Raw genomic sequence first — 115,343 nt, forward strand, 5'->3', positions numbered from 1 at the left:
GTTTGATAAGTCTTCTCGGTGCTTTCCGGAAGATAACACTGATTTTCCGCCCCGTGAATGAACGTGATAGGAAGGTTGAGACGGTCCAAGTGAGGAACGTAAACGTCTTCACCTTGAGCGCTTACGACCTTGTGAGCCCGAATCATCTTAGACAAATGTTCGAAAGCTTTGATGTTCGAAACTCCGAACATTTCTCCCAAACCGTATCTATAGGTTTCTTCATTCAAGTTTTCTAATCTATAAAGACTTCCGTAGAGGAAGGTGATTCTTCTGCTGACCGGATTCACGTCGTGTGCGAATAAGGATTGAGGTTGCAAAGCCAAAACACTATTGAAGAATTTATCAAGCCATCCGTCTTTGTCGCTCGTGTAAGCGGTCATGTCTTCCACTCCGAGCGCATCGAGAATTTCCGCCGTATGAAGTCCGACTTTGATGTCCATCGAGGTCGGAACTTCTACATCCGCCGAAATCTGGGAAAGAACTACGGAACGAACTCCTTCCAAACCTGCGAGCAATGCCATCGTAAAGGTGGTCGCGCCGAAACAATGAGCGACCACTTGAATCTTATCGACCTTCGTCAATTCTCGAACCTTCTTAACCGCGGCCGGGTAATCTTTCGTGGCGATCGCGTCTCCCGTGTTCGGAAGAGGCGCGGATGGAAGTGCGATCGAAGTTCTATAATCGAAAAGCCAAACGTCGAATTGATTTGCGTACAGATATTCCAAAAGATTCGTATCGATCGTATCGATGCTGAAGATCAAACTGGAAACTCCCAAACCCGGAGATAAAAAGACCGGTCCTTTGCTTCCGCCTTTATATCGTAAAAGTCTTAAGTCCGCTCCGTCTTCCGCTTTGAAAAAATGAACCTCGGGCGGAGAAACTCGAAGTGGTCTTTTGGTTCTCGGTCTTGCGTCCTTGTCCCAAGGAACGATGGAACTTGCGACTCCGCCGTAAACGTCGTATAACGCGCCCGCAAAGAAGGAACCGAACTTCGCCATTCCTTTCACGTCGTCGAGGATCGACTTCGAATTAATAACCTTCATCGTGGTCATCTGCTTCGCGAAGTCTTCGGGAAGAATATGCAGAATTCCTTTACCATATACGGGAGAATTTTCGGTTTCGCCGTCGTAGATCGTCGTATACAGAGTGCTCGTATCTCTCCAGATGTTGGTAAGTCCGTCGTTCTGAATCCATTTCGCGCCTACGAAAAGATATTTCTTACCTTCTTCCGTGTTGAGAATCATACGATAGACCATATTTCTGGTTTCGATTCGATCCTCTCTGGAAATAAAAAGTAAGAATTCTCCACCGGTTACGGAGATGATGTCTTTGGATATGAATGGAGCTTTTACGGTGCCGAATAACGTAGCTTTATGATCCGGGTTGTCGATCATCTCTTCGAGATTTTCGCTTCGAATCGTAAGAAGGAATTCTATCGAGGAACCTTCGTCTTTTCCGATTTGATAACCTCTTTCCGTATCTTCTTTGGATTGTGTGGAAAAGAATCCTTTCATACATTCCGTGAATTCGATTCCCAAGGTCGTTTCGTCGGGAACGTCCGTATTCTTCGGATAAGAAGGAAGATGATAATTGATCTTGAGTCCTTTTTGACTCGTGAGTTTTTCGCAGGCCCTTTCCGAAATCGCGCAGATCGTCAACAAAGGATTGACTCCCAGTGATCTTGGAATCACGGAACCGTCCATCACATACAAACCTTCGTGAATCGCCGATCCGCTTTTGCCTGAATAAACCTGACAGTTCTCGTTGACGACCGATGAACTCGCGTCTTCTCCCATCGGACAACCGCCGAGAGGATGAACCGAAATCAGATCCTGATCGGTCAGTTTATTCCATACAGGATTCTTAATATAGGTTCCTTTGAGAGGAATCGTGGATTCTTTGAGAATGGTGCTGATCTTTTCGAAGATCGGTTTTTTACCCACGTTCGGCCAGGAAATTCTCAAACGATCGTTTTGAAGAAACATCTTTCCGTCGTTTCCGTCGTGTGCCATTACGAGATAGGTCTGCGTGTTCCGAACTGCCCCGCGATACGGACCCAAAATGAAACTTAAGAATATTCTAAATTTCTCAACTATCCATTGAAAGAATCCTTTCTTGGTTTTGACTCCGGTGAATTTCGAACCGAGTGCGAAGATCGCGGGAAGTTGTCCTCGGATCGCACCCGGAATCGAACCTTCTTCGATGATCATTCCTTCGTTCAAAGGAGAATTGATACGGGTATCGATCACTCCCGTGATACAAGGGCCCACGTTTGCGTTTCCGTTCGTATTCTTGCTTCCGAAGCCGATTCCGTTGATTCTGGCGTTTCCATTATAAGAAAAACCTAACATATCGCCGTTTCCGCTAAACCGAACTCCGACCGCGTCGGAAACGCTTAAACCTTTCTCCTTGGATCTCAGAAGAATTTCCGTGGAACCCAAAGCGCCCGCGGCGAGAATCACCGTGTTTGCACGGATGAATAGTTCGTCCTTGCTGAATTTTTCACGATCTACTCCAAGCGGAGTAAAGTGAATGAGCCAATGATCCGATTTCTTTTCGATATAATTTACTTTTACTTCGGTGAAGATTTGCGTTCCGAAGTTCGCCGCGTCGGGAAGATAATTCATCAAAGTCGTGTTCTTGGAAGAAACGTTACAACCGGTAACACAATCGCCGCAGTTCGTACAAGCGTCCTGTTGAACTCCTACGTGATTCAACTTCGATTCGAACGTAACGTTGATCGGAGTGGGATAAAAATTCTTCTTTAAAAAGGAAGCCGATGTTTTGAGAGCCTTAAATTTCGCGAGATCGCGGTATTGACTCGGAAGAACGTTCGGTCTGAGCATCTCTTCCGCTTTGGAATAATACGGATCCATTCCGTGACGTGCGGCTTCTTCGCGTATGATTTTCGGCCACGCGGAATCTTGAAACACTTCGGGAACCGCTCTCAAACTTACGTTTGCATTGATAAGCGAAGTTCCTCCCAAGCCGCATCCCACCAAAACGTTGATGTCTTTGTTCACGTGAAAATCGTATAAACCGCTCTTGGAACCTATGTGTTTGTCTTCGTAGTTTACTTGAACTTCTTCAAAAGCTGGAATTTCTTTGTTCGGAAATTCTCCAGGTCTGATTTCTTTCCCTCTTTCCAAAAGACAGACTTCGATTCCCGCTCTGGAAAGTCTCGACGCGGCGATTCCCCCGCCGTAACCGGAACCGATTACGACCGCATCGTATTGGCTTTTAATTTTTTCGATAGGTTGAGAAATTTTTTTAATCAATGTTTTTGCCTGGGTTAAATTGGCAAAATATTTCCAAAAAAGGAAAATATTGCAAGAAAAATAGCGTTTAGAGGATTTGAATTCCGGGAAATAATTGAATCGATCTTTGGTTGACTTCAGAACATCACTTACGGAATCTATTATCGAAAGTTCGAATATGATTGTTTAATTCCTTTTTGAAAATCCAAACCCTCGAATCCCGCAAAACGGGAAGGGGCGTTATGTATCTTTATTCAAAATCAGTAGGAATCAAATGTCACTATCAACTTCAATCCTCGTTTCATACGGTTGGGATCCGGAATTCTTTCTTTCGGAATCTACATCGATCGAAAACTTAAAACCGGGACGGATTCTTTCCGTTTACGGAGAATATTCAAAAATCCTAATAGACCACGGCGAACGTAAGGGAATCCCCTCCGGAATTCTTTTATCTTCCGGAGAATCCTTAGTCGCGGGAGACTGGGTTCTTGTACGCGAGATCGACGGAGACGATCTTTGTATCGTGGAGAAAATTCTTCCCAGAAAAACTTTTTTACGAAGAAGCAATCCGGGACAAAAAAACCGTTCGCAGGCGATCGCGGCGAACATAGACCTGTTGCTCGTCATCATGGGTTTGGACAACGACTACAGTCCGAGAAGAATCGAACGTTATTTGTTCTTGGCGAAGGTTAGCGGCGCGCAAGCCGCGATCGTGTTGAACAAAATGGATCTTTGCGAAAGTCCGGAAATCAGATTCGACGAAATCAAAACGGTCGCCGGAGAAATTCCCGTGGAAATGATTTCCGCTTTGGATTCAAGTCAGACTTCGACGATTCTCCGGTACATAGAACCCGGAAAAACGATCGCGTTTTTGGGATCTTCGGGTGCGGGCAAGTCCACGATCATCAATTCATTGTTAGGTGAAACCGTCCAAAAAACGAACGAGGTCAAAACCTCGGACGGAACCGGAAGACATACCACAACTCACAGAGAATTGTTTCTATTGTCTTCGGGCGGAATTCTCATGGACAATCCCGGAATTCGGGAAGTCGGACTTTTCAGCGGAGGAAGCGAAGACGAACTCGAGGAAGTTTTTCCCGAAATCGCCTTGGCCGCGGAACAATGTCGCTTTAACGACTGTTCGCATAACGGAGAACCGGACTGCGGAGTTCAAGCGGCCTTGGAAGACGGAAGAATCGAAGAGGCTCGATATTCTTCCTATTTAAAACTCTCCAAAGAGCTGAGGGCCTATCGGATCCTAAACGATCCCGAAGAGAACAGAAAGAAAAAACAAAAGGACAAACAAATGGCCAAAGCGTTGAGAAATCGACTGAAAGATAAGGGAAGAATGTAGACATTCTTCAGTCGTAGATTCTCCTTCGGGTATTTCGGGAAATAAAATGCTTTTTTCGAAAAAACCTAGAAGGAGAATCGTTTTTTAAGAACCAAAATTCTGCGAACCGGGACCTTTAAACGTATGAAAGACAAATCCTATATCGAACTTTTGGAAAACGCAAAAACCGGAGATCATCGATCTTGGACGGAATTGCAGAACCGATTTTCCCGCTTCGCTTATCAACACGCAGTGAAAATTCTCAAGGACGAGGATCTTTCCGAGGACGTGGTCCAGGAATCCTTTTGGGATCTTTATAGAAATCTAAACGGAATCAAGGTTCTCGAAGCGTTTCCGATCCTTCTCAAAAGAGCCGTCATCAAACACGGGGATCGAATCTTACGAAAAAAGGAAAATCAAAGTCTGGTTTTCGCTGATCCGAAACAGATCGAACAAAACGCGGGTGAAACTCATCTTTCCTATTTCGAAAACGAACGTTCGGAAGCGATCCGTAAAAATCTAAACGAACTTTCCCCGGAAGATCGAAAACTGATCGAACTGTATTATTACAAAAATTTTACGTTAGACGAAATTTCTAAGTCGCAGGGAAAAACGCTTTCGTTTATCAAAAAAAGACATCTGAAGTTGAAGGATATTCTTAGGGACGGAATCGGGGAAATTTACAGACCCGAGGCTTGTCTTCGATTTCTTTCGGCCGCGGCTTAAACGAAGGAGAATCTATTGGAAGCAACTCAGATCTATTCTTCTCCACAGATCGAATCCGTTTATCTCGAACAACGAAAAGTTTTTCTTTGGGGAGAGGTGAACGACAGCTCCGCGAGATATTTGATCGATCGATTCTTATATCTGGAAGCGGTGGATCCCACGAGACCGATTTCGCTTTACATTCATTCTCCCGGCGGTTCGACTTACGCGGGTTTGGCGATCTTGGACGTGATGAATAGCGTTCGTCCTCCGGTGTATACGACCTGTCTGGGAATGGCTATGTCTTTCGGAGCGGTTCTTCTTCTTTGCGGGGATAAGGGAAATCGTTCGGCGTATCCGCACAGTAAAATTCTAATCCATCAACCCCACGTTATGGGAGAATTTAAGGGGCCCGCGGAAGACATTCGTATTTTTGCGGAATCCGTTAAGAGAGAAAAAGATCTTTTGAACGAAATTATGGCAAATGCGACGGGTCAACCATTGGATCGAATCGTGCAGGACACGGATCGGGATTCTTGGTTTTCCGCAAAAGAAGCGCTGAAATACGGAATGATTGATAAGATTCTCGGTGCGGGAATCGAAGAAAAGGAATCGTCTATTGATTTTAAAGAACGCTAAAAAGATCTTGAGTTGAAAAAATCTTTTTACTCATAAAATAGATCCCGGAAAGTATCTCAAAAATAGCCGTTCCGATTTTTTGGTTTTTCCGTTTTCAATATGAGATTTTTATTATCATTCGGCATAACGATTCTGCTCAACTTTTCTTTGTTTGGCGAATCTGCGTCTCCCGCCCCCGGCAAAATTTCTCAGTTGCAAAAGGGCGGTTCTTTTCGTTCCTTCATTCATTACTTTAGCGATGCGAAAGGGGAGAATCTAAGGGAAAAAATTTTCAACCGGGACGAGTCGCTTTCCTTTCAGACCATTCCGACCGAACTCATCTCCCTCGGTTTTACGAATGATACCGCGTGGTTTTACATTCCTTTAAAGAACGATACGGACGCGAGTTATTACGGAAAGTTCGAGGTTTACAATCCTTATCTTCAGGAAGTGGACATTCATTATAGATACGCGCACGAGAATATCGTTCATGAAATTCTCGCCGGATCGAGTCGCGCCTACGACGAAAACTTTCCCACGGTGGACTTCGATCTTCGACCGGGCGAAGAGATTCAGATCGTTTGCAGAATCAAAAGCGGAACGCCGCTTCGAATTCCTTTCGTTTTAAAATCCATAAAAGAATATAGGATTACGAAACAATTCAGATCGATTATAGTCGGTTTGACCGTAGGTTTCGGAATCGCGATGAGTTTATACAACCTTTCGTTGTATTTCTTTTTCCGTACGAGATCGTATCTATATTACTTTCTTATGTTGACCTTTTTTGCGGCTTATCTCACCTCTTGGGACGGATTGGCCCTGCCTCTTTTTAAACCGGAATACGGGCACTATTATCTTCCGGTTACTTTGCTTCTCGTTTACGGCGCCACCATGTTTTTGTTCCTATTCTCTTTGGAGTTCTTATATCCCGATAAGGTTCAAAAGGACAAACGCGCGAGAATCACCACGTATATTTACGTGTTCTTCAATCTTCTTCTGTTTCCGTTGTCTTTATTGTATCCGACTCAACTGAATCAATTTTCGTATTATCTAATATTGATCAACAACCTCATCATCGTTTACTTTTGTATCATTCGGATTCAAAGCGGTTTTAAATCGGCGAAAAGTCTTTTGTTGATTCACATGATCTTTCCGACGGCGGGGATTCTAACCAATCTCAGCGCGTCCGGCGTGATCTCTTTCGATTATTTTTCGTTGCACATTCTTAAGTTGGCGTATATCGCTCAGTCCGTTCTTTTTTCGATCATGCTCGTTCAAAGAATTAAGGAATTGGAATTTAGACTGAAGGACGGATTACAATCCGAGATTCATAAGAACATCGTTCTCCTTAAAAAGGAAATCCAACAAAGAAGAGAAACGGAATGGGAACTCATCCAGGCGAAGGAAGTCGCGGAAAAAGCGTCTCAGGTTAAAAGTAGCTTTCTTGCGAATATGAGTCACGAAATCCGAACTCCTATGAACGGAGTGCTCGGTATGGTTCAGCTTTTGGGAACGACAAAACTCAACGAAGAACAAAAGGAATACATCAAAATTCTTTCCGGTTCCGCCAAGTCGTTGTTACAGATCATCAACGACATTCTCGACTTTTCGAAAATCGAAGCCGGAAAAATCTCCCTCGACAAGGAAGTGTTTTCGATTCGTTCCGTTTTGGACGAGATTCACGATCTTTTGTATCCGCTCGCCAAACGAAAACAGATCGAATTTAAGTTGGAAGGTAAGTTCGACATTCAGGAATACGTTTACGGAGATCAACTTAGACTTCGTCAGATTTTATGGAATCTTTCCGGAAACGGAATCAAGTTCACGAATCACGGTGAAGTCGTATTAAAAGTTTCTCAGAAAAAAAATTCCAACGAAAACATACTGATCGAGTTTACGGTTTCGGACACGGGAATAGGAATTCCTCCGGAAAAACAGAAACAAGTTTTTGACGCGTTCTCTCAGAGCGATACGTCCACCGCGAGAAAATTCGGCGGTTCGGGTTTGGGTTTGAGCATCACCAAACAACTCGTAGAACTGCAGGGTGGAGTTTTGAGTTTGGAAAGTAAGGAAGGCAAGGGTTCTCGGTTTTCTTTTTCGATCGCTTACGAAATTCCTTCCGCATCCGAAATCGAAACGATTCTCGAACCTGCGAGCGCGAAAGATTTGGAAGGGGTTTACTCCGATGTGGTTCCGAAGAAGATTCGAATTCTCGTAGCGGAAGACAATGAAACCAATTGTCTTTTGATCGAAAGGGCTTTGAAAAAATTAGGATACGATCCGGTCGTAGTACACAACGGCCGTGAGGTGATCGAAAGAATGCAGTTGGATACGTTCGACATCGTTCTTATGGACATTCACATGCCCGAAGTGGACGGGATCGAAGCGACAAAGTGGATTCGTTCCCAAAAACAAAACGAAGAATTTCCGATCATCATCGCGTTGACCGCGGACGCGATTGAAAGCAGTAAGGAAAAATACGTTTCCAAAGGAATGAACGACTGCTTGATCAAACCTCTGGATTTGGCGATTTTAAAAAACACCTTGGACTATTGGTCGGATCGGGTCGAAACTTCTCATTGGAGATTATGATCTTCAGTCGAGAATATTCAATTTCTTGCAAGTTTTCTTAACCTTTCCTCGAATTTCGATCGGAATCTTTCCGAATCCTTTTGTATCCATCGATTCGAATCGGAATGGATGTAGATCGTAAGTTTTCCCTCATACGTCGAAGCCGAAACGAAAACGGGTTGGGACAGGGACGGATGAACCGTGAATGATACGTTTTGAATATTCCTATTTTTGAATTTATTTACGGAGGGAAGAATCCCCACGTTGCTGAGCGCCGAGGCCTGCGGATATTTCTGCAGCAGAGCCGAAAAGAACGGGATTCCGTTGGGTTTGTTGAGAATCTGTTCCGTGCTCGGAAGCAGATCGTAAAATCGGGTTCGCTCCTTTGGATCGCCGAGTTGCGATTTGAGCGAGGATGAAATTTTTCGAGCCACTTCCCAAAAATCGGAACCTTTGTGAATCGGAACTTCAACGGTCAACAGGGTGATATAAAGTCCGAGTGCGGTCGCGGAGATTCCTTTGTTGAGATACGGTTTTAAATCCGCAGGATTGGAAAGATTGAGTAGAATCGGATCTTCCGTTTCCAACAAATCCCGTAACGAGAATAGTTGAACGGCTCCGAGAATTCCGTGCAACGTGGTTCCGTTTTGTTTGGAAGCAATCAATAGTTTTTCGAGTTCGGTTTCGTCGATCTGAAAACCGTGCAACGAAGGTTTTGCGCTTTCTTTCTTTTTGGAAAAAGAGGGGATTGTTCCCGTTTTGATTTTTTCGGTCTTTGGTGCGTCCAGGTCTTTTACTTTTGGATCGCTTGGTTCGTGGTTTTGCTCCGGCAAAAGAGAAAAAGCCGAATTCGGAATGTCTATTGAATTTTGAATATTCGATTTATCTAAATCTTCAATTTCTACGTTCAAAACGTCTATCATAAACGAAACACCGGATCTTCCGTCCGCAATGCTATGATGAAAAATCAAAACAAAAATCCAACGATCCGCTTCGAGTTTTATCATAAGACTTCGGATTAACGGAGATTCTTCCCAAGAAAATGGAAGTATGGTTTCTTCAGCGACGAGATCCTTCCATTTTGTTTCTTCGGATCGCAAGTTCATGATCGGAATCCGGTTTTCGGTATCGATCTTAAAGGTTAAAGAAGTCCCGTTTTCGAGTTCAATCCTTGCGTTCGCGAGCGGATGTTTGGATTGAACGTAATCGAGCGCCTTTTTGATTTCGTCTTCACTCCATTCTCCGTTTCCCTCCGCAATGACCGCGAAGTTCATTGAGGAAGCCCGATCTAAAAGCCAAAACGCGGATTCCGCTCTGTCTAAACTTCTTTTTTTAGTTTCGATTTTTTCCAAGTCGTTCGTATTCTGCATCGGTTATCTTGGATTGGAAATTTGAAGTTTCGAAGATTCGGAAAGTTCATACTCATTTTCGGAAACGACTTTGGAATTCGATCGGAGCATACTTGCAAAATCGTTAAACCGAATTCCGTAACGTTTCAACGCGGGAGTTACGTAAAACGCGGTCCATTGTCTGAGATAAAAAGGCTGATTCACTACGAAGTGATGGATTCCGTGAGTTGCACCGAAATTAAAACAGAAAAGATGAAACGGAAACATGAGCCAAGAATTCAAAACCTGAGTCTGATTGTAAACGTTTCGTATGTCGCCGTAGTAGTGCATGTTTGAAGATACGATCTGGATCGAAGATTGGCGAATCCAATTCGGGATCAGATAAACCACGGCTACCGCGTTTAGGATCGATCTGAGAGTTTGTAAAAATGCCGATTCGTATATCGAATTTACGAATAACACATTCAGAATATGGAATGCATTTAACGATAAGAAGGTATACCACGAAAGGAAGAAAATCCCTCGGTACGGTCCGATGATATGAGGCGCTTTGATCTTTTTGAGTTGTGAATACGCGTCCTTAGCTACATTTCTTCCTTGAAAAATCAACGCGAGGTTTCCGTCGATCATCGTAAAGATTCTTCTCATACCGAAAGCCATTCCGTTTCCGATCATTCTTTCCTCTATGTCCTCTTTGTTTCCCGAAAGTTTATGATGAAGAAGATGAATCTCCCTTCTAAACCAAGGATTGACCGTGTTCACTCGAAACAACCAAACAACCCAGAACATAAAGTTTTGGATCTTCGCATTTCCTTTGTGATAAAGATTGTGGATCAGATCGTGTTCGATCTCGTGAAGAAAGGACGCGAGAATCGCGTTACAACCGATACAAAGCCAGAAGGGAATCGCGCCGACTAAGTAAAGTGCCGCAAATAGAATCATACCCGAAGCGGAGCCGATCGTAATGGATAAACCGATCGTATCTTGATGTCGCGTTAAAAAAGGAAATTTAAACCGAATTCGATTGTCCCAAAAACGAATCCACTGAATGATCCGTTTTGTTTTTTCCTTTTCCGAAAAAACTTCGTAGGGTTTGCTGTGAGTTTTCATTTGAGAATTCATAAGCCGCCTTTTCGATCTTCGAATCGGGTTATGCTAACTCGCTTTCGGTAAGTCGTCGTCCCAGTTTATAAACCGGGTCCGGTTCGATTGAAATTCTATCCTAATTTTCAGAATTCCGAAACATTTTTACGATTCTTTTCCCTGTATTCGGACGGAGATAATCCCATTCCTTTCTGAAAGGAACGATGAAACGATGTTTTACTTCTAAATCCCACTTCGTATGCGATGTCCAAAATCGATCGTTCGGGTTCGTTTAACAAAAACTCGCAAGCGTCCTGAATTCTACGATCGTTGATCAGCGCCGCGAAATTTTTTCCCATTTCCTGATTGATGAATTCGGAAAGCTGATGCGGAGTAAGAGCCAATTCATCGGCTAACGAAGATAAGGTTAAGTCCTCGTCCCTGAAAATTTTTTCTTTTTCGAGACATTGAAGAAGATTTTCTCGAACCGTGTTTCTATCGATTCCCTGCAAAAGAGAACGCGCGTATTTTTTCGCGGTTTCCATCGCAACGTTTTGAAGATTCTGAAAATACTGAGGATATTTTCTTCCGATCAGATAAGAAACACAAAGACTGAACGCCATCATCGAAGAACTCGAAAGAAGGAATAAAACGTTTCGATCGATCAAAAACAAAGTTGCGACGGAATGGTTGAGAATCGTAGCGCTTAAGATGAACAAAAGAACGCGCGCTGTCCATTCGTTTCGAAGAATTTCGCCTTTGAACAACATTCTACTTCCCTTAAGAATGGAAAGAATGTAGGAGATCAAAATTCCCAGCGGAATCACGCAGGCCCAATCTAAAAAACTTCTTTCGTTTAAGAAGAATCTAATTCCACCTTCGAGTTCGGAACTTCGTTTAACAAAACCGAGAAAATAAATCGTCCAGAGAATTCCGGGAAGAATCCAGTGTTTGATTCTTAACCCGAATTTGGTTTGTTCAAAATTCGGATCTTGGATAATTTTATGAATCCCGTATAAAATCGGACCGATCGTTCCCAATACGGGGAGATACAAAAGAATCAAACGAGGATAAAAATTCTCGCTTTCGAAAACGATACAAAGAACGGAGATTTGCAATACTCCGAGACAGACGAACAAGGATGCGAGAAGACGATTGAGGGCCGTGATTTTGTTTAAAACCATTTGACCGGAACAGAGTAAAAAACCGAGATACGATCCGAAAACGGTAAAAGATATTAGAAAAATCTGAAACGTTTCCATATCAAGCCGGGCGGAAATCGAGTTTGGAATCGTTCGCGCCGAAAGAAAGGGAGAATTTTAAATCTTGAAGATCGATTCTTCCTCCACTCAACGTCGTTATAAAATCCAATTCCGAAAACACTTTTTCAAAAACCTCGTAACGAAATCTTTCTAAACGAAAGAATTCTCCATGAGTGGATGCGTAAAGGTTTTTTTCGTCCGTAAGTTTTTTAAAAAGAACGACGCCGAGAGCGGATCGAATTCCTGAATTTTCTAATATTCTCAAAACATCATGGAGTGAAACGCTTGTATCTTTGGGGACGGGCGCGCTTTTCAGAAAATTCAGAATCCGAGTAATGATAAAAAGGGAATAAATTTCCTCTCTTTGAAAGAGTTCGGAGGGAATCGCCATCGAAGTCAATCTGGAAAGAAAAATATCGGATTCGTTTCTTTCGGGAAAACCGCTTGCGATCGGAGAATTCGGAGTCAGATAAAAAAGGGAAGCACCCATCAACACGGGTTGTCCCGCGTTAAATCTAAGTGTTTGAATCATCGAATCCAAGGTTTCCATCGGAAGTCCCAAAATTTGATAGGACGTGATTTGAAAACCGAGCTCGAAACCTTCCTGAACGATCTGAAGATATTTTTCCATCGTATGCGGTCTTTTGGTCGTTTCCCGAACGAGCTTGTCCGAGCTGACTAACGCGAGATTGAGATTGGTAAAACCGGCTTCTTTCATCAGATGAAGAAGTTCGCTGTCCAAGCTGATATAAGAAATCCCGTTCATCGCCACGAATTGAACGTCCTTTTTCGGAAATGTTTCGATCAATTCTTCGCAAAGACGCTTCATTTCGGGACGAAAGAAAGTTAGATTGTCGTCTTCAAAATCGAAAACACGATAGCCTAATTTGTAAGATTCCTTAATTTCGTTTAATACGTTGTCGACCGTGTTTCTTCTATACTTGGTTCCGAAAGTCGTATGAACCGAACAAAAACTACATCGATGCGGACAACTTCTCGAAGTGATGATAAAACGCATCGGCTTTCCTTCGAAAAGATAATGTTCCGTGGATAACGAAGATAGATCGGGTGCGGGAAGTTCTTGTAAGGGAAAATTCTCGCCGACCGGGTTTAAGTTTAGTTTTCCGTTTTCTTTCCAGCCCAATGATTCAACGAGCGCATAACGTTTATCGTTTTGAAACTCGTATAGAAAATCGCAGATCGCTTTTTCACCTTCTCCGCGGATGATGAAGTCCACGTTTGAATCCGACAACATCAACTCGGGGCAGGCAGAAACGTGAGAGCCGCCCATTAAAACGGGAACGTTCAAAACTTTTTTGACCACCTCGGCGGTTTTTAACGCTTCTCTATAGTAAGGCGAGAATAACGAAGAGATTCCCACTAGATCCGGTTTTAGTTCCTTAATTTCGTTCGCGATATTTTCGTAGGACGCACCGAAATGGAAATATTCAAAAAACGTTGAGAACGGACTTTTATCGGGAACGGGATAATAATCCTTTAAGTATTTGAGTTCGCTCGGAATCGGAACCGTTCTTCTTCCCGCGAGCTTGTTTCCGAGTCCTCTATGAAAATCGCGTATGATGACTTCCACATCGGGTAAGAATTTTTGAATCGCCCCTTTGAGATAACAAAGTCCGATCGGCTGTAATCGAATATCGGTATCGTAAAAATCCTCGACCGGCGGTTGAATCAATAGAAGCCGCATGTCGTCATAGAAACATAAAGAATCACAAGATCAAGTCACTTCGCTTCTTCTTAGATTCCTAAATCGAATTTTATCCGTTGACTGATCGTTGTTTTCGTGCTATTCTTCGCGGGCAATGGAAGGAGAAACGGAAATGCCTTACAAACCCACACAACCGAGCATGGATCTGAGTAAGTTGTTGGTTCGACTTGCTAAAGACACATCGGTGGGAACCCTGGAAGGTGTACGTTCGATTCTTACCGAGTCGTTCGACTGGACTTCCAAACAACTTTCACAGCTTTCCGACGCGCCTTTGATTCAGAACACGAGTTTGTCCGAATTTCTTTCCAAGTCCGGGGAATCCTTAAGAAACGCCGGCCAAAAAACGGAACAAGGTCTGACCCAGGCTTTGACTTCCACGGCAAAGGCGATGCATGTAGCGTTAGACGCGCTTGAAAATGCGGACATCGTCGTTAAACGAACTCTTTTTGAAAACATTCCGGTTTCCAGTATCGTGGGAGAATCCTTTGCGGGTCTCGTAACGACTTCGCATATCAACGCGTCTTTTCGTTTAAACGGAAACGACGTGGAATATCAAGAAGTTCTAATGGATTGGAAAAGTTCCAAACTTCCGAACGTAATCCTTTGTATTCCCGGTTTATTTTGCGACGAAGGGCTTTGGAATGCGAAGGGAGAAGTTCCCTTGTCCGATACGATGAAGGAATGCGGTTATTATCCGATTTATCTTCGTTTTAATCCGGGAATTCATCTTTCCACAAACGCAAAATTCATGTTGGAACTTGTGGAGAATCTCCTGATTTCTCCCGAATTGAAAGATAAAACGTTAGACGTCATTGCTTACAGTCAAGGCGGTTTGATTTTCAGAAGCGCGTTGTATCAGGCGAAAACGAAAAATTCTTCCTTTTCAAAAAGAATTCGTCACGCTCTTGTGATCAATTCTCCGGACGGCGGATCTTATATCGAGAAGATCGGTTTTTGGCTCGGGCTCGGAGCCGAATCCCTACCGATTCTACCGGTGAGCATCGTTGGTTTTATCGGGAATCAAAGAAGCGACGCGATCAAGGATCTTTCGCACGGAATCATTCGTGAAGAGGATTGGGTCAACAACGATCAGATCAAAAGATATACGAACGATTCTTATTTCGGAGAACTCGACGACGTCGATGCGACTCAGATTTACAGTCTTGTCACCGAGGAAGAATCCAAATGGTCTTCCTGGATCGGCGACGGGATCGTTGAAAAACCGAGTCTTACATTGTTAAGCGACAAGGTGTATCGTAAAAAATCGAATCCGGAATCGAGGGTGTATCGTTTGTTGGAAACCTCTCACTATCAAGTGGTGACGCACCCGGAAACTCGAGAAATTCTTCGAAAGGTTTTAAAGAAACGTTGACGACCCTTTGAAGCCGTTCATTCGAACGGCTGATCAATCAGAATCGGTTTTCTAAGAATCACTCTGAGAAGAAGATAACTCAGTAATCCGAAAGGTCCGAACATAAACGTGGCGATCTGACAAGGAATCACAAGCCAGCGCGAGATTCCGAGTTTTTCCGCGTTGGCGCTTTCCCAGGTTCCCACAAAAAGATCGAACGCGAGATAATGAATCCAACCCGCCACAAGAACCGTTTGATTCTGAAAAAGAAGAGTAACTCCTTCCAGGGAACCGAAATTCCCTTGTGTTTTACCAAAACTGAATATTAGTAAAATCGTATAAACACTTCCGAAAAGAAGTGTTCCTAAGAAACCGGTCGTTACCAGTCTTGTGTGTTTCCAATTCGGCGCTACGATCAATAAGACCCAACCCGCAAGCGCGACGTTGTTTGCGATTTTAAATAGAAGGGAAAGCTCCATTTTATACTCCTTTGATTGACGTATTGTAGATTCTCTTTGAAAAAAGCGGAATCAAAAAACTGAACAACATTCCGAGTCCGCAGATCGAAAGTGCGATTCCGATTTCGAAAGAAGGTTGTAAAATCGATTCTCCGCTTAAAGCCTGAATTGCGAGAACCAAAACGAATCCGGTAAAGAAAACCGAAAAATTCCGGATTACGTTTACGGAAGTCGATTGAACTATTTTAAGACTTCCTAATACAAGAGCGATCATCGGGATCAACTGCATCGCGTGGATTCCGACAAAATGCGGAATTCTCATGTCGCCCGCGATCGTACTCCAGCCGAAAATCGGAAGTCCGGGGCCGCCGTCATTCGCGCCGAACGTATGTCCGCCGTTCGCTTCTAAAATTCCGGCTTTCATCGCTTCGATCTGTTCCGGTCTCGGAACGGTCATAAAAAATCCCAAGATCATTCCGAACGCGGCGATTCCCATTCCCCAACGAACGGATTCCATGAGCGCCTTGTTTTCGGATTTTTGTCGGATTAGCAAAAACGCCGAAATCACATGAAAGATCCATAATATGGAAATACTCGTTCCCATAAGGCTGAAAATGAATCCGTTAAAAGGTGTAGTGATATTGAAGTGACTCGGAATCCCTCGATAAGCCTGACCGAAGATTGCGAGGTTCTCCACGATCAACATGATCGTGATGACCCAGGAAATGTTTCGAATCGTTTTTTCCCTTCCTTCGATAAACTGAAGAATCCATATTAAAGTAAACGAATACATTCCGATCGAAACCGCGAACTTAATCGGTTTGAGCCAAACCGGAGAATTTGTGACTGTTCTTTCGTCGATAAAAACAGCCGGAATCAAGACGAATAAGCAGATCACGTTGATAACGCCGTTCCAAAAAAGCGAAGGGTTGGTCCTGGAAGCAGAAAGGACTTTGTCAAAAATTCTCATAATTCCTCCTAAAAGGGCCTTGACCCGTCCGGAATATATGTTACCACTGTAAACATATAATGTTGGCTCTGTCAACATAAAAAGTAGTCACTGACAACATTTTATGGAAAAAAAAATCAGCCCCAAGAAAAAATCTTCGAAAAAAGAGACGATCGAAACCTATCATCACGGCGATCTCAAAAAGGCGATCATTCTTAAATCCGAGGAAATCTTGGAAAAAAAAGGAATCGAAGGTTTGAGTCTGAGGGACATCGCCGCGGATTTGGGCGTAAGTCACGCGGCGCCCTACAGACATTTTCCCAGAAAGATCGATCTTTTGTTTACGCTCGCGGCGCGCGGTTTTTCCGATCTCGCGGACGAGATGCGTCTCGCGTGGGAGAGTAGCGAGGATCCTATCGAAAGACTTCGTTCCTCAGGTTCACGTTATGTGCTCTTGGCGTTGAAACATCCGAGAAGAACCGAACTTATGTTCGGTGGCGCGTTGAACTGCGAAGAGGAAGCTCCACAAGAACTCGAACAAATCGGAAGAGAAGCGTTTATGGGCCTTTTTCGAATTTTAGAAGACGGACAACAAAAGGGTTTATTCAAATCGGAGGACACATACGGTCTTTCGTTTACGGTTTGGAGTTTGGTTCACGGCTTTGCGGTTCTTACAAACGGAAGACAAATTCCTCAGGCGATTATAGAAGAGCGCACCTTGGAAAAAATCATAGATTCCACTTTGAACTCGATCTTAAACGGGGTTATTCGTTAATCTTCAACGTTACTCATTCTCGTATAAAAAGAGTTGTAAACCCGCGAGTCTAATCCTTAATTCTCTATCGGGATACGGGATATAGAAATGAAATTCATAAACAAGAAGACGATTGGTATAGGAAGTGCGGTTTTACTTTTACTCGTGATCTTGGCGATCAAACCCAAGGATCAGGGCAAACCGTATTCTTCTTATTTTCAAAATTTAAACGAAGAATTAAAAGCCAACGGACCCGGAAAACCGATCGTTCTTTTGGACTTGGATCGTTTGGATGAGAATCTCAAGTTGTTGAAGCAAAATCTGAAATCTCCTTTGCACTATCGTGTCGTCGTTAAGTCGCTTCCTTCCCTCGAACTTTTGAGATATATCGTGCGAGCGACCGGAACGGACCGATTGATGGTGTTTCATTCCGGAGATATAACGATGCTTTTGTCGGACGGGGAATTCAAGAATTATAATATTCTTTTGGGGAAACCCATGCCCGTAAAAGCGTTAGCGGACATTCACTCCAAAACCGGCTCTAAAGAATTTCAAAAGATTCAATGGTTGATCGATACGGAAGAGCGGCTGAAGGAATATTTGGAATTTTCGAATAAGGAGAATCTGAAACTTTCCGTAAGTTTCGAGATCGATATCGGTCTTCATCGGGGAGGTTTTGTGGATTCGAAAAAGTTGCATTCTTCCTTTGAATTGATTCGTAAAAATCAAAACCGTCTTGAGTTTACTGGTTTTATGGGATACGAACCTCATGTGGCCTCGGTTCCGGTGATCTTTGGGGATAAGATACAAGCGATCGAAGATTCATTACAAAAATCTCTGGAAGTATATTCAAAATTTATAAAGGAATCGAAGAATTCTTTTCCGGAATTTTTTCAAAAAGAATTGGTGTTTAACGGAGGAGGAAGTAAAACGTATCGTTTTTATCAGCGGTTCGGAAACGGGATCGTCAACGACGTTTCCGTGGGTTCCGCGCTTGTGAAACCGACCGACTTCGACGTCGTAAGTTTGGACGAACATTCGGCGGCCGTTTTTATCGCGGCTCCGATTTTGAAACGAATCGAAGGAACTCGAATTCCGTTTTTGGAGTCGATCTCCTTTTTGTTTCCACTTTGGGATCCGAATCAGGAAGTAACTTATTTTACATATGGCGGCGCGTTTTCCGCAAAGAAAGAATCTCCTTCGGGTCTTCAGGATAATTCTCTTTTCGGCGCGAGTACGAATCAGGGAATCCTAAACGGATCGCTCAAAACCTCTCTTTATCCGAACGACTACGTTTTTTACAGACCTACTCAGAGTGAAAAGGTGATGGCGGAATTGGGAGAAATCCATCTTTTGCGCAAAGGAAAACTTTCCGGTAAATGGAAGACCTTCGTAAATTAATGCGAAATCGAAACTTGAATTTTACACTTGAATCGAGCGGGCCATTTCAAAAATAGTTCTATTAGGAAAATTGAAAATAAACTATGAAAATTAGAGAAGCGGTCATTCAAGATCTCCCCGAAGTTGCGAAGTTGTTCGACGAGTATCGTCAGTTTTATAAAAAGGATTCGGATTTGGCGAGCGCCACGAAGTTTATCGAGGAAAGAATTCTCAAAAAAGAATCTATAATTTATCTTTGTTTGGACGGGGACGTCTACTGCGGCTTCACTCAGTTGTATCCCTCGTTTACTTCCTTGTCCATGAAACGAACTTGGATCTTAAACGATCTTTTTGTCCGTCCGGAACACCGTAAAAAAGGTTGTGCGAGAGCATTGATCGATCAAGCGGCTTCTCTTGCGAGAGAAACAAACGCGAAGTATCTTGGTTTATCGACCGCGTTCGACAATCATCAGGCTCAAAAATTATACGAGTCGATCGGATTCGTCAAGGACACGGAATTCTTTCATTATTCTTGGGACGTGTAATCGAATTCGATTTTTTGAATGTATGTCTGCGACTGAATCTTCACAAACCGGAATCGTCCAAAAGCCCTGTCAACGTTGCGGGAAAACCTTTTCCTGCGGCGCGTCGGCGCACGCGTGCGATTGTTTTTCCGTAAATCTTTCCTCCGAAGTTCGAAAACGACTTAAGGAAAACTATAACGACTGTCTTTGTGTTTCCTGTTTGGAAGAATTGAACCGTTTCAATCAATAAGAATATTCTAAAATTCTAATTTATAGGAAGGAATACTCGAAAAATTGTTTTCCCCGGTTCGGTAGACAATTCGATTCTTCCCTCGTTTTTATCGAGAAGTTTACGAACCAGATCGAGTCCGAGTCCGCTTCCTTCTCCCGTGTCTTTGGTCGTAAAGAAAGGTTCGAAGATTTTATCGCGAATGTCATCGGGAATTCCGGGTCCGTTGTCCTCTATTTCCACGACCGCTTCATCCTCTTCTTGAAAAAGACGAACCGTAAGTTTTCCCTTAAACTGCATCGCTTGTAGAGCGTTGAAGATCAGATGCGTCCAGATCTGAACGATTTCTTCCCGAACACAAAGGACTGGCGGAATCTCCTCGATGGATCGGGTCAGATCAACCCCTCGACGAATATAGTGCTGATACACCGTAAAAACGGTTTCCAGGGTTTCCTCGATGTGAACCCTCTTGACCGCGGTTTCGTCTCCCGCTTCGGAATAATTTCTCAACTCAAAAAGAATCTTGGAAGCCCGATCCACCGAAACGCGGATCGTATCCGAATTTCGAAAATAGATTTCTTCTAAGTAGATATATTCCAAAAGCGTTTCACGATTTGTCATTTGAAACAAGGGCTTATACGTTTCCGGAAGATTTTCGACCCCCATGTCCGCGATGGTGTCGGCTAACGCGTCCGAATTCGGAACATTCCATTCTTTTAATGTATCGCTGATCTTTTTTCTTCTCCTTCTCACCTCGAGTCCCGCGATTCCCGAATCTCCTTTTCTGCAAGCGTCGATAAAAGAGACGTAAAGATCTCTTTCTTCGGGCGAAGCGAGGGAAAGAATGGAGTGCACCGTCGGAAGCATGGATCTCATCTTAGGAACGGAAGCGAGAAGTGTTTGATTGGAAGCTTTGATCGCACCGAGCGGATTGTTGAGTTCGTGACTGATTCCCGCCGAAAGTTGTCCGAGTGTCGCCATTCTCACGGAATGAAGAAGTTGGTTCTGCGCCTTTCTGAGATTTTCAAGGGCTTCTTCCAGATGTTTTTTTTGCGCTTCAATGAGTTCGTTTCTTTTTCGAATTTCTTCGCTTTCCCGAAGCGCGGCTTGTGTCGCGATTCTTTCCTCGAGATACATGGAAAGATCCTCGCGCATTTTATCCATCGCGCCTAGAAGTGCGCCGATTTCGTCCTCTCTCGGATAATGCGCCCTTGCGGTAAGATTTCCCTTTGCGATCTGTTCGGAATAGGCGATCGCTTTGGAAAGTCCTTTTAGAACGTATCGATCAAAGGAGAATCTAAGCGTTAGAAGAATGAAACCGAGAATTACGAAAGTCGATACGAGCGAGATGAACCAAAGATAAATTAGATCTCCTGAATATAATGAATCTGGAATGGAAACTCGGACCGCCCAGGGTCTAGGCGCGTCACCCAATAAAACCGGATAGTAGTAATGCGTAAAACCGTCCTTGTTTTCGAGAAAGGGCTGACCCGAAGCGATTCCTTCCGTGATTCTTTTTCTTTCCGAAGGTTCTGCGATCAACTTGCCGACGGTCGAAGGATCTTTTCCGTTTGCGGCAAAGGAACCATCCGGAGAAAGAAAGGCCAAGTATCCCTGATTTCGAAACGGACGAATCGAACCGATTTTGGTCTGCATTCTTTCGATCGTAACGTCGACGCCGACCACCCCGGCAAACTTCGAATCCCTAAACACGGGAGCAACGATGGAAACCATCAGAATCCATTTTCCGGAAACGAGATAGCTCGTGGGTTCCGTGAGAAATTCCTTTTGTGTTTGTCTCGGAACGGAATAATAAAGTCCTTTGGGACCGGGGTCTTCGTAGTTTACACAATTCTCATATACCAATTTGTCATCGTCCAAAGCTCGGTTGATATAAGGAACGAATCTTCCCGAAGCGTCGTGTCCTTTTGTATTTCTATAAGAATTGTCCAAGCCGTCGAAAGCGTTCGGTTCGAACACCGCCCAAACCCCGAAGTAGTCGGGTTGAATATGAAGAAATCCGCCGAAAGCTTCCGCCAACATGGGTCGATTCGGTCTCGTTTTTTCCAGAACGGATTTGAAACTTCGCACCGCCCCCAAACCTACATTCAAAAATTGTGATATTTCTCTGGTGTATTTTTCGGAAGCGAGTCTGGCTCCCGATTCCGCTTCCTGTTTAAGTCTTTGATAAGCGACGACGGAATTGATCGTGGTTACGAGAAGTGCGCCCACGGACAAAAGTGCGGCGAGTATTACGGAAATTCTGGTTCTAATTCCGAGCTTTTGTTTTTTCCCGATCAGATTCTTCGTAAAGGAACTTCGAAACGGATCGTCCGTTCTTCCGTTCGCAGTAGGATGGTCTGTGGAAAAAATATCGTTCTTTTTCATGGACGTAACGAAACGCGTATCGCTTTTACTTGATGAAACCCGGTCGCATAGTATTGGACGAAAAGATTGAATTGAAAGAAATTTACTAAATGATTTAAAATAAATTTCCATTTTTTCTAAAGGATTCGAACGGGGAACGGACGAGTTTCGTTTTGTTTATAAGCTATTTATTGAATTCTATTTTTAAGATTTACTAACGGCGTTTAGTCTATTCGAAAAGGCGGATGCCCTTTCGAACAACGTAGAGGGTCGTTCAGCGACCTTGATGAAACGGGAATTGTGTTGATTCCGTTATTTTTGAGGAAATATGTATTATAATTTCAGACTCTGTGAAATAATGAACTAATTGTTTAAGATTCTATACTGAAAACGATGGAACTTCGGATAAAAAGAGGACCCGAGGGTAAAAAGTCAGGTCGGATTTACATTCAAAGTTCGTTTTAGATCTTCATTCTTATTAAATTTCAAAGAGGTTTGCTTTGCTTTCCGCAGTTTCTATACGCAACCCGATTTTTTCCTGGATGATGATGGCCGCGATCATTCTTTTCGGTTCGGTCGGATTCTCACGAATGGGCGTTTCCCAGATGCCCGACGTGGACTTTCCCGTGGTCAACGTTTCTCTTACTCTTGTCGGGGCCAACGCACAGGTGATGGAAACCGACGTGGTCGATCCGATCGAAGAAGTTTTGATGGCGGTCGAAGGTGTCACCGAAGTTCGATCGATTTCTTCGGACGGCTCCGCGACGGTCACGGTCGAGTTGGAACTGAGTCGAGACGTGGACGTTGCGGTGCAGGAGATTCAAACCAAACTCGCACAAGTATCCAATAAACTTCCGGAAGAATTGGACCCGGCCGTGATTACGAAATCGAATCCCGATGATACCCCGATCATCTGGGTTTCCGTAACGGCGGTCGATAAAACCGAAAAGGAAAAGATGCTTTTCGTGAAGGATTTTCTGAAGGATAAGTTTCAGAAAATTTCGGGAGTGGGCGAGATCATTCTCGGCGGTTACGTGGATCGTACGATCAACGTTTATCTGGATCCGATTAAACTTTCCAGAAGCGAAATCGCGGTGGACGATATCGTTAACACGTTGAAGGAACAAAACCTCGAAGTTCCTTCGGGAAGAGTGGAGAATCGAACGAGCGAAATCAGTTTGCGCGCGGTCGGAGAGGTTCCTACTGCGGAGCAATTCGGAAATATTTTTCTAAACTCAAGAAGCGGTTCTCCCCTTTTCCGATCGATTCGTCTTAAGGACATCGCGATCGTAGAAGACGGGTTAGGCGAGGTAAGAAGAATCTCTCGATTCAACGGAGTTTCTTCGGTCGCCATAGGAATCAAAAAACTCAAGGGCGCAAACGCGGTCGAAGTCGGAGATCTTGTTAAGGCGAAGGTTAAGGAATTGAAACCGAAACTTCCGCAAGGTTTCGATCTCACCGTTTCGAACGACAACACGGGTTATATCCGAGACAGCGTAAACGAACTTGAATTCACTTTGATCTTTTCGGCCATTCTTACCGGATTCGTTTGTAGATTATTTTTGGGAAATTGGAAAAGCACGGGTAACGTTCTTCTTGCGATTCCGACTTCCGTAATCGGGACTTTTTTATTTTTATACTTTGCGGGATTTACGATCAACACGTTTACGATGTTGGGTCTTTCTCTTGCAACCGGGATCGTTGTCGACGACGCGATCATGGTTCTCGAAAATATTACGCGACATCGAGAGATGGGAATGTCTTGGTTCGACGCTGCGTTGGAAGGCGCTTCCGAAATTCGGTTTGCCGCCCTTGCGGCCACGTTAGCCGTCGTTGCGATCTTTCTTCCGGTCGCGTTTATGAAAGGAATCATAGGAAGATACTTTTTGGAATTCGGAGTTACGATTTCCGTTTCGGTTCTTCTTTCTTTGTTCGAGGCTTTGAGTTTTACTCCGATGCGGGCTTCCTTGTATTCCGAGGATCAAGCGAAGAATGGAAAGAAATCGATTCTTTCTTCCGTATTCTCGGTGAACGCGCGTGAAACCTGGAATCTCTGGATCGCAAAGGTTTCCGTTTTTAAAAGAATGGATCCTTATATCGAAAGATTTTTGGATTACAGCACGGATCTCTACGGACGTTCGATCGACTTCGTATTAAAATATCCGCGTTGGATCGTGTTCGGTTCGACCGCGTTGTTTATTCTTTCGCTTGGATTCTTTTTTCTTTTAAAGAAGGAATTTATTCCGCCTCAGGACATGGGCCGTTTTATCATACGAGCCAGACTTCCTTTGGGTTCTTCCTTACAAAGAACGGACGAAGTGATGAAGACCGTGGAACAATATCTGATCCATCGAAAGGAAATCGAAAAGTACATATCCAACGTGGGAGGTTTTGGAGGAACCGAAGCCAACACGGGAATGTTCTTCGTTACGATGAAGGAGATGGGCCATCGACCTAAAAATCCTAAGACCGGAAGGGAAATCACACAAGGAGCTTTGTTCGGAATCTTAAGAAAGGATCTCAAGGAACTCGTGCCCGACGCAACGTTTTCGGTACAGGATCTTTCTCAAAGAGGATTTTCGGCGGGACGAGGTTATCCCGTCGAACTGGTGTTGACCGGTCCGGATTGGCAGAAGTTATCCTCGCTTTCCGTTCAAATATTAGAAAAATTGAAAGAAAGCAAGGTTGTGTTGGACGTCGATACGGATTACGTCGCGGGTCAAAAGGAACTTAGACTCGTTACCAATCGCGAGGCCGCCGCTCTTCGAGGCGTGAGTATGGCGAACGTAGGAAACACGGTCGGAACGCTGATGGGTGGAAAGAACGTAAGTCGTTTTACGGAGAATGGTCGGAGTTACGATGTTCGTGTTAAGATTCAAAAGGATAAGGGAGAATCGATCGCCGTTCTACCGGACATAAGCGTTCGAAACACGTTCGGAGAATTCGTAAAACTCAAAGAAGTGGTCAGTATTCAGGAAAAAGAAGCTTTGAAAACGATCACTCGGATCAATCGTGAAAGAGCGATTCGTGTTTTCGGAAATCCACCGCCCGCTTTGGGACAAACCGCTTCCACCGAGAAGGCTTTGGAAATCGCGAAGTCCATTCTTCCCGAGGGTTATTCCGTCGCGGTAACCGGTTCGGCCAAAACTGCAAAGGAATCCGGAAACAGTCTTACCATAGCGTTGCTTTTCGGAATTCTTCTGTCCTATATGATTCTTGCGAGTCAGTTCAACAGCTTAAAACAACCTTTATACATTCTTTTAGCGATGCCGTTTAGTTTCACGGGTGCGTTAGCCGCCCTTTATCTGTTCGGACAATCCTTCAACATGTATAGTTTTATCGGATTGATTCTGCTTTTGGGTTTGGTGAAAAAGAATTCGATTCTTCTGGTGGAATTCGTGAATCACGTTCGATCGACCGGAAAAGATATTAAACAATCGATTAAGGAAGGTTGTCCGATTCGATTGAGACCGGTGCTTATGACCTCTTTCAGTTCCATCGCCGCGGCGATTCCTCCGGCTTTGGCTTTAGGGCCCGGAGCGGAAACGAGAATTCCTATGGCCGTGACGATCTTGGGAGGAATGACACTTTCCACTCTGATTACTCTTTTGGTGGTTCCCGCGGCGTATTATCTCGGTGAAAAGGAAAAGAAAGACGAGGTCGGAACTACGGCAAAACCGTCCACGATCGTTTTTCCGGAACCGATGCACAAGTCGGTCCATGAATCGGCGCACAAGCTCGCGCAGGAACCCGCTCCTAAACATAAAAAAACTAAAAAATGATTTCAAAGAAAATTAAAAAAATAGAATATAAAGGTTTCATTGTTCTGTCCGCGTTCTCGTTTTTATTTCTGGCGGGTTGTACGGACGATTCCGTAATTCGAACCAACGACGGAGTTGTCGAACCTCGATTGGAAGAAGTCACGGGCGTAACAACCGAGAAGATCAAAAACATTTCTCCCGAACAAGAATTGACCGTGGACGAACTTTATTCTTACGCGGTGGAAAGAACCGAAAGAATCGCGCTTCGAGAAGAAGCGATCCAACAAGCGGATTCTCAAAAGATGGCGGCCTTTGCTTCTTTCTTTCCCTCTTTGTCCTTGGTTTACAACAAGTTTTATCGGATTCCCGGACCGAATTCTCACTTTAATCCCTATTATACGGATCCGAGTCCGTATTCGTCGAGCAGCAGTTTGCCTCCTACGGTCGGACCGGGAACGAGATTGCTCTTGAGTATTCCGATCCTGAACGGGGTCAGTCAATATACGACTTACAAGGCCGCGGGCGCTCTTACCAACGTGAGAATGAACGAAGCTCGATACGAATCGGGACGGCTTTATCTGGAAATCGCACAAGCATATTATAATGTTCTACAGTTTAAGGAGATCATTCTTCTCGAGGAAAAGAAAACGGATCTGGTCCGTAAAACGATTCAGGAACGCAGGAGACTTTTTTCCTTGGGAAGAGTCACAAGAGCTGACTTGAGCGGAGCCGAAGCCGATTTTTCCAGATCCGAAGCGGGCCTCGAAGACTTTAAGTATCAACTCAAACAAGCCGAGATGGCGTTGGAAAGTCTTATCGGTGCTGGAGAAGGCGGATTAAAACTGGCGATTCCAAGAGAAGCGATCACTCTTCCTCACAATCTTTTACCCGAGGAAAGAATCGCAAAACGATACGACGTGATCGCCGCTAAGGAAAATCTCAAGATGGCCGAACTGAATTTGAAAAAGGCCTGGGGCGGACATTTACCTTCCGTAACATTAAACAATTATTATACGATTCCGGAACACAACACGACCCCTAACAAGGATATAACGATGCAGTTGTCGATCAACGTTCCGTTGTTGTCCGCGGGAACGATCACCGCGGGTGTCAAACAGGCGGAATCGGCGGTAAGACAGGCCGAACTGCAGTTATCTCAGTCGAAACGGGTTGCTACGGACGAAATTCGAAAAGCGTATGAAAGTTCTTTAAACTCTGCGCGGTTATTATCCTTATATGCAAAGGCTCGAAATTCCGCCGAATCCAATCTCAGTAGCCAAAGAAGAGGATTCAGTTTTAAGACCACTTCCAGACTCGAACTTCTGGTATCGGAAACTTCTTTTCTTGATTCGGAAATCGCGTATCGAAAGGCGTATTATCAACATTCCTTGAATACGATTTGGTATTCCGTAGCGATCGGAGAACTGCCAAAATTAAAAAAATCGAAAGAAGAGGATAAGACGGGGGGTTAGTTTTCTTTGTACGCTTGACATCTCTTCTCAATGGTTTTAACTATTGGGCATAGTTGAGAGGTAAGAACCCCCATGATTATCAGTAATTACTTTCAGGACAATGAGGATATGAAACTCGTCTTCGACGAGTTGATCGATTGGGAAGAAATTGTCCGCGCATACGAACATAAATTCGAGGATGCGGAAGAATATAAAAAGTCCGGAAACGAAAGATTAGCATACGCTCCTTCCAACGTGGAAGAAGCAAAGGAATACTATAAGTCCGTATTGGAATCCTTAGGCGAAATTATGGGAGAATTCGTAGCTCCCCGCAGTAAGGAAATGGATCAAATCGGACTCAAGTATGAAAACGGAAAGGTAACGTTCCCGAAAGCTCAGGAAGAATGTTACAATACGCTTCGAGACGCGGGATTGATGCCGATTTCCATCAGCCGAAAATACGGTGGAATGGGTTTACCCGCGACGGTTCAATCCTTTATGTGCGAGATCGCGGCGAGAGCGGACGCGGCATTTTGTCTCGCTTATGGAAACATCAACATCGTAGAGATCATGGAAAGATTCGCTTCTTCCGAAATGTGCGAGAAGTGGCTTCCCGATATTTCAGCGGGAAAATACAGCGCGGCGATGGCTCTGACCGAACCGAACTACGGATCGGATCTTCCGAACGTTCAAACCAAAGCGACTCAAGACGCAAACGGACAATGGAGAATCAACGGAGCAAAACGTTTTATCACGCACGCTTGCGGTTACGTCAACGCTCCTTCCGTGATTCTTACGTTAGCGAGAACCGGAACTCCCGAAAGCGGAGCGAGAGGTCTTTCCTTCTTCCTCGTAAAAGGAAGCGACGTACATGTAGCCGGAGTCGAACACAAGATGGGATTGCATTGTTCTCCGACTTGCGAAGTTGTATTCGAAAATTCTCCGGGAGAATTGATCGGTAAAACGGGATACGGTCTTGTAAAGTATTCGATGGGAATGATGAACGCCGCAAGACTTACGATCGCAACGCAGTCTTTAGGAATCGCAACCGCGGCTTATTACGAAGGTAAGAAATACGCATCGGAAAGAATTCAATTCGGAAAACCGATCGAACAAATTCCGGCCGTCCGAAAAATTTTGGATCGAATGGAAAGAGAAATTCTCGCGACCCGAGTTCTCATCGCTGAAACGGGAAAGGCGATCGATCTATATCACTGGCCGAAAGAACACGCAGTGAAGATCGAAGGAAAATCCGAAAGAGACGTGAACCAAGACGAATCGATTCGTCGTTGGGAAAAACTCGCGGATCTTTTTACTCCTTTGAGCAAATACTACGCTTCGGAAGGATGTGTATCGATCTCGTCCGATGCTCTACAAATTCACGGAGGAAGCGGTTATACCGAAGACTACGACGTCGCAAGAATTTACAGAGACAGTAGAATTACGACTATCTACGAAGGAACCACTCAGTTACAAGTGGTCGCCGCGATCGGAGGTGTGGTTTCCGGAATGTCGCCAACGGGACAATTGAGACAATACGCCGAGGGAGAATTGTCCAAATTCTCCGCATCGGAAGATCTCAAAAAAGTATGGAACGATCTCGATGCGAGCGTCGGACTTTTCAAATCGATTCATGACGGAAACGTAAAGGATTCTTTGGCGTTTGAAGTCGTGGAAATCGCGGCTCGTTTTCTTTGCGGAATGCTTTTGGAAAGATCTTTCAAAGCGTTGAACGGCAAAGAACTCGAAAAACGCAAGTCGATTGCACAAGCTTACAACTTGGACAGCGTCGCGACGGCGAGCGCTAACTTGATTAAGTTGGAACGGGCTTCCAAACAAGCGGTTCCCGCTTAACAGGTATTTGACGTTTGAAGGACGGGTGATTACGCCCGTTCTTCAAAACGTTTTTCGTTTTCGTAAGAAACAATTCGATTTCCGTCGAAAAATTTATAATCCTCGTTTTTCATTCTTCCCTTAGAATTTTTAGAAACCTCAACCTTATAACAAGAATTCCATACTATACCGGAATACGCGTTGGGATAAAAAGAATTCAAATATTTGAATGTATTTCTCTGTAACTCGTTGAATCCAAGGAAGAATCGAAATTCTATTGCAAATTATCCAATGGTAAGACTTTCGCTTGTCTTGCGGTAGAATTTATTTCATGGAAGCAAAGGAAAGAATAGAAATCGCACTCAAATTTTTAGATCGCCATGAAAAAGTTTTCGGACAAAAAGTCCCGGAACGTCTTCGAGAATTCTGGAAAGACGGTGAATTCGAAAAGTTCGAAAACGGATACACAAAGTTTATAAAAACTCCTTTGGGTCCGAACGGTTCCTTTCAATTGAATTTCGCAGTTCCTTCTTGGGAAGCGATGGCCGATCATTGTTTGGACGACGCGGTCGTCGGACCCCGAGGTGAATGGACGAACGCGAAAAAATTCATTCCTCTCTTTCACGCGGACCAATCCTTTTTCTTTGTGGTGAAGATCGATACGCCGGAGTGTAGCGTCGGTTGGTTCGAAGAGGAGGCGTTGGCAGGATCGTTGTCGGTAGGTGAAGAAGGGAGCGGTTATCATTCCGGGGTTTATCTTTTGACGAGGACGCTCGACAATTTTTTAGAGGCGATCGGAGATTCTCCCGATGGAGAAGAAGTGATCGAATGTGATTCTTTGGATTGGGAAGAATCCCTTTATCTTTTGGAAGAAGAAGATGAAGACGAGGATGATTCGGACGAAGATGAAGAATCCGAAGAAGAGGACGATGACAGCGATGGTGGCGATAAAGAAGATTCTAAAAGTGAGCCCGGCGAATATCGTCGTCTTGAAAATTTTGATTTCTTAGACGATGATTCTGAAGAAGAATAAATTCTCATTCTCCTTATAAGAGAAGAATGGATTTCTGTTTTTCTTTTTTTAAGATTAGAATCTATTATCTTAACTGAAACGCATAATTCTTTGCCGAATTATCCGATGCTGAGATCCGTTTTGTTTTTTGTGTCATCGTATGTTTATGAATACACAAGATAGAATTGCGCTCGCACTTGAATTGCTCGATCGACATGAAAAACTCTACAAACAAAAAGTTCCACAACGACTTCGGGATTTTTGGAAGAACGGAGAATTTGCTAAATATGAAAATTGTTTTACTAAATATTTGAAAATCCCGCAAGGAAGTGGATCGTTTCAAATATTGACGGCTGTTCCATCGTGGGAAATCCAGGGCCAGCTTGGCGGGTTAGACAGTTCCATCGTCGATCCAAATGGAGATTGGGAGCATGCTAAAAAATTCATTCCTCTCTTTCATGCGGAACAAGATTTCTTCTTCGTGGTAAGACTTGATAAAGCGGATTGTCCTGTCGGCTGGTATGAAGAGGAAACTTGGGAGGAAGATGGCGATGGGTTTGCAGGGTATAAAATGGGAGTTTATAAGATTGCGAAATCTCTCGATGAGTTTCTTTCTTTGATTCGAGATTCTGCGGATGGAGAGGCGATTGAAATCGATTTCCCAAAAGAGATCGAAAGAAGTTGGGACGAGACACGAGGCGTTTTAAAATCGAATGATGAACGCGATCCTTCAAGTGACGACGATGATTCGTTGGAAGATTCGGATGATGAAGACGAAGACGAGTGAAATCACGAGAATTAAGATCTTGTCTCAATTTTTTAAAATGTAGGAACTCATACAAAATTCGAACTGCACAGAAGATTTTTGAAAGATCCAAGATCGACAATGCGACGTAATTTGTAGGAACTGCAACGAAAACCGATCAACTACCGCTGTATTGACTTCCCACCACGGCCAACGTAACGGTAGCTTTCGCGATATGTTTTTCCCGATTTTTATGAAGCGCATACACATCGGAATTGACCACGATCACAGTCGCACCGTGATAAAAAACCTCCGCTTCGCAACGAAGACGATTCCCGATCCCGGTCCTCAAAAGATTGATCTTAAACTCCAACGTCAAAACGACCTGCTTTTCACCGACAAGAGAACCAGCCGCTCCACCCGCAGTATGATCGGCTAACGTCGAAATCACACCCGCATGGACGTAACCGTTTTGTTGTAGATGTTTGTCTTTTACTTCCAGGGAAGAATGGAGTTTCCCAGCTTCGATTGAATCGATTTCGATTTCCAGAAGGTTGATGAAGTTCGCTTTGTGAAAAATCTCTTGGATTCGATCCTTAAAGTTCGGATCTTTTGTTTTGAATTCTTTGCCCATAACAATGAACTACCGAAAAGGAGAATAAAATCAAATTCTTTTGGTTAGAATGGATTCCTAAAAGTTTGTTTTTGGTTCGGCGAGCCTTTAAAGTTTTGAAACAAAACCAATTGGAATCGGAATTGTTCCGTCAAACGGTGCCTTTTTGAGATTGTGAAAAAAAAGAAGAAGAATTTTCGGAATGGAAATCGAGGCAAAAAAGAAAAGAGCGGGGCGATATTCGAACTCGTTCGTCGCGGAATCGATCGAAAAAACCGATCGTTCCACGATTGAGTATATAAGAATATTCTTATTTTCTTAAGGTTTCCGTCGCGCTTCCGCCCGCCCAGGTTCCTTCCAAAAGTCTGCCTCCGTTTTTGACTTCGTAGACAACAGGATCGGCTTGTCCCCAATCCACGGTTAAAGTGGAGCCGTCCAAGGTTCCGGTTCCCGTAAACGTTTGTCCGGCAACGGTCCAGGTAAACAGATATTCTCCGTTGGATTGTGTGATCGTAACGCTTCCACCGTAAGCCGAACCGTCCGGGTTGGTTCCCGCAACCCTATACTTGCCGCTTATGGAAGAAGGATTGATTTGACCGATCTGTGCGTATGCGGTTGAAACGAAACCGAACACCAGAAGAACGAGAAAGAGTTTTGAAATAATTCGAAACATTTGCGTTTTCTCCTTAAAGAGTGGAAGAAGTTTTGGGTGGATTTTCGAAAAAGTCAATTCATAATTCGAAAAACGAATCGGTTTCCTAAGGAAATTATTTCTTAACTTATAAAAATCAGAGAACGAACGGAATCGACCGATTCGCAAAATCGAACGATAAGAATTTAAACCGACCACCTCTTATAAAATGATTTGATCGGATAAAGCGATTCTGAAAGATTCGGTAGTTCGAAATCGAAACCGTAACAAAACTAAAATCGGGAGAAACAAAATCATGTTCGGAATGAACTATATACAATTCGATTCTATGACTCACGTAATTCTATATAAGAACGGAAAAGTCTTCAAAGAAGGAAGAGGGCTTTCCTTTTTTTACTTCGCCCCCACGAGTTCGATCGCCGCGATTCCTCTCGGTAGTAACGACTTGCCGTTTATCTTTAACGAGTCGACGAACGACTATCAAACCGTTTCGATTCAAGGTCAGATAACTTATAAGATTTCCAATCCCAAGGCGCTTTCCGAACTTTTGGATTTTACCGTGGATTCAAGCGGAACGTATAAGAAGAATGAAATCGAAAAACTGAATCAAAGAATCATCAACTACGCGCAAACTTCCACTTCTTCCTTTATTCATGGGATCGGTCTGAAGGATTCGATTCGTTCCGCAAAGACGATCGAAACTCAGATTCTTCAGGGACTTCAATCTTCTCCTGCGATCTCGACGTTGGGAATCGAAATTCTAAACGTAAACATTCTCGCCATTCGTCCTAATCCTGAAATGGAAAGAGCCTTGGAAACCGAAACGCGGGAAAAACTCCAACAGGAAGCTGACCAAGCGATCTATGAAAGAAGGAACTTCGCGGTCGAACAGGAAAGAAAGATCAAGGAAAGCGAGTTGAATACCGAGATCGCGGTAGAAGAAAAGAAAAAACAAATTTCCGAGAAACAGATGGAAGCGAAAATTCTCGAAGCGGACAACAAAAGAAAACTTAGGGAAATGCAGGTTCAAGCGGATATCGTCGTCGAGGAACAAAAGAAAAAATTCATCGAGATGAAAACGTCGAACCAAAGAAAGGAAGCGGAAGCGCAAGGATTCGTCACCGAAACCACGTTAAAACCTTTCCGTGATATCGACTGGAGAACGTTAGTCGCCTTGAACAATAATCCCGATCCTAAGTTCAACATCGCTCTCGCATTCAGACAACTCGCCGAGAACGCCGAAAAGATCGGAAACTTGAATATCAGTCCTGATCTTCTCGAAAATCTTCTTCAGGAAAAGAAAGATTCCAAAAAATGAGCGTCGAATACGCGATCATCGTTAAGAATAAAACGCGTCTTGAAGCCCTGATTGAACGATTCAACACCAAACAACAGGCGCGTTTTTATATCGAAAGACTCGGCGGAAAGTTCGAAGAATACGAACTGGAACACGAGATCTTTCACGAGTCTCTGGATCTGGTTCAGAAAAGAATTTCGAAACGAATCAAATACAAGATCGTGGAAAGAGTATATGTTTCTTCCTTTTTATTTTCGAAGAAGAATGTGATCGTTACGATCGGTCAAGACGGGTTGGTGGCAAATACCGCGAAGTATTCCAAAGGAACGCCCATCATCGCGGTCAATCCGGATCGGGAACGATACGACGGAGTTCTTCTTCCTTTCGATCGGGAAAGTTTTGTTCACGCCGTTGAAAACGTGATGAACGGAAAATATTCCTCTAAGACGGTTCGATTTGCGGAAGCGCAGTTGAACGACGGACAAAAACTTCTTGCGTTCAACGATCTGTTTATCGGTCCTTCTTCGCATACTTCCGCGCGATATAAAATTTCATACAACGAAAATACGGAGGAACAATCCTCCAGCGGAATCATCGTTTCCACTCCTGCGGGAAGTACGGGTTGGCTCAGTTCCATATTCAATATGGCTTATGGAGTTGCGGGGGTTTTCGAAAAGGAATTAACGTTAAAACGCCCGGCTCTCAAAGACGATCAACTTTTGTTCGCGGTTCGCGAACCGTTTCAAAGCGTAAGAACTCAAATCGGAATCACGGCGGGAGTTTTAAATCAGGAATTTCCGTTGACGGTCGAGTCCTTGATGCCTTCGGGCGGAGTGATCTTCAGCGACGGAATCGAATCCGATTATCTCAAATTCAATTCCGGTTCCATCGCTACGATCGGTGTTTCGAAAGAAAATGCGAACTTGGTGGTTCCTTCTTAACGTTCGAATCAATGTATATCAATGGATCGGAGGCAGGTTCATTCCTTTTCCGGTTTCAAGATATGTTTTCAAGTTGCTGAGATGTCTCGGCCATCCTTGAGAAACTCCGAAGAACGTATGCGTTTTACCATCGAAGTCGTCGTGTGTTACCGTGAGTTTTACGGAGTCCGTTCCGACCGGATCAAGTTCGTAAGTAACTCTGGATTCACGATCGGAAGTCGCTTTCGGTTCTGCGGAAAGCCTGAACGTATAAACCAATTTTTTCTTCGGATTAAATTCCAATACGTTTCCTTCGACGACGGACAATTGATTTCCATCGGGAGTTTTGATGTCATACGTCAACTTCGCACCCGCCTTGGGTTCGAATTGAACCTTCATTCCGTCGAACCATTCCGGTGTGATGTCTGCTTTGATCAACGCGTCCCAAAGTTTATCCACGTCGGTCTTGATATACAAAGTATAGATTTGTCTTAACTCTTCCATTCTACTTTCTCCTTCGATTTGATATTTGAGTCTTGTCAGAGAAGTCGCCCAGTGTTTGTTGTATTGCGAGATCCAACGATCGTAGATCATTTGGATCGGAATCGCGTTGAGATGAATGCTTCGAAACTTTCCCTTTTTTTCTATATTCAGAAGATTCGCCTCGGAGAGAACCTTGAGGTGTTTCATCACCGCAAAACGACTGAATTCGAAAAAGTCGGTCAGTTCTCCCACAGAAATACCGGGTTTGTTTTTAACGATGTCCAGAATTCTCCTCCGACTTTCGTCGGAAAGGGCTTTGAAGACCGGACTCAATTCTTCTTCTAACATGTGACCTATTGGTAACATGATCCTCAAAACGCCGATCTGTCAATCAAATCCGCTAGGATGGAAAAGAAAAAATCGGCTTTTTCGAGCGCGATGGCGGGGGAGAATTATGTCTCTTCTATATTCTAAGCTTTGTAGAGTTCGTAAGCCATCTTCGTAAATAAAATCAGAAGAACCGTTGCAAACGTATAACGGATCGTTTTCGCTTCGGCTTTTTGCGCGGCCTTGACTCCGAAGGAGGAAAGCGCGTAAGTTCCGATAAAAAGAGGAATCGAAAATAAAAAATCCACATAACCGATTCGTAATACGCTCGAATACGGAAGCGCAGGTGTTTCGAGCATATAACTGATACAAACGCTGGCGGCTAAAAACGGAACGACTCCCGTGGAAATAGATGCGGCTTTTTTAATATTCAGTTTTAATAAATCGGAAAGGATCGGGATGAGAACGATTCCTCCGCCCAATCCGGAAAGAGAAGTGATCGCGCCTACAAAAATTCCGAGCAAAAGTAAAACGGGAACGGAAAGAATTTTATCTTCCGATGTTTTTTCCCTTTTGTCCAAATACAATTTCAATAAGAGAGGGAACAAAAGCGCGGTAAAGACGACGTTGAATTGATTTCTCGAATACCAAGTTCCTTGTTTGATGAGATAGGTCATCGCCCAAGAACTTAAAATTCCGGATACGGCGATCCAAACGACTTCTCTTGGAAAAAAGTTTCCTATTTTGTATTGTTTAAAACTTACGATACTTCCCGTAAAAATCGTGATGAACAAAGAGTTTGCGATCACGGATTTGACGAGTATGTCTCCGCTCACTCCGAGACTTCCGAGTTCGTAATCCAAAACGGGAACGAAGATCGCGTTTCCTCCGATTCCCGCAAAGCCGGTCAGAAAACCTCCGAGACATCCGGCGATCAAAAGTAAAAGTGTGTCGAACATAAAAGATTTATACCTTCCTGAATGAATTCAGGTTAGCATTCGTTTCTTAAGTTCGCATTAACATAAGTTAAGAAGAACGAGGCTCTAAGTCTCGTTTTTTTAGCGGATTTTTTAGGAGCGGGTTCTATTTCGAATTCTGCTCAAGGAAACGGGAGTGATTCCCAGATAAGACGCGATGTAGTGATGAGGTATCCGATCCATGATCTTCGGATCTTGACGAATCAGTTCCTTATATCGTTCTTCGGGAGAATCCTTGATCCTCGACAAAAAAAGTCTCGTGTAGTTCGAGATTCTCGCGAAAAGAAACTCTATTAGATAATTCTTAAATTCTTCGTGTTTTTCGAACAGGTAGAGGGCGTCGTTCCGGTGGATCACGATCAATTTGCAAGGTTCCACACTTTCCAAAAAGAACAAACTCGGTAGCGAGGATTTAAAACTTTCCATCGAAGCGACTCCGCTTCCCTCGAAGAAAAATTGAAACGTGATATCTTTTCCGTTTTCGTCGAATCCCAAACGCAAACAACCTTCTTCGATAAAATAAACGTATTTGGAAATTTCTCCCTGACGTAGAAGCGTGGTCTTTGCGGGAATTTTCTTCTCCTTAAAAAAGGATTCGTATTCTTCCCATTTCGATTCCAAAAACGGGAATTTCTTTTTGATCGTTTTCAGGACCGGAGAATCGATTGGATTCTTTTTCTTTTCCGGATTCTTCATTTATTCAGAATTCGATCGGAAGTCGCGTTTTTACAATCCAAGTTTTGAGATTCGTGTTATAAAAGAATTACGAAAGTTTTCGTTTTGGAGAACGGGAAATGAATCAAAAGTTAATGCTTAAAAAGGAAATTTCCATTCAGGCGCCGATTGCAAAGGTTTGGAACGGGCTCGTAGATCCGGAGATCATCAAATTGTATCTGTACGGAACGAAGGCTATTTCCGAATGGAAGGTCGGAACTCCGATCCTTTTTACCGGTGTTTGGGAAGGAAAAGAATACGAGGATCACGGAACGATTCTCAAGTTCGAAAAGGAAAAAGTATTTCAATACGATTATTGGAGCAATTTTTCGGGCATCCCGGACGTTCCCGAAAATTATTCCGTCATTACGTTCGAGTTGAGCGCGGATCAAGACAGCGGCGCCCGCGAAGCGGGCGCTTCGACGCGTCTTTTTTTGACTCAGGAGAATTTTCCGACCCAGACTTCTTACGAACATTCGGATACGGGTTGGGATCATTCTTTGAAGATTTTAAAAGAATTTTTGGAAAAGTGAGAAACGAAGAAGCCGCCCGCTACGGCCGCAAATTTTTTTAAGCGGTCGCTTCGTTTACGAGGGCACGTCCATTTTGGAAAGAATTTCTCGGATCTTGTCTTCGCTTCCCTTCGGAGTCAGAATCAAAAGAACATCACCTTCTTCTAATTTAGTTTTTCCTGTTGGAACGATATGTCCGTCTCCGCGATAGATGAGAGTGATGAGGGAATTCTCCGGAAAGTTCAAGGAATACACGAACTTACCGACCGAGGTCGAGCCGTAAGGAACGATAAACTCGAGAAGATTGGAATCGCTTTGTTCGCGGTTTTCGAATTCGAACGGATACGAAGCTCTTTGTTCGAGCGGCGCGTCGAGTCCGAGCCAACGAACGACCTGAGGTACGCTCGTTCCTTGAAAAAGAAGCGAGATGAGAACCGTAAAAAATACCAAGTGAAAGATTTTGTCCGATCCTTCCACTCCTTGTGCGAACGGAAACGTCGCGAGAATGATCGGCGCCGCGCCTCTGAGTCCGATCCAAGAAACCAATAACTTTTCTCTAATATTGTAGCCTGAACGGAAAAGCGAAATGAAAACCGCGATCGGTCTTGCAAAGAATACGAGAAAGAGGGAAAATAAAATTCCCGTTCCGAAAAGCGGAGGAATTCTGCTCGGGAAGACAAGCAAGCCTAACGTTAAGAACATGATGATCTGCATCAACCATGCGATCCCGTCCAAGAATCTGAGATTACTTCGCTTATGAACGAAGGATTGATTTCCCAAAACGAGTCCTGCGATATAAACCGCCAAGAAGGGGTTTCCACCGATCAACTCGGTCGCGGAATAAACAAACAAAACGGAAGCCGAAATCAATACGGGATACAATCCCTCATACTCGAGTTTGATTCGGTTGAGTCCTTTGAAGATGATGTAACCGAATACTAAACCCGCCGCACTTCCGATGGAGAATTGCATAAAGATATGAAGCGCCAATTCTCCCGGTTGTGGAGGTTCGGGTCCTAAAAGGCTGAGAATGCTCACTGTCAAAAGAACGGCCAACGGATCGTTGCTTCCCGATTCGAGCTCGAGAAGGGAGGTCAGTCCTTTTTTCATACCCGTGTTTCTGGTTCTGAGTACGTTGAAGACCGCGGCCGCATCGGTCGAAGAAACCACCGCACCCAATAAGAATCCTATGATCGGAGAAAATCCGAGAACGTAAACGGAGAAGAGTCCCATCGCGGCCCAAGTGATTAAGACGCCTAGGTTCCCGAGAATGATTCCTTTCCAAAGAACCGGTTTGATCTTTTGCCATTCGGTTTCCAATCCTCCGGAGAAGAGGATATATGCGAGGGCGATTGATCCGACCTGTCTCGCCAAAAGAGGATTGTCGAATTCGATTCCTCCGGGGCCGTCCGAGCCTGCGGCCATTCCTATCATAAGAAAGAGAAGAAGAGAAGGAACTCCGAACTTGGAAGAGATTCGTAAAAGCCCGATGCTGAGTATGATCAGTCCGGATAAAATAAAAGTGCTGAATTCAAATTCCATTCAATACCGTAAGAGTAAGATTTCGTATTATCGATTGTAGATGAAAAATAGAATTTTTCTCATCCATTTCATCGTTTTCGAGAGAGCTCCGAAGAGTTTCTCGCAGATCGGTGATTAGACCCTGGAAGCGCCCGGATTCGTACCGTCTTAAAGTCCTTTTTTCCCAAATTCTCCCTTTTCGTACAAGAAATTTTCTTTTCGGAGAGTTGCTTGATTTTTGGAATCCGGTTCTTATCGTTTTATGGATCGATTGATTTCCGTGTAAAAAAGGATTCAAATCGGAGCCGCGGTTGATTCTTATTGCCATAAGCCCTTAGTTGGATTTGTTCAGTTTATTCAAATTGTTGCATATAGGAGTTTGAAATTTATGTATGTTCCTAAAGCGTTCGAAGAAGCGGACGAAAATAAGTTGATCTCCTTTATTCAAGAAAATCCTTTCGGGATTCTTGCGTCCGCCTCGGATGTTTTTCCGGAAGCGAGTCATCTCGTTTTTCATCCTGAGAAGAACGAGTCCGGAAAACTTTTTCTTTTCGGGCACTTCGCTCGTCCCAACGAACATTGGAAAAAAATCGGCGGTCCCGTGTTGGTCGTTTTTTCGGGAGCGCATTGCTATATTTCTCCGACTTGGACCGGCGAACCGAATTCCGTTCCGACTTGGAATTATGCGGCGGTTCATGCGTCCGGCCATCTGAGTTTTCTGGACGACGTTCAATCTATGGAAAGAATCTCTCAGCTTGTGGCTTCTTATGAAACCGAACCCTCGCCGGATTGGAAGTTGGACTTCGAGAATTCTTACTTTAAAAATACGATCAAGGGCCTTGTCGCGTTTCAAATCGAAGTCACTCGGTTGGAAGGAAAATTCAAGTTGAGTCAGAATAAAACCGTTGAACTTCAGTCTCGGGTTGCTTCAAAACTTGAGGAGTTGTCGGACGATAATTCTAAAACGATCGCTCGGTGGATGAGGGATAATATTAGTCGGAAGAATTCTTGATTTGAGTGTTTCGTGGCAGTTGCGGCTTTCTCGGCAAAGGACATTTCGTTTTGGCCTGGTTGTCGTTATAGAAGGGGTTCTGTCTGTGAAATTTTTTTAAAATAGTTTCACTTTTTTTAATTTAGGATTCCTTTATATTCTTTTGAAGACGGGTTTCGGAACCGTTTTCGGTATGGGAATCTTATTGTTAAATTCCGACCAGGAACTGAGTTCCAGACTTCAAGAGCATCAAAGCGAAGTTGTGACTCTTTTGATTTCGAAAGATACGTTGTCGCGATATAGCGAAAAAGATCGTAAAACGTTGCCGAAGAGAATTCCACATCTTCTTCGGGTGTATGGAAAGTATTTAACGTCTACGAAACGTTTGGGTAAGAGGGCGGGTAAAACTTCTTATCAACCGAGTGTTGGTCGGGGGAATATGGTGCGGATGAATGTTCGTCTGAGCACGGGGAGTTGGGCTTTTTTGGGGACCTTGGCGCAGGTCCATGGGGTTTCGCGTTGTTTCTTGTTCAATTATCTTTTGTGGTTGGATGAGATTGGGGTTGGAGATTCTATCGTGAGAACTGTGAATGAAGGAGGTCCTACATTCCACAGGGATTACAAATACATTCTCCACCTCGACCTCTTAAACAACAAAATCACCCGAAGATTAGAATGCGAACCAACCAATCTCTTTTACGTCTTAGACCCTCGAGACTGGTTCGATTTTTAAAACGGATTTAAACAGCTTATCCGACAAAAGCGAATTAAACCGACAAGATAAGCGAGCAAGCTACCAAGCGAACGCGAACAGGCACATAAGCAAACGAGTACGCAAACAAACGAAGAAGCAAAAAAACAAACAAAGATTCTAAACAAACAGATAAACGGACAAACGAATGAACAAACATAATTCTCAAGCGGAACTCCCCTTGACAGAAAAAACGACGAAAGCTCATCGTGGATGATATGGAACAACTCAGCTCCAGAGAACGATTGATACGGACGACCGGCCGTCTTCTCCAAGAGAAAGGGTATCACGGAACCGGGCTGAAGGATATTCTTAAGTTAAGTGAAACTCCAAGCGGTTCTTTATATCATCATTTTCCCGACGGAAAGGAAGAATTAACCGCCGCCGCCATACAAAATGCCGGAGAACGTCTTGAAAAACAAATCCAAGCCGCAGTGGAAAATCATCCTGATCTTTACGGGGCGCTTCAAGAATTCACAAATCATCTCGCACAAGAACTGATCGCATCGGGTTTTCAAAGAGGATGTCCGATCGCGACCGTGGTTTTGGAAGTCGCCGCCGACAACGATCGAATTCAAAAAGTCTGTTCGGTCACGTACCTCAAATGGCAGAATTTAATCAGTTCCCTTTTACAAAAATCGGGAATGGAGGAAAGTAAGGTTGAACCGGTCTCAATTCTTCTATTGTCCGCGGTAGAAGGGGCGCTCGTGCTTTGCCGTGCTCATAGAAGCGTAGAACCCCTGGAAGCCGTCCGAACGCAATTGGAAGGCATTCTAAGTGTTCTGATTCCGGCTTAGGCGGACAAAAAGGATAAAATTAAGAATATGAATTGACTCTGGGTCACTTCTATAGATATTTTGGTAGAACGATCTATCTAGTTGATCACCCAGAACCACTAACGATCCACCCCACAGGAGAATGGAAAATGAAACTTTTTATCACCGGCGCGTCCGGCTTTGTCGGAGAAGCGGCCACCAGAATTCTTTCCAAAAAACACAGCGTTAAGGCGATGTCCCGATCCGAAAAAACCGATTCCGTAATATCCAAAGCGGGAGGAGAACCGGTTCGTTCCGAACTCAATTCCGTGGACCCGAATCTATTAAAGGGAATCGACGTAGTCGTTCACAGCGCGGCTTACGTGGAACAATGGGGACCGTTCCAAGATTTTTGGAAAATCAACGTAGAAGGAACCGCACAACTCCTCGAAGCCGCTCGCATAGCGGGCGTTAAACGATTTATCTTTATCGGAACCGAAGCCGCACTTTTCTACGGACAACCGATGATCAACATAGACGAATCGTATCCTTACCCGAAGAATTCTCCGTTTCCATATTCTAAAACGAAGGCGGAAGCCGAAAAGCTTGTGTTAACGGCGAATTCCCCCCAAATGCAAACATTGTCGATTCGTCCCCGTCTGATCTGGGGGCCCGGCGATAAAACGGTTCTTCCCGTTCTCTTAAAGATGATCGCCGACGGAAATTTTTCATGGATCGACGGCGGCAAAGCGTTAACGAATACGACTCATATTTATAACTTGGTTCATTCCATAGAATTGGCGTTGACGAAAGGACAAAGTGGTAAGGCTTATTTCGTAACCGACGATGAAATATTCAATTTTCGTAATTTTCTCGAATCGCTACTCGCGACTCAAAAAGTGATCGCACCGAATCGTTCCGTTCCCGGTTGGCTCGCCCGTTTTTTAGCGAGAATCATAGAAGGAGTTTGGAAACTTTTCGGAATCAAAAACGAACCTCCTTTAACTCGATTCAGCGCGAGTATCATGTCCCGGGATTGTACGATCAAAATCGACAACGCAAAAAAAGATCTGGGTTATTCTCCCTTGCTTACCGTTCGTCAGGGACTTTCGGAAATGCCGGTTCTTTAGAATCGGTAATCAATCGGCATTTCTTTTTCCGACAAACGATCTTCTGTGAAAACTCGGCCCCACCCTGAATCGGGTGGAGGTGGAGAGGCGGCGGGAAAAATTTTCAAAAATTTTCTCTATCAAAAAATCGCGTTTTATGCAATTCCAATTTTTCTTTAAATCTTTGTGGGAACTCCCACGTATCTTCCTTTAAAACCTTGAAAAAAAATTAAAATCCCCGGAAAAAAAATCCAGGGATTTTTCCTCGCAAACGACTGATACTCCGAGGAATAAAAAAAGAACTTTGGCATCATTGGAACAATTCTATCGAAGGGAGAGAAGAAAGATTCTCGCTTGGATCCGATACCGCGTCGCCGATCCGGAGGAAGCGGAGGATATTCTACAGGAATCCTTCGTTTCGGCTCTCGGTGAAATGAACGCGGCCGGAGAAATCGAAAACGTGATCGCATATACGTATGCGGTTTTACGAAACAAGGTAAAGGATTGGTATCGGAAACGAAAAACGAATCAGTATCGCATTTCTACGTTAGGTGAAGAATTCGAACTCGATTCTTTTCTGCCCGATACGGCTCCGAACCCCGAAAAGGAATTCTACAGGTCCGTTCTTTTAGAGGAATTGGCTCTTGCGATTGAAGAACTTCCGGCCGATCAGAAATTCGCGTTCGTTGAAAATTCTTTCCAAGGAAAAACGTTTCAGGAGATATCTTCCGAAACCGGAATTCCAGAAGGAACACTTTCAGCGCGCAAAACCTACGCAAAGGAATTTCTAAATCGAAGACTTAAGGATCTTAAATCGTTATTTCTCGAAAATTTTTAGAGGTAAAACACATTATGAAACACGAATATACAAATCATCACCATAGAAGAGGATTCTTTTTCGGGAAACTTCTTTTTATCCCGATCATCATCTTCGGAATCGGCGCCTTGGTTTGGCAACTTTGGAACTGGCTGATGCCCGCGATCTTCGGATTGACTACGATCGATTACTGGCAGGCTTGCGGTCTTCTTGTGTTGTCTCACCTTCTCATCAAACCGGGATTCGGTTGGCACAGAGGCGGAGGATTTCGAGGCAGAGGAAGACGTTGGAAACAAAGAGTGCGTCGCAGATTGGACGCGAGAGAAAAAAAGGAAGAATGAAATGTTCAGTCTGAAATACAGGGACTCGATCGGAATCTCTTCCGAAGATCCGAAAGCGAGCGTTTCTTTTTATAGAAATCTTTTCGGAATGAAATTGGAGGAAGAGGATTCGAGTTTAGTCAAAACATTAAAATTAGATAATATTCATCTGGTGATATCCGGCCTAAAGACGGGAGAGGAAACGGTTTCAAGACATCTCCTCGATCATATCGCCTTTCGCGTGGATTCCAATTCCTTCGATCGCGCCGCGAAGGAATTAACGCGGCAAGGAGCGGAGGTTTCGGAGATCGTGGATCACGGCTTGGTTCGTTCGATTTATTTCAAGGATCCGGACGGGTATTTGGTAGAGTTGATCTGCTAAATATTAAAGCGAAAAGGACGTAGTTTCGATCCGCGATCGAGGATCGGAAATATGTCTTCTCCAATCCCGTTCTAAATTCGCAAATTCGGTTCTTTTTACTTTACAATTTGCGGAACTGCCTTAAATCAGTCGGCATCTTTTCATCCCCGATGTCGAACTCGAGAAACAAAATCCCGTCTCCTCTCGCTCAGGAATTTATAAAAACGATTCGGCTTCTTGCCCTGTCCGGCAAAAAGAATTTTCGAAAATATCTGATCGATCCGTTGATGTATGCCGGTTTGGAAAAGGAAAAATCCCATTCGGCACAAACCTCGGCCAAGATCATCGACAAGATTCAAGCCGATTCGATCGATCCCGCGTATGTTCATACGATCGGATTGAATTGCAAACGCCTTATTTCTCATTCTCTTGGGGAGAATTTATCGGCGGTCGGAGACAGTTGTATTTTCTTTCTGGAAAAAATCCAAGAGTCCGAAGCGGTCGCGGAAAGTAAGGAAGCGCTTGAATTTTTTTCGATCATAGAAAAACCCTTGGCGGAATTTCGAGAACTCAATCGTACCAAAAGTGAAAAGTTATTCGAAGATTCGATTAAGAATTTTTCTCCCGAAGAATTGAAACACGTTCTCGAGCCGGTCAAACTCGACACTCACAGACAAAAAGTATACTTGGACACGGAAGTGCATCGTTTATACAATATGATTCTCACCGCGACCAAATCGAACGATCTTCCGAAGTGTAAAAAATTATTATCTTCTTATATTATAAAATTCAGCGATTCGGAAGAATACAATCTTCAGGAAGTGGAGAATCTGATCGGCGCTCTTGAAAAAAGGGATTTGTTTTTTAAGGAGAATTTAAGGGATTCTCTGGCGATCGAACTCTATTATCTCATCACAAAAGGAATTCTCGAAGGAAATCCCAGAAAGTCGATTCAAGGAATCCGCAAATACGCGCATATCTTCGAAGGCGATCCGAACGCGAAATATTATTACGAAATCGACGGGTTGGAAAGAAAACTCTACGCGATCATTCGTGAAAAAGACATGATGAAAGACATTAAAAAGGGAATTTAAAATGGCGATACTTACGATTCAGGAAAAGAAAGAAGGGAATCTTTTGGTTCTTCAGATTCACGGAGAAATCGACGCAAAAACCGCGCCCGATTTGAAACTGAAATTGGAATCCTCCATCGGAAACGGCGCGACACAAATCGTCTGCGACTTCTCTGGAGTTTCCTACATCGCTTCCGCAGGAATCGGAGTTCTAAACTCCATACTCAAATTCCTAAAGGAAAAGTCCGGCGAACTCGTATTCTCGAACATCAAAAAGGAAGTCAGAGATACGATGGATCTTATGTATTTTACGAAGAAGATAAGAATTTTCGAATCCGTAAAGGATGCGTTAGCCGCGTTCTGATCCGCGCGATCTACGATCGATGGATTCAAAAAAAGAAACAACGCATATTTTCCCGAACGATCTTTCCGAACTTTCCGGGGTTCGGGAGGTGGTCCGTAATTTTTTAGGTAACGAATGCGGGGATTTGATTCGAGGCAGACTTGTGTTCGCCTTGGACGAGGCGGTTACGAACGTAATTGAACACGGGTTTCCGGATCAAAGAGCGTCTAACGTGGAACTTAAGATGCGGAAGAACAAGGATACTTGGAGATTCACGATCACGGACGAAGGAGTTCCATTCGATCCAACGTTGAAAAAAAGCGATACTTGGAAGGAACTTTTCGAAACCGGTGCGGACGGAGGTTTCGGTTTAAGATCCTTGAAAAAAATCATGACGATCCGATACAAACGTCTTAAAAAACCGGAACGAAATCGGCTAACGCTCATTCATACGAGAATCCAAAATGATTAGAAGTAAATTTCTTCGCGCACTTTTGCCGGGGATAAGGGCCAAACTTTCTTTTTTTACGGCGGTGTTGGTCGTTTCCATTCTCGCGTTGACCTCCGCGATCTATTACAGCCAACAAAAAGCCGCGCTCGAAGAAAAGATGAACTCGGAATTGAAAGCTCCTCTCGAATACGTGAACGCGGCCGTACTGGATCTGGAGAATCTGAGTCAGAGCCTGATCTTGATCGAAGAGTTTAAGATTCGCGTTAAGGAAAAGAAACAACAACTCAGCAAATTCAAAAGAAAGGTCCTTCAAAAAGAAGGCGGACTTTTCGGGGCGTTAAAATCATTCGGGGCTTCCCTAGGTTTGGACGTGAAGCACAACTATTATCATAAATCGGTGGATACATATTTTACGCGTTATCTTTCCGAAAAGGAAATTCGCGAGTTTGAAACGAAGGTCAAAAGCGAACTTCGTAGAGAAAACGGGGCGCCGATCGATTCGAAACTATATGATAAAATGTTAATTCTCGCAAAACAAACCGCTTCTGCTAGGATCGGCGCCGAATTCTCGCAAGAACGAATCGAACAGATCGAAGAAGAAATCAAAGAAATCGAAATCGGGATTTCCGCTTCGGACATCGATCCCAAAAAAAAGAATACACTGTTATCCGAAAAGGAAAAACTTTCCAAAGAAAGCAAAGGCCTTTCTAAGGAAATTCTCGATTCGGAAAACAAGTCCGCGTTAGGCGAAACTGCTCTTATAAAAACGCTTCAAACCTTTTTCAAAGGCGCATATAAGGATAAAATCGTTTCTCTCGGATTGTCGCCGGACAAGGTTCGGATTCTCGCATACGACGCTTCGGGCAAACAAACCTTGGACACCGGTTTGTTGTTTCCGCAATCTTCCGGCACGGGTAAAAAACTTTTAAGCCTTAAGGAGTTCGAAGAAAGAAAATCCGGTCTGTTTAAAAACGAGGATGTTCTCAAAACGAACGGAGAATATTCCGAACCGGAAAACTACGAGGTCGGCGGAAGGCAATACGAGGTTTCGTATCGAACCGTTTTTAGAAATCCCGGAACCGCGGAAAGATCTCGAATTATCGCATCCGAAATCGCGGAGAACCCGGGCGACTGGAAAGAATATCTCGAAGAGGATAAAGAATTCTCCCTAAATTTGGGAGAACTTTCTCAAAAGATCAAAGCCCGTCTTGTCGAACTCAGAAAGTCCGGGACGGCCAAGCCCGCGTCCGACGGAGAATTCAAAAATCTTTATTCACAATATCGTAAAATTTTAAAATTAAGAGATTCTAAATTAGAAGAACTGAATCCTTATAAAAAGGCCCGGAAAAAAAGAGAAGAGGATTGGAAATCCGAAAAAAATTCCCTAAGCGCTCAGCTAAAGTCCTTGAACGAGGAACTTCTCGCTTGGCAAAAGAAAGCGGTGATGCCCGTAAAAACGGACGAGAACAAAATTTCTCCCGAAGAAATTCAGGAAAAGATCCGTTCCCTCGAGGCGAAGGCAGAAGAACTTCGGGAAACCTTTGAAAAGATGGACGCAAACAAGGAAGATTGGAGCGACTTGAATTTGTTCCAGGCTCCGGATTCTTTCGGCGTTTTGCGGGAGGCGGCTCTGGATGAATTCGCGTTTTTACCGTATCGTTCCGATTCCAATCAGATGAGAAGATATTGGAAAAACGAGGAAGAACGAAAACTTTCCGAAAAGAAGCGCGCTCTTCTTCGGGAATGGATTCTTGCCGGAAATTCCGAAACGGAACTTCCCAAATCCAAACTTCCGATTTTGGATTCGGGGATATTAATCCGAAGTAGAAGCGAGGCGGAAGAATGGATGTGGATCTTGGATTCGACTCCTTTGTTAAGCGAAGTGGGCGAGGAACCGAAGGGACTCGGTTACGATCTTCTCCGTAAGAATCATCTGGGTTACAACGTGATCGTTTTGGATCGCACCGAAGGTTTGAGAAAGATCCGTCAGAATCGGGAAGAACTTCTACGTTATACGGCATTGATCGGAGGTTTTGCGGTTCTTCTTGCGTATGTTTTGGCTTGGATGGTCGCGAGAAGAATCAAACGAATCGTCGCTCAAACCGAAGAAGTCGGAAAGGGAAATCTAGACGTGGAATTTCCGTCCGCGGGTTACGATGAGATCGGAATTCTCAGCGATTCTCTCAATCGGATGACACACGGTTTAAAAGAAAGGGAAGAGATGAAGGGCGAACTTCTCGCCGCGGAAGAAATTCAGAAAAGACTTCTGCCCGAAAAACTTCCGAGCAACTTAGGCGATGCGGCGGAGTTCGGAGCGTTTTACAAGGCGATGGCCGGAGTCGGCGGAGATTATTACGATTTTATTGAATTGAGCCCGAACGAGGTCGCGCTTTGTGTGGGAGACGTTTCCAATCACGGGGTCGGACCCGCGATCGTGATGTCCTTATTCCGTTCTCAAGTGCGGGCCATTCTTCGTAAGGGAGAAAGGGATCTTCGAAAAATTCTTCTCGAGCTGAACGAATATCTTTATTCCGATACGCCCGATCATATCTTCGTAACTTTTTTTATAGCAATCTACGATCGAAACACATCCAAGATGAGATACGCTTCGGCGGGTCACGTTAAACCGTTGTTATACGATGCTTCCGAAAAAAAACTCAGAGAACTTCCGGGAGGAGGTTTACCGATCGGGATGGACGAGAATTCTTTTTTCGAAACGACGATCGAACCGAAATCGTTTCAGATGGATCCGGGTGATTTGTTTTTTCAATACACGGACGGTTTGGACGAAGCGAGAAACCCTCAAAACGTAATGTATGGTAAGGAAAGAATTTTCCAGATGCTCGTAGCAAATTCGCATAAATCTCCTACTCAGGTAATCCAATCCATCGTGGACGATTTGGACGGTTATACGGGAAAGAGCGTCGGAAGCGAAGGTTTTTCCGAACTTTCGGACGACATCGCGATGATCGCCATGAAACGGATAAAATAATCGGAATCTTGTTGTAAGTTGTAAATTCTTCGCCTATACTTTCGGGTAATCGAAATAGAAAAAGGATTCGACTATGATTCGAAACTGGTTTTGTATTCTGTTGTTATCGAATGTTTTCGCCTGGAGTGTGTTAAACGCTCAGCCGCTTGCGCCTCAGGTTCAAGCACCTCCGAATTCCACATCGGCGAAAATTACAAAAGACGAACTGACGACTCGCAGAAAAACGTTGGAGTATCATCAACTTTCCGGTTTTATAACGCTCGGTCTCTGGCTGGCTACGAACTTGGAAGGTGAAAAAGCGAAAGATAGTTTGTATCGAACCTCCGATCAATACGCGAAGGTTCTGCTTCTTTCCCATCCTGAATATGCGAATAACGATCCGCTTTATAACGTCGCTCTCTTTCAAGGTTTGAACCAGAATAGCATAGCGGCTACGTATTTTCTTTTGAAAGATCCGGCCAACAATCTTCCTTTGTATCTCGCTTTAAAGTCCAACGAAGAATGGTATGCGAAAAACTCGGGAGACTTTCATAAACAACTGGCGTATGCAACTTTTGGAATGTACGCATTGACGGCCGGACTCGCCTTTTTCGCTCCGAAAAGAATCGTGGACTCGGAGGATTCGGACGTAAACATTTACAGTCCGATCTTTGCACATAAGGCGTTGATTCCGATTCATTTGGCGGCTATGTTGATGTTGCCGGCCTTGGGACAAAGGATCGAAAAACACGGACCCGAAGCCGCGAGAGATATGCAACAGGTCGGTTGGGCCGGTTTCGGAGCTCTTTCACTTTCTTTACTCGTAATTACATTTTAAGGAATTCTAATATACATGAGACATTTCAATCGATTCGTTTTTTTGTCCTTCCTTCCGCTCGTTTTGTTTTCGACTTCGGGAATTGATTCTTCCGAGATTCTCAAAAAAGAAATCACCTTTTTGGCGATTCATCCGATGAAGGAAGTGCACGGAGTTTGTAAGGAAGTGCAGGTAAACGCTCCGCAGATTGTAACGTCGGGTGCGGGGTATAAACTGAATTCTCCCTTTCAAATCAGAATTCCGATTTTAAAAATTCATTCGGGGGACGAAAGCAGAGATTCTCATATTATGGAAATCTTAGGTTATCCGGATACTCCGGAAATCGTTGCGGTCATCGAGTCCGTGGTTGCGCCCGCGTCCGGCGATTCTTATACGGTTCGAGGCAAGTTGACGATTCGCGGTTTGACCCAGGACTTTCAATCATCCGCCAAAGTGGAAGCGAAAGATCCGGGGCAGATCCGCGTTTTCGGGAAGGTGGACGTTAAATTCTCGGATTTCAAATTGGAGAAACCTTCCCTTTTGTTCATCAAAGCGAAGGAAGAAATCGAAATCGGTTACGACTTTCTCATCAAAATCTAACAGGAATTATTTCTTGACAAACGCCTAAAATCGTAATCAATACGATAGCTTCGACTTCTTAAGCAAGGAAAGATTTTAAGTTATGTCTTCGTTATTGATTACTCTTGTTTTCTTTTACGCCTTAGGAATGTATCTCATTCATTACGTGGTTACGAAAAAAGAAATATGATTTTAGGTCACTACGCTTCCGCGCTGATTCCTTACACCAAACTGAAACGTTATCCGTTTTGGATTCTTCTTCTTTGTGCCAATGTTCCCGAATTCCTTTGGCTGTTTCTCGCTTTTATAGGAATCGAACCGGCTTTCCCGTCCTCGTTGTTCGACGCCACGTTTCAAAACTTGCAAGTGCACATGACGTACAGTCACAACCTGATTCCCGCATTTATTCAAGGTGGAATCGTCGCGGGGATCATTCACGCGATTTACAAGGACGTTTCGTTCACTTTTTGGTGCGGGTTTCTGACCGTTTTACACGTATTATGCGACTTGATCGTCGGTTTCGAACATCAGTTGTTGAGCCCCGAATCTCCGGTGGTTTCGCTGAATTCGTATTATTATTTTCCTCACATCGCGGTTTTGATCGAATTATTATTCAGTCTCGGTTGTTTATTCTGGTATGTTCGAACCGAAAAATTAAACGGAACTCCGGTTTCCAAAAAGAAATTGGTTTTGCTCCTTCTCATTTTCGGAATCGGAATTTTGATGTGGCTTCCGAACGCTACGATTCCGATGAAAAACCTTCTTCCTTTTTTTATTTCGGATTGATCGAATTAAAAAGGTTTATTCAAAGTAATTCTTTCGGAGCCGCTCTTGGAGACATTTTTCCTATTCGTATTATTTTTATTCGGTTTATATAATTTTTTCCAATCTCGAGGATTCAAACGGGAAATCGAAGAGCTTAAGCTGAGAATTCGTTTGCTCGAATCTCCGCAGTCGAAAGAAAAATCCAAGGACACAAGGGAAACATACGCGGAAGTAAAACCGGTTGTTCCCATCGTTCCAAGCGCAGAAACTTCGTCGTCGATTTCCAAAGAAGAAAAGAAACCCGATACGATCGTCGTCAAAACGGAATCGAAATCTCCGATCTCCGCTAAGTCCGTAACCAAAGAATCTAAAAAACAGGACGTTCCCGTTTCGACCACGGAACCTGCGTTACGCGAAACCGCCGCCTTTCAAAAACCCGAACCTCAAGAGCCGAAGGAACCCGGATTTCTCGTTCAACTTTGGAAGAAGGTGGAAAAGCCGCTTTCCGAAAACTGGACCGGGATTTTGGGAGCCGTCATTCTCGTTGCGGGAATCGGTTTTCTGGGGATTTACGCGCTGTTTATTCTTTCCGCAGTATATCGTTGTCTTCTAATATTAGGGTTTTCGATTGTTCTTGGGGGGCTTTCGTTTTGGTCCGGGAAAAAGCCGGAATTCAAAAACGTTTCCCTCGTTTTGAAAAGCAGTTCTGCGGCCGTTTTTCTTTTTACGGCGTTGGGAAGCGGATATGTGGAAACCCTAAAGTGGCTGGAAAATCCTTACGTAGCCCTTGCGGTTTTGAGTATAGGATTGGCGGCCAATCTTTACACGGGTTACCGATCTAAAAACGAAACATTCGCATCCTTGCATACGATTCTCGCTCTCGTATCGATCGCGATCCCTCCCGCAACCGGATTTACGTTAGGCGTAACTGCTTTGATCTGTTTGCCCGGGGTGATCTGGAATTATCGCGAGAAAAGACAACTTCATCTTCTGATAGTAAGCACCGGATTTTTCGCGGCGCATTTATTCTGGAATCGTCAGGTTTTTGCGGAGACCAAACCGGTCGGAATCGAAGTTTTGTTTCCGATTTTTTGTATCGTTCCGGTGTTCTGCGGGGCCTTATTGGTTCATTACAGAGAAACCTTATACGGAAAAAAGGAATTCGAACTTTTTCCTTTGGCGAGTCATCTACTCAACTGGTCGTATCTCGGAATCAGTTTAATCCATTACTCGCAGAAGACCAAGGTCAGCACGGTTATTCTTTTGTTGTCCGCAGGGCTTGTTTGGTTTTTGTCTTCGAGAGCGAAACGGAAAGAAATTTCCTGGCTTTTTTTAACGGATCGATTGGTTTCGCAGTCGTTGTTGATGCTTGGAATATTTTCGCTTCGTCTTTGGAGTTTGGATAACCTTGCGATTCTCGCGATCTTGGCTCTTGAGATTTTGATTTTTTCCTGGGTTTGTTTCCGGGAAGCCAATCGCTTTTTGGAAAGAATTTCCCTTTCGCTCACTACGATTGTTTTCGGAACTCTTATCTTTTTTTCCTATCGCCAATTTTTCGAATCTTCAAATCCGGGAACGATCGAAGCTTCCGCGCTCACTTCTCAAATAGGTTATGGAATTCTAATATTAGCGTTCGTAGGTTTTATCGGAATTTTGGAAAAAAAGTTTCCGATCGTTCGGGAAGAATTGTCGCTCACTTCCTTGCTCATCACCGCGATGAGTCTTCTCGCAGGCGGGGGACTTTTTTCGTTTTATCTTTTCTTTTCAAACGAGAGTTACGGGATTTGGATTCCTTCGGTCTTGTTGAGCGCGATTCTCGTGTTGAGGCAAAAACTTTCTTCCACGAGATTGTCATTCACGGTTTTTCTACTCGCTCCTTTGGTGACTTTGACCCTTTGGAAATCGATCGCTTTCGGAAAGTTTGAAGAGCCTGAAAAAATTCTCGCGTTGTCGCTCCCGTGGCTTTTGCCGTTTCTAATTTATTTAAAAAATTCTAATATTCTAAAGAAGGACGATGCGGTCTATTGGCCGGGGATTTTCGGATTTACGGCTCATCTTGTATTTACGTTTTATTATTACCTGAATCTAAAAGGTTCCTTGTTGTTCGGGCCGTTTGTGATTCTTCTTTCCCTGGTTTATCTTGAACTCGGAAAGTGGACGCGTAAAAGGGAGAATGCGGATTCTTCCCAAGCCGGAAAACTTTTCCCTTCCTTTTATATTTTATCGTTCGTATTAACAGGAATCTTTTTAATCCGACATTTTACCGTGGAGTTTCAATCCGCCTCGATTCTATTCGGAATCCCCGCGCGTTTCTGGATCGAAATGCTCGCGGCTTCTTTGTTTTTGTATTGGATTCTTTTTCCCGAAGAGGAATTCGATTCCGTTCCTTGGTTGAAATCCGCACAACCCTTGTTCTGGGAATTGTTGATCCTCGTCGTTATGATCGGAGTTTATACGGAAACTCCGGGAAGAATCCTTTCCTTCGTTATGGCGATCCTAACGGTGATCGTTTTTCTTTTATCGAAAAGCAAATCGCTTAAGACGGAACGATTCGCGTTATACGTTTATTTCTTTTTTATCTGGACGAACTTGGAGATTTTTCTCGGAGGAGAATCGACTATCTTCACAAATCAAAACGAATTTGCGTGGAGGGAAAGAGGATTTCAGATCGCTTCCGTTTTCGTTCAGCTCGGTTCCATCTTTTTTATCTTTCCGAGACTAAGCCTCGAAGGTCTGGAAACTTATTTCATCGGATGGGCCGGAATCTGGAAAACTCCGCTTCGTTTCTTTCAAAAATTTTACAACCTGTTGCCCGGTTATCTCGGAATTTTCGGAATCGTATTCAGCGTTTACGTATATACGAGGGACGTTTTGAATCCGATTTCGAATCTCATCGTCGGACCGGCCTGGGCCTTGTTGTCGATTTTGTTTTTAGAGGTCGGACAATTCTTCGGTAGAAAAAAAGATTCCTTGTCGATCGAAATTCTTTCCGACTTTTTAAAACGTGCGTCTTGGCTCGGGTTGATCGCGTTTACGGTTCATTACGTTTACGTGGATTTACAATCCTATTATATCTATCTCGGATTTTTGTCCGCATCGAACTGGACGGCCATTCTGGGAATCGCGGTTTGGATGTATTGGGCGACTTCGAATATTAGAGAAACTGAAAACGTTCGTTTCTGGCAGATCGTTTATCCTTTGTTAAACGAAGGATGTCTTTTGTTTTTAGGATTGATCTCTTATTCTCTCGTAAACGAATCCTGGATCAGCGTTGCGTTCGCCGTCGCCGCGCTCGCCGTTCTGGAAATAGGAATCCGCAAAACACAAACCCTTGCTCGTTTTAGATGGTATGGAATTCTGTTTCATCTTTCCTCTTGTTTTTATCTGACCTTTATCATATCGACGGAAGACAATCCGATCGGTCATTGGACTCAAGCTAAATGGATTCCGGGCGTCCTTACAATTTTGTTATTGTTCCTTTTCGTCTTCAGAGCGTATCGCGGTTACGGAAAGGAGGAAATTCCGTTTCCTACCGGTCTCGGATTTTTAAAAAGAATCTCGGATAAAACGGGAACGTATTTAAACGGAGTCGTATATTATCCTTTCTTCATAGGAATATTCCTGTTCTTATACTGGTCTTTTTCCAGCGCGATTCTCACCTTACTCTGGTCCACGCTTGCGTTCCTTATCTTTTTACTCGGATTGTTCTTAAAAGAATCCTGGTTCCGCTATCTGTCCTTGGGGCTTTTGTTGTTCTGTGTGGGAAGATTGATCTTCCACGATTTGTCGTCTTCGGGAACGATTCTCAAGGCGGTCGTCTTTTTGGGAGTGGGAAGTATATTGCTTATCATGAATACGATTTATAATAAATACCGGGATCGGTTTTAAATGAAACGACTTATATTTTTTGCGGCGATCATAGTTTTTGGAAGTGTTCTTATGGTTATGTTATACCGGGAACAGATTCAAACCGAAAGAAATTCCACGTTGGCTCCCTTTTATCAGATATTGGGAAAACCGATCCGCACGATGAACCGGGCGCTCACGAAGGTTTTGTCCGTGGATTCATTGGATGAAAAGGAATACGGGGACGCGATCCGCGAAAGATTCTCCGAAATGCAGGACCCGAAAGACAAGGATTACGTTTATCTAAATCAGTTGATAACGACCTTAACTTCTTACAAACAAAAACCTTTCGATTATACGGTTTATATCATGGAGGAAGAATCTCCGAACGCGTTCGCGTTGCCGGGCGGTGTGATCTTCGTTACGAGAGGTTTGTTGTCTACTTTGAAATCCGAACATGAGTTGGCCGCGGTGCTCGCACACGAGATCGGTCATATAGAAAAATCGCATTGTATGGACGGAGTTCGTTTCGAACTTTTGGCGGCCAAAATCGGAACGGATACGTTAGGCAAACTCGCGGACTTCGCGTTTCAATTGATGACGAGACATTCGTATAACAAAACACAGGAAGACGAGGCGGACGAATATGCGTTCGATCTCATTCTGAATACCACATACGATCCGAGCGGTGTAGGTTTGGCGTTTTTGAGATTGGAAAAATATTCCCCCGAATCCGGAGTAAAAAAAGCGAAGGTTCTGAGCGAGTATTTTCAGTCGCATCCGCATATGGATTTGAGAAGGGAAAAATTTTCAGAAAAGGCCGATCATTGGTGGAGCGAACACGCGGAAGAAAGAAGATATAAGGGTGCGAAGAATTTAAAAACACGAACCACTTTCGAAAAACAGGACTACGACGAAGAATGGGTCGAAGGCAGAAAGTCCTAATCGTTTCATAAAAACGGAATATTAAAAAAATACGATGAATCAAACCCGAGAAAATCGATCTTCAGGCGACAAAAGCTTTTCCAAAAGAAGTCTTTTATCATTTTACACGAACACCGGAGTTACTCTACTCGCCGGAAATATGCTCAACTATTCGTTGATCATATATTCGCTGGACCTTACGGGTTCTCAGACGTTTGCCGGAACTATCTTTTTCGCGAACGTGCTTCCCACGATCCTGTTCAGTTTTTTCGTGGGCGCGATTTTGGATCGATACTCTCGTTTGAAAATTCTTTATATTTTTCAGACGAACTACATTCTTTCCGGACTCATATTAGGAATTTTAATCGGAATCGGATGGATGAGTTCCGATCTTCGAATCATTCTTATCTTTCTCGCGGTATACAACGGACTTGCGTTGACGTTTATGATTCCGGGACGATTGACCTTGCTCGGAAACTTAGTCGATCCAAAAGATGCGGGAAAGGCGACGATGATGTTGAACATTCTCATCATCGTCGGGTTCGGATTGGCGCCGATGCTCGTAGGATTGATCAAACAAAAACAGGATTGGGACATTTTGTTTTATTCGATCTCCGCGCTTTATTCGTTCGGATATCTGTTTCTTCTTTTGGTAAGAATTCGGGAGAATGTGATCGTAGAAAAGGAAACGATCTGGGAAGGTTTAAAGACCGGAATCACCTTTTTGAAATCGGAAAAATTATCCGTGGAACTTTTGATTCTCACGGCGTTTGCGATCTTTATGGTGGGACCGATGCAAGTCGTTCTTCCTCAATTTGCAAAAAACATACTATTCTTAAATGAAAGGGAGCGGGGGCTCTATATGGGAACCCTCGGGCTCGGATTGTTTCTGGGAGGAATCGGCGTAAGATTGTTGCACGATCGTTTTCACAGAGGGCTTGTGATGTTGGGTGCGGCTTTCTTTTCGGGTTTATCGGTATTCATAATTTCTAATGTATCTAATCCGATTTTATCGTCCGTAATATTGTTGGTCGTCGGATTTTTGGGCGGAGCGATCAGCGCACTCATTCCTTCCACACTTCAGATGATCACGCCGGATAACGTTCGTGGAAGAGTTATGAGTTTTTACAGTTTGATCTTTCAGACGACTCCCGCGCTTGCCGGTTTGATTACCGGAAAACTCGCCGATCTTTACGGTCAACCTTGGTCGATCGGGTTCTCGGGAATTTTCATTCTCGTCTCGGCCGTATTCTGTGCGATTTCCTTTACGAAACTGCGCGCTCTACCGTAGTTTTATCGTAAACGCACGCGTTCAAAGCACACTGTGAAATTTTTCGAATTATAGTATCGACGGCGAACATCCACCGTCGACTTCGCATTAATTTAGAATCAGGGAAGAATGATATCCTTCCGGAGTTTCGTATCCCATCACGTCCAGAATCGTAGCCGCGACGTTTGCAAGACCGGCATTGGAAATTTTGGAATTCAACTGAATCTTTTTTTCGGGATCTAAAACGGAGAATGGAACCGAGTTGAGTGTATGGCTCGTTTTAGGAACCGGTTTGCCGTGAGAATCCTTTTCCACGTTTCCTTTTTTGTCCAATTGATACATCTCGTCCGCGTTTCCATGATCGGCGGTTATCATCAGAATCACATTCTGTTTTTCGCATGCTTTCCAAAGACGTTCGACACATCCGTCTAAGAATTCCATAGCTTGAACCGTGGCCGGATAATTTCCGGTATGACCTACCATGTCTCCGTTTGCGTAGTTCACTCTGTAAAAATCCTGTTTGTTTTCGCTCAAAGCTTTTTCAAGCGCTTCGGTGATGAGTAGGGCTTTCATTTCCGGGCTTTGATCAAACGGAATCACGTCGGAAAGAATTTCGCGATATTCTTCCGAACTTTGATCGAAATAGCCGCTTTTGTTACCGTTCCAAAAATAGGTGACGTGTCCGTATTTTTGTGTTTCGGATAACGCGTATTGAGCGACTCCGGAGTTCGCCATGTATTCGCCTAACGTCCGATCGATGGCGGGAGGAGCGACTAAGAATCTTTCGGGAAGTTTCAAATCTCCGTCGTATTGCATGATTCCCGCATAGGTGATCTCGGGAAGCGCGCCTCGATCAAACTTGTCGAAATTCTTTTGTGTCAATGCCAAAGAGATTTCGATCGCTCTGTCTCCGCGGAAGTTCGTAAATATCACCGAGTCCTTGTCCTGAATTTTACCGACCGGATTGTCGTTATCCGCGATCACAAAAGAAGGAAGATACTGATCGATCACTTTCGGATCTTCCGCACGGAATGTTTCGATCGCTTCTTTTGCGGAGGAGAATTTTCTACCTTCACCCTTTACGTGGATCGCCCAACCTCTTTCCACCATCGACCAATCGGCTTCGTAACGATCCATCGTAATCGTCATTCTTCCTCCGCCGGAGGCGATTCGAATGTCGGTTCCGTTTTTTCTCAACGAATCCAACCAGGTTTCAAAAGGATTCAAATAATCTAATGCGGATTTTTCGGGAACGTCTCTTCCGTCCAAAAGAATATGAAGTCTAATCTTCGAAACCTTTTCCTCGATTGCTTGGAGGATCAGCGCTTTTGTATGATCGATATGAGCGTGAACGTTGCCGTCCGAAAAAAGACCTAACAGGTGTAAGGTGGAATTATTTTTGTTAACGTTTTCTATAACTTCTTTCCATGCTTGACCTCGGAAAATATCTTTGCTTGCGATCGAGTTGGAAACCAGCTTGGCTCCCTGATCGAAAATTCTCCCCGAACCGAGAACGTTATGACCGACTTCCGAATTTCCCATGTCCTCATCGGAAGGCATACCGACTGCTTTTCCGTGAGCCTGAATGTGAAGAGTGGGAGATTGATTCCATACCTGATTTAAAAAGGGGAGCTTCGCGCCTGCGATCGCATTTCCGAATTCCGGGCCTTTCGGAGAGTATCCGACGCCGTCTAATATAACGAGTAAAACCTTTCTAGACCGAAAGGTATATTTCTTTGAGAGCTTCATGTTAGATTCATGGAACCAGTCGACTATACGAGGCGTCAAGAGATTCAAATATGAAAAAAACTTGGAAATGTGCTTTCCTTTCATGGTTCGAATGGAAAAATGAAGATCATCCATACGAAAAGCCTTCCTAAAATCTGAAAATAATTTCAATAGTCTAACAGTGGAGAGGCGATGAGTAAGCCGGCCTTAAATCAAGCGTTGGGTGGCGGAAACCAAACGCAGCAAACCTTTTTAAAGGTTAAAAAGATTAACGAAGTTGTCAGTTATTATCTGAACGATAGAGTCACGCATTCCGTATACAAAGCTGTAGTAGCGCAGACCAGTTATAAAAACGCAAAATCTCAAAACCTATTTCAAGTGGAATCTAGGGTTCCCGAAGCTGCGGAGCTTACGACTGCGGAAGTGGTCTTTCATATCAAACGATTGCTTGAGGACGGAGTCGCTCTTCAGTTCGCTTATTTCTATTTGGATCCCGCCACGTCGGAACTCAAACTCAAACCTTGTTACGTTGCTTATCCCGATGCGGAGCTTGGAGATCTAACTCGTATTTATCTTTCCTTAATCGATCTTTCCATCAACTCGATTCTATCGTATTTGGAAAGCAGACCTCCTCTAGGAAAAGAGATTTTATGGGAGGATCTAGAAGCCGATTTTAAAGGGGAGAATGTACAGAAATTAAAACTCTTTTTTAATCCGGACGGTTTTTTCAAAGCTCCGAATATTAGCATTCCATTGAATACCGATTACGTGAAGGACATGCTCTTCGAGATCACGGACGGACTTATCAAAAAAGGGAGAATCCGGGAAATTCCCGAGTTCGGATATTTGATCGTAAAGGTCAAAGAACTTCAGACGTTATTCGAACTTGTGGACGAATTCAATTTTAAGAAACTGTTTCCCAAATACAGATTCGCGTTGTCCGACGCGTTTACGTCGATTTCCCACGAAGAAAGATTGCACACGAGCGATCCTTCGACAACTCCTACGACTCAATTCGGAAAAAGAAGATCGGAAGCGATCGAAAAGGTCGTTCAATCCGATCCGGATCGGAAGATAAAACGCAAATTGATGGGCGCGGAATTGATTCAAAGCCTGAGCGAAGAGATTGAAAGTTCGCTTGGATTTACCTATCACGAACAGATTCGAACCCGTTATCACGAGATGAGCGATCATCTTTCCAAACAAAACGGACGCTGGGACAAACTCGTATTGTTCATTCCCGATGAAGAATTTAGAACGTATCCCGCCGAGTTGAAAAAACTTTTTACGGAAGATCTGCATATCGCGTATTCTCCTTGGGAAACGAAGGGGATTACTATGCACTCTTTTATGAGAGTGGACGTGGAAACGGTGAAATCCGTGATTAAATCCTTGGCTGTTACGCCTAACGTGGATGCCTGGAAAGTATTGAGCATTCGTAATTTGATAGAATTGAACGAAGACGCGATTCGAAGTTTGTTTAAGGACGCCGATTTTGTAAAAAGTTACGGAAAGGCTCTTCGAAAAGGTTACGTGGAATATTTTCCTTGGTATTTTGCGATTTTGGATTTTTTAGGAATCGCGAAATTGCTTCAAGACATGTTCTTTCAAACGGCAAAGGAAAAGATCCGGTCGGAACAATCCGTTTTCAGATCCAAAAACCGAGACGCGGCTCTCAAACTCGATCAAGCCAAGATTCAGGAAAAACTCAAAGAAGAGGAAAGAATCAAGGCGCTCGAACAAAAATCGAAACTTTCGGAAGCGTTGAATCAATATTATTTTGAGAAGAATCTTCCCCCCGTATTGAAGGACATTCTTTACGAGGTGCCGGGTTATTCTTCCGAAGTGATCCATCAGATCGTCGACCGGGAAAAATTTGTACTCATTGCCGATCCCGCAGGAGATAAAACGGATTCGATCGTAATTTATCCGGACGATGAATCTTTTCGCGCAAGAGCGAAAGAAATCCATAAGGTTTTATCGGAGAAAAAGAAGAATCTTGAGTTCAAACTGAGAAATAAGGAAGAGGATTTTCAAACCGAGAAAATCACGAAAACTTTGAAGTATCTAGATTCTTGGTTCGCTTCCAAACCGGATCAGGCTTTGGCTTCGAATAAGAATTTAAAAGCTGGCACGTCGTCCGGTGCAAACGAAGACCCATATGAAAACTTTCGCAAAGAAATTACAAAAGTGAAAGGGAAAGAAAAAATTTCTGTTTAATTTGAATCTTTTCTAGTTATATTTTGGGCTAATTTTTGTTAGCCGATGTAAAATTCAGTTTCCTTTTCAAATTTTCTGCGATAGATTGAACCTACGCTTGTTGATAGAACAGAGGAGCGATCTTCAGGATCTGCTCCAAACGAGGTCGTAAGTACAATGTTTTCTTTTGGTCGGATTCAATTTTTCGGAATTTTTATTTTTCTCATTTTTTCCTGTAGCCAAGCGGAGAAGATCGAAATGGATTTTTCCAAAGGGGGAATCGGAGCATTTCTGAATATTCTCCCTGCCATTTTACCGGTGGATGACAGTCCGTTTGATTCGACCGCATTTCCCGCTTTTATTGCGGAAGGACAATCTACCTCCGTAAAACTTACGCTTAAGACAAGGGCCGCATCCGTGGAACAATACAATCTTGCCTGGGCGGATACTTCCGCGGGTTCCACCGTCGATCAAGTCAGTATTACGTATACCGGTTCCAATACGATCACTGTGACCGTGAGTGCGATCGATAACGATTGTTTGGACGATTCGGTTATCTTGAACGCGACTCGAATTTCCGATTCCAAGGTGTTCGCATTAAAACTTCCGGTTACGGATCGGGATCGTTGTATTTTTCTCGCGAGCAATTCTTCCACGCCGGGAGTTACCGGGGCCGGATTTACGGCAAGTCTGGGGGGAATTTCGGGTGCGGACGCAAAGTGTCAGGCAGAAAAACCTTCCGCTTTACCGGGAACCGCATCCGAGTATAAGGCATTACTTGGAATTGAAGGATCTAGAAATCCGACCAAAGCCGGAACTGCGGAAGTGGATTGGCCGCTCAAATCCGGGATTCGTTATTTTTCTTACAGCGCTCAAGCTCCGGAAGGAGCTCTGATTGCAACGGCAGTCAGCAATGGAATCGGAACGGGAAGCGCGATCTTTTCGTTTCCTCTTAACTCGAGCATCAATCATTCAACGGATACTTCAACCCTGAGTTTTTGGACCGGGATGAATAGTACATTCTATCCTCTTGTGGGAACATATACTTGTTCGAATTATACGGATGGAACCACTGGTTACGGTTACGACGGAGTACAAAACTCGACGAGTTCTTCGGCGATATCGAGTTATTATTTCAGTTGTACAACCCCTGCCCGTTTGATCTGCGTGCGTCAGTAGTCGGTGTAGACGAAGTCTTATAAGAGTCCGATCACGACGACGTTTTTGCTCGGGCCCATCGATCAGAGTACTTCGTTTAACGACGATTTAATGAAGAATAAAATTAGAATTTAACCGTATAAGCGGCGGTCGGAGTGATTTCCGTAAGACCGCTGATCGGACTTCTTACGACGGACGCCGTAAATTTCCAACCTTCCGGATTCGGATCCGAAAGAAGCGCCTGCATCTTCTCGTAATCTCTTGCGAACAGAAATGTATGAATCAATTGTAGGCCGTAAACGGCGCCTAAAAGCCATTGTGCTTGATTGTATTGGCTTGTGGCACGATCGTAAGCGCTGAAATACGGATTTGTAAGAGTTGCGGTCGTTAAAACCCTCGCAACCAAAGCCGTCGCGCGAACCGTTTCGTCGGAAGTAACCGGGTTTAAATTCGGGTCGCTGAATGCGATCGCGGTAATTGCAATCGAATTCGTTTTGTAAGTATTCTCTTCCGTAGCGGCCTTTTCCCTAGCATTGTTTGCGTATAACGCCGCGCCGGCGAACAACACAAGGCTAATCGCCGCCCATTTTTTTTGACCAACTTTCCATTGGCCCCATCCCGGAAGAATCGCGGATCTCGCGGTGATCGTCCATTTCGTTTCTTTCCAAGTGGAAGGAGTAGGAGGTTCTTCGGTTTTTGTAGTATCGGTTTGTTTTGTGACGACTTTCTTATCTTCTTTTTTCGGATCTTTCAAATTGATTTCTGAGATCTCGGTTTTGGAAATCGTCTGCACTTTTCCGTTGATCTCGATTTGAACTTCGGTCCGGGATTGATTCACAATCTTACCTTGAAGAGTTTTTCCATTCTTCAGAATAATCGTACTCGCTGAAAGTGGTAAGGAGATTGCAAAAGCCAGAATGAAGGCTCCCGAAGAAGTAAGAACTTTGGCTATTCGAGACATATAATTATAAATCCGGTTAATTAAGATGAAATTTTCGGGCTAATCTTTTCTACAAGAAATTATCTTTTTGCTTGAAAAAACAAGTAGGAATCGGCGATCCTCTATTACTGTGGCACATACTTCCGAGTTAGAAAAGCTCTATAACCACAACAAAGATGATTTATTTCATTATATAAAAAAATCGTTCTACGACGAAAATTCCGCGCAAGACATTCTGCACGATTCGTTCCTAAACTTTTTTCGATATTATGAGAATAAGGACATTCCTGATCCGACTTCCTGCAGAATGATTCTTTTTAGAATCGCCAGGAATTTAATTATTAACCACGCAAAATCTTATTATCAAAGAAATGTGTCGTTAGTCGGTGAAGATACCGGCAATAATTTTGCGTCTAAATCCCCAAGCCCCGAATCGTCAGTGATGGAAAAAATGGACCAATCCGACGTGAAAAACACTATGGATTCTCTTTTGGAAGCAATTTCTCCGGAATATAAAGAAGCTCTCTTGTTAAGATATCAGCAGGATCTAAAATTGGATGAAATTTCTAAGATTCTCGGGATGAGCATATCCGGAGTATCGAGATTGATTGAAAGGGCAGAAAAGGCCTTAGCACAAGAAGGCAAAAAAATTGGGTTTCAACCCGGAAATTACATATAAGGATATTACATCCTACCGTCTTATATTTTGAAATTTAAAGATTTCGGACTGCTGGTGATAAAAAAAATTCAGAAATGAAAAAAAAAGCTCAAATTGACTCCTTTAGTTTGTTTAACAAACAGGAAGCGGGACGGATTGAATCGCAGACCCGGGAAGAATGAATATGGAAAAAAAGATAAATACTCCCGAATTTGAAGGATACGCGCGACTCCTTGGAGAAAAGGACTCTGTATCTCAACTCCCGGCTTTCGATCCTAGTTGGATCGGAAAGAAGCCTCGCTTTACCGTGGAGGACAAAATAATGAGTGTTCCGACTGATACAAAAATTCTTCATTTTCCAAAGACTGCCTGGTTAGCGGCGGCGGCCGTTTTATTGCTTACGATCGGAGGAGCTTGGTTTAGCCTTAGAACTCCGAAACCGGAAACCGAAATCGTTCAAGGCACCCCTTTGAAAGCGGCGGTAGTTTTCGTAAAAGGCGAAGCGTCCGTGATGAGAGAGGTGGAAACGAAGTTACACCAAGGTGATCTTCTGAATGAGTCCGACATCATTCTTACGAAAGCGGGTGGTGCGGTCGATATCGGATTAACCGATTCGAGCGTGATTCGCGTAAAAGAAAAGAGTAGATTGATTCTTAAAGAACTTAGAGAAAACAACGGTTCTCAGATTCGAATGAACTTGGCCGCAGGTAGATTGTTGAATGTGGTCGAGAAAGAGAAAAAAGGAAGCAACTTCTACGTAGAAACTCCTTCAGCGGTTGCGGCGGTGAGAGGAACTTCCTTCGAAGTGATCGCATCCGAAAGCGAATCCGTGGTTTTCGTGGCGGAAGGTGCGGTTGAAGTAACTTCTCTGAACGCTTCTAAAAAGGTTTATATCTTGGAAGCTACGAAGCTCGTTACCGTAAACAAAGACGGTGAAGTTGAATCCATCGATCTTTCCAAGTTGAATACGACTCTTCCTGAATACAAAGATATGAAGAAGAATCTCGGAACTCTGGATAGCGAACTTCTTTCCGATGTGCAGAACTTGAAAACCGCTAAAACGGAAGAAGAGTTGAGCAAGATCTACGATCTTAGCATCGAACACATCATCATGAAAGACGGAAGAGAATTGAGAGGGGTTGTGGTTTCCCAAAAGAAAGGTAAACTTGTGGTTCAAACCCTGAAAGGATCTTATATCCTGGATGAAGAAGCGGTAGATAAGATTAAGTATTGATCGAATCCTCAACTAATCTTCGGTTTCAGAAGCCGTTTGAAGTTTTCTTCAAGCGGCTTTTTTATTTTTGAAGGTGAGAATAGAATGCGATGGTGGGTTGTGCGAATTTTCCGTTGGAAGCGTGTTGAGGTTCAAGGCTCGATGTCCGATTTCGATGTCTGCGGCCGACACAAATAATTACGTCATTTTGAATATTCTGAATTTTGAATTAAGAAGGAATGCGCTCGTCTATCCAAGAATCGATAGACCAAGAGCCAGCGCCGAAAATTATCAATGCGATTCCCATAGAAACCGCGAGTATATGATATTCAAATCCTTCTCCACCTTGATTGCCGAACCAGTTCATAAAAAATCCGATTTCTCTGTGAGTCCAACCCGCCACAACCAAGGTGCACGTGATTCCGAATGCGGAAAGTCTCGTAAACAGTCCCAGGACCAGGGCGATGGAACCGAAAAATTCCGAGACGATTGCTAAGAATGCAAGCGCGGCGGGGAATCCGGCCGTGTTCGTCAGAAAATCCATCGAAGCTTCGTAGCCGACTCCACCGAACCATCCCAAAAGTTTTTGCGCGCCGTGCGGGAAGATACAAACCGCGAGACCGATTCTTAGAAAAAGAGGAGAAAGTGATTCTTGAGTGGAAAAGAAACGTGCGATCATGGTTTTGCTCCGCAGAATTCTATCCGTTTTGGATTTTTAAAAAGGAGAAGGAAACAAGAAATTCGTCGGTTTTACGGTTCGTCGTCTTTGGAATGAGTCGCTTGTTTGCGAAAAGTAGCAGTTCCTACATTTGTTTGAATCAGGAAGAATTCTCGGCTGAGGAGTTTTTGATCACGGCTCTTGAATGAACAGCAGACTTATGTCACATTGAACTTGTATCAAGCAACGACCAAAAATTTTCCTTACGTTATTTTCGAGGCGGTCTTTGTGGAAATTCTTGCCGTAGTTCCGACCTGAAACGCGACCCGTAGAGAGCGTTTCACTGAGTTCTTCCCACGTTCGATCGAAATCACGTCGTTCTCACCTAAAATCAGTTGTCGAAACGCCCCAATTCTAAAAATCTGGCATAAGATTATTTGGCGGGAAACCCATGTCTGAAGAAACACAAGAAAAGAAAAACAAAAAGATCAATAAAATGACCGTTGCTGAAATCAACACTGCGATTCAGACTTCTAAAGAGAAGATGAACGGCAACTCCAGCAAGTATATTCTGCATTTGAATGCTCGATTGGAAGAACTTGCGGCAAAGGGTAAGAAATAATTTAATTCTTTTTTCCGGTCCGTCGAGATTCGACGGGTTCCGGCCCTGCCTGCGGCTTTCTAAACTCCTCAATCCTTGCTCCAGTTCATCGACATAAAACATCAATATGCTTCTGCCGTTTTGTTCGACGGCTTTTCGTGGCATATCAAACCGGGCGCGCGCGTTTGTCTTGTCGGACCGAACGGTTCCGGCAAATCCACATTGTTCCGAATCGCGGAAGGTAAATTCGTCCCCGATAACGGAAGTGTAGCAAGATCCAAAAACACGGAAATCTCCGTATTCCAACAGATTCCCGATTTCGATCCCGAAGCAAAGGTGATCGATACTGCATTAGCAAAACATAAACATTATAAGGAATATTCGGAAAGACTCAACGAGATCAATCGTAAGTTCGATCTCATTCCTCACGACTCGAAGGAGTTTACCGAACTTTTGGACGAACAAAGTTCTCTGGAAGAATACGCGTTTACTTACGGAGTCCACGAGTTGGAATCCAAGGCTCGCAAGGTTTTAGGAGGATTAGGTTTTTCGAATGTTCAAATGGAAATGAAAGTCCGCGAATTTTCTCCGGGATATCAGCACCGTTTGGGTCTTGCGATCACACTTTTAAACCCGGGCAACTTACTTCTGTTAGACGAACCTACGAACCACTTGGACAACGCGTCCAAGGATTGGCTCGCGGACTATTTGAATTCGACCGGACAATCCTTCGTACTTGTAACACACGATCCTGAATTCTTAAATTCCACCTGTGATACGATCGCGGAACTTTCTCCTTCGGGAGTGATCGAATTTCGAGGAACTCTTGAAGAATACTTCGAACACAAGAACGAACTTCAGGAAAAACTTCAGGCTCAATTCGAAAAGGAAGAATCTTATCTCAAAAAGAGAATGGAATGGATCGATCGTTTTCGCGCGCAAGCGACCAAAGCGAGACAGGTTCAATCCGCTCTTAAGAAACTTGAAAAAAGGGATAAGGTGGACGCTCCGCAGGAATCGTTTTGGAATTCCAAATCGGATTATAAATTCAATTTTATTTCTTCGGGAAGAATCACCGCAAGAATCGAAGAAGGTTCGTTTTCCTATTCCGGCAAACCTCCTTACGTTTTCAGCAACGCCAATCTCGAAATTTCTGCGGGTGATAAGATCGCCGTGGTAGGTCCGAACGGCGCGGGAAAGTCCACTTTTCTAAGATGTTTATTAGAAATTCATAAATTAACTTCCGGTAAAATATACTACGGACCGAAAACGAAGATCGGTTATTTTTCGCAAAACCATCACGAGGAATTGGATTCTTCCAAGAATCTTTTGCAAACCGTGATGAGCGCTTATCCCGATCTAACGGAACAACAGGCTCGAAGTCTTCTCGGTTATTTTTCGTTTTCGGACGATTCCGTTTACAAGCAAACAAGTTTGCTTTCCGGGGGAGAACAAAGTAGACTTCGCCTTGCTTTGCTCGTTCGTCTTCCGGCTAATTCGATTTTTTTAGACGAGCCGACGAACCACTTGGATTTGGTCGTTCGCGACAATCTCAGAAGAGCCCTTATGGCATATGAAGGTTCTCTTTTGATCATTTCTCACGATCCCGAATTCTTAAAGGATCTTTGCAATCGAACGATCTCGGTGGACAACGGACAAATCCGCGATTATAACTGTACGTTTTCGGATTATCTCAAATACAATCTGGATGAAACGGAATCTTCTAAGCCGCAGAACGGAAATTCTTCACAGAAAAAAGAGGATTCGACTCAGACAAGATCCAAAAAGAACGCGGATAAGAATCGAATCAAAAAAATTCAAAAAGATCTGGAACAGATCGAAGCCAAGATAGAACTTTTGGAAAAGTCCAAAAAGAATCTGGAAGAAGTGTTGGCCGATCCGGGCTTTTTTAAGAATCGAAGTTATCAATTGGAACTGGACAATCTAAACGAGGCAAAAAACGAAATCACTCGTTTGACTTCGGACTGGGAATCGCTTCAATTGGAACTCGAAGAACTTTCCGGACCCGTCTAATCTACGGATTTGGTCGGAATTCCGATAAATTTTACGAATCTTACATTCTAACTTAAACTGGGGAACGCCGTCGTATGACACCGAAAGAACTAAAAACAAGATTGGATCAAAGAAAAGCGGGACAGGATTCATTCTTTTTACTCGACGTCAGAAATCCGAACGAAGTGGAAATCAGCACCATCGAAGGAACCGATCTTTTGATTCCGGTAGGAGATCTTCCGAACAGAGTTTCCGAAATCAATCCTTGGAAAGAATCGGGTAAGGACGTGATCGTATATTGTCGTTCCGGCGGACGTTCCGGAATGGCCTGCGGAATTCTGAAACAATCCGGCTTTTCAAAGGTGCATAACGTGGAAGGTGGAATTCTTCTTTATTCGGACGAAGTCGATTCTTCTCTCGCTAAATATTAAGAAATTCTAAACTGATGACCGGAGCCGCGGGAAGTCGCGAGGTTTTTCGCGCGCGGTCCTCGATACTGGATGAGTCTACGGTGAGATTATTCGCCGAGAAGAATTCTTCGGAAATACAAAAAGCCTTCGTCCAACGGATCGTCTTTACCGCCTCTGCGACGTTTGAGCATATTCGTAAGATCCAAAACCATCAAACCGTACATCCAACCCCACATCATTCTTGCGATCGCGGGATATTCCGCTTTGGGAAGTTTGAATTCTTTGCTCGCGCATCCGTTTCGGATCGTTTCTAAAAATACTCTGTAGCTTGTGGGAAGACTTGGGAACGCCTTGCGGTGCATATGACCGTGAACCGTGTTGAACATCACTTTGTGAAGTTCCTTGTTGTTCAGAGAAAAATCCCAGTACGCTCTTGCGATTCCCGCGAGTTTTTCAAAGGAATTCTTTCCGTTTCTCTGCGCGTTTCTAAGAAGTTGCGTAAGTTCGGTTTCACCCTTTGCGATGAGAACCTGAATGATTTCTTCCTGACTTTTAAAGTGAGAATAGGGGCTCGCTACACTGCAGTCCAACTTTTCGGCGATCTTTCTCATCGAAAGACCTTCGATTCCTTCTTCTTGTAGGATCTCCATCGCAACCTGAACGATGTTTTCACGGTTGAGGCTGTTTCTGGATCTTCTTTTGTGTCGAACTGCAGTTGTCATCTTTGGATTCTTAACTTTGGATTAAGCCGCTTTGGAAACCGGGACTCTTCCTCGTGTCGTCCAAACGTCTCGATTTATGTTTATGATCCCAACTTTATGCAACCCCTTCATGATCTGAAAGCAAAAATCCACTTCCCACCATTTATATGCGAAGTTTGGAGAGGTCGGATGACCGTGGTGATTGTTCTGATACAATTCTCCCATAGTCAAAAAGTCGATCGGTAACATATTCTTAGACTCGTCTTGGGTCTTAAAGTGATTTCTATAACCGTATTTATGTCCGCCCCAGTTGACGATCGCCCCGTGAATCGGTCCCATCAGCCAATGAATCGGCAATAGAAGATACCAAGCCCATTGTCCGTCGGGGACGAATGCAATGTAATAAAACGCATACAGAGAACCGAAACCGATTCGGAACCACCAATTCTGACCGAGCATATCGATGGATTTCCAGCGAGGAATGAAATCTCTCGTAAATTCCGATTTTGCGGGAATTCGGTCATATGCGAAATCGTCGTAGATATGTTTGGTTTTGATCATCATATCGAACGCATTCTTTGAAAAATGGGGAGAATGCGGATCCTCTTCCGTATCGCTGTAAGAATGGTGCATTCTATGCAGAACCGCATACCCATACGGGTTCAGATAAGAAGGACCTTGGAGAATCATCGTTAACAGATGGAAGAATTTTTCCCATCTGCGATTCATCGAAAACATCGCGTGTGCCGCGTATCTGTGTAAAAAGAAGGTTTGGGCGAAAACCGAACCGAACCAGTGTGCAAAAAATAAAATTAAAATGGGGACCATGTCGGGCCTCCTTGTTTTTTCTCTTCAGTGAACAATGTTCATTATAGTCAAAATAAACGAACATCGTTAATTAAGTAAAGAGAAAAAGGAAAAGAATTCCTACTTTCCAAAAATGGGTTTTTTTGAGGACTTGGAAGAAAGAAAACAAAACGAGTAGAATCGCCCGATTTCGACGGCTTTTTTCTATTTTTAGGTGGCATCGGTGGTAGCAAAGAAGGCTGTAAAAAAGAAATCTGTAGGATCTCCTACTTCCAAATCCTCGAAGAAGGCGGCTCCGGTTTCCAAAAACGGAAAAGCAAAATCCGGAAAATCGGTAGGACTTTCAAAGAAATCCGAAACTTCCGCAAAACACTTTCCGGCTCCTTGGAACTTAAAGGGAGAAGGTTTTCTATTCCCGCTCTGGGCCAAAAAAGATTACAACCGAGAGATGTGCTTTTTCTCCGACGAAGATTCCAAACAATACAGAGGCGGGCTTGGATCGATCATGCTCGTCAACTACGAGACAAGCGACGTCGGACCTTATTACGAACTTCTTTATATTCCCGGAAACTTTGAATACAAGGGCGAGAGCTACAAAAGAATCACGAGAATTTTCGTTTCCAGTCAGAAATCGGTGGAAGAGGGAATTCTAAACTGGGCGATTCCAAAGGAAAGAGCTGACTTCACTTGGATGAAGGAAGGAAATCTTACCAAGATATCCGCGTATAGAAACGGAAAAGAATTCTTCCGCGTGGTAATCGCGACCAAAGGTTTTTCATTTCCGGTTTCCACAAAAATTCTTCCTTACACACTTTTGCAAAAAGCGCCTTACGGTTATCTGCAAACTCAGTTTATCGGAAAAGGTAAGGGAAAAATCGCAAAAATCCAAGAGATCTGGAGCGACGAGGCCGTGTTCCCGGACGCGATCAAGGGCGGAGTTTTTAAAACGGGAATTCATTCGGTTCCTTTTGAATTGGTTTTTCCGGTTGCGGATAAGATCGACTGAAACGGCTTTATAAAAACGTAATTTAGAGCATTCAAGATTTAGAATATTAGAGTTATTAGGAGTAATCATGGAAGACGCGGTCATTTTGGACGGCATTAGAACCCCGTTCGGTAATTTTGGTGGAACCCTCAAGGATCTCAGCGCGGTGGATTTGGGAGTTTTGGCTTCTAAGGCGATTTTGGAAAAAACGGGAGTTTCTCCGGACGCAATCGGAGAATCCATTTTCGGAAACGTAATTCCGACCGGAAAAGAAGCGATCTATCTCGCTCGTCATATCGGTTTAAAAACCGGTCTTCCTCTCGCGGTTCCAGCGTTGACGTTAAACCGTCTTTGCGGTTCCGGTATGGAAGCGATCATTCAAGCGGCTAAGAAAATCTATCTCGGAGACGCGGACGCGGTTCTTGCGGGTGGAGTTGAATCCATGAGCAACGCGCCTTACGTGGTTCGCAACGCTCGTTGGGGTGTTCGTTACGGTTCCGCGGAATTCGAAGACACTCTCGAACAAGGTCTTACCGATCAGTATGTCGGTTTAATCATGGGCCAAACGGCGGAGAATCTTGCGGATCAGTATAAAATCTCCAGACAAGAACAAGACGAATGGGCGGCGACTTCTCAAACTCGTGCGGAAAAAGCTACGATTGAAGGACGTCTGAAAGAAGAGATTCTTCCCGTAACTATCGGCGGTAAAAAGCCGATCACCTTGGATAAGGATGAATTCATCAAAGGCGCGGCCGGCGTTGAAAAACTCGGAGGCCTAAAGGCGGTTTTCCGCGACGGTGGAACAGTGACCGCCGGTAACGCTTCGGGTTTAAACGACGGCGCGGCGGCGGCGATCATCGCTTCCGCTTCTTATGCAAATAAGATCGGTAAAAAACCGTTGGCGATCATTCGGGGTTACGGTCACGCGGGTTGTGATCCTGCTAAGATGGGAATCGGTCCTGCGATTGCGATTCCTGCGGCCTTGAAAAAAGCGGGTTTGAGACTTTCCGATATGAGTCTTGTGGAAGTGAACGAAGCGTTTGCGGCTCAGTATCTTGCGGTTCAAAAAGAACTCGGTCTCGATCCGTCGATTACGAACGTAAACGGCGGTGCCGTTGCGATCGGACATCCGCTGGGAGCTTCCGGAGCAAGAGTTACGATCACATTGGCTTACGAGTTGAGAAGAAGAAAGGCGAAATACGGTGTCGCTTCTCTTTGTATCGGAGGCGGTCAAGGGATCGCTCTCGTTCTGGAAAACCCGGAAGCTTGATAAAACACAACGTCAACGGAGAATTCTTTTTTTCCGTTGTGCTTGAAAAGGCCCGGTGTCCCCGGGCTTTTTTTATTAGAGATTCTTCGTTTATTCTTGGAACGCATATTAGAATACTTTGATTTTTGAAATCGGATTTTTTAAAAAGAAGTAGTCCCAAGACGATTCGTTCGGTTCTTTGTGCGAAATATATAGGTGAGTTTATGGCAAAAGCAAAGAAGAGTGTCGTAAAGAAAAAGACGCAAGTGATCGAAGATTCTTCTCCTAAAACGGAGGAAGGCACGATCTATGACGCGGAAAGAATGGTTGTTTATAGCGATGCGGTTTTTGCGATCGCTTTGACTCTGATGGCGTTGGAGATCAAAATTCCGCATCTTCATGATCTCGGTTCGGGAAGTCTTTTTCAGGCTTTGCTCGCGAAATGGCCGAATTATCTGAGTTTCGTAATCAGCTTTTTGATCATTTCCGTGGTTTGGACCAATCATCATACGATCTTTAAATACGTTAAGAAAACGGATCATACGTTGATCATGCTCAACAGTTTCCTGATGCTCAATATCTCCTTTATTCCTTTTTGTTCCGCTCTTTTGGGAGAATACTCGGCGCAAGGGGGCGAGAATGCGACCCTTGCTTCTTTTATCTACGGGGCTTGGATTACTCTTGGGGGAATTCCATTCAATTTGGTTTGGAGATACGGAGTAGGGAATCCGAAACTTCGTGATCCGAACGCGAATCTGGATGAAATCAAGGCGATCAGCGGTCATTACATCAAAGGTCCTATCTTTTATGCGGTCGTAACCGCCTTGACCTTTGTAAACGTTTGGTTGAGTTTGGCCGGCTTTGTATTCTTGATTCTTTTCTTTTTTATTCCTGCGAGTTGGGTTTTTAAATTTAAAGAAAAGGCGATTCGTTCAAAAGGATGAAGGAGTTCCCACATTAGTTTGTCGGTGAAACACGTGACGGGTTCGAAAAAGTAGTAGTTCCTACATTTCTAAAACGGAACAAAACATTCTTAGAGGAGATCGAATATCCGATTTTAAAAACATGGAACAAAGATTTCAAATCGGCTCAGGGCTTCACTACTTCATTTTGTTTCTTACCGTTTCTACGATTTTCCTTTTGCTTTGGACGGCGCGAAAGGATCGGCAGGGAATTCTTTCCAAACGAATCGGCTTTGGGATCGCTTGGATTCTCATTTTGAATTATATCGTCTACGTGATGTATCGAGTTGATTCCGGTCATTGGGAAATTCGCTACGACCTTCCGATGGAATTCTGCAATTGGGCGATGATCGTAACTTCGATCGCTCTTTTAACTCATAACCGAACCTTTGCCGAACTTTCCTACTTTTGGGTGTTGAGCGGTTCGATCAACGGAGTGATCACACCGGATCTTCAGAATACGTTTCCGCATATTTATTTCTTTATATTCTTTATCGCTCATTCGGGTCTTGTGATCGCTTCTCTTTACATCGTTTTCGGATTAAAATTGGAACCTCGTCCTTGGGCCGTTCTGCGCGCATTCTTATATTCCCAGATATTTTTTGTAACCGCGTTTGTCGTCGATTACGCTTTGGACGGAAACTACGGCTACATGATGTCCAAACCGAGCGCCGGTTCCGCGTTGGATTATCTGGGAGAATGGCCATACTATTTGATTCACATGCAGTTGATCGGAGTCGGTTTTTTCTTTCTTCTATATTTGCCGTTCTATTTTAAGAATCGAAAGCCGCGTTCGACTTAAAAACGATTGGATTCCGAGCTCGGGAAGTGTTAGAGTTTTCAAAAGAAATCTGTTGGAAAAAGGAGACAGTTCTTTGAAGGAAAGAATGTATTAGAATCCGATTGAGTCCCTCTTTCAAGCATCCGCGTAGGTTTTGAATTTCGTACCTTCTTGACGGTAAAGGATTCTCTTCGAATCCTGCATACAAGAGCTTCTAAATCCAGGTTCCAATACCGATTTCGAGGCCGTACCGGAAATAAAAATCCGGCTATCGGCGATCCAGGCGGGATGCCCGGAACCATCGGAAGAGTTCAATTTCGACAAGGTGTGCTATTAAAATGGAATTTGCCCTTTCCAGCGAACAGAAAGAATTACGCGATCTCGCGAGAAAATTTGCGAAAGAAGAGATGCGTCCTCGCGCGGAACATCACGATCATACGGGAGAATATCCCATGGAAGTCCTCAAGAAGGCCTGGGAAATCGGTCTGATGAACATCCATATTGAACCTAAGTTTAACGGTTCCGGAATGGCAGAATTGGACGACGTAATCATCGGTGAAGAACTCTTCTGGGGTTGTTCCGCAATGGCGACCGCCATTCTCGCGAACAATCTTGCGTTAGCTCCCGTTCTTCTCGGAGCGAGCGATAAGATCAAAAAAGAATTCGTACAACCGATGACCGAAGAATTTAAACTCGCGGCGTATGCGGTAACCGAACCGGGCGCGGGTTCGGACGTTGCGGCGATTCGCACCTCCGCTAAAAAAGTCGGAGACGAATACATCATCAACGGATCCAAAATGTGGATCACAAACGCGGGATATGCGGATTGGTTTTTCGTTCTTACAAAAACCGATCCTTCCGCGGGCCATAAAGGAATCACCGGGTTCATCGTGGATGCGAAATCTCCCGGGATCATTATGGGAAAAAAAGAAATCAACATGGGACAGAAATGTTCTGACACTCGCGGAATCACATTCGAAGACGTGAAAGTTCCCGCGTGGCAAATGGTCGGACGCGAGGGAGAAGGATTTAAGGTTGCGATGGGGGCCTTCGATCATACTCGTCCGGGTGTTGCGATCGGTGCGGTCGGTGTTGCAAGAGCCGCGATGGAACATTCCATCAACTACGCGAACACACGCAATACGTTCGGTCGTCCGATTATGGATAACCAAGGAATTTCCTTTATGATCGCGGAGATGGCTCGCGATATCGAAGCGGGAAGACTTCTTTGTTATCAAGCGGCTTGGATGATCGACAACGGATTCAGAAACACGTATCAAGCTTCGATCGCAAAGATGTTCTGCGCGGATATGGCTATGAGAGTTTGTACCGATGCGGTTCAAGTTCTCGGCGGATACGGATTCAACACCGAATATCCGGTTGAAAAATTAATGAGAGACGCTAAGATTTTCCAAATCTACGAAGGCACTTCTCAAATTCAAAGAATGATCGTTTCCCGTTTCCTCGCGGATGGAAAGGGAATCGAAGGACCTAATTTCTGAAAGAATTCTCGCTTACATTCGAGGAATTCTCCGCGCTCTCCGAGCGCGGAAACGTGATTCCCGTCTTCAAACAGATCTTTCTGGATATGGAGACACCGGTATCCCTGTTTGCAAAATGGGGATGCGAAGCCGCAAACGATTCGTTTCTTTTGGAATCGGTGGAAGGCGGAGAGAAACTTGGACGAAATTCTTTTCTTGGTAAAACTCCTTCCCGCATTTTGCAAGGGAAGAATGGTCTTTTTTACATCACCGTCGGAAACGAACCCGCGACCGAAATCATCACTTACGATCCTTTGGTTCTTCTGGAAAGTCTTCTTGGAGACGACGTCTACGTTCAGGACTACAGACTCCCTCCATTTGCGGGTGGCGCGGTGGGATTCTTATCCTTCTCCGCGGTTCGTTATTACGAAAATATTCCCGATACGAAACCGGAAGACGAGAATGCTCCCGATTGTTACTTCGCCGTTTATGATGAACTTCTCGTGGTCGATCATATCGATCACGTTTTAAGAGTTGTAGTCAACGCGAGAATCGGCGAACATTCTTCCCTTCGAGAATGTTACGATAAAGTAACCGCTAAAATCAATTCGATCGAAAACGAAATTCGCAACGGTATCATTCCGGAGGAAATCCGAAATCCGAAATCCGTAGACGGTGTTTTACAATTAAATCCGAATATTCCGGATGAAGAATATAAGAAAAATGTGGAAAAGGCCAAGGAATACATCCAGGCCGGAGACATTTTCCAGGTGGTTCCTTCCCGCAAGCTACGGTTTAAGCCGGAAGTTTCCCCGTTTCAGATCTATCGCGGTTTAAGAACCGTAAATCCAAGTCCTTATATGTATTACCTCCGTCTCGGAGAGATCACCATTGTCGGAAGTTCTCCGGAGATCATGGTGAAATACGCGGGCAATCAGACCTATCTTCGTCCGATCGCGGGAACCCGTCCCCGCGGTAAAAACGCGAGCGAAGATCAATATCTGGAAGAGAATCTTCTGGCGGATCCGAAAGAAATCGCTGAACATATCATGCTTGTCGATTTGGGTCGCAACGATCTCGGACGAGTTTGTAAACCGGGAAGCGTTCGAGTAAACGACTTTAAAGTGATCGAAAAATATTCTCACGTTATGCACATCGTAAGTCAGTGTTCCGGCGAACTCGACGAGGAAAAAACCGTTTACGATTTGATTCGTGCGACTCTTCCCGCGGGAACCGTTTCGGGTGCTCCTAAAATCCGCGCGATGGAAATCATAGACGAACTCGAAACCACAAGACGCGCGATCTATTCGGGCGCGTTGGGTTATATTTCCTTTTCGGGAGAAAGCGATCTCGCGATCATCATTCGTACGATCGTGTTTTACGGGGATACGGCATTCTTACAAGCGGGCGGCGGTGTCGTTTACGATTCCGTTGCGGAATCCGAACTCGAGGAAACAAAGAACAAAATGGCCGCGCTTTTAAAAGCGGTTGAGTTCGCCAGAAACGGACTCAAAGGGGAATGGAAATAATGCTTCTCCTGATCGATAATTACGATTCCTTCACATACAATCTTTATCAGTATTTCTGTCAGATTGGAAACAACGTGGAAGTTTATCGCAACGATAGAATCACGTTAAACGAAATCAACGAGATCGCTCCGAAAGGTATCATTCTTTCTCCGGGTCCGGGACGTCCCGAAGATTCCAAAGTTTGTTTGGATGTGATCCGCGAACTCGGCGGTAAACTTCCGATCTTCGGAGTTTGTCTGGGACATCAGGCGATCGGTCTCGTTCACGGAGGCAAGATCGTTTCAGCGCCTTCGATCATGCACGGAAAGGTTTCGCTCATCGAACACGACGGAAAGGATATTTATAAAGGAATTCCTTCTCCTTTCGTCGCTACTCGTTATCATTCTTTGGTGATTCAACCGGAAAGTATGCCGAAGGAATTGGAAGTCGCTTCCAAAACGCATGACGGCGTGATCATGGGAGTTCGTCATAAAACAAAAAAACATCTCTACGGAGTTCAATTCCATCCTGAGTCCATCATGACCAGCGCCGGACTGGATCTGGTCAGAAACTTTTCCTCTATCGTTCAGGAGCTATGAAGTTTTTTTTCAGGCTTCTCGCCTATTCTGTACATTATAAGTACCGATTCTCGCTCGGAATCGTATTCGCATTATTGACTGCGATCTTAAACGCGATTTCTCTCACCGCTCTCATTCCTCTTTTCGATTCACTTGGCAACGACAAACAATCCCGCTTTCAACTTCAGATGACGTTGCCCGAGCAGAGAATTTTACTCAAACAAAAAGTGTTCGGGGAAGAATCCTTGGACGGACTCGAAAGAACCAAACTCGTTTTGATCGACGCGAAAGAATGGGTCAACGGAAGAACCAAGGGTCTCGAACCGAAGGAAGTCGTTTGGGGAATTTGTATCATCGTGATGCCTTTGTATCTTCTCAAACTCATTACGTATTTATTATCCGTTTATTGTATCGCGACGGCCGGTTATAAGGCGGTACGCGATATTCGACAGGAACTTTTCGAGAAAAATCAGCTCCTACCTTTGACTTATTTCTTTAAGGAAAAAACCGGTTTGATGATGAGTAGAATCATCAACGACGTGGAAGTCATTGCGGCCGTGATTTCGAGCAACTTTCGGGACGCTACGATCAACTTTTTTTACGTGGTAACACACTTAATGGTATTATTATATTTGAATACCGAGTTGTTGCTCATCGCCTGTCTTACCGTACCTGTCATCATTCTTCCCGTAACCTTATTCACTAGAAAAATCACCAAGTCCACGATGAGATCCCAGGAAAAGATGGCCGATCTCAACGCGAACATTCAGGAAATGATTTCCGGAATTAAGGTGATTCGCGTGTTCAATTCGGAAAAATACGAACAGGAAAAATTCGGTAAGATCAATCACAACGTTTATCGCCGGAACTTCAAAGGACAGTTTTATCTTCAGATCGCTCCTTCTCTCGTAGAGTTGACTTCTTCGATCGTGGTTCTCGGATTTTTCGCCGCAGGCGCGAGTTTGATTTACAACGGAAGATTCACACAAGGCGAGTTTATGGCCTTTCTTTTGACTCTTCTCTTTTTGCTCCGGCCTTTGACTCAACTTTCTCAGATGGTGGGAAAGATCACGCAGTCGATCGCCTCCGGAAAAAGAATTTTCGAAATCGTAGACTTGGAAACGGAAGATCATAGCGAAGAAAGTAAGGTAGTAGCTTCTCCACTTTCTCAAAGTATAGAATTTAAGAATTTATTCTTCTCTTATCCGGGAACGAGCGCGGCCGTTTTGAAAGACATCAATCTCAAAGTGAAAAAGGGAGAGACGATCGCTCTCATCGGCGCAAGCGGTTGTGGAAAGTCCACGTTGATGGACTTAATTCCCAGATTCTTTGATCCGTCTTCCGGTTCGATCGAATTCGACGGAGTGGACGTTCGGGACATCAGCCTCGGCGATCTTCGTAAGAAAATCGGGATCGTAACTCAGGACATTTTTCTTTTTCACGGAACGGTCGCGGACAATATCGCCTACGGAAAACCCGGCGCGACCCGCAAGGACGTGATCCGCGCGGCGAGACTCGCACACGCACACGACTTTATCAAAAAGATGGATAACGGATACGATAGTATTCTCGGGGTTCGAGGACTCAATCTTTCCGGCGGTCAAAGACAAAGACTTGTGATCGCAAGAGCCTTGTTGCGAGATCCCGAAATCATGATCTTGGACGAAGCGACTTCCGCTCTCGACGTGGAATCGGAACGATTGGTCAGCGACGCGCTTCGCAGATTGTACGCAAACAGAACTACATTCGTAATTGCTCATAGACTTTCCACCATCAAGGATATTCCGAGAATCATCGTGATGGACAACGGCAAGATCGTGGAAGAGGGGAATCACAATTCTCTATATGAGCAAAACGGAATCTACCGAAAACTTTCGGACAATCAATTTGCCGCCAACAACGGAGTATTACCATGAAAAAAAGCGTTCTGATCGTGGACGACAACGACCGCTACGCGAACAACTTAAAGGTTTGGTTCGAACAAAAGGGTTTCGAAACCGTACGCGCGATCGACGCGGCCCAAGGTTGGGAAATTTACAGCAAGGATAAGAATCGTTTTCATACCATCGTGACCGATATCACCATGGAAACTCAGACTTCGGGTCTTTGGATGATTCGTAAGATACACAAGGACGGATATCAAGGAAACAAGATCATCGCCACCACCGGATTCGATTTTCCGGGTGTGATGTTTTTCTCGTCTTCCATTCTTCCTTGGTTTGCGGGAATCGGCTGGATGGTTCCTAAGGTTCCTTTGAAGCAGGGAACCGTAGTTTTTCTCCCCACTTCCTTAAAAAAGAAAATCCGTTTCGAATCGATCGTATAACGGCGTTTCAACGATCCTTTAGTTTTCCAGAGGCGGGCCGTTTTCGGAACCCGGTTCCGCATTATTCTCGTTAGACGGAGAAGCGGGATCGGTCTCTTCCATATCGGAAGCCGGGGTGAACTTGTTCTGTTTTCTTTTGTATCGTTTTCCTTTCTTTTCTTTCGGAGGAGCGATGATCGTTCTGATCTTCAGATACGGTCCGAACACCCAGGACTGAAAGGTTTCGTAATAACTTTCCGGATTTTTGGATTCCAAAAGAAGCAAGTAGTAATGATCTTCCACGAACTTCTCGCCGACTCTTTGAATGAATCTACGATCGCTTTTCTTGAGAATTTTACCGACTTCTCCGGCGGTAAGAGCGCGTAGCTTGCGCGAGGTCGGATACGGATTCTCCTGAGAAGAACCGCCTTCCACGTTTACGGTTCCGAATTGATAAAACGCCTTTCTTAGGTTGAGTTGCGCTAAAACCCTTTGAGTCAACTCGTCCGATGCCGAATTTTCTAATATTCGAATAAACGAATACGTTCCGTAAAGACTCGTGTTTTGACCGATCGCTTCGATGATGTTTTTTACGAGTTCCGGTTTTGTTTCCAGGGTTTGTTCGAGAATTCTCAAAGACGCGCGGGTTTTATGGATTCCCAAAGCCTCGATCGCGGTTTTTTGAAGTTCGGGATCGTCCGAATCCAAATACGTTTTGAACAACTTCAGATCGTCGTTTACTTGGAACGCGGCGAGACCGAGCAAAGACGCTTTTACGATTTCGGTTCTGGAAGAACGGATTCCCTGACGAATGAGAGCGTCTCTTGCGGAAGGATCCTTGGTTTTACCCATTCCTCTCCATGAGGAAAATTGAATATCCGGATCGTTGGATTTGATTCCTCTGAAAAAATAATCGAGAGAAGCGGGCGAGCCAATATCGGCTAACGCCTTGTAGGCGGCCTGTCTTACGGCTTCTCCGTCTCGTTCTATCACGTGATGAAGCGTTTTGACTCCGCCACGACCCATTCTCCCTATGGCCAGAACCGCGGCGGCTCTCACTCTAGGAATCGAATGTGTAAGAGCGATCCGATCCAAAATTTTATAACGTTTTTCGGCTTCCGCTCGGAACACGGTAAGAATCCCCTTTTTGAGCGAAAGATCGTAGTCGATCTCTTGTCTTTCTTTCGGAGTTAAGTCCTTGCGTTTTTTTCTTTCGTAAGAGGAAACCCCGTCCGATTCCTCGGTTAGATTTCTTGGATCGTCTACGTTCCAACCGCCGGAAGAATTTCCATTCGTGGAGGATTCTCCCGAGTTCGGATTTTCGGAAGAATCGTCGGGCGCATCCACCTTTGTAAAAACGTTTTGATCCCTCGAATCGAACCGGACCGACTCCGCGTCCAAACCGACCCAAACAAAGGAACAAAGAAAAATAACGTAAGGAAATAAATTTCTTATTTTGAAATAGGAGGACATTGGGTACCTTTGATGGGTAAAATTTTTCGCAAGGATGCTATTCATAAGTTCGACCGATTTTTCAGATTTTTCCTGTTTTTTTCCATGACAAGCATGATTTCAGAGAACCGGAATGCTTGACGGAAACCGGGAAACCTGCTACGTTTTAGCAAAGGGAGAATATTCTTTATTAGTAAGCTCAGCGGTAACCTCAACGGTCTCAAATCCAACCAAATCCAAAGACTGAAAAAAATTTCCGAAAAAAGAATCCGGGAAGATGTAATCATTAGTCAAGAAATTTCACGCACACTCTGCGAATTATCCTTAGAAATCAGCAAACAAATCGGAATCCTAATCGATCGATCGGGTTACGTTACTCACGTGTTAGTCGGAACCGACAACTCCATCGAAATTCCCTTTTTGGACCGACTTCGTACATCCGAAGCGAGGCTCCGCGGCCTTAGACTCGTTCACACCCATTTAAAGGGAGAATCTCTCAACCAGGAAGACCTCACCGACTTGGCCTTGCTTCGTCTGGATTATATAACCGCCGTCATCATGGATTCTTCCGGAAATCCGAACGGATATTTTTCCGCGCACGTAAATCCCGAATCCGAAGAAGAACTCTGGACCGTTCTCCCCAAACAATATCCGGGTCAGCTTACCGAAGGAATTTTGGACGAGATCCTGGATATCGAATCCAGACTTTCCCGTTCTAGAAGAAATTTAAAAGACGCTCAAAAGGAAAACCGCGCTTTTTTGGTCGGGGTTTATCCGGAAAGAAACGTAGGACGACATCCTTCTCTTTCCATGGAAGAATTGAAGGAACTCTGCAGAACCGCCGAGGTCCACGTGGTCGATACGTTTATACAGAGAAAGAATCGTCTTGATCCTTCCACCGTTTTGGGAAAAGGAAAACTGGAAGAGATCATTCTCAAGGCGATTCAAAAACACGTCGAACTTCTCGTGTTCGATTTGGAACTCACTCCTTCTCAAGCGAAGAAAATTTCGGACATCGCCGATATCAAGGTGATCGATCGAACCCAACTCATTCTCGATATCTTTGCAAGAAACGCAACGAGCCGAGACGGTAAACTACAGGTCGAGCTGGCTCAGTTGAAATATCTCAAAGGACGTCTAACGGAGTTGGACGATAACATGTCGAGATTGACCGGGGGAATCGGAGGAAGAGGGCCGGGGGAAACAAAACTCGAAATCGGAAAACGAAGAGTGGAGGAAAGAATTTCCAGACTCGAAGCCGAGCTCAAATCTCTTAAAAAACGAAGAGAGATCAATCGAAGACAAAGAAAGAAAAACGAACTTCCGGTTGTCGGTATCGTAGGTTATACGAATGCCGGAAAATCAACTCTCTTAAACGCTTTGACCAACAGCGAAGTCTTATCCGAAAACAAATTGTTCGCGACCCTCGATCCGACTACTCGAAGAATTCGCTTTCCCGAAGAAAGAGAAATTATCATTTCCGATACGGTGGGGTTTATTCACGATCTTCCTCCCGAACTTTCCAACGCGTTCAAGGCCACCTTAGAAGAGTTAGGCGATTCGGATCTTTTGGTACACGTCGTGGACGTTTCCAATCCGGATTACAAACTTCAGATGGAAGCGGTCGAAAAGATTTTGGAAGAATTAGAACTTTCTCATATACCGATGATTCAAGTTTTCAACAAGATCGACAATCTTGAAAAGTTCAAAACCTGGGCGAAAGAAAACGACGGTGCCGACGGCTATAAAAAATCCTCTCGTCCTTCGATCAATCACGGACCCGGTTTGGAAGCGATCGCGGATCTAAAAGAGGATTTGGGAATCGACGTTCATACGGATACGGTTTTGGTTTCCGCGTATCGAGGCTGGGGGCTAAAAATTCTTTTGGATCTTTTGGAAGAACGAATCTACGATCAGGCCAAATCGAAATATTCCGTCGTGGAAAAGTTTTAAGAAAGCGGTTTTACGCGACTGCGCAATTACTACGCGAACGCTTTCTTTGCTTCGTCGACGGAATGATAGATCTCCACTTTTTTCGGAAGTTCCATCAGACGGATTACGTTTTCCAAAAAGTGATTCAAACCACCGATCACGATCTTACCGGAATGTTGATCCACGGTTTTGATCAGGGTAAGAATCGTCGCAACTCCCACGCTGTTGATGTACTCGAGCGCGGAAAGATCCAAGATGATGTTGTAGACTTCTTCTTCGAAGATGAAATGAATTTTGCGTGAAATCTCGAATGAGTTGGAGTTAGTCACCTTCCCGTTGAAAACAACGAGTTGAACTTCCTTGTTAGGGAGACTTGTTTTTGTCGTCTCGATGTATAATGAATCGAATTCTACTCTCGCCATGAAAATTCCTTTTATATCGCCGGGAAAATTTTCCCTTCTTTATATTTCAGCCGGATCTTCTCGTCTTCTTGGAAATGCTCGGCATCATACCGACCTTTTAAAACAATTTGGATCGTACCTTTTCCCGGAATCGCACCTTCAAAATCCAGGTATATCCTTCTATGAGAACGTTTTTTTTCAAATTCCACAACGCGACCTTTCAGAAAATCGTCCAGATTCGCATCCGAGGTTCCAAAAGTCGAAAGATTCTCCTCCGCTCCCGGATCCAGGAATAAGTCCAGATGTTCCTCGTTCCCATCCGAATGCAAAGACAAAGTGAAATTCTTCCATTCCATTCAAGGAATTCTCAGAGTTTATCCTCTAACCGGATCGCAACCGAGGCATGTCGGATTAAAGACAAACCGTCTATGATCTTCAATGACTTTTTTATATTTTCTTCCGTCGCCGGATGTGTTATTACAACAACTTCAACGGGTTCTTTTTCAGCTTCATTTTGTCTCACGGAGGAGATCGAAATTCCGTGATCGCCCAGTACCTTGGAAATCTCAGAAAGAACTCCGGGTAAATCCACGGTGGTAAATCTGAGATAATAACGCACCAAGGAACCGTTCGCTTCCGAGATCGACGCTTGCGGAAACAGATTCCGCTCCGGCGCGATTCCTTTGTTTCTTCTCGCTCCGTAGTATAAAACATCGGAGACGACGGAAGAAGCGGTAGGCAACGATCCCGCGCCCTTTCCGACAAACATTCCCGGCCCCGCGTAAGCGGTTTGATAATATACCGCATTCATCTCGTTCATGATGTTTGCAAACGGATGTTTAACGGGGATCATCACCGGTTGAACTCTGGCTTCGATCTTATTAGACAACTTTCTCACCAAGCCGAGAAGTTTAATTCTATAACCGAGTTCGCTCGCAAATTGGATATCCAATCCGCTAATCTTTGTTATACCTTCGATTTGGACGCTCTGTAAAGGAATTTTTTCGGAGAAAGCCAAACTTCCCAGAATGCTGATCTTGTGAGCGGTATCGATTCCTTCGACGTCGAAGGTCGGATCCTTCTCCGCAAAACCCAAGTCCTGAGCGATTCGAAGAGCCTCTGAGTAATTGAGATGTTCCAATTCCATCTTGGAAAGAATAAAGTTTGTAGTTCCGTTGAGAATTCCGTATAAGGAAAGAAAAGAATCGCTTCCGAGTCCGGACTTGATGGAACGAATCACCGGAATCGCTCCCGCGACGGAGGCTTCCATTCCGATCTCCAATCCTCTTTCGTGAGCGAGTGCGAATAATTCATCCCCTCTTTGAGAGAGCAGAGCCTTGTTCGCGGTGATCACCGTTTTCCCGTTCTTTAATGCGTCCGTAACGATGGAATATGCGACGTCCGTACCTCCGACCAATTCCAAAACCATATCGATTTCGGGATCGGTAACGATCTTTTGATAATCGGATTCTAATTTGCAGTTTGGAAAGTGTTGAAGTTCCCTTCTGATTTTTTCGGGAGTTCTCGTGCAGACCGAGGAAAGGATCGGTTCCAATCCGAACTTTTCGAGATAAGCGGCGCTTTCTTTTTTAAGAATCTCGATGACGCCCGAGCCGACGGTTCCGGCTCCGATCAATCCAATGCGAATGCGTTCCATGGTTTACCATCTTCGAAATTTGCAGGGAAGATTCACTCAATTTTCAAAGTAAAAGCGTTGTTCCTTGAAGGATCGAAATTTTAATTTACAACTTATCATTTCTCTGGTACGAATCAAAGAGAAGTTTTTAAATTCAAAAACACAGGTCCAAATGGCAAACAAAAGAAGGCCTCCCCGGAAGAAACATAATTCAAATCAAAAAGGTTCCGGAGGCGCAGGCAACGAAAGGAATCGGGAAAACTCGGATTCCAACCGCGGCGGAAACGAACAGAGAAACGAACAGCGAGAAGGAAACAGAAGACATTCTCACCAACAACGCCAGCAACAAGGAAAGAATTTTCAAAGAAATCAAGAGTTCCATCGCAAAAGCCAAGAACTCGCTATGGAGAAGAGCGCGGCTCCCAAGGTCAGAGTTCCGCGGGAAGGCGGAGGAAAACTCGTACCGCGGATCATTCTCGCAGTTAGTATTCTTCTTTTAGGAATTTTCAGTTATTTCATCTGCGAAAACTATCACACAAAAACTCCGGTTTACGGCAAACGCGGTTGGGACGATACGTTTCATCGATCCGCAACTTGGACCGAAGCAAAAGAGATTTGTGATGAAAAGGCGAAACGTCTTCCCGGAAAAGATCAGTTGAAAACGTTCAGCAAAAGAGCGGATCAAAAACTGAGAAGCGCGGGAATCTTTTGGTCTTCCAGTCCGGATGGGGAGAATGGAAATTACTTTTCCGTTAACTTTAAGGACGGAGCCGATACGAGTAACCCCGGAACGATGAAGTTTAACGTGATCTGCGTTAAGTGATATTGCGTCTTTTATGATTCGAAAAATCTCCGGAAGAATCGTCACACACGAACGGCAGTTCGACGGAACGGTGGAATGGGATACTTCTACGGGTTTGATCGTGTCCGTTCTGGAAGGTTTGGAGTTCGACGTCGCCCAAGAAAACGCGAAGGACGAAGCCTGGTTTGATCCAAATGAAACCGTGATCTTTCCGGGTTTCGGCGATATTCATATCCACGCAAGGGAAGACGAAAGCGGCAAACACACTTATAAGGAAGATTTTATTTCCGCGAGTGATGCCGCGGTCAACGGGGGAGTGATTCACGTAGCGGATATGCCGAACAATCCGATTCCTCCCGTGGACGAGAATTCATATTCAAAAAAACGCAAGTTAGCCGATCGTTCCCCGATTCACATAACGTTATACGCGGGAATCGGACCGAACACAAAACCTCTGGAACATTCCGTGCCTTATAAGGTTTTTATGGGCCCGAGCATCGGAGAACTTTTTTTCCACAACAACGAAACCCTCGAAGATACGATCCGTAATTATGCGAATCAGAATATCAGTTTTCATTGTGAAGATCCCGAAGTTTTGGAAAAACATCAGGACGAAAAACTGCACGAAGACAGAAGACCGGCCGAAGCGGAAACGATGGCGACCGATTTCGCATTGTATCTGATCGAAAAATACAATCTTCGGGGAAAACTCTGTCACTATTCCACGGGCGACGGTTTGAATAAGATCAAAGCCGCAAAACAAAAAGGGATCAAGATCACCTGCGAAGTGACTCCCACACATTTGTTTTTTGATCGTTCCATGCTCACCGACGAAAACCGTCATTGGTTTCAGATGAATCCACCTCTGCGCGACAAAGAAGATCGGGAAAGAATGCTCGAAGGCGTCAAAGAAGGTTCGATCGATTATCTCGCCACGGATCACGCACCGCATAGTATCGAAGAAAAACACAAGGGAACGAGCGGGATTTCACAACTCGATACATATTCACTTTTTGTAACATGGTTGATCTTAAAAGGTGGAGTGGAATTGAAAACCGTCGCAAAGATCTGCGCGAAAAATCCCGGCGACTTTGTGAACGAATATCTCCCTCCGAAATACGGAAAGGGTTTCGGAAGAATCGAACCTGGTTATTCCGCGAATTTCACCGTGCTCAATCTGAAAAAACCGAAGACGTTTCGCAAAGAGGAAATCAAAAGTAAATCGGGCTGGTCCCCGTTTGAAAATTTTGAATTCCCGGGTTCGATCGAAGCCGTATTCTTTTGCGGAAATCGCTTAAAGTAAGAATATAGTTCGGTTTCGCGAAATCAAAGCGAAGCCGAAAATTTACGCGATCTGAACCTTAAACTCCGCTATGGCTCCAATGGCGGAGAAGAATCGATTTTTCAAAACCGAACCTTTCGTAAATCCCTTTGCCCATTTCCGTCGCGTGAAGGATGATAAAACCCGAAAATTCTTTTCGAATCTCGCCTAAGATATGTTCTACGAGAATTGACGCGTAACCGAATCCCCTATGTTGTAAGCCCGTTGTGATCGAATACAGACCGTAGGATTCTCCGTCGAAAAAGGTCATTCCGGTTGTCGCCATACTTCCGTTTACAAAACCAGCATAAAGACGGAATCCGGTTTGATCGATCAGCTTTAGATATAAATTCTCGCGGTCGTCGGATTCAAACGAATCGTTGACGATCTTCAACCAATCCTTGAGTTCGCTCGGGGTTTTGATTTTTCGGATTTCGAGCGCTTCGGAGGTTGCTTCATCTTGAATATTCGAATTTTTTGAAGTTTTGAATCGGCTCGAAGGGATCGGATTTCCTTTGAGATACATTCCCGCCTGTTCGTTGCAGGAATTGTATCCGAGTTTACGGATCGAATCCTCGTGATCTCTCGTATTCAAAAAATCTAAAATGTCCGGGTGAAATCCTTTTTTTCTCAGATCCTCGACTTCTTCGATCAGTTCGGAAGGGGATAAACTTCCTTTTAAAATGATTCTCGTAAACCAATGCGAATCCGGGTTGGAATAAAAATCGAAACATTTATAGTTGAAGATCGGCGCTCCCATCAGATCGGAAAGCGTCCTATGAAGTTTAACGTAATTCTCGGTGATTTCGATTACTTTCGGTTGCATTTGATTCGTGTCGTCGATTCGAGTTCGAGATCGTTCTCGATTTCGTCGTTCTTACGTTGGACGTTCCCGTTTATGCGGACGCGAGAATTTTTTTCTTCCAGTGGTGCGCGCTTTTTCTTCCTTCTTCCATCGCTTCCTTTCCGTGTTTGAGTTGATCGGCGTCGATGTAAGGAGTTACGGTTTCGATTCGTAATATTTGTTTTTTGTAATGTTCCGCGAGTAGTTCCTTCAGTTCTCTCGTTTCGTTTTCGATGATCTGAACGGAAGAATGGAACGCGCGGATCATCGCCTTTTCCGAGTGACCTTTTTTCGTACGAACGCTGTGAACCACGATCTTCTTGATCGATTTGTCGAGAATCAATTCCTTGATCGGTTCCTGATCGGCGACACCTCCGTCTATAAATTCTTCTTCTCCCAATTTTTGAATTTCAAAAAGGAAGGGAAAGGTCATAGAAGCGAGAATCTGATCGATCAAATCGCCTTTTGTTTTTAATTCGCGGATTTGTTTCGTGATGTTCGAAACGGAAACGCCCATCGGAACGGGAAGGTCTTCGATTTTTTTATGACCCAAATGAGGTTTTAATAATTCTTTGATTTTTTTGCCGGAAAGAATTCCGGAATAATTCTTAAGTCCTTTGCGGATCGGTTTTACGAAATTCGTGATGAGATTTCCTTCCCAGAAATCCTTCTTCTTCAGATTTAGAATCAAGTCGGTCATCGTATCGGTGGGAACGCCCGCGGCGACGAGAGAACCGATCAAAGCGCCGGAACTGCAACCGGTGATTTTGGTCGGATGGAAACCGATTTCGGAAAGACCTTTCGCAAAACCCGCGTGCGCGTAAAAACCGAAAAAAGCCGAATTGAAAGTGAGAGCCGTAAATTTTTGTTTAACGTGAATTTGCACAATATAACCTTTTTTGAATGTATCTTATTCCGTAAGAAGTTCTCCGAACATCCACGAAAAATATTCGCGATTGCCTTCGAGTAGGGGAAGACTGACCACACAAGGAACGGAATAACTGTGTAAGGATTTGATTCTCAGGGTGAGTTCCGTCATCAGTTCGCTTTTTGTTTTCAAGATAAGAACCACTTCGTTGTCGGTGACGACTTTCTTTTCCCAAAGATAGATCGATTTCATTTTGGGAAGAATATTCGCGCACGCCGCAAGCCTTTCTTCCACGACCGCCTTGCCGATCTTTAAGGCTTCCTTTTCATTTTTGGTCGTTACGTAAACGAGTCTCGCTTCCATTGGATTCTCCTCAAACAATCAGGACTCCGATTTTAATTTTCGTCCTGTTCTCCGTTTTTTTCGGAAAGTTTTTTACTCTTTTCTTATGTTTTACCGAAATCTTACGAAACTAGAACTATGAGAACTTCTTCGAAAGTTTATTCCCAATCGAAAAAAGTACGTAAAGATTTTCTCGGGATCCTGTCCTGTGTTTTTATTCTTAGTTTTATACATTTTAACTCTTTGTTTTCGGAAGAACCCGAAAAAATTCTATTTCGTTGGAAATTGAATCCCGGCGAGAACGTAGAACTCAACGAATACCATCGTGTTCAATTGGTAAGTCAGGGAAGAAAGATCAAAAGAGAGGATAAGAATCGAATTCTTTTGCAAACACTTTCCTGCGAGAGCAAAGCTTGTTTGCTCGAAGGTTTTTTCGACACATACACTCGTTATCCCGAAGTCGATCCCGCGTTTAGAAAAGACAAAACGTTTAAAAGCAGATTTCAAATTACGGAGATAGGTCAATACAAGGTTCCTCAAGAATACAGTATGCCCAACCTTCGTTCTCTTCCTAGTTTTTCCGAAGCGCCCGTTTCGATCGGAGAAGAATGGACACAACCCGCAACGGAAAATTTTCAATTCCCCGGCGGAAGAGTTGTGATCACGGTTCTCGCGAAGTATAAGTATCACGGTCTTGACAATTGGGAATTTCAAAAACTTTCGGGTAGGGCCGATCGTATAGAATATAACTATTCCTTATATTACGATTCTCAAATGAGCCGAGAAGGGGTTCCGCTTAAAATTTACGGCTTCGCTCGAGGTATGGTTTTTTTCGATCGCGAACTCGGGCTTCCTCAATACAAAAGGGTTCAACTCGCTTACACGTTCGTATACGCGAACGGAAGCGCTCAGGAGATGTCCTTCGACATTCACGGAGTATATAATAAAAACGTAAAACTGACGGATAACGATAAGGATAAGTTCGCGGAAGAAATCCGTAAAATATTGGGTGGGGAACTTCCCACAGGAATCGAACCAAGTTCCGATCCGAAAAAGAATTCCAAAAAACCACCGCGTGATACTCTTTCTTGGCCGGAAGAAGAGGAGAATCGAGCCAAACCTGAAACGGAAAAGCCGTCCGGTCCTCCGGTTGAAATCCGAAGAACGGAAGAAGGAATCGCCATCTCCTTGAACTCGGTGTTATTCGATTACAACAGCTCCGAGTTAAAGGAAGAAGCGAAACTCGAGTTGGAAAGGATCGCGTCCGTTCTGAAAAAATACGGAGATCGTGAAATCAGAATCAGCGGTCACACGGACAACTCGGGCGGGGAAGAATATAACCGCAAACTTTCCAGAGAACGTGCGTTAAGCGTTCTTAAGGAACTAAGGGACAAACAAGGTCTCGAAGAAAAAAGAATGTCCTATGAAGGATACGGAAAGTCGAAACCGATCGCGGATAACTCCACGCTTCAGGGTAGACAGAAGAATCGCCGCGTCGATATAACGATCGTGATGGAGTAGTTTAAAATCGGACTTCGCTTAATATTTCTTGCAAAATAGGAATCGCCCTTTATCAAAGATTTTTCGGCGGAAGGAACGATGAGCGAAACCCAAATGAAAACTCGGAAACTTATTTCCATTCGATTGTTTTGTCTGATCGTTTTTCTTTTATCCTCGCCGATTCTCGCGTTTCCGATTCAGATCTCCAAGGATTGGAAGATCGCGGCCGGAAAAAATCTCGAAATTCGGGCCGAAGATCCTTCCTGGAAAGAATTCAAATCCCTTCCGATTCCGAAGGACTTACTTCGTTCTTTTTCCTTTTCCGAAGACGCCGTACCTACGGTCACCTTGCTTAAAACCTTCGACGTTTCTTCGCAAGACATACAAGGTCTTACGATGGACGGTCTTTCGATTCATTTTCCATTATTGACCAACGTCTATGAAATTTATTTCAACGGGGAAAAGATCGGGGAAGGAGGTGTGATCCTCGGAGGGAAGATCGTAAAGAACGGTTTTAAAAGACACGTGATCTTTCCGATTCCCGAGAATAAAATCAAAATCGGTAATAACGAGATTCGATTGATTCTTTCCTCCGATGCCGGAGAAGAGTTGGACGCGTATGCAAGTTTCGATTCGACCCCGCCCGTTGTGGATCTTCAATCGCGCAACGCATTGATCCTCTCGGAAAGATCGACTTTGATGCTTTCCTTCTTATATCTTTTCGTGGGCTTTTATCACTTCCTATTTTATTTCAAACGTCCTCAGGAAAAATACAATCTGTTCTTCGGTCTTTTTTCGATCTCGCTTTCGACGTATATCTACCTCAGAAGTAATTCCGTTTACGAACTCAACTTAGATCCGCTTCTTCAGATGAAGTTGGAATACATGGTCGTCTTCAACGTGACCGCTTTTTTTCTTTTGTTTCTGGATAATTTTTTCGATTCAAAGATCAGTTCGATCTCCAGATTCTATCAATTCTTCGCGTTGGCTCTTACTTCTTTGATCCCATTTTCGAGCCGGGCCGTCTGTGTTTATCTTTTGCAGATCTGGCAGTTCTCCGTTTTCGTTTTTGCGGCATATTCGCTTTTTATCATGCTTCGGGCCTTGTATCGAAAAAATCAGGACAGCGTTCGGTTGTTCGCCGGTTTTATCATTCTTTTGGTTTCCGCGATTACCGATCTCGTCGGGTCGATGCAATTGGTTCCTTATTTAGAAAATTACGGATTACTAAAATACGGATTTTTCACATTCGAGCTGGGAATCGTTTTCATTCTTGCGAATCGATTTTTGAGGGTTCACAACGAAGTGGAAGAATTGAATCTGGATTTGGATCGAAAGGTAAAGGAAAGAACCGGTCAATTGGAAGATACTCTGAGTCAGATTCAGGAACTCAAGATCCAACAAGACGGAGATTATTTTTTGACCTCTCTTCTTTTGGATCCGTTGAATCGGTATAAGATTCAGAACGAAACGATTCTCGTGGAAGGTTTCAGCCGTCAAAAGAAACATTTCGAATTTAAACAATGGAAGAAGGAGATCGGCGGAGATATCATCATCGCCGACGAAGTCGTATTAAAGGGTAGAAGATATCTCGTGTTCGTCAACGGAGACGCGATGGGAAAATCGATCCAAGGAGCCGGAGGAGCGTTGGTTCTCGGGGTTGTGTTTCGATCTTTTTTATCCAGAACGAAAACTTCTTCCTCTTATCATTCCAAACCCCCCGAACTTTGGCTCAAGGAATGTTTTTTAGAACTTCAGAATATATTCGAATCCTTCGACGGTTCCATGTTGATTTCCGTCGTTCTCGGTTTGGTCGATTTGGAATCCGGGATTCTATTCTTTTTAAACGCGGAACATCCTTGGACCGTTCTTTATCGGGACGGAGTTTCTTCCTTTATCGAAGATAAATTAGAACTTCGTAAAATAGGAATCACGGGTTTGGAAAGTAAGATGAAGGTAAAAATATTCTTCCTTGAAAAAGGGGATTCTATCTTTATCGGATCGGATGGAAGAGACGACCTTTTACTCGGAGTCGATCCAGACGGAACCAGACTTATCAACGAAGACGAATCGCAGTTCTTAAAACGAGTGGAAGAATCCAGAGGCGATCTTGGATTGCTCATACAGGGGCTCAGAAATTACGGAGAATTGACGGACGACTTAAGCGTTCTCAAACTCACATATATAAAAGATCCGGTTCGTTTGGAAACGTTCGTGCGGAACGCACCTTTTAAATTTCCGGACGAAACGTATTCGAAATATCTGGATGCGGAGAATTGGGAACACGCTCTGTATTATCTTGAGAATATAAAAAGCAAAATCCAAGACGGAAACATGCCTCCGGTTTTCAAAAAGGAACTCGCGAAAGTATATTATAAAACCGGAAAGTTTGAAGAAGCACTTTTATTGTTCGAGGATTTGATCTCGGAGTTTCCGGAAGACGTAGAAACGATGTTTATGGCGTCTTTGATTTATAAAAGATTCAAACGTTTTCGACAAGCGGTGGAATTAGGGGAACGCGTTCTACTTCGAGAGCCCGAGTTTTTGAACAACGTCGCACATCTCGCCGAGTCCTATCTTTTTATTCATAAGAAAGACGTGACCGTAAAGTTATTGGAGAAGGTGGATCAATTAGATCCGAGCAATTCTCACGCGAAAAAAATTCGGATCCAATTGGATTCACCGATTCCCGATCATCGAAACGGTTAAAAAAGATTCTTAGCGATCAGCTCTCCTACGTCGATTCCGTTGCTCGAATGTAAGACCGTGTTGGTAGTCACGATCGTCTGAACCCCGCTTTGTGATAATTCTTGGAAAGAATTTTCCGAAAAAATTCCGTGCACACAAAGGCAAATGGGATCGGACATTTTCAACTTTTTAAGATGTGAAATCGTTTGTATCAAGGTTCTTCCAGTGGAAACGATGTCGTCTATCAGAACCGGAGTGTGATCCAGATACGCTTCTATCTTGGGAGTGCTGACTTCCACGTCCCAATCTCCTTTTCGATTTTTTTCGAGAACCGTATAGGGACTTTTGGAAATTTCCGCGACTTCTCTGACCCATTGACTGCTTTCTTCGTCCGGTCCGATCAATACAGGATTCCTTATGTTTTTTTGAATGTATTCGGCGAACAAAGTAGTTGCGTGTAAAACCCGAGAAGGAATCGAAAACACTTCCTCGAGTCGTTTGATTCTGTGAAGGTGCGGATCGATCGTAACGATCGAATCCACATAACGAGAGATCAGGTTCGCGAAATATCTCGCACTGACGCCTTCTCCTAGGTGAAAGGATTTGTCCTGCCTCATATAACATAGGTAAGGCGATATGAGATGGATTTTTCTGGCTCCTAAGGACTTTGCGGTTTCACAGAAAAAGATCAATGGAATGATTTTGGAATCCGGTCGATCCAAGGAACAAAGCAGATAGACCTCGGAATCCTTCAGTTCTTCGTCGATTCTGAGTTTTGATTCCCCATCTGGAAACTTTCCGAACTCGGATTTACCCACGGGAATTCCGGAAAGTCCGGAAACGGTTTTTGTCAGTGAAAAATTTTCGGGAAAGTAAAATAAGATTTTTTTCATATTCGTTTTTTATGAAATCGTAATGATTCCGTTTTCGGAGTTTAGGTAGCCGAAGGAGTATTCCATTTCGCCCTCCGATTCGGAGTGGACCGTATAAAGAACGTCTCCCTTTTCGATTCGTTTTCCCAAAGGAGCAAGAAAATATACGCCCGCCGAACCGCTGTTTGGCGCTCCGGCCAATCGCGCGACTTTGGCGATTTTTCTGTTGTCGATTTCGGTAACGACGCCGGAAATTTTTGCGAAAACATCCGAACGGAATTTCGCAACGGAAGGTTCCTTCCATTCTCCTTGAGCCTTGCAGATCTTTGTGAACTTATCCCAGGCGCGACCGGATTCTAAAATTTCAAACGCGGCTTCAAAACCGTTTCCGTTTTTATATCGATGCGGTTCCGCGAACTCGAGCATCATACCCGCGATCGTCAAAGCTCTTTGTCTCAGGTCTTTCGGCGCGTTCGGATCGTTCTTCAAAACTTCGATACAATCTTTGATTTCAAGAGAAGGTCCGATTCCTCTTCCGATCGGTTGGGAACCGTCCGAGATCAACACTTTGACTTTTAAACCCACGGACTTTCCGACCACGGTAAAATAGTATTTTAGTTTTTCTGCATCTTCTTCGGTTCGGATCTTCGCCGTTTTCCCGATCGGGATGTCGATCACTACGTGAGAAGAACCTGCGGCCGCTTTTTTGGACAAGACGGATGCGATCATTTGTCCTACGCTGTCCACTTCCAAAGCTCGTTCCACTCGAATCAAAATATCATCCACGGGGCTCAATCCGATCGAACCGCCCCAAACGATACAACCTCCTTCCTGTTCGACGACGGATCTCATTTCGGAGAGACCCAGATTTACTTTCGTAACGGATTCCATCGTATCTGCGGTTCCCGCCGGAGAAGTGATCGCTCTGGAAGAAGTTTTTGGAACGATCAAACCCGCGGAAGCGACGATCGAAACTACGATCGGAGTCGTTCTGTTTCCCGGAAGACCGCCTACGCAGTGTTTGTCGATGACCGTATGTTTATTCCATTTTAAAACAGAACCGGTCCGAATCATCGCTTTGGTAAGAGCCTTGATCTCCTCTAAGTTGAGATGATCTCCCGAACAAGCCGTGATGAAGGATGATATTTCTATATTAGAATATTTCTCATCCTTAATGTCTTGTATGATTCTTTGGAAGGATTCTTCCCCGAGTCGGTTTTCGTAAATTTTGGATCGTACGTCGTGCATCGATAGAACCGGTTGCAGATGGGAAAGAATCACCGGATCTCCTTCCTTTGCATGGACCGCTTTCCAGGCGCTTTCGGATAAACCCGCTTGATCGATCTGGAGAATTTCATTCTCAAAAATGTTCAAGGATGCGATGATTTTTTTGTCGCCCACTTCCACTTGAACCCGGTTGAGAGCGACAAAACCTTCCGATTTACAAACTGGGCAATCTCTTCTTAAGAAGATCACGTATTCCTGATTCGTATCGATCCCTAAGTTCTTTAGGGAAAGTGATTCTTTTTTTTCGGGCATGAATTCTTACGCTTCCAAATCGACGATGTCGAACAATTTAGGAACCTCACAATCGAATTGTAAAGTGTCTTTGAGTTTGACTCGAAGCGCGTCCGAAGAACCTTTTTCACCGTGAACGATAAAAACTTTTTTCGGTTTTTGTTTTAAGGCTCCGAGCCAATGAAGAATTTCCTTTTGATCCGCGTGAGAAGACAGCCCGTCGATCGAACGAACCTTAGCTTTCACTTCGTAAAACTTACCGTAAATTTTAATCTCGTGATTGCCGTCTTGCAGTTGTCTTCCTCTGGTTCCGATCGCTTGAAAACCGCATAATAGAATCGTTGAATTCGGATCTTCCAAATAATATTGAAGATAAGTCAGAACTCTTCCGCCGGTCGCCATACCGCTACCCGCTATCACGATTTTAGGAGAACGATCCTCGGCTAGTTTGTATGTCTCTTTAACGGATTCCGTTTTTTGAAAAGAATCCCAGATCTGTGAACATTCCATCGGAGAAAGTTTATGCCATTTCGTATGAGTTTGAAAAACTTCGAATACGTTTCTGCCCATCGGACTATCCAAAATCATAGGCACGTTCGGAATTTTTCCCATGGATTTTAATTTCCAAAGAAGATACATGAGGCTCTGCGTTCTTTCCACTGCGAAGCTGGGAAGAATTGCGGTTCCGTCGTTTTTCAAGGTTTCGTTTAGAATTTCGATCAATTGGTTTTCGGGATCGGACGGATGAATTCTATCTCCGTAAGTGCTTTCCACAAAAAGATAATCCGCTTCTTCCGGTCGTTCCGGCGGATACAAAAGAATGTCCTTCGGTCTTCCTATATCGCCCGAAAAAACGAAACGTTCCCCGAACACGTCCAATTCTATATAAGTAGCTCCTAATATATGTCCGTTGTATTTAAACCGAACTCGAAGATTCTCCCCTAGATCCTTCCATTGATCGAGTTCCACGGGATGCAGATAAGAAAGTGATTCCGTTGCATCCTTCAAATCGTAAAGAGGAACGGCTGGTTTATGTTTGGAATATCCGCCCCGATTGGCTCGGTCGGCTTCTTCTTCCTGAATTTTTCCGGAATCCTTGAGAATGATTTCCGTAATCTCCAAGGTGGGAGCGCTTCCCAAAATTTTTCCACGGAATCCTTGTTTCACCAATCTCGGAATATAACCCGCATGGTCGAGATGCCCGTGTGTGAGAAGAACGAAATCGATTTCGGATGCGCGGATCGGAAGCTGGGACCAGTTGAGAAGTCTTAGCTCTTTGAGCCCTTGGAACAATCCGCAATCGACTAGGATTTTATTCTTACCCGTTTCGATCAGATATTTGGAGCCCGTGACCGTTCCCGATGCTCCCAAGAAATGAATTTGAATCTTTGAATTCATTTTTAAAAAGCGAATCTAAGAACGAAAAAATTAAATCATAAAACGGGAAGGTCGGGATTGATTTATATCACTTACGTTGTGTATGCTTGGAGCGAAAAATGAGCGCTCGGAAAGCCCAAGGCAAACGTTTCGAATTTATGTCATTCTATAGACGAGCGATGAATGGCCTTTATCAAACGATTGTTATTGGTAGATAGTCACGAATCGACGATTGGATCCATTCTAACGATGAGTAACGTTTGATTGAAATTTATAAAACGACCTAAATTCTTAAAAATAAATGAACAAACGTTTGTTATTTAAAAGATGAACTTTTTCTATGAATCCTCTTGACAGCAAATTATCTAAGTTTAAATTCTTACCTCGGTGTATCAAACACTACAAGCGAAGAAGACCGAAGCGAATTTCGAGAATAGAAAAAAATAAACTTAGAATAGTGAAGAGAATTGAGGTATTTGAAATGCGCAAATTAAGCTTATTGATCGTTATCAGTTTCCTATTGACTGGGTCCTTGATGGCTTCCGGCGGAGGATCTTCTTCTAAACCTTTATCCGGTTCGTATCCAATCGTACTTTCCCACGGTTTATTCGGCTGGGGAACCGACTCGAGCGGAGTTATCAGTATCGTAAACTACTGGGGTGGAATGGACACCTACTTGAGAAATCAAGGCGCGAACGTTTACGCTCCTACAAAAACAGCGGCTCAGTCCAACGAGACAAGAGGCGCGGAACTTAGAGATAAAGTGAACGTCTACATGGCGGCAAACGGTTTTACTAAAGTTCATATCATCGGTCACTCTCAAGGTGGATTGGACAGCCGTTACATGGTTTCCAACCTGGGAATGTCCGGAAAAGTTTCCACTCTTACGTCTTTGAATTCTCCACACAGAGGATCCCCGATCGCTGACATCGTGAACACAGTTCTTCCAAGCTGGGCGAAACCTTTCGTTTCTGCGGTTTTGGGTGTTGTGGTTCAATTGGTTTACGGCGGCGGACAACAAGACGCAATTAAAGCTCTGAATTCCTTAACTACAAGCGGAATGGCTTCCTTCAACGGTTACACTCCGAACAGCTCTGCGGTTAAGTATTTCTCTTACGGTTCTACGATCACAGTTCCCGATCTGATTCAACATCCTTTGATGGGAATTCTTTACCCTGCATGCTGGGCGGGTGGAATTTTCAACGGACAAGGTGGAGATAACGACGGACTCGTTCCTGCAACTTCTCAGAAATGGGGAACTTGGAAAGGCGGACCTTCTTACGGAATTTTTACAACCGGTGTGGATCACCTTCAGGCATCCAACACTCTTCTTTCCGGCCAAACTTGGTATGACGTAGAAGGATATTTTCTTTCTATGGCTTCCAACGCGAAGGCAAATCAATAATAGTTTCCTAAGTAAATTCCAGTAACCGTGCAAGATAGGATTCCGCGTTCGTTCGCGGGATCCTTTTTTTTGTTTTTTTCCAACTAACTGCGTATAGTTGTAGAACAAAAATTCTAATTCTGGTTAGATGCGAATCCCATGAATCTTTCCTTTGCAGTTTTGGGTTCCGGAAGCATCGGAACGTATATCGGTTGCAGACTTTTAGCGGGAGGCAATCCGGTTCTTTTATACGGTAGGGAAAGAATTCAGAGCGAACTCAAAACTTTCGGCGCGAAAATCACCGATTTTACGAACAAGGAGATTCTCCTTTCGTCCGGCTCCGTTCCTTTTTCCACATCGCTTTCCGACGTTTCGAGCGCGGACGTTTTTTTGGTCACCGTAAAATCCAAGGACACAAAGGACCTCACTCAAGAACTGAGGGGAATTCTGGAAAAGAGACAGAAGCTCCATTCGCTTTCGCGTTCGATTCCGATCGTAATCAGTTTTCAGAATGGGGTTCGAAACGCGGAGATTTTAAAGGAAGGTCTAAAGGATCTTCCGGTGGAAGTTCTGGCGGGAATGGTTCCTTTCAACGTCGTTTCCAAAGGGAACGGACATTTTCACCGTGGAACCAGCGGGAATCTCGTGATCGAACATTCTAAGTCTTCCAAGGAGCTGGCGGGAATTTTCAATCGTGCCGGACTTCCGACCAACACTCACAAAAACATCGGTGGAATCCTTTGGGGAAAACTGATTTTCAACCTGAACAATTCTTTAAACGCACTTTCCGGTCTGACCTTAAAGACCGAAATCTCGAAACCGGGTTATCGCAAGATTCTTTCCAAGTTGATGAGAGAATCTCTTGAAATTTTAAGACTCGCCGAAATCAGACCGATCCGCTCGGGAAAGATGATTCCGAGTTTGGCTCCGATCATTTTGAATCTTCCCGATTTTTTATTTTTTAAAATCGCTTCGAACATGGTTAAGATCGATCCGCAGGCTCGTTCTTCCATGTGGGAGGATTTGGTTCAAAAAAGACCGACCGAAATCGATTCTCTCAACGGAGAAGTGATCAAACTCGCCGACGTGATGGGCCATCCCGCGCCTTTGAATCGGGAAATCGTTCGTTTGATCAAAGAGGCCGAGTCGAAACCGGAGATTTTGAATCTAAGCCCCGAAGACCTCGCAAGAAAAATGAAGATCAATCTAAATTAACTTTTTAGAATATTCCAAATCGAACGATTTTTATCCGTTTCTTTACGAACGTGTTTTTCTTCCCATTGTTGCAGACTTAATCCTTCTTTTTCGGCTTGTCTTTCTCTGAATCCGTTGAGAAGGGATTTGGTGATCGGATATCCGGCGATCGCGGAAGGAATTCCGATTAAAAATCCTCCGAGAAACATCGGCGCGCCCATGTCGTTTATCAAAAATGCGCTCCAATATTTCAATCCTTCGTAGAGTTCCAAAGAACTGGAATGATCGATCACTTCGAGAATTCTCGCGAAGTTCATCGCGGACATATCCCAACCGATGAGATTGTATGCGGCGATTCCGGTGACGTAAAAGATATAATAGAAAAACGGAAGTGTGACCGGGTTCGTGATCCAGATCATCGCGATCGCAATCGGCATATAAAAACGGATTCCGATCAATCGTAAAAGAACCCAGGTGATCAGACCGAGATACATTTGGATTCCGATCAAAGGGGTTAGGGACCAAAAAAGTCCGATGGACGTTCCCAAACACACTTCCTTTACGGGGGCGTGCGATTGCTGAAACGGAACTATAATCTGTTGATGAACGAGTCTATATAATGCTTTTATCATGTGAAATCAAAGACCGGACTTGATTCTTTCCTTGGTATAGGTTTGTAAAGCTTCCAGATATTCTTTGTGAAGCGGAAATATCGAGATCGATTTTTTGATTTCCTCTTCCGCTTTGACGGGATCTTTTCTTTTTTCAAAATAGAATTTGGATAATAGGAAATGCGATTCGGATTGAAACGCCTTGGCTCGGAACGGTTTGGAAATTCCCTTTTCCAGGGAAGAAATCGCGCCTTCGGAGTTTCCTTCCATGATCAAACACAAACTGAATCCGTAATAGGCGTCGCCTTTGTCCGATAAGGTGATCGAGTTTTGAAACTCGCTTAAACTTTCCTTTCTCAGATTTTGTCTGAGATAAAGACTTCCCAGATTCTCATGAATGAGCGCCTCGAAATCAGGGCCTTTCTCCTTTGCGAGTTGAAGAGCTTCCTGATACGTAGTTTCGGCTTCTTTGTATTCCTTATTCGATTCGTAAACGAGACCGAGTCCTCTTTTGCAATCCAGAGATTTGGAATCGAGAGAAATACATTTTTTGAAATCGCTCATCGCGGCGTTTTGATTTTTTTGAAGATAACGAATCCAACCTCGAACATACAGAAGTTCTGCGGAATCTCCTTTGAGTTTCAGATCGGCTTCCGCTTTTTGAAGCGCTTCCACCAGATTTTCTTTTTCGGTGAGATCTCGGATTTCAAAGATCGAAATCGATTCTTTTTTAGTGCAGTTTACGATCGAAAAAAAAGATAAAATCGTAATTAAGAAAAGCGAAGAAAACGGAATTAAGCCGAGTTGTTTGGATCTGTTCATGTTTTTATCTCGAGTCCTGTTTTTCTTTTCAAGCGGTTCGAAACCGTTGCGGAGATCGGCGATCCCGATTCTCCCCATGCGGAAAAGAATCGGGATCGTTTTGATAAGCGCAATCCGGAAAAAAATTCAATACGGTTTTTCCAAATATCCGGAGATCAATTCCGCGGCTCTTTTTCCCTCATCGATACATTCTTTGGCGCGATGAAATTCCATCAGACCGATGTTTCTGAGTCTCGGTGCGATCATCACGTCCGGCGGGTCGCCCGCCATTCTACTTCGTGTGATTCGAATCTGCATAACGTTGATGCTCTTGGACATGACCTCGATCATTCCCGGTTTTTCATCCTTCTCTTTGCGGAGATTCTCCTCAAGATCCGATCCCCAAAATCGGGACATGAACGACTTGCGGTTGTTTTCTTTCGGATTCGATTCTTCGAAAGATTCTTTTCGATCCAAAAGATCTTGGTTCAAGTCCACAGCGATTACGAACTCGGCCCCCATAGCCTTACAAAGAGAAACCGGTACCGGATTGACAAGACCTCCGTCAACGAGCCAACGATCGTCCCGTTTGACCGGAGAAAAAATTCCCGGCAAAGAAATAGAAGCTCGAACCGCTTCCGGAACCGAACCTTCGCGAAGCCAGATCTCGGAACCGTTATCTATGTCTGTAGCAACCGCTCCGTATTTTTTTGTTAGGTGTTCGAAGTTGAGATCCTTAAATTCCTTTTCGAAGAAGTCGAATAATTTCTTTCCACCGAGAAGACCTCCTCCGAAAGATATGTCCATAAACCCGAGAATGTCCTTCCATTCCAAGGTTTGAACCCATTCTTCCAAACGATCGAGTTTATCGGCGGCGTAGAACGCTCCAACCAGGGAACCGATGGAGGTTCCGCAGATGATATCCGGTTTCCAACCGTAAGATTCCAAAACTCGAATAACGCCGATATGCGACCATCCCCTTGCGGACCCGCTTCCTAAAGCCAAGCCGACGCTCTTTTGTTTACGACCCGGTTTGGAAATAAGTTCGTTCTTTAAAGAAAGCTCGGATTCCTGCCGGTTCGTATCGGTTTGGAAAGAATTTTTATCTTTTTTCAATGCGTTATCCTTTTTTATGTAAGATTCTTTGAAAAAACCAAAAAGATCCAGTCTTATGTATTTTTTTTAAGTTTAATCTTACGTCAGTTGTTATATGCAATTGACGACCCTCAATTGAATTACGATTTTAAGTCAGAACGGATTCGGATTCGAAATGCAATTTTCAAAAATATTCTTTTTCTTAATTGGTCCGTTCGCCCTTATCGTTTTAGTAATGATTTCCTCCCCCTGGAACGCGGGAGACGGATTGAGAGCCTATCAAGGCAAAATCGATTTGAGAGGAATTCAAGATCCGGACTTCGGAATGACCAAACTCAACGGAGAATGGGAATTCAACTGGTTGCAAGAACCGGACGACGGTGTCGAAAATCATTCCAAAGGTTTTATCGGAGTTCCCGGTTCTTGGACGAACGAATCCAAAAATCACCAAGCCTATCCGAAGTTCGGTTACGCGACTTATCGTCTGAAGGTCTTTCTTCCCGATGTTTGGAAAAAGAAAATTCTTTCCGTATCTTTGGGTGCGGTGGCTTCCGCTTATCGCGTTAAAATCAACGGACAATTGATCGGAGAATGTGGAACTCCCGGAGTGAGCGCCGATGCCACGATCCCGAGAATCGAACCGAGAGATTTTTTATTCTTTGCGGACGATAACGAAGTCGAGGTCGAAATTTTCGTCTCCAATTACGCTTCCACGATGCCGGGGGTTCTTCTTCCGATATCGATCGGCCCTTCCGATTCGGCTGGGGTTTCCAGAGCGATCACGTTATTTTTCGATATATTCTCCTTCAGCAGTCTTCTGATCATGGGAATCTATCATATATTCCAATATCTTTATCTAAGAAGCAGTGTTTCTCCGCTTTATTTCGGAATGTACAGCCTTGTGATCTGTCTTAGAACTTCGATTATAAATTCAAAAATCGTAATGTTATTTTTTCCGCAGATTCCCTGGTCTTGGATCAATAAGATCAATCATCTTACCTTATCCGTGAGCGTTCCGTTTTTTCTTTTGTTTTTCAGTTCGGTTTTTGCGCCTTATGTAAATCGTAAGTTCATCAACGCGGGAGTGATCTTTTCGATTCTGTTCAGCATCGTGACACTTTTCGGAGATATGCAATTCAACAACCAGAACATATCGATCTATCACTACTTCATTCTCGGAGTGATCTTTTATCTGTTCTACACGATCCTAAAGATCGATTTCGATAAGGAAAGAAATTACACATACATTCTTTACGGCTCGGGAATTCTTTTTATCGCGGTGCTCGTGGATCTTTTTTACGCGCGGGTTTTGAAAACCGGAAGTATTCAGACTTCTCATTACGCGCTCGTGTTTTTCGTGTTTCTTCAATCGCTTCTGCTCGCATCCGAACGATCCAGAAAGTTCGCCGAAACCCGGGAATTGGCGCTGAATTTAAGGACTTCCAACCTCGAACTTTTCGAGATGAAGGAGCAACTCGTTCAAAAGATCGAGGATAGAACCAGGGTTTTGAACGATAATATCATCCAGATCAATCGGGAATTGGAAATCGCGCAGAACGTACAAAGAAAGATTCTTACGCCGCTCGACCGAAGTATATCGGGGATCCGTTTTCATTACGAATACATGCCTCTTGAAAAAGTGGGAGGCGACTTTTTGGACGTGTCCGAAATTCTTCCCGGAAAGGTGAGAGTGGTGATCGCGGACGCGGTCGGTCACGGGGTTCAAGCTTCTTTGATGACGATGGCCTTAAAAACCGAATACGAAGAATTGAAGAATCTTGAAAATCCAGCGCAGATTCTCAAAGAATTGAACTTCCGATTTCTGAAAAAATTCGATTCGTTGGAAAGTATTTTCCCGTGTATGATCGGGGACATCGATGTGGAGAAGGAAGAATTCACATACGCTTCTGCGGGACATCCCGATCAGATTCTTCAGTTACCCGGAGAATTTCCTTCCTTACTCCATAAGACGGGACCGATTCTCGGGTTATTCGAATCCTTGGAGATCGCATCCAAGACGGTCGCGTTTCCGACCGGTTCCAGACTTCTTTTGTTTTCGGACGGATTGATCGAAAATCGTATGAAGGATTCCTTAAATACGAAACAATACAATATGGAATTGATCACTAAAACTCTTCATGAAGGAAGAGAGAACACGTTGATCACATTGATTCAAGAGATCATAAAGATCGAGGAATTAACGAGAGGGGATAATCCACGCTACGACGATATTACCGTCATAGCGGTGGAATCCTATTCGGCCAAAAAAGTCTAATCGGTCTTAACCGATCACCACCATTTCACCGGAACATTTTACTTCTCCGGTTTCATCCGAGGCTTCGACGGAGACCGTAATCAATTTTTCTCCGTTTTCTTCCTTCTTGCGTTTTACCTTTCCGGTACAGGTAAGTTTTTGTCCAGGTTTGGTCATATTCTTAAACGCAACGCCGAATTCTTTGATCTGTTGTTGATCCGCCCAAGAAGTGCAAAGTCTTCCGAGTTGAGCCATCACATACATACCGTGAGCGATCGTTCCGTCGAGACCGGTTTTGCGAGCGAAATCCGGATCGTTGTGAATCGGATTAAAATCTCCGGAAGCTCCCGCGTAACGCACTAAGTTTGCGTGAGTGATTACTTCGGTTTTTAAGGGAGGAAGTTCATGTCCTACTTCGACTTTATCATATTCGATTTTGCTCATATTATGCCTCCGGTTTTCTGATGAAGATGGACATTTCCTGTTCTACGATCGCTTCGCCTTTCGCGTTTGTAACCGTAGTTTTGAAAGTCATCGTATCCATTTTGCCGACAGTAACATTGATACATTCACCCTGAGAAGAAACTCTTCCCGGATAGATCGGTTTCAAATACGTGTATTTTTCCTTTAAGTGGAGAATTCTGGAAGTGTCCACTCCCATGTTTTCCATATCTTGCCAGATTTTCGGATAACCCCAAAACTGAATCACGGTCGGATACGTCGGGGGAGCCGGGATGTCTTCGTAACCCGCTTTTTTAGCGGCTTCTAAATCGAAATAAATCGGGTTGGTTTCCCCGATCGCCTGACAGAACTCGCGGATCTTTCCTCTTTCTACGTCGAATTCGTAGCGATCCAGTTTGGTTCCGATCAGGTCTTTGGATATTCCTTTTGCTGACATATAAAGTTCCTGAGATTTGTTTTAAAAAAGGGCTTTCGACCGAATCCAATCTTACCAAAAAAGAAGAATCCGGTCGATGATTTTTTTAGATAAAAACAGAACAAACGTTCTGTCTGTCAATTATTGTGAGCTTCGAACCACTTTTTGAGATCTGTTAAAACCTTGGTTCTGTCCTCTATACGCTCGTTCATCGTTTCGTGATAAAGACCTTCGTAGATCTTCATGGACTTATCGGAAGAACCCACAACTTCGAAGAACGCCTCGCTCCCGGTGGAATCCGCGATGTAATCCTCTTTTCCGTGAAAGATATAGATCGGAACCTTGATTTTCCCGGCGTTCCCGAGAATCGGACCTTCGCTGTTCAAAAGCATATTACCGAGATAAGCGGAAGCCATTCCGTGAACGAGCGGATCGGTTCTATACGCTTCCACAACGGACTTATCATGGCTGAGATGATTTATGTTCAACCCGGTAGGCATAGTTAGGTTCGGTAAAAGATCCGCGATCACCGGTGCGATTCCCTTTTTGATTTTCATCACCAGATCCAATTTCACTCGGATCGGAAGAGCGGAAATGATAAGCGAATTCAGATTTCCTTGATTGGTTCCTTCTTCCGCGTAAAGAGTGGAAATCGCGGCGCCCATAGAATGACCTAAAAGAGTCACCTTGGAAACTTTTTCTTTCTCTTTGGCGATCGCGATCAGCATATCCAAATCGGAAAGAAAATCCGAGAAGGAATCCACGGCCCCTTTCTTGCCTTCCGAACGACCGTGTCCTCTTGAATCGATGAGATACAACGCCGTTCCGGTTCCGGCAAGAGCTTCGACTAAAAATTCGTAACGCCCGCTGTGTTCTCCGATTCCGTGTTGAACCACGAGAACCCGGTTTCCTTTTCTACCTTCCTTAGGTTGGTAGGTGCGATAGAAGATCTTTGATCCTCCGTTTCCGACGAAGGTATCGTCTTGTAGATTGTAAGAATTACTCCATGACATAGCGGAACGTGTTATAAACGCGAACGATCCTTTGAAAAGAGAAAAAAATTTCGTTTGGGAAAAATTCATCAATGGAAGAAGGTTCTTTTCTGTTGTCTCAAGAAGCCGAACGATTTTCCTGGATTCATGTCTTTATACCGAACGTCTTTCAATTACGGGATGTTTATGATTCTCGTACTTTCGACTTCCTTTTTTCAAGGATGCGATCGTATTTCGACTTCGGATAAGAATGTTGTGAAGGCGGATCTAACCCGTCTTCTCAAAAGCGGCGACTTTGAATGTACGGGCGACACGAATCGGGAAATCGATCGATTTCGGTTTCATTGGAAAAAAAATCCGGGCCGTTATTCCAATCTGAATCCGAAGGATCGATGGAAGAACGTTCAAATGACCTTATATACGGACGAAACGTTGTATATCAACGAATCCCAAGATTCCCTTTTTATTCCGTCCAACCAAGAATGTATTTTAAAGACGAATAACGTGTTTATCGACGATCAAGTTTCATCGACTACGTTCGAATTTTACGCGTCAACGTTGTCGAACTCCGGCGCGATTTCCGGCGATTTACAAGTTTATCAAGACGATCAAAAAATCTTCGAACAAGGTTTTAAAACTCAAAAGGAAGAATGGAAAAAATATTCATTTTCCTTCGAGCCTAAGTCGAAAAATCAAAAAGTTTCTTCCGCTTTAAAAATTCGATGGAATTCTCCGAGCGCCGCCGGTTTGTTTTTAGGGGCGCCGATTCTATTCAAAAAACAAAATACACAAAAAAAGAATGTGATTTTGATCGTGATCGACGCTTTGCGTCAGGATTCTTTGTCTTCGGGCGGATCTCCGTTTCCTACAACTCCCGTATTGGATTCTTTTTCGAAAGAATCGATCGTCTTTAAGAATACGATCGCAAACGGGAATTGGACGAAACCGTCTATGTTGTCGTTCTTTACTTCCGAAATCGCTTCCAATCTCGGACTTGGAAGCGCATGGTTTTATACTTCCGGACAACAAAGAAAAATATTCTATTCCAAAAAACCTCTCACGATGCCGAACGCATTTCGAGAAGAGGGCTACTTCACCGAAAGTATCATGAATAACGTTTTTCTAATGGACTATACTTCCGTCGGAGTCGACTTGGGGTTTCATAATATTCAACAAGTCGGCAAAGATACTCTGGATACGGAAGAGTTGGTTAGCCGAGCGGAAGGTTTTTTTCAGGAACACAAAAGTGATCTGTTTTTTCTTCATCTCAACTTGAACACTCCGCATTGGGGATATAGACCTCCCGCGAAATACTTTCAAGAGTTAAAGGATCAATCCGATCCTTCGCTTTGGAAAGAATTGGACGAGTATCAACAAAAGTATTTGGGAGAGGTTCGTTATACGGACGCTCTTTTGGGGAGAATTTTCGAAGAACTCAAAAAACAAGGACTCTACGAGGATTCTTGGATCGTAGTAACGAGTGATCACGGTGAGCTTCTCGAAAAATCGCATTACTATCACCATCATTTTATCACCGAGACTGTTTACGCGCACGGGGAAACACATTACGAAAAAGAAATACGAGTTCCTTGGATCATTCATCCTCCCAAGTCCTATCAAAATCGGATTCAAAAGAAGGAATTTGAAGGTCAGGTTTCGCTTTTGTCTTTACTGCCGACTTTGTTGGGTTTAAACGGAATTTCTTATCCACAGGAAAAGGTAAAAGGGAACGATTATTCTTTTGCGGTCTTCGGCAAAAAAGGTCCGGAATCGGAGTCCGTCATCTTTACGGAGGGACGGTATTCGGAATCCATTCTTACTCCCGAATTCAAATACATACGAAGATACCCCGGATACGATTCCGTTCGTAGGACCAGAGAAGGGGTTTCTCATAAAATGTCCGAAGAATTGTATGATCTAAAAAAAGATCCGAAGGAACTGGAGAATCTTTCCGGTTCGGAATCTCCGTTGTTAAACGAAGCCCGCTCCGTCTTGAAACGGAATCAACTCGATAAAAACTCGTTTCATCTGCGTCTTCCCGAATGCAAAAACGATTGTGAAAGGGAAATTCGTCTGTTCGTCAAAGGTGGAATTTATCGTTACGATTTTACGGGGGGCGCCGTCGTTCTTCAGGAAGATTCAAAAAACATTACATTCAAAATGTTGAATTCTTCAAGCCGATCCGATCAAATTCTTGTTTTAAAAACGGTGGATCCTTCGCCGGAGTTCCGACTTCAAATTCTAAAAAACGGAAAACCCGAGGAGTATCGTTTGGGAAAATGGGGAATTCTTTCCCGTCCCGCTTCCGAGATTTTAAGAATCGAACCCGATTACGTTTCTCTGGGACGGGAACCGTATCGATACGCTTCCTCCGAAATCCCGTTTTTATACTATCATACCGGTTTTTCCGGCGGAAGGGAAAGCGAAGAAGAAGCCGCGATGGGCAAGGAAGTTCGTAAGATTTTGGAAAGTTGGGGTTATATTCACCAATAAATTTCCACGGTTCGTTCTTCCGTCCATTTCTAAATCAATTTCAATCCATCGCAGATTCGTATGTAGACATTTCGGAATTCTATTTTTTAAGCAGTAATTTGATTTGACTAATCAAAGTATTTGGCTATAAAATGGCTCCGTGAGTTCCGATTTAGTAAGTCAGATTCTTGAGTTCTATCCGAGAATCTTTTTCGCCTGTCATACAAGACATGTGGAAGATCCCAAAACAAAGCAGGTTCTGACCGCGAATCAGGCGAGTGTTTTGGATCATCTGGACGGGGACGAACCCGTAAGTCTTTACGATCTGGCCTTGCACATGGGTGTTACACCTTCTACGATGTCCATCACGGTTTCTCGGTTGGAAGTTTTGAACTATATCGTAAAAGAAAAAAATCCGAAGGACGGACGCGGCACCTTAATTCGTTTAACAAAATCGGGGGAAAGGATCAAAAGCAAAAAATCCGTTCTGGATCCGAATCTCGTAAAGAATCTTTTAAAACGATTGAATAAGGAAGAACAGGAGGCCGCGGTAAAAGGACTCGGCTTGCTTGCGTTTGCCGCAGAGATGGAAATGAAAAACAAAAGTCTTTCTAGGTCCTGGTCCCGGGGAAAATAAGGTTATCGATTTTAGAATATTCTATTTTTTGAAAGCACTTGGAGGTTAAGAGAATGATTTATTCGATTTTATTGTATGCGTTGGGATTTCTTATACTTTTGGGTTTGAGTATCTACGGTATCGGAGCTACTCTTCCGGTGGAACATTCTTCTTCTTTGGAGCGGGTTTTCAAAACTTCTCCGAGTACGATTTACTCGATGATCCGAGATTTTAAACAATATCCGACGTGGAGACCGAATCTAAAAAACATCGAAGAAATTTCTCCCACCTCCTGGAAAGAAACCGATTCTCACAAAGAGATCATGACGTATTCTTTCATACGCGATCAAAAAAATACGCTGATCGAATCCAAAATCATGGACGAGGATAAGCCGTTTGGAGGTTCTTGGACCTTCGAACTCGATTCCGTCGACGGCGGAACCAAATTGAAAATCACCGAAAACGGAAAAGTTTTTTCGCCGGTGTTTCGATTCTTTTCCAAATTCGTTTTCGGTCATACGGCGACGATGGAAACGTATTTCGATTTTATGGAAAAGGAAGTTCAGAGAAGGGCAGGGCGATAAGAATGGCCGGTTATTCAGGAAAAGCCTTAGGCGACAAACTCGGTATAAAATCGGGAATGAAAACGTATTTCAAAGGTCTTCCCGAAGACGTTCAAAAAGATCTCAAGGATCATTTGAAGGACGCGGACTTTTCCGAAACCCTCAAGGGTTCATTCGATTATTTGCATGTGTTTACGAAAGAATCGAAGGATCTCCAAAAACAATTTCCGAAGCTCGTGGAACATCTTGGTGAAAAGGGAATGATTTGGATTTCCTGGCCGAAGGGATCTTCGAAGGTTCCCACGGATATCAACGAAAATCTCGTTCGTGAAATCGGATTAAAATTAGGAATCGTGGACGTAAAAGTTTGCGCGGTTTCGGATATCTGGTCCGGTTTGAAATTTTATAGAAGAAAAGCTTAATATTCTAAAATTCTAAAGATGGATTTGAAACCGGGCGGAGATTGAATCAAAGCCGGCAGTAGAGGGCGGCGAACGCGAAACAATCGAATCGCCGCCGCCCGAAAAGACGAAAGTCCGTCGATTAAGCGTAGTTTGCGGTGTGAGCCAACACCGGTCTTCTTCTTTCCTTGTTCGCGGTCATCGCTTCCAGAAGATTCGGAATCATACTCGGTTGAGTTTGGAAAAGTTTACCCAGTTCCACCGGTGCGGCCTTTGCCGCTTCGACCGCCGCTTTATTCAGAGCTCTTTTGGTTTCCACAGTTGCGGAAGCCGGAATTCTGTTGAGAACGTTGATCTTGCTGATGGATTTTTTTCTCAACTCTTCAAGCGACGCTCCCACTTCGGTTAACAATCCGTTTTGAACCGCTTCTGCGGGTTTGTAAAGAGTTCCTTCCATAGCGGCTTCGGAAACTGCGGAAGGAATCATAACCTGTCTCATTCTAAGAATCAAAGAGTTTGTGATCGGCAAACCGACTAACGGTTCCGCAAAGCCGATTCTTCCCTTGCCTTCCACCATGTATCTGTAGTCGCAAGTGTACGCGATGATCGCGCCTCCGCCGACCGCGTTTCCGCCCACTTCTGCGATCAAGGGTTTTGGAAAACTCATCAAAGATCCGAACATCTCGAAAATCCCCGCCATGATCTTTGCGATTTCCTCTTTGGAAGCGCTCAAAATCGCATCGGGATCCAGTCCGACACAAAAGTCTCCATCGGGCCCCGCGATAATTCCCGCTCTGATATCCTGATCCACGGTGAATTCTTTGAGAATAGAATCCATTTCGTGCATCAAGGGAAGAGTCAATGTCATCGGTCCGTCCGGAACCAATTTCATAACTCCGATTTTTGAATCTTTAGCCGTGATAATTTCTTTTGAAAGTTTCATTCGATTCCTCTTAATTTCTCTGAACTCTTTACATCTTTTTGTATGGTTTCCATTCCAACGTCAGTTTTTGATAGTTTTGGATCAAACTTATTTCCTCCGACGGAAGAATTTATTGGTTTGAATTTGGAACTAATGATTCAGAGGTCCAGTGGAATTTCAATGATGAATTTGGTTCCGATTCCTTCTTCGCTTTCCAAACTGATCTTACCCTTGTGAAGTTCTACGATGACTTTTACGATCGACATTCCGAGCCCCGTGGTTTGTTCCCCTTTTAAACCCTGACGTTTTGCTCTCGTAAATTGATCGAAGATCGCGGATTGAAGACCGAACGGAATTCCGATTCCGGTGTCTTCGACGATGATCATCGCTTTTTTATTTTGAGAATAAGAATGGATCGAAATCTCCCCGCCTTCCTTTGTAAACTTTAAGGAATTGGAAATTAGATTTTCCAAAACTCTTTGAAACTTCAGAAGTTCGACTTGAACGGGAATCGGATCGGTTCCCATTCTTGCATAAAGTTTAATCTTCTTACTTTCCGCTTCGGGAAGATTTTGTTTTACTAGCGATTGGATGAGATGGTTCAAATTCGTCCTTTCGATTTTGAGTTTATAACTTTCGTTTTCCATCTCCGCGATTTGCAGAAGATCCTGAATGATGTTCAGAGACTTGTTGGCGGCTTGGGACATCATGTTGAGAAGTTCCAAATTGTTTTGATCGCTCGCTTGTTCCTTTAACAATTCGGTCAGGCTCAAAATACCGCTGATCGGATTCTTAAGATCGTGCGCGACCGCGGCCAAAAGACGGTCCTTACTTTTGATGACGCCAGTCGATTTTTGTTCGTAGAGTTTTCTTTCGGTTATATCCCGAATGTAGATCGTCGCACCTGAAATCGATTGTTCGTTTTTTGATTTCTGATCGTATAAATTCTCCGATAGGAAAAAGGCGCGGTCTTTCGGAAACGGTATCTGTATGTTTTCCGCCAAACTATAGATCGGAGACGTTAGAATTTCATAATAATTTGAACTACCTTCCTGGTTCGGGATCTCCCATTCTTTTCGAATCGAGTTTCCTTCGAACGTAGAATCGTAAATGTCCTTCCATGTGGCCGATAAATCGGAATCGAATTCTTCCAAAATATTGTTTCCGATCTTCAAATCTATTTTATAGATATTGACGATCGCTTGGTGAAATAGGTGATTCATGGTCAGGATTCTATAACTCTTATCCACGGACCAGATCGAATCCTGCGTGTTCTCTATCAATGCTCTCAGATTTTCCTCCGATTTTTCCAACTTTTCGGACAATGCGACTCGTTCGCTGATGTCTCTGGAAAAGATTGCTACGCCGGTTATCTCCTTATTATCCACAATCGGATTCAAAGAAAATTCGTACGTTTTTCCGTAAAGGTTGTAGTAGTGCGTAAAATGTTCGTTTTGAAGCGCCTTTGTATAAACGCTCTCGAATTGTTTTCTAATATCGGAATCCGAAATCATTTCTTCCAAACTCATTCCGTTCCTGAGAATTTTTCCTGCGTATTGTTCGTAACTTTTACGCATGGACTCGTTGAAGTAGGTGAGTTTTAGATTCTTATCCACGGACCAGATCATATCGTTCGTGTTGTTGATGATGGAATGGATCGTGGATTTTACTTTTTCCAGTTCGTTTTTAAAACGAGTTTCAACGCTGATATCTCTTGCGATTCCTTCGATCCGATCCGGCTTTCCGTTCTCGTCCACCACAGTCCATGAGCGATCGCTAATATACCGTATTTCTCCGTCGGGTCGTACGATTCTATATTCCGTTTCTATAAAGGGTTTTCCCAGCTGGAATAGATCCTCCACTTTACGATCCGCGAAATGTCTGTCTTCCGGATGAATCAATTCGATCCAGAGATGATCGTTTTTATAAAATTCCTCGGCTTCCACTCCGTAGATTTTTTTCGCGCCTTCGCTTACGTATAAAAGTTTAGAAGCTTTCGCGTCCACGCTCCAGATCACGTCGTCCACTGTGGTCAATACTTTGCGAAGAAGTTCGTCCTTTTGTTTAATCTCGGCGGCCGCTTGGGCTTCTTTGGTTTTATCCGTTCCGACTCCGAGAAATCCTTGGAACTGATTTTCTTTATCCAAAACCGGATAGATTTTCCATTCTACGATCATCGGTTCGCCCGATCGATTCCGCATTTGATAGGAATGGGCCTCGGGGACCAAAGTATTTTTTACGTTCTTTAGAATGTCTATTACGGAAGTCTTAAGTGTTTCGGGAAGAAAATGAATCCACTGCACCGCGTAGAGTTCCTGTTTGGTTTTACCGAACGTATCACAACAGGTTTGATTGATGTAAGTAAGAGTCGTGTCCGGTACGAATTTGCAGATCAATATGGGAAGATGGTCTAGTATTCCGGATGATTCCGGGGAGAATACGTTCCCGGTGATGGTTGGAATTTTCGGATTCAATTCTAATCCCTTTAATAAGGCCTTTGCCTATTGGACGAAGAGGAACGGTTCGATCTTCAAGAATTCGATTCCGACGAAGAAATGCGCCTATTAGGAAAAAACATATCCGACCAGGACTTTGTCACACTTGATTCCAAAATATATCTTTTTGTCTATTCTTTACCGGAGAATTGGGTATTAAACGACATCGAGATTTTGTCCGGGATCGGATTCGAAAATCAGGAAATTTCTTGAAAATTCGGTTTAGAAGAATCTCTTTTTGTGATCGGATCAAGCCCATGCTGAAAAAAATTATTTCCATTTCTATCATATTCCTTTTTTGGAATCAATCCGTTCTTGCGGACATAGTTTATCTAAAGGACGGACGGGTTATTTTCATCAAGGTTCTCAATCAGGATTTGGAAAAGATCACCGTTTCGAACGAGCGAGAAACCTGGGATATAGAAAAGAAAAAAATCTCCAGGGTTTCGTTCAATGAAGACGAGGAAATTTACGTTCGTACTCAGTTGAAGGAAAAGGAACGGATGAACGCCGAAATCGATTCTTTGAGAAGATCTCTTTCCGAAAAGGAAGCTTTGGAATCGAAAAAAAAAGAGGAAACGATGAAAAGTCACGATCTTGCAAAAGGTGCGCTATGGAGAAGCGCGTTGCTTCCGGGTTGGGGACAATTTTACAGAGAGGATAAGGAAAGGGGTTATTTCTTTTCGATCGCCGCCGGTCTTTCTTTTTTACTTTGGTTTCGATCCGATCAACAATATCAAAAAGAAGGGAAGAATTTAGAGGATGCGAACCGCCTTTCCATCGTTGCTGGCGCAACCGGGGATTCCGGAATCATCGCGGGCGCTTTTTTTCACGCGAACGAAATTCGAAATCAAAGATACCAAGCGGGTATCAAAGCTTCTTCCGCGTTTTTCTTGTTTGCCGCGATTTATGCGTTCAACCTAATCGACGCTTGGTTGTTCGGAAGACCTTGGGATTTTTTTTCAAAGGCGCCCGACGAAAAAAAGGAATCTATAGAACTCAACGTTACGCCGGATTCTCAGCAAGGTCCCGCAAACCCTTCTCAACCGGAATCACCCGATCGATCGGTTCCTATGTTGCCTCAGTCCGGATTGCCCGGAAACGGTTTGAATCGGTGGGAGGTTCAATGGAGAATCCGTTTTTAAACGAATTCTCCATTATTAAATTCTAATATTTGTGATTCTAATGTTCTTTTTTGGTTTTTTTAGAACCTGATTTTTTAGGAAGTTCGACTTCCGCTTTCTCCTGAGCGTAAGCCCATTCTTTTTCGTAACTGGATTGTCCGTTGGAAGAATGGCTCG

Annotated in this window: 99 protein-coding genes and 3 pseudogenes (2 of these 102 cut by a window edge); 63 read left to right on the plus strand and 39 right to left on the minus strand. The window is 43.9% G+C overall.

Annotated features, from left to right (window positions below):
• Nucleotides 1-3,278, minus strand: partial view of an alpha/beta fold hydrolase gene (locus tag CH367_RS00530; RefSeq protein ID WP_100760573.1) — the 5' portion only. It extends 136 nt beyond the left edge of the window; the window shows 3,278 of its 3,414 coding nt (coding positions 1-3,278); it begins with the start codon at nt 3,276-3,278; the stop codon falls past the left edge of the window.
• A 253-nt stretch (nt 3,279-3,531) separates the two neighbouring features.
• On the opposite strand from CH367_RS00530, the gene rsgA reads away from it, so the two are divergent.
• From rsgA to CH367_RS00550, 4 genes are all read left to right on the plus strand, one after another.
• Entirely contained in the window at nt 3,532-4,611 is a 1,080-nt protein-coding gene (gene rsgA / locus CH367_RS00535; RefSeq protein WP_100760574.1) for a ribosome small subunit-dependent GTPase A, read from the plus strand.
• Nucleotides 4,612-4,734: 123 nt separating this feature from the next.
• On the plus strand, nt 4,735-5,316 hold the full coding sequence (locus CH367_RS00540) for an RNA polymerase sigma factor (protein WP_100760575.1): 582 nt from the start codon (nt 4,735-4,737) through the stop codon (nt 5,314-5,316).
• A gap of 15 nt (nt 5,317-5,331) precedes the next feature.
• Nucleotides 5,332-5,934, plus strand: a complete 603-nt coding sequence (locus CH367_RS00545; RefSeq protein ID WP_100760576.1) for a ClpP family protease — start codon at nt 5,332-5,334, stop codon at nt 5,932-5,934.
• 99 nt (nt 5,935-6,033) lie between these two features.
• Nucleotides 6,034-8,505: a hybrid sensor histidine kinase/response regulator gene (locus CH367_RS00550; protein ID WP_100760577.1), complete on the plus strand. Its 2,472-nt coding sequence runs from the start codon at nt 6,034-6,036 to the stop codon at nt 8,503-8,505.
• Nucleotides 8,506-8,522: 17 nt separating this feature from the next.
• Here CH367_RS00550 and CH367_RS00555 read toward each other — a convergent pair whose 3' ends face one another.
• From CH367_RS00555 to CH367_RS00570, 4 genes are all read right to left on the minus strand, one after another.
• Nucleotides 8,523-9,854, minus strand: a complete 1,332-nt coding sequence (locus tag CH367_RS00555) for a condensation domain-containing protein (protein WP_100760578.1) — start codon at nt 9,852-9,854, stop codon at nt 8,523-8,525.
• Nucleotides 9,855-9,857: 3 nt separating this feature from the next.
• Entirely contained in the window at nt 9,858-10,955 is a 1,098-nt protein-coding gene (locus tag CH367_RS00560) for a fatty acid desaturase (RefSeq protein WP_100760579.1), read from the minus strand.
• 107 nt (nt 10,956-11,062) lie between these two features.
• Nucleotides 11,063-12,178 carry an AraC family transcriptional regulator gene (locus CH367_RS00565; protein ID WP_100760580.1) on the minus strand — a complete coding sequence of 372 codons (1,116 nt, stop codon included), beginning with the start codon at nt 12,176-12,178 and terminating at the stop codon, nt 11,063-11,065.
• Between the two features lies 1 nt (nt 12,179).
• Nucleotides 12,180-13,883, minus strand: a complete 1,704-nt coding sequence (locus tag CH367_RS00570) for a B12-binding domain-containing radical SAM protein (protein ID WP_100760581.1) — start codon at nt 13,881-13,883, stop codon at nt 12,180-12,182.
• A gap of 133 nt (nt 13,884-14,016) precedes the next feature.
• Between CH367_RS00570 and CH367_RS00575 the strand changes: the two genes are divergently transcribed.
• Complete coding sequence (locus CH367_RS00575; RefSeq protein WP_100761290.1) at nt 14,017-15,276, plus strand: esterase/lipase family protein; 1,260 nt, start codon at nt 14,017-14,019, stop codon at nt 15,274-15,276.
• A 17-nt stretch (nt 15,277-15,293) separates the two neighbouring features.
• Here CH367_RS00575 and CH367_RS00580 read toward each other — a convergent pair whose 3' ends face one another.
• Together CH367_RS00580 and CH367_RS00585 are read right to left on the minus strand one after the other, a co-directional pair.
• Nucleotides 15,294-15,734: an ABA4-like family protein gene (locus tag CH367_RS00580; protein WP_100760582.1), complete on the minus strand. Its 441-nt coding sequence runs from the start codon at nt 15,732-15,734 to the stop codon at nt 15,294-15,296.
• Between the two features lies 1 nt (nt 15,735).
• A complete protein-coding gene (locus CH367_RS00585) occupies nt 15,736-16,683 on the minus strand; it encodes a hypothetical protein (RefSeq protein WP_100760583.1) in 948 nt (315 codons plus the stop codon).
• A 103-nt stretch (nt 16,684-16,786) separates the two neighbouring features.
• Here CH367_RS00585 and CH367_RS00590 point away from each other — a divergent pair, with 103 nt between their 5' ends.
• From CH367_RS00590 to CH367_RS00605, 4 genes are all read left to right on the plus strand, one after another.
• On the plus strand, nt 16,787-17,437 hold the full coding sequence (locus CH367_RS00590) for a TetR/AcrR family transcriptional regulator (RefSeq protein ID WP_100760584.1): 651 nt from the start codon (nt 16,787-16,789) through the stop codon (nt 17,435-17,437).
• 87 nt (nt 17,438-17,524) lie between these two features.
• Entirely contained in the window at nt 17,525-18,817 is a 1,293-nt protein-coding gene (locus CH367_RS00595; RefSeq protein WP_100760585.1) for an alanine racemase, read from the plus strand.
• Nucleotides 18,818-18,900: 83 nt separating this feature from the next.
• On the plus strand, nt 18,901-19,341 hold the full coding sequence (locus tag CH367_RS00600; RefSeq protein ID WP_100760586.1) for a GNAT family N-acetyltransferase: 441 nt from the start codon (nt 18,901-18,903) through the stop codon (nt 19,339-19,341).
• Nucleotides 19,342-19,363: 22 nt separating this feature from the next.
• Nucleotides 19,364-19,570, plus strand: a complete 207-nt coding sequence (locus CH367_RS00605) for a cysteine-rich CWC family protein (protein ID WP_100760587.1) — start codon at nt 19,364-19,366, stop codon at nt 19,568-19,570.
• Nucleotides 19,571-19,585: 15 nt separating this feature from the next.
• Here the strand turns inward: CH367_RS00605 and CH367_RS00610 are convergent, their stop codons facing one another.
• Nucleotides 19,586-21,937, minus strand: coding sequence for an ATP-binding protein (locus tag CH367_RS00610; protein ID WP_165783187.1), 2,352 nt, complete (start codon nt 21,935-21,937; stop codon nt 19,586-19,588).
• Between the two features lie 479 nt (nt 21,938-22,416).
• Between CH367_RS00610 and CH367_RS00615 the strand changes: the two genes are divergently transcribed.
• The 5 genes and pseudogenes from CH367_RS00615 to CH367_RS00640 all read left to right on the plus strand — a co-directional run bounded on the left by CH367_RS00615 (nt 22,417) and on the right by CH367_RS00640 (nt 30,760).
• On the plus strand, nt 22,417-25,698 hold the full coding sequence (locus CH367_RS00615) for an efflux RND transporter permease subunit (RefSeq protein ID WP_100760589.1): 3,282 nt from the start codon (nt 22,417-22,419) through the stop codon (nt 25,696-25,698).
• Between the two features lie 2 nt (nt 25,699-25,700).
• A pseudogene (locus CH367_RS00620) lies at nt 25,701-27,149 on the plus strand (TolC family protein); the annotation flags it as partial.
• A gap of 72 nt (nt 27,150-27,221) precedes the next feature.
• Entirely contained in the window at nt 27,222-28,982 is a 1,761-nt protein-coding gene (locus CH367_RS00625; RefSeq protein ID WP_100760591.1) for an acyl-CoA dehydrogenase family protein, read from the plus strand.
• A gap of 310 nt (nt 28,983-29,292) precedes the next feature.
• Nucleotides 29,293-29,994, plus strand: a complete 702-nt coding sequence (locus CH367_RS20900; RefSeq protein WP_208861964.1) for a hypothetical protein — start codon at nt 29,293-29,295, stop codon at nt 29,992-29,994.
• A 145-nt stretch (nt 29,995-30,139) separates the two neighbouring features.
• Nucleotides 30,140-30,760: an SMI1/KNR4 family protein gene (locus CH367_RS00640; protein WP_125226077.1), complete on the plus strand. Its 621-nt coding sequence runs from the start codon at nt 30,140-30,142 to the stop codon at nt 30,758-30,760.
• 136 nt (nt 30,761-30,896) lie between these two features.
• On the opposite strand, the gene CH367_RS00645 is transcribed toward CH367_RS00640, so the two are convergent.
• Both CH367_RS00645 and lfb1 read right to left on the minus strand, forming a co-directional pair.
• The gene (locus CH367_RS00645; protein ID WP_100760594.1) at nt 30,897-31,352 is read right to left on the minus strand and encodes a PaaI family thioesterase; all 456 of its coding nucleotides are present in this window, start codon (nt 31,350-31,352) and stop codon (nt 30,897-30,899) included.
• A gap of 289 nt (nt 31,353-31,641) precedes the next feature.
• Nucleotides 31,642-32,004, minus strand: coding sequence for an LIC10280 family protein (gene lfb1, locus CH367_RS00655; protein ID WP_100761291.1), 363 nt, complete (start codon nt 32,002-32,004; stop codon nt 31,642-31,644).
• Nucleotides 32,005-32,278: 274 nt separating this feature from the next.
• Between lfb1 and CH367_RS00660 the strand changes: the two genes are divergently transcribed.
• Nucleotides 32,279-33,301: an SPFH domain-containing protein gene (locus tag CH367_RS00660; RefSeq protein WP_100760596.1), complete on the plus strand. Its 1,023-nt coding sequence runs from the start codon at nt 32,279-32,281 to the stop codon at nt 33,299-33,301.
• Nucleotides 33,298-34,221 (plus strand): NAD(+)/NADH kinase, encoded by a 924-nt coding sequence (locus CH367_RS00665; RefSeq protein WP_100760597.1) that lies wholly within the window; start codon nt 33,298-33,300, stop codon nt 34,219-34,221. The genes CH367_RS00660 and CH367_RS00665 overlap by 4 nt, the downstream gene beginning before the upstream one ends.
• Nucleotides 34,222-34,239: 18 nt before the next feature.
• Here the strand turns inward: CH367_RS00665 and CH367_RS00670 are convergent, their stop codons facing one another.
• From CH367_RS00670 to CH367_RS00680, 3 genes are all read right to left on the minus strand, one after another.
• Nucleotides 34,240-35,031, minus strand: a complete 792-nt coding sequence (locus CH367_RS00670; RefSeq protein WP_100760598.1) for an ArsR/SmtB family transcription factor — start codon at nt 35,029-35,031, stop codon at nt 34,240-34,242.
• Between the two features lie 122 nt (nt 35,032-35,153).
• Nucleotides 35,154-35,969 (minus strand): sulfite exporter TauE/SafE family protein, encoded by an 816-nt coding sequence (locus CH367_RS00675; protein WP_100760599.1) that lies wholly within the window; start codon nt 35,967-35,969, stop codon nt 35,154-35,156.
• A gap of 111 nt (nt 35,970-36,080) precedes the next feature.
• Nucleotides 36,081-36,683: a Crp/Fnr family transcriptional regulator gene (locus CH367_RS00680; protein WP_100760600.1), complete on the minus strand. Its 603-nt coding sequence runs from the start codon at nt 36,681-36,683 to the stop codon at nt 36,081-36,083.
• A 98-nt stretch (nt 36,684-36,781) separates the two neighbouring features.
• Between CH367_RS00680 and CH367_RS00685 the strand changes: the two genes are divergently transcribed.
• Nucleotides 36,782-37,234, plus strand: coding sequence for an SRPBCC family protein (locus CH367_RS00685; protein WP_100760601.1), 453 nt, complete (start codon nt 36,782-36,784; stop codon nt 37,232-37,234).
• A 54-nt stretch (nt 37,235-37,288) separates the two neighbouring features.
• On the opposite strand, the gene CH367_RS00690 is transcribed toward CH367_RS00685, so the two are convergent.
• Nucleotides 37,289-38,755 carry a potassium/proton antiporter gene (locus tag CH367_RS00690; RefSeq protein ID WP_100760602.1) on the minus strand — a complete coding sequence of 489 codons (1,467 nt, stop codon included), beginning with the start codon at nt 38,753-38,755 and terminating at the stop codon, nt 37,289-37,291.
• 367 nt (nt 38,756-39,122) lie between these two features.
• Between CH367_RS00690 and CH367_RS00700 the strand changes: the two genes are divergently transcribed.
• The 17 genes from CH367_RS00700 to CH367_RS00780 all read left to right on the plus strand — a co-directional run bounded on the left by CH367_RS00700 (nt 39,123) and on the right by CH367_RS00780 (nt 56,898).
• Nucleotides 39,123-39,746, plus strand: a complete 624-nt coding sequence (locus CH367_RS00700; RefSeq protein WP_100760604.1) for an FMN-binding negative transcriptional regulator — start codon at nt 39,123-39,125, stop codon at nt 39,744-39,746.
• 172 nt (nt 39,747-39,918) lie between these two features.
• Nucleotides 39,919-40,458, plus strand: coding sequence for a DUF1564 domain-containing protein (locus CH367_RS00705; protein WP_100761292.1), 540 nt, complete (start codon nt 39,919-39,921; stop codon nt 40,456-40,458).
• A 236-nt stretch (nt 40,459-40,694) separates the two neighbouring features.
• A complete protein-coding gene (locus CH367_RS00710; protein WP_100760605.1) occupies nt 40,695-41,273 on the plus strand; it encodes a TetR/AcrR family transcriptional regulator in 579 nt (192 codons plus the stop codon).
• Between the two features lie 128 nt (nt 41,274-41,401).
• A complete protein-coding gene (locus tag CH367_RS00715; protein WP_100760606.1) occupies nt 41,402-42,361 on the plus strand; it encodes an NAD-dependent epimerase/dehydratase family protein in 960 nt (319 codons plus the stop codon).
• Nucleotides 42,362-42,644: 283 nt separating this feature from the next.
• Entirely contained in the window at nt 42,645-43,178 is a 534-nt protein-coding gene (locus CH367_RS00720; RefSeq protein ID WP_100760607.1) for an RNA polymerase sigma factor, read from the plus strand.
• 14 nt (nt 43,179-43,192) lie between these two features.
• Nucleotides 43,193-43,498, plus strand: a complete 306-nt coding sequence (locus CH367_RS00725) for a hypothetical protein (RefSeq protein WP_100760608.1) — start codon at nt 43,193-43,195, stop codon at nt 43,496-43,498.
• A gap of 1 nt (nt 43,499) precedes the next feature.
• Nucleotides 43,500-43,859 (plus strand): VOC family protein, encoded by a 360-nt coding sequence (locus CH367_RS00730; RefSeq protein WP_100760609.1) that lies wholly within the window; start codon nt 43,500-43,502, stop codon nt 43,857-43,859.
• Nucleotides 43,860-44,008: 149 nt separating this feature from the next.
• A complete protein-coding gene (locus CH367_RS00735; protein WP_100760610.1) occupies nt 44,009-44,932 on the plus strand; it encodes a hypothetical protein in 924 nt (307 codons plus the stop codon).
• A gap of 1 nt (nt 44,933) precedes the next feature.
• On the plus strand, nt 44,934-45,275 hold the full coding sequence (locus CH367_RS00740; RefSeq protein WP_100760611.1) for an STAS domain-containing protein: 342 nt from the start codon (nt 44,934-44,936) through the stop codon (nt 45,273-45,275).
• Between the two features lie 19 nt (nt 45,276-45,294).
• Nucleotides 45,295-45,726: an ATP-binding protein gene (locus CH367_RS00745; protein WP_100760612.1), complete on the plus strand. Its 432-nt coding sequence runs from the start codon at nt 45,295-45,297 to the stop codon at nt 45,724-45,726.
• Nucleotides 45,719-48,697, plus strand: coding sequence for a PP2C family protein-serine/threonine phosphatase (locus CH367_RS00750; protein WP_100760613.1), 2,979 nt, complete (start codon nt 45,719-45,721; stop codon nt 48,695-48,697). The genes CH367_RS00745 and CH367_RS00750 overlap by 8 nt, the downstream gene beginning before the upstream one ends.
• 73 nt (nt 48,698-48,770) lie before the next feature.
• Entirely contained in the window at nt 48,771-49,514 is a 744-nt protein-coding gene (locus CH367_RS00755) for a hypothetical protein (protein ID WP_100760614.1), read from the plus strand.
• Between the two features lie 15 nt (nt 49,515-49,529).
• Nucleotides 49,530-50,093, plus strand: coding sequence for a YceI family protein (locus CH367_RS00760; protein WP_100760615.1), 564 nt, complete (start codon nt 49,530-49,532; stop codon nt 50,091-50,093).
• A 165-nt stretch (nt 50,094-50,258) separates the two neighbouring features.
• The gene (locus CH367_RS00765; RefSeq protein ID WP_100760616.1) at nt 50,259-50,858 is read left to right on the plus strand and encodes a hypothetical protein; all 600 of its coding nucleotides are present in this window, start codon (nt 50,259-50,261) and stop codon (nt 50,856-50,858) included.
• A 45-nt stretch (nt 50,859-50,903) separates the two neighbouring features.
• Nucleotides 50,904-54,725 (plus strand): DUF2339 domain-containing protein, encoded by a 3,822-nt coding sequence (locus tag CH367_RS00770; RefSeq protein ID WP_100760617.1) that lies wholly within the window; start codon nt 50,904-50,906, stop codon nt 54,723-54,725.
• Nucleotides 54,726-55,628: a M48 family metallopeptidase gene (locus CH367_RS00775; protein WP_100760618.1), complete on the plus strand. Its 903-nt coding sequence runs from the start codon at nt 54,726-54,728 to the stop codon at nt 55,626-55,628.
• 34 nt (nt 55,629-55,662) lie between these two features.
• Complete coding sequence (locus CH367_RS00780; RefSeq protein ID WP_100760619.1) at nt 55,663-56,898, plus strand: MFS transporter; 1,236 nt, start codon at nt 55,663-55,665, stop codon at nt 56,896-56,898.
• Nucleotides 56,899-56,985: 87 nt separating this feature from the next.
• Here CH367_RS00780 and gpmI read toward each other — a convergent pair whose 3' ends face one another.
• On the minus strand, nt 56,986-58,626 hold the full coding sequence (gene gpmI, locus CH367_RS00785) for a 2,3-bisphosphoglycerate-independent phosphoglycerate mutase (protein ID WP_100760620.1): 1,641 nt from the start codon (nt 58,624-58,626) through the stop codon (nt 56,986-56,988).
• Nucleotides 58,627-58,797: 171 nt separating this feature from the next.
• On the opposite strand from gpmI, the gene CH367_RS00790 reads away from it, so the two are divergent.
• Both CH367_RS00790 and CH367_RS00795 read left to right on the plus strand, forming a co-directional pair.
• Entirely contained in the window at nt 58,798-60,825 is a 2,028-nt protein-coding gene (locus tag CH367_RS00790) for a hypothetical protein (protein WP_100760621.1), read from the plus strand.
• 237 nt (nt 60,826-61,062) lie between these two features.
• Nucleotides 61,063-61,983 (plus strand): DUF1554 domain-containing protein, encoded by a 921-nt coding sequence (locus tag CH367_RS00795; RefSeq protein WP_165783188.1) that lies wholly within the window; start codon nt 61,063-61,065, stop codon nt 61,981-61,983.
• Nucleotides 61,984-62,086: 103 nt separating this feature from the next.
• Here CH367_RS00795 and CH367_RS00800 read toward each other — a convergent pair whose 3' ends face one another.
• Nucleotides 62,087-62,923: an LA_0442/LA_0875 N-terminal domain-containing protein gene (locus CH367_RS00800; RefSeq protein ID WP_100760623.1), complete on the minus strand. Its 837-nt coding sequence runs from the start codon at nt 62,921-62,923 to the stop codon at nt 62,087-62,089.
• 109 nt (nt 62,924-63,032) lie between these two features.
• Here CH367_RS00800 and CH367_RS00805 point away from each other — a divergent pair, with 109 nt between their 5' ends.
• A complete protein-coding gene (locus CH367_RS00805; protein WP_100760624.1) occupies nt 63,033-63,581 on the plus strand; it encodes an RNA polymerase sigma factor in 549 nt (182 codons plus the stop codon).
• A 163-nt stretch (nt 63,582-63,744) separates the two neighbouring features.
• Nucleotides 63,745-64,794: a FecR family protein gene (locus CH367_RS00810; protein ID WP_100760625.1), complete on the plus strand. Its 1,050-nt coding sequence runs from the start codon at nt 63,745-63,747 to the stop codon at nt 64,792-64,794.
• Nucleotides 64,795-65,002: 208 nt separating this feature from the next.
• Here the strand turns inward: CH367_RS00810 and CH367_RS00815 are convergent, their stop codons facing one another.
• The gene (locus CH367_RS00815; RefSeq protein WP_100760626.1) at nt 65,003-65,452 is read right to left on the minus strand and encodes a DoxX family protein; all 450 of its coding nucleotides are present in this window, start codon (nt 65,450-65,452) and stop codon (nt 65,003-65,005) included.
• Between the two features lie 430 nt (nt 65,453-65,882).
• Between CH367_RS00815 and CH367_RS00820 the strand changes: the two genes are divergently transcribed.
• From CH367_RS00820 to CH367_RS00830, 3 genes are all read left to right on the plus strand, one after another.
• A complete protein-coding gene (locus CH367_RS00820) occupies nt 65,883-66,053 on the plus strand; it encodes a hypothetical protein (protein ID WP_100760627.1) in 171 nt (56 codons plus the stop codon).
• 75 nt (nt 66,054-66,128) lie between these two features.
• Nucleotides 66,129-68,066, plus strand: a complete 1,938-nt coding sequence (locus tag CH367_RS00825; RefSeq protein WP_100760628.1) for an ABC-F family ATP-binding cassette domain-containing protein — start codon at nt 66,129-66,131, stop codon at nt 68,064-68,066.
• 74 nt (nt 68,067-68,140) lie between these two features.
• Nucleotides 68,141-68,476 (plus strand): rhodanese-like domain-containing protein, encoded by a 336-nt coding sequence (locus CH367_RS00830; protein ID WP_100760629.1) that lies wholly within the window; start codon nt 68,141-68,143, stop codon nt 68,474-68,476.
• A gap of 86 nt (nt 68,477-68,562) precedes the next feature.
• Here the strand turns inward: CH367_RS00830 and CH367_RS00835 are convergent, their stop codons facing one another.
• Together CH367_RS00835 and CH367_RS00840 are read right to left on the minus strand one after the other, a co-directional pair.
• Entirely contained in the window at nt 68,563-69,177 is a 615-nt protein-coding gene (locus CH367_RS00835) for a TetR/AcrR family transcriptional regulator (RefSeq protein WP_100760630.1), read from the minus strand.
• Between the two features lie 21 nt (nt 69,178-69,198).
• Complete coding sequence (locus CH367_RS00840; protein WP_100760631.1) at nt 69,199-69,984, minus strand: acyl-CoA desaturase; 786 nt, start codon at nt 69,982-69,984, stop codon at nt 69,199-69,201.
• A 202-nt stretch (nt 69,985-70,186) separates the two neighbouring features.
• Between CH367_RS00840 and CH367_RS00845 the strand changes: the two genes are divergently transcribed.
• The 9 genes from CH367_RS00845 (at nt 70,187) to CH367_RS00885 (ending at nt 79,833) form a co-directional block, all read left to right on the plus strand.
• A complete protein-coding gene (locus tag CH367_RS00845; RefSeq protein ID WP_425268774.1) occupies nt 70,187-70,969 on the plus strand; it encodes an acetoacetate decarboxylase family protein in 783 nt (260 codons plus the stop codon).
• A 67-nt stretch (nt 70,970-71,036) separates the two neighbouring features.
• Entirely contained in the window at nt 71,037-72,218 is a 1,182-nt protein-coding gene (locus CH367_RS00850) for an acetyl-CoA C-acetyltransferase (RefSeq protein WP_100760633.1), read from the plus strand.
• A gap of 203 nt (nt 72,219-72,421) precedes the next feature.
• Nucleotides 72,422-73,141, plus strand: coding sequence for a TMEM175 family protein (locus tag CH367_RS00855; RefSeq protein ID WP_100761293.1), 720 nt, complete (start codon nt 72,422-72,424; stop codon nt 73,139-73,141).
• 121 nt (nt 73,142-73,262) lie between these two features.
• Nucleotides 73,263-73,961, plus strand: coding sequence for a YwaF family protein (locus CH367_RS00860; RefSeq protein WP_100760634.1), 699 nt, complete (start codon nt 73,263-73,265; stop codon nt 73,959-73,961).
• 317 nt (nt 73,962-74,278) lie between these two features.
• Complete coding sequence (locus CH367_RS00865) at nt 74,279-75,442, plus strand: acyl-CoA dehydrogenase family protein (RefSeq protein WP_100760635.1); 1,164 nt, start codon at nt 74,279-74,281, stop codon at nt 75,440-75,442.
• A gap of 86 nt (nt 75,443-75,528) precedes the next feature.
• Entirely contained in the window at nt 75,529-76,950 is a 1,422-nt protein-coding gene (gene trpE, locus CH367_RS00870) for an anthranilate synthase component I (RefSeq protein WP_100761294.1), read from the plus strand.
• Nucleotides 76,950-77,528: an anthranilate synthase component II gene (locus tag CH367_RS00875; protein ID WP_100760636.1), complete on the plus strand. Its 579-nt coding sequence runs from the start codon at nt 76,950-76,952 to the stop codon at nt 77,526-77,528. Before trpE ends, CH367_RS00875 begins: the two co-directional genes overlap by 1 nt.
• Nucleotides 77,525-79,423, plus strand: coding sequence for an ABC transporter ATP-binding protein (locus CH367_RS00880; protein ID WP_100760637.1), 1,899 nt, complete (start codon nt 77,525-77,527; stop codon nt 79,421-79,423). Before CH367_RS00875 ends, CH367_RS00880 begins: the two co-directional genes overlap by 4 nt.
• Nucleotides 79,420-79,833 carry a response regulator gene (locus tag CH367_RS00885; RefSeq protein ID WP_100760638.1) on the plus strand — a complete coding sequence of 138 codons (414 nt, stop codon included), beginning with the start codon at nt 79,420-79,422 and terminating at the stop codon, nt 79,831-79,833. Before CH367_RS00880 ends, CH367_RS00885 begins: the two co-directional genes overlap by 4 nt.
• 18 nt (nt 79,834-79,851) lie before the next feature.
• On the opposite strand, the gene CH367_RS00890 is transcribed toward CH367_RS00885, so the two are convergent.
• Entirely contained in the window at nt 79,852-81,285 is a 1,434-nt protein-coding gene (locus CH367_RS00890) for a HEAT repeat domain-containing protein (RefSeq protein ID WP_100760639.1), read from the minus strand.
• A 41-nt stretch (nt 81,286-81,326) separates the two neighbouring features.
• Nucleotides 81,327-81,558, minus strand: a pseudogene (locus CH367_RS20905) (hypothetical protein).
• On the opposite strand from CH367_RS20905, the gene hflX reads away from it, so the two are divergent.
• Entirely contained in the window at nt 81,532-83,217 is a 1,686-nt protein-coding gene (gene hflX / locus CH367_RS00895) for a GTPase HflX (RefSeq protein WP_208861974.1), read from the plus strand. The pseudogene CH367_RS20905 and the gene hflX overlap by 27 nt on opposite strands.
• A gap of 29 nt (nt 83,218-83,246) precedes the next feature.
• Here hflX and CH367_RS00900 read toward each other — a convergent pair whose 3' ends face one another.
• Both CH367_RS00900 and CH367_RS00910 read right to left on the minus strand, forming a co-directional pair.
• On the minus strand, nt 83,247-83,618 hold the full coding sequence (locus CH367_RS00900; RefSeq protein ID WP_100760641.1) for an STAS domain-containing protein: 372 nt from the start codon (nt 83,616-83,618) through the stop codon (nt 83,247-83,249).
• Between the two features lie 346 nt (nt 83,619-83,964).
• Nucleotides 83,965-85,254 carry a homoserine dehydrogenase gene (locus CH367_RS00910; RefSeq protein ID WP_100760643.1) on the minus strand — a complete coding sequence of 430 codons (1,290 nt, stop codon included), beginning with the start codon at nt 85,252-85,254 and terminating at the stop codon, nt 83,965-83,967.
• Between the two features lie 151 nt (nt 85,255-85,405).
• Here CH367_RS00910 and CH367_RS00915 point away from each other — a divergent pair, with 151 nt between their 5' ends.
• Nucleotides 85,406-86,056, plus strand: a complete 651-nt coding sequence (locus CH367_RS00915) for an LIC_10572 family protein (RefSeq protein ID WP_100760644.1) — start codon at nt 85,406-85,408, stop codon at nt 86,054-86,056.
• A gap of 13 nt (nt 86,057-86,069) precedes the next feature.
• Nucleotides 86,070-87,338: an amidohydrolase family protein gene (locus CH367_RS00920; protein ID WP_100760645.1), complete on the plus strand. Its 1,269-nt coding sequence runs from the start codon at nt 86,070-86,072 to the stop codon at nt 87,336-87,338.
• A gap of 58 nt (nt 87,339-87,396) precedes the next feature.
• On the opposite strand, the gene CH367_RS00925 is transcribed toward CH367_RS00920, so the two are convergent.
• From CH367_RS00925 to cutA, 3 genes are all read right to left on the minus strand, one after another.
• The gene (locus CH367_RS00925; protein ID WP_100760646.1) at nt 87,397-88,182 is read right to left on the minus strand and encodes a GNAT family N-acetyltransferase; all 786 of its coding nucleotides are present in this window, start codon (nt 88,180-88,182) and stop codon (nt 87,397-87,399) included.
• 70 nt (nt 88,183-88,252) lie between these two features.
• Complete coding sequence (locus tag CH367_RS00930; protein WP_100760647.1) at nt 88,253-89,086, minus strand: patatin-like phospholipase family protein; 834 nt, start codon at nt 89,084-89,086, stop codon at nt 88,253-88,255.
• A 24-nt stretch (nt 89,087-89,110) separates the two neighbouring features.
• Complete coding sequence (gene cutA / locus CH367_RS00935) at nt 89,111-89,431, minus strand: divalent-cation tolerance protein CutA (RefSeq protein ID WP_100760648.1); 321 nt, start codon at nt 89,429-89,431, stop codon at nt 89,111-89,113.
• Nucleotides 89,432-89,548: 117 nt separating this feature from the next.
• On the opposite strand from cutA, the gene CH367_RS00940 reads away from it, so the two are divergent.
• Complete coding sequence (locus CH367_RS00940) at nt 89,549-90,931, plus strand: OmpA family protein (protein ID WP_100760649.1); 1,383 nt, start codon at nt 89,549-89,551, stop codon at nt 90,929-90,931.
• A 93-nt stretch (nt 90,932-91,024) separates the two neighbouring features.
• Nucleotides 91,025-93,619, plus strand: a complete 2,595-nt coding sequence (locus CH367_RS00945) for a SpoIIE family protein phosphatase (protein WP_100761295.1) — start codon at nt 91,025-91,027, stop codon at nt 93,617-93,619.
• Here the strand turns inward: CH367_RS00945 and CH367_RS00950 are convergent.
• Genes CH367_RS00950 through CH367_RS00960 form a run of 3 tightly spaced genes read right to left on the minus strand, consistent with a single transcriptional unit; the run spans nt 93,616 to nt 97,386 of the window.
• Nucleotides 93,616-94,491: a ribose-phosphate diphosphokinase gene (locus CH367_RS00950; RefSeq protein ID WP_100760650.1), complete on the minus strand. Its 876-nt coding sequence runs from the start codon at nt 94,489-94,491 to the stop codon at nt 93,616-93,618. The genes CH367_RS00945 and CH367_RS00950 overlap by 4 nt on opposite strands.
• A gap of 9 nt (nt 94,492-94,500) precedes the next feature.
• The gene (locus tag CH367_RS00955; protein ID WP_100760651.1) at nt 94,501-96,009 is read right to left on the minus strand and encodes a thymidine phosphorylase family protein; all 1,509 of its coding nucleotides are present in this window, start codon (nt 96,007-96,009) and stop codon (nt 94,501-94,503) included.
• Nucleotides 96,010-96,015: 6 nt separating this feature from the next.
• Nucleotides 96,016-97,386 (minus strand): MBL fold metallo-hydrolase RNA specificity domain-containing protein, encoded by a 1,371-nt coding sequence (locus CH367_RS00960; RefSeq protein WP_100760652.1) that lies wholly within the window; start codon nt 97,384-97,386, stop codon nt 96,016-96,018.
• Between the two features lie 460 nt (nt 97,387-97,846).
• Between CH367_RS00960 and CH367_RS00965 the strand changes: the two genes are divergently transcribed.
• Nucleotides 97,847-98,770, plus strand: a complete 924-nt coding sequence (locus tag CH367_RS00965; RefSeq protein WP_100760653.1) for a lipase family alpha/beta hydrolase — start codon at nt 97,847-97,849, stop codon at nt 98,768-98,770.
• A gap of 138 nt (nt 98,771-98,908) precedes the next feature.
• On the plus strand, nt 98,909-99,964 hold the full coding sequence (locus CH367_RS00970; RefSeq protein WP_100760654.1) for a 2-dehydropantoate 2-reductase: 1,056 nt from the start codon (nt 98,909-98,911) through the stop codon (nt 99,962-99,964).
• Here CH367_RS00970 and CH367_RS00975 read toward each other — a convergent pair.
• From CH367_RS00975 to rssA, 3 genes are all read right to left on the minus strand, one after another.
• Nucleotides 99,961-100,575: a DUF2062 domain-containing protein gene (locus CH367_RS00975; RefSeq protein ID WP_100760655.1), complete on the minus strand. Its 615-nt coding sequence runs from the start codon at nt 100,573-100,575 to the stop codon at nt 99,961-99,963. The two genes, CH367_RS00970 and CH367_RS00975, sit on opposite strands and share 4 nt — an antisense overlap.
• Nucleotides 100,576-100,581: 6 nt before the next feature.
• Nucleotides 100,582-101,376: a tetratricopeptide repeat protein gene (locus CH367_RS00980; protein ID WP_100761296.1), complete on the minus strand. Its 795-nt coding sequence runs from the start codon at nt 101,374-101,376 to the stop codon at nt 100,582-100,584.
• A 126-nt stretch (nt 101,377-101,502) separates the two neighbouring features.
• Nucleotides 101,503-102,471: a patatin-like phospholipase RssA gene (rssA, locus tag CH367_RS00985; RefSeq protein WP_244284441.1), complete on the minus strand. Its 969-nt coding sequence runs from the start codon at nt 102,469-102,471 to the stop codon at nt 101,503-101,505.
• 154 nt (nt 102,472-102,625) lie between these two features.
• Between rssA and CH367_RS00990 the strand changes: the two genes are divergently transcribed.
• Nucleotides 102,626-104,725: a SpoIIE family protein phosphatase gene (locus CH367_RS00990; protein WP_100760656.1), complete on the plus strand. Its 2,100-nt coding sequence runs from the start codon at nt 102,626-102,628 to the stop codon at nt 104,723-104,725.
• Nucleotides 104,726-104,731: 6 nt separating this feature from the next.
• Here the strand turns inward: CH367_RS00990 and CH367_RS00995 are convergent, their stop codons facing one another.
• From CH367_RS00995 to CH367_RS01005, 3 genes are all read right to left on the minus strand, one after another.
• Complete coding sequence (locus CH367_RS00995) at nt 104,732-105,148, minus strand: MaoC family dehydratase (RefSeq protein ID WP_100760657.1); 417 nt, start codon at nt 105,146-105,148, stop codon at nt 104,732-104,734.
• A 1-nt stretch (nt 105,149) separates the two neighbouring features.
• Nucleotides 105,150-105,602 (minus strand): FAS1-like dehydratase domain-containing protein, encoded by a 453-nt coding sequence (locus CH367_RS01000; RefSeq protein WP_100760658.1) that lies wholly within the window; start codon nt 105,600-105,602, stop codon nt 105,150-105,152.
• 116 nt (nt 105,603-105,718) lie between these two features.
• Nucleotides 105,719-106,663 (minus strand): alpha/beta hydrolase, encoded by a 945-nt coding sequence (locus CH367_RS01005; protein ID WP_100760659.1) that lies wholly within the window; start codon nt 106,661-106,663, stop codon nt 105,719-105,721.
• Nucleotides 106,664-106,753: 90 nt separating this feature from the next.
• Between CH367_RS01005 and CH367_RS01010 the strand changes: the two genes are divergently transcribed.
• The 4 genes from CH367_RS01010 to CH367_RS01025 all read left to right on the plus strand — a co-directional run bounded on the left by CH367_RS01010 (nt 106,754) and on the right by CH367_RS01025 (nt 110,646).
• A complete protein-coding gene (locus CH367_RS01010) occupies nt 106,754-109,066 on the plus strand; it encodes a sulfatase (protein WP_244284469.1) in 2,313 nt (770 codons plus the stop codon).
• A 139-nt stretch (nt 109,067-109,205) separates the two neighbouring features.
• On the plus strand, nt 109,206-109,682 hold the full coding sequence (locus tag CH367_RS01015) for a MarR family winged helix-turn-helix transcriptional regulator (RefSeq protein WP_100760661.1): 477 nt from the start codon (nt 109,206-109,208) through the stop codon (nt 109,680-109,682).
• Between the two features lie 53 nt (nt 109,683-109,735).
• On the plus strand, nt 109,736-110,245 hold the full coding sequence (locus tag CH367_RS01020) for an LIC10604 family protein (RefSeq protein ID WP_100760662.1): 510 nt from the start codon (nt 109,736-109,738) through the stop codon (nt 110,243-110,245).
• A 2-nt stretch (nt 110,246-110,247) separates the two neighbouring features.
• A complete protein-coding gene (locus tag CH367_RS01025; RefSeq protein ID WP_100760663.1) occupies nt 110,248-110,646 on the plus strand; it encodes a DUF3052 family protein in 399 nt (132 codons plus the stop codon).
• Nucleotides 110,647-110,767: 121 nt separating this feature from the next.
• On the opposite strand, the gene CH367_RS01030 is transcribed toward CH367_RS01025, so the two are convergent.
• The 3 genes and pseudogenes from CH367_RS01030 to CH367_RS20950 all read right to left on the minus strand — a co-directional run.
• Nucleotides 110,768-111,568, minus strand: a complete 801-nt coding sequence (locus CH367_RS01030; RefSeq protein WP_100760664.1) for an enoyl-CoA hydratase/isomerase family protein — start codon at nt 111,566-111,568, stop codon at nt 110,768-110,770.
• A gap of 137 nt (nt 111,569-111,705) precedes the next feature.
• The gene (locus CH367_RS20945; RefSeq protein ID WP_244284470.1) at nt 111,706-112,827 is read right to left on the minus strand and encodes a PAS domain-containing sensor histidine kinase; all 1,122 of its coding nucleotides are present in this window, start codon (nt 112,825-112,827) and stop codon (nt 111,706-111,708) included.
• A 42-nt stretch (nt 112,828-112,869) separates the two neighbouring features.
• Nucleotides 112,870-114,021: pseudogene (locus CH367_RS20950) on the minus strand (PAS domain S-box protein); the annotation flags it as partial.
• Nucleotides 114,022-114,299: 278 nt separating this feature from the next.
• Between CH367_RS20950 and CH367_RS01045 the strand changes: the two are divergent.
• Complete coding sequence (locus CH367_RS01045) at nt 114,300-115,187, plus strand: LA_0442/LA_0875 N-terminal domain-containing protein (protein WP_100760667.1); 888 nt, start codon at nt 114,300-114,302, stop codon at nt 115,185-115,187.
• 37 nt (nt 115,188-115,224) lie between these two features.
• Here the strand turns inward: CH367_RS01045 and CH367_RS01050 are convergent, their stop codons facing one another.
• Nucleotides 115,225-115,343, minus strand: partial view of an efflux RND transporter permease subunit gene (locus CH367_RS01050; RefSeq protein ID WP_100760668.1) — the end only. 3,214 nt of this gene lie beyond the right edge of the window; 119 of the gene's 3,333 nt are visible here — the last part of the coding sequence; its start codon lies beyond the right edge, outside the window — the gene reads right to left on this strand; its stop codon occupies nt 115,225-115,227.

The organism is Leptospira barantonii (genome assembly GCF_002811925.1).
Taxonomy (GTDB): Bacteria; Spirochaetota; Leptospiria; order Leptospirales; family Leptospiraceae; genus Leptospira; species Leptospira barantonii.

What these genes read in the sequence shown, in the direction of transcription:
- rsgA (WP_100760574.1), top strand. Translation starts at nt 3,532, where the DNA reads ATGTCACTATCAACTTCAATCCTCGTTTCATACGGTTGGGATCCGGAA.
- CH367_RS00540 (WP_100760575.1), top strand. Translation starts at nt 4,735, where the DNA reads ATGAAAGACAAATCCTATATCGAACTTTTGGAAAACGCAAAAACCGGA.
- CH367_RS00550 (WP_100760577.1), top strand. Translation starts at nt 6,034, where the DNA reads ATGAGATTTTTATTATCATTCGGCATAACGATTCTGCTCAACTTTTCT.
- CH367_RS00555 (WP_100760578.1), bottom strand. Translation starts at nt 9,854, where the DNA reads ATGCAGAATACGAACGACTTGGAAAAAATCGAAACTAAAAAAAGAAGT.
- CH367_RS00560 (WP_100760579.1), bottom strand. Translation starts at nt 10,955, where the DNA reads ATGAATTCTCAAATGAAAACTCACAGCAAACCCTACGAAGTTTTTTCG.
- CH367_RS00565 (WP_100760580.1), bottom strand. Translation starts at nt 12,178, where the DNA reads ATGGAAACGTTTCAGATTTTTCTAATATCTTTTACCGTTTTCGGATCG.
- CH367_RS00570 (WP_100760581.1), bottom strand. Translation starts at nt 13,883, where the DNA reads ATGCGGCTTCTATTGATTCAACCGCCGGTCGAGGATTTTTACGATACC.
- CH367_RS00575 (WP_100761290.1), top strand. Translation starts at nt 14,017, where the DNA reads ATGCCTTACAAACCCACACAACCGAGCATGGATCTGAGTAAGTTGTTG.
- CH367_RS00580 (WP_100760582.1), bottom strand. Translation starts at nt 15,734, where the DNA reads ATGGAGCTTTCCCTTCTATTTAAAATCGCAAACAACGTCGCGCTTGCG.
- CH367_RS00585 (WP_100760583.1), bottom strand. Translation starts at nt 16,683, where the DNA reads ATGAGAATTTTTGACAAAGTCCTTTCTGCTTCCAGGACCAACCCTTCG.
- CH367_RS00590 (WP_100760584.1), top strand. Translation starts at nt 16,787, where the DNA reads ATGGAAAAAAAAATCAGCCCCAAGAAAAAATCTTCGAAAAAAGAGACG.
- CH367_RS00595 (WP_100760585.1), top strand. Translation starts at nt 17,525, where the DNA reads ATGAAATTCATAAACAAGAAGACGATTGGTATAGGAAGTGCGGTTTTA.
- CH367_RS00600 (WP_100760586.1), top strand. Translation starts at nt 18,901, where the DNA reads ATGAAAATTAGAGAAGCGGTCATTCAAGATCTCCCCGAAGTTGCGAAG.
- CH367_RS00605 (WP_100760587.1), top strand. Translation starts at nt 19,364, where the DNA reads ATGTCTGCGACTGAATCTTCACAAACCGGAATCGTCCAAAAGCCCTGT.
- CH367_RS00610 (WP_165783187.1), bottom strand. Translation starts at nt 21,937, where the DNA reads ATGAAAAAGAACGATATTTTTTCCACAGACCATCCTACTGCGAACGGA.
- CH367_RS00625 (WP_100760591.1), top strand. Translation starts at nt 27,222, where the DNA reads ATGATTATCAGTAATTACTTTCAGGACAATGAGGATATGAAACTCGTC.
- CH367_RS20900 (WP_208861964.1), top strand. Translation starts at nt 29,293, where the DNA reads ATGGAAGCAAAGGAAAGAATAGAAATCGCACTCAAATTTTTAGATCGC.
- CH367_RS00640 (WP_125226077.1), top strand. Translation starts at nt 30,140, where the DNA reads ATGAATACACAAGATAGAATTGCGCTCGCACTTGAATTGCTCGATCGA.
- CH367_RS00645 (WP_100760594.1), bottom strand. Translation starts at nt 31,352, where the DNA reads ATGGGCAAAGAATTCAAAACAAAAGATCCGAACTTTAAGGATCGAATC.
- lfb1 (WP_100761291.1), bottom strand. Translation starts at nt 32,004, where the DNA reads ATGTTTCGAATTATTTCAAAACTCTTTCTCGTTCTTCTGGTGTTCGGT.
- CH367_RS00660 (WP_100760596.1), top strand. Translation starts at nt 32,279, where the DNA reads ATGTTCGGAATGAACTATATACAATTCGATTCTATGACTCACGTAATT.
- CH367_RS00665 (WP_100760597.1), top strand. Translation starts at nt 33,298, where the DNA reads ATGAGCGTCGAATACGCGATCATCGTTAAGAATAAAACGCGTCTTGAA.
- CH367_RS00670 (WP_100760598.1), bottom strand. Translation starts at nt 35,031, where the DNA reads ATGTTAGAAGAAGAATTGAGTCCGGTCTTCAAAGCCCTTTCCGACGAA.
- CH367_RS00675 (WP_100760599.1), bottom strand. Translation starts at nt 35,969, where the DNA reads ATGTTCGACACACTTTTACTTTTGATCGCCGGATGTCTCGGAGGTTTT.
- CH367_RS00680 (WP_100760600.1), bottom strand. Translation starts at nt 36,683, where the DNA reads ATGAAGAATCCGGAAAAGAAAAAGAATCCAATCGATTCTCCGGTCCTG.
- CH367_RS00685 (WP_100760601.1), top strand. Translation starts at nt 36,782, where the DNA reads ATGAATCAAAAGTTAATGCTTAAAAAGGAAATTTCCATTCAGGCGCCG.
- CH367_RS00690 (WP_100760602.1), bottom strand. Translation starts at nt 38,755, where the DNA reads ATGGAATTTGAATTCAGCACTTTTATTTTATCCGGACTGATCATACTC.
- CH367_RS00700 (WP_100760604.1), top strand. Translation starts at nt 39,123, where the DNA reads ATGTATGTTCCTAAAGCGTTCGAAGAAGCGGACGAAAATAAGTTGATC.
- CH367_RS00705 (WP_100761292.1), top strand. Translation starts at nt 39,919, where the DNA reads ATGGGAATCTTATTGTTAAATTCCGACCAGGAACTGAGTTCCAGACTT.
- CH367_RS00710 (WP_100760605.1), top strand. Translation starts at nt 40,695, where the DNA reads ATGGAACAACTCAGCTCCAGAGAACGATTGATACGGACGACCGGCCGT.
- CH367_RS00715 (WP_100760606.1), top strand. Translation starts at nt 41,402, where the DNA reads ATGAAACTTTTTATCACCGGCGCGTCCGGCTTTGTCGGAGAAGCGGCC.
- CH367_RS00725 (WP_100760608.1), top strand. Translation starts at nt 43,193, where the DNA reads ATGAAACACGAATATACAAATCATCACCATAGAAGAGGATTCTTTTTC.
- CH367_RS00730 (WP_100760609.1), top strand. Translation starts at nt 43,500, where the DNA reads ATGTTCAGTCTGAAATACAGGGACTCGATCGGAATCTCTTCCGAAGAT.
- CH367_RS00735 (WP_100760610.1), top strand. Translation starts at nt 44,009, where the DNA reads ATGTCGAACTCGAGAAACAAAATCCCGTCTCCTCTCGCTCAGGAATTT.
- CH367_RS00740 (WP_100760611.1), top strand. Translation starts at nt 44,934, where the DNA reads ATGGCGATACTTACGATTCAGGAAAAGAAAGAAGGGAATCTTTTGGTT.
- CH367_RS00745 (WP_100760612.1), top strand. Translation starts at nt 45,295, where the DNA reads ATGGATTCAAAAAAAGAAACAACGCATATTTTCCCGAACGATCTTTCC.
- CH367_RS00750 (WP_100760613.1), top strand. Translation starts at nt 45,719, where the DNA reads ATGATTAGAAGTAAATTTCTTCGCGCACTTTTGCCGGGGATAAGGGCC.
- CH367_RS00755 (WP_100760614.1), top strand. Translation starts at nt 48,771, where the DNA reads ATGATTCGAAACTGGTTTTGTATTCTGTTGTTATCGAATGTTTTCGCC.
- CH367_RS00760 (WP_100760615.1), top strand. Translation starts at nt 49,530, where the DNA reads ATGAGACATTTCAATCGATTCGTTTTTTTGTCCTTCCTTCCGCTCGTT.
- CH367_RS00765 (WP_100760616.1), top strand. Translation starts at nt 50,259, where the DNA reads ATGATTTTAGGTCACTACGCTTCCGCGCTGATTCCTTACACCAAACTG.
- CH367_RS00775 (WP_100760618.1), top strand. Translation starts at nt 54,726, where the DNA reads ATGAAACGACTTATATTTTTTGCGGCGATCATAGTTTTTGGAAGTGTT.
- CH367_RS00780 (WP_100760619.1), top strand. Translation starts at nt 55,663, where the DNA reads ATGAATCAAACCCGAGAAAATCGATCTTCAGGCGACAAAAGCTTTTCC.
- gpmI (WP_100760620.1), bottom strand. Translation starts at nt 58,626, where the DNA reads ATGAAGCTCTCAAAGAAATATACCTTTCGGTCTAGAAAGGTTTTACTC.
- CH367_RS00790 (WP_100760621.1), top strand. Translation starts at nt 58,798, where the DNA reads ATGAGTAAGCCGGCCTTAAATCAAGCGTTGGGTGGCGGAAACCAAACG.
- CH367_RS00795 (WP_165783188.1), top strand. Translation starts at nt 61,063, where the DNA reads ATGGATTTTTCCAAAGGGGGAATCGGAGCATTTCTGAATATTCTCCCT.
- CH367_RS00800 (WP_100760623.1), bottom strand. Translation starts at nt 62,923, where the DNA reads ATGTCTCGAATAGCCAAAGTTCTTACTTCTTCGGGAGCCTTCATTCTG.
- CH367_RS00810 (WP_100760625.1), top strand. Translation starts at nt 63,745, where the DNA reads ATGGAAAAAAAGATAAATACTCCCGAATTTGAAGGATACGCGCGACTC.
- CH367_RS00815 (WP_100760626.1), bottom strand. Translation starts at nt 65,452, where the DNA reads ATGATCGCACGTTTCTTTTCCACTCAAGAATCACTTTCTCCTCTTTTT.
- CH367_RS00820 (WP_100760627.1), top strand. Translation starts at nt 65,883, where the DNA reads ATGTCTGAAGAAACACAAGAAAAGAAAAACAAAAAGATCAATAAAATG.
- CH367_RS00830 (WP_100760629.1), top strand. Translation starts at nt 68,141, where the DNA reads ATGACACCGAAAGAACTAAAAACAAGATTGGATCAAAGAAAAGCGGGA.
- CH367_RS00835 (WP_100760630.1), bottom strand. Translation starts at nt 69,177, where the DNA reads ATGACAACTGCAGTTCGACACAAAAGAAGATCCAGAAACAGCCTCAAC.
- CH367_RS00840 (WP_100760631.1), bottom strand. Translation starts at nt 69,984, where the DNA reads ATGGTCCCCATTTTAATTTTATTTTTTGCACACTGGTTCGGTTCGGTT.
- CH367_RS00850 (WP_100760633.1), top strand. Translation starts at nt 71,037, where the DNA reads ATGGAAGACGCGGTCATTTTGGACGGCATTAGAACCCCGTTCGGTAAT.
- CH367_RS00855 (WP_100761293.1), top strand. Translation starts at nt 72,422, where the DNA reads ATGGCAAAAGCAAAGAAGAGTGTCGTAAAGAAAAAGACGCAAGTGATC.
- CH367_RS00860 (WP_100760634.1), top strand. Translation starts at nt 73,263, where the DNA reads ATGGAACAAAGATTTCAAATCGGCTCAGGGCTTCACTACTTCATTTTG.
- CH367_RS00865 (WP_100760635.1), top strand. Translation starts at nt 74,279, where the DNA reads ATGGAATTTGCCCTTTCCAGCGAACAGAAAGAATTACGCGATCTCGCG.
- trpE (WP_100761294.1), top strand. Translation starts at nt 75,529, where the DNA reads ATGGAGACACCGGTATCCCTGTTTGCAAAATGGGGATGCGAAGCCGCA.
- CH367_RS00875 (WP_100760636.1), top strand. Translation starts at nt 76,950, where the DNA reads ATGCTTCTCCTGATCGATAATTACGATTCCTTCACATACAATCTTTAT.
- CH367_RS00880 (WP_100760637.1), top strand. Translation starts at nt 77,525, where the DNA reads ATGAAGTTTTTTTTCAGGCTTCTCGCCTATTCTGTACATTATAAGTAC.
- CH367_RS00885 (WP_100760638.1), top strand. Translation starts at nt 79,420, where the DNA reads ATGAAAAAAAGCGTTCTGATCGTGGACGACAACGACCGCTACGCGAAC.
- CH367_RS00890 (WP_100760639.1), bottom strand. Translation starts at nt 81,285, where the DNA reads ATGTCCTCCTATTTCAAAATAAGAAATTTATTTCCTTACGTTATTTTT.
- CH367_RS00900 (WP_100760641.1), bottom strand. Translation starts at nt 83,618, where the DNA reads ATGGCGAGAGTAGAATTCGATTCATTATACATCGAGACGACAAAAACA.
- CH367_RS00910 (WP_100760643.1), bottom strand. Translation starts at nt 85,254, where the DNA reads ATGGAACGCATTCGCATTGGATTGATCGGAGCCGGAACCGTCGGCTCG.
- CH367_RS00915 (WP_100760644.1), top strand. Translation starts at nt 85,406, where the DNA reads ATGGCAAACAAAAGAAGGCCTCCCCGGAAGAAACATAATTCAAATCAA.
- CH367_RS00920 (WP_100760645.1), top strand. Translation starts at nt 86,070, where the DNA reads ATGATTCGAAAAATCTCCGGAAGAATCGTCACACACGAACGGCAGTTC.
- CH367_RS00925 (WP_100760646.1), bottom strand. Translation starts at nt 88,182, where the DNA reads ATGCAACCGAAAGTAATCGAAATCACCGAGAATTACGTTAAACTTCAT.
- cutA (WP_100760648.1), bottom strand. Translation starts at nt 89,431, where the DNA reads ATGGAAGCGAGACTCGTTTACGTAACGACCAAAAATGAAAAGGAAGCC.
- CH367_RS00940 (WP_100760649.1), top strand. Translation starts at nt 89,549, where the DNA reads ATGAGAACTTCTTCGAAAGTTTATTCCCAATCGAAAAAAGTACGTAAA.
- CH367_RS00945 (WP_100761295.1), top strand. Translation starts at nt 91,025, where the DNA reads ATGAAAACTCGGAAACTTATTTCCATTCGATTGTTTTGTCTGATCGTT.
- CH367_RS00950 (WP_100760650.1), bottom strand. Translation starts at nt 94,491, where the DNA reads ATGAAAAAAATCTTATTTTACTTTCCCGAAAATTTTTCACTGACAAAA.
- CH367_RS00955 (WP_100760651.1), bottom strand. Translation starts at nt 96,009, where the DNA reads ATGCCCGAAAAAAAAGAATCACTTTCCCTAAAGAACTTAGGGATCGAT.
- CH367_RS00960 (WP_100760652.1), bottom strand. Translation starts at nt 97,386, where the DNA reads ATGAATTCAAAGATTCAAATTCATTTCTTGGGAGCATCGGGAACGGTC.
- CH367_RS00965 (WP_100760653.1), top strand. Translation starts at nt 97,847, where the DNA reads ATGCGCAAATTAAGCTTATTGATCGTTATCAGTTTCCTATTGACTGGG.
- CH367_RS00970 (WP_100760654.1), top strand. Translation starts at nt 98,909, where the DNA reads ATGAATCTTTCCTTTGCAGTTTTGGGTTCCGGAAGCATCGGAACGTAT.
- CH367_RS00975 (WP_100760655.1), bottom strand. Translation starts at nt 100,575, where the DNA reads ATGATAAAAGCATTATATAGACTCGTTCATCAACAGATTATAGTTCCG.
- CH367_RS00980 (WP_100761296.1), bottom strand. Translation starts at nt 101,376, where the DNA reads ATGAACAGATCCAAACAACTCGGCTTAATTCCGTTTTCTTCGCTTTTC.
- CH367_RS00990 (WP_100760656.1), top strand. Translation starts at nt 102,626, where the DNA reads ATGCAATTTTCAAAAATATTCTTTTTCTTAATTGGTCCGTTCGCCCTT.
- CH367_RS00995 (WP_100760657.1), bottom strand. Translation starts at nt 105,148, where the DNA reads ATGAGCAAAATCGAATATGATAAAGTCGAAGTAGGACATGAACTTCCT.
- CH367_RS01000 (WP_100760658.1), bottom strand. Translation starts at nt 105,602, where the DNA reads ATGTCAGCAAAAGGAATATCCAAAGACCTGATCGGAACCAAACTGGAT.
- CH367_RS01005 (WP_100760659.1), bottom strand. Translation starts at nt 106,663, where the DNA reads ATGAATTTTTCCCAAACGAAATTTTTTTCTCTTTTCAAAGGATCGTTC.
- CH367_RS01010 (WP_244284469.1), top strand. Translation starts at nt 106,754, where the DNA reads ATGTTTATGATTCTCGTACTTTCGACTTCCTTTTTTCAAGGATGCGAT.
- CH367_RS01020 (WP_100760662.1), top strand. Translation starts at nt 109,736, where the DNA reads ATGATTTATTCGATTTTATTGTATGCGTTGGGATTTCTTATACTTTTG.
- CH367_RS01025 (WP_100760663.1), top strand. Translation starts at nt 110,248, where the DNA reads ATGGCCGGTTATTCAGGAAAAGCCTTAGGCGACAAACTCGGTATAAAA.
- CH367_RS01030 (WP_100760664.1), bottom strand. Translation starts at nt 111,568, where the DNA reads ATGAAACTTTCAAAAGAAATTATCACGGCTAAAGATTCAAAAATCGGA.
- CH367_RS01045 (WP_100760667.1), top strand. Translation starts at nt 114,300, where the DNA reads ATGCTGAAAAAAATTATTTCCATTTCTATCATATTCCTTTTTTGGAAT.